We start from the raw sequence: 115,343 nt of genomic DNA on the forward strand, positions 1-115,343 counted from the left end.
CCTGTCGATACAGCTCTTTCTGATGTTCCGGGGAGAGGGACCATGACACGCCTTCGAGCAGTAATCCGCTGGCCTGAAGCTTGCCGACCAGATCCAGAAGGGCAGAGGCATCCTTGGCCTTGATCTGGATGGTCTGTCGGGCGGTCCAGCTTGAAGGTTTGTTGTCCTTGCGATTTTCCGACACGTCATAGGAATCGGTAAGAACTGTAAACCCTGAGATTTTTTCAGCTTTTGTCACCGCATTATGCGCCGCATCGTTGGTGCGGGCCTGCGCGTCCACAGCCTTTGTCGCTTCATTCTGTACAAGCAGGGTTGCTGTCACCAGATCGGGAGCGGCATCGACGGACCCGGAACCCGTTACATTCAGGCGGGTGGTGTTGTCAGGTGTTGTAGGTTCGGCAGCGTAAGATGCTCCGGCCGATACACTGCCCATCAGGGCAATCCCGCAGGTTACAAGATACAGCGATTTTGAAGGGATCATTGACGAATATTCCTGCCTTTGAGAATGACGAGGGCTTCTCTCAGCCGGGTGACGCCCAATCTGACATAGCCCTGACTACACAGGCGCTGGCCTTCTTTTCTGAGCGCTGTGACGTCAGTTTCGGAATGGGACTGCTCGTTGTATGTGTCAATCGTGCGCATCAGTCGGGAGCAGTAATCCCGACTGTCGGATGTGACTTCCATTCCCACTTCAGTAGGCGACCTGTCTCCCCGTTCTGCTGTCTGAACGATGGAGGCGACATTCGTAACCCGCGACGGGTCTCCCTCGTTCAGGGGCTTGTCGGTGAAGAGCGTATGAACGGATGACTCTCCGGTCTGCGCCGCGGCCGCTCCACACAGGCCGATCAGCAGAATCGGCGCCGCAATTAAAAGTATGATCCGTATCATGATTGAGACATTAACAGATCGGGTCTGTCTTGCGGATGGTAAGTCCGTGAATCCTCCGTCATATCTGTGTCCTGCTTTTTGCCATCATCCTCAGGAAGCGGCAGATACATTCTCACGCAAAGACCCGGACTGCGGGAATAGAATTGCAGCACACCGCCGTGAAGCTGGACGATAGCCTGCACAAGTGAAAGACCAAGGCCGGAACCCGGTGTGTTTCGGGCGGCGTCAGCACGGAAGAAGCGCTCGGACGCCCTTTCCATGTCTGCGTCCGTCATGCCCTGTCCCTGATCGCTGACGTCAATTGTGACGATCCGCCCGCCAGCCCGATCGGCGGGGGCGGGGTTGAAGCCGGTAGCGACTGCGACGGTTATGGTGCCATCATCTGGCGAAAACTTGATGGCGTTATCAATAAGGTTTGAAACCGCCTGCTGAATCATCGAGCGATCACCGTAGAACTGAAGGTGTTCCGGCGCACGCAGAACGATTTTACTGCCCTGATCATCGGCCAGCGGTTCGTAAAGCTCCACAATATCACTGAGCACTGGCATGAGATCAAAGGTTGCAAAAGCCGACCGCCTTGAGCCTGCTTCGATCTGCGCAATTCTCAGAAGGGCTTCGAACACAGCTGTAATGTTATCGAGATCGCTGACGCCTTCTTCAATGGCGGCACGCAGGGTGGTTTCATCCTTGGCATGCAGTGCTGCGTATTCAAGCTGGGTGCGGGCTCGCGTGATTGGTGTGCGCAGGTCATGGGCGATGGCGTTCGAAACCTGTTTTACGCCGTCCATCAGGCGTTTGATGCGATCAAGCATCTCGTTGATGGCTTCAGCAACTTCATCAATTTCATCACCGCGTCCGGAGAGGGGAACGCGGCGGTCCATATCACCGTGCGCAATGGCGGAGGTCGTGCGCGCAATCGAGGAAATCATGCGCCTGAACATGCTTCGGACGAAAAAGGCGCCGATGAATGTCAGGATGGTAATGACGCCCCATGCCCAGAACAGGGTGTCGGTGAGCAGGTGACGCAGCGTCGAGCGTCCGCGAACATCCCTTCCGACAAGAAGCCGATAATGTTTGGGAAGATCAAAAGACTGGACTTCGGCAACGCCCCGGACACCGGCCCGCTTGATGGTGAGCTGATACCAGACATTGCTCATGGCCACGGCTTCCGGCCAAGAGGGCAGATTGCCCGCTATACGCTCGCCATGGGGGTCCACCAGCAGATACAAGGCGTCATCATCGACATTGTATTCCAGTCGATCTTCAATGGTAAGCGCCAGTGCCGAGAGACCGCCATCCGACCACCGTTCGGAAAGGGCGCGTGCATCGGCGGCGACGGACGCTTCCACCTGCCGTTGCAGGAGGCTCGCGGTTCCCCACCAGATGACCGAGAGAAACAGCCCGGCAGAAACCCAGAACAGGACAGCATAGCCGAGAGCAAAGCGGACACCGGCCGATCTCAGGCCACCGATATGGTAGCGCAGCGCCTTGAGCGAGAGGCGAGGGAGTCGAAATCCACGGCGGGGTGCGGAAAGGTCCTGCGCATCAGATTCACTGGGGCCGGATATCATAAGTCAGCCACCACGAATTGGCAGGAAAGTGGAGAGAGGCCATCACGCACGATCAGTATCCCGACTGGCGAAAGCCGATGAAGGGTGGCTGAAAAAGCCGCAACCTTTCACCGGATTACTGAAAAAGTCAGTCTGCCCGGAGCATGTAGCCCGCGTTCCGGACAGTGTGGATCAGCGGTTGTTCAAACGGTTTGTCCACTTTCTGACGCAGACGGGACACATGGACATCGATCACGTTCGTCTGCGGGTCGAAGTGATAATCCCACACGCCCTCAAGAAGCATCGTGCGTGTGACAACCTGTCCGGCGTGACGCATCAGAAACTCAAGCAGGCGGAATTCTCGTGGCTGGAGATCAATCTTCTGCCCTTCGCGCTTCACAGTTCGGGACAGCAGGTCCATTTCAAGGCCACTGATTTCCAGCTTGGTCTGAGGGGCTGACTCATTGCGGCCCCGCCGTCCAAGGGCTTCGACACGGGCTAGAAGCTCCGAGAAGGCGAACGGCTTGGTCAGATAATCATCACCCCCGGCTTTGAGGCCGGCAACGCGGTCGTCCACATCAGCCAGAGCGGAAAGGATCAATACCGGAGTCGCATTGGCCTGCGAGCGCAGCGTCTCAAGGATGCGGAGTCCGTCGATGCCGCCGGGTAACATGCGATCAAGGATGATCACGTCAAACTTTTCACTGATGGCAAGGAACAGGCCGTCCTTGCCATTGTCGGCCTGCTCGACGAGGTGGCCTGTCTCGGTCAGGCCCTTGGCGACGAAACCACGGACTGTCGGATCATCCTCAACGAGAAGTATGCGCATAAAACCTGATCTCCGATGCTGCGACGGGTCGCATACTGAATTTAAGCGAAAGATTAGAGAGAGTTGCAGTCCCTGTCACGGGAGGGGCGCCTCTGCCGTTTGCCGCAACCCCGGTTTCCCGCCGAAAAGAGGTCTTACATGAGGTGTTATTCATGTAACGGCGAGGTTGGCTTCATGCTCCTGACCTCAATGGATTTCAGGCAAGATCCTGCTCGTCGAGGTCACGCCAGCTACCACGCGACAAAATCTCGGCGGGGCGGAAGTTGGTCTTGTAGGCCATCTTGCGGCTCTGGGCGATCCAGTAGCCAAGATAGACGTAGGGCAGGCGTCGCCGTCTGGCGTGTTCGATCAGCCAGAGAACCGCAAAACTGCCAAGAGAGCGTGCGCTGTCGGTTGTATCGTAAAAACTGTAGACCGCGGATAGCCCATCGCTCAGTGCATCCACCAGACTGACCGCCATGAGCTGATTTTCCGGCGAACGGAACTCCACCATGAACGTGTCGATGGGGGTATCCTCAATCATGGAGCGATAATCGGCGAAATTCATGCTGGCCATGTCGCCGGTTGCATGTCGGGCAAGCTGATACTGGCGAAACAGCACGAATTGCTCGGCAGTTGCCTTGGCGGGAACCTGAAAGCCTTGCAGATCGGAATTGGCTTTGAAGACGCGTTTCTGCGTACGGCTGGGAGTAAATCGCTGAACGGGAATACGGATCGGAACGCAGGCGTTGCAGCCGTTGCAGACAGGCGCGTAAGCAATGGCGTGACTGCGACGGAAACCAGCGCGTGACAGCCGATCATGTAGCGTTTCCGCATTGGGACCGGAAAGATCGGTGACGACCTTCCGCTCCATCCGATCCGGCAGATAGGGGCAGGGTTGAGGTGCGGTCGTATAGAAAAATTGCGGGTGGCGAGACGAAAAAGTCATCAGTCTTCAGCCTCCCGCATTGCTGTGTGTCCTGCTTCTGACCGGTTCGGCCGTGCAGATCACAGATAATGGCGAACTGCCACGTCCTCCGTCAATTGAAGACCGGGTATGTCCTCATTCTTTTCTCAGAGTTGATAGGCCACGCCAAGGCGGAGCTGAACGCCATTTCGCCAGTTAATACCGTTTTCTGAGATAATTTCATTCCAGAATGGATTATAGGAGGTCTTTCGTGCCCGACCGTAGTTCTGGTAAGTATAGCGCACGCCTCCTGTCAGATGCACGCGATCTGTCATGCGATAGTCAAGGGCGATGTCGCCGCTCCATTCGGGACGAGAGTCATGGACATAAGGATTGTTGCCGCTGAAGTAGGTGTGCGTGTCAAGAAACTGTGCCCAGCCGGCCCGCCCACGAATGACCAGACGGTTGGTAATGGCGTAATCGATATGAAGAGCGAGGCCGACATAACCTCTGCCATAGGCAGTAAAAGTATTTGCTCCTCCAGCTTGATAACCGCCTTGTATGGTCGGCATGATCAGCAGTCGGTCATTGAGGATCAGAAACCCTTTACCGATTTCACCGGTTACATTGATGCTGGATCGGTTTTGTCCAGCCTGGTAACGGGCGTGATCATTGAATGCTGAGCCGGAAGCTGGTTGCACATGCCAAGATGTTTTCTCGCTGAGTTCTATCTGGCCATCATCCAGTGTGAAAGTGGCAGCAGCGTAAAGATGTTTCATGATGCTGGTATCAAACATGTACTGTGCGTCCGCCCGAAAGCCTGGCGTCCAGCCTGTCTGATGGACGCGGTCTGATCGCTGCGATTGATAGCTGTCATTGAAGAACAAGTCCGGGCTAACATTATAATGTCGACCAATGTTACGTGTGACATCCTGAAAATTACCCGTAACAGACAGGCCGATCTCCCGATTGACGGCGACAACGGCCGGCGGAGCAGCGCAGGCAGCGCCGATCATCGAAAAAGTAAGCGTTGCGGCTGTCAGGCAGGTCAGAAAGGCGGTCTTACGAATCATCAGGCTCAGGGCTTTCACCAGCGTTGGAACGTTGGTGAACCGCATGCCACATGTATCAGCGTAGTTACATTGTGATTAAAAGCGTCACATAGAAAGAAAGTTTTTAAGTTATTGATTTTGCTATTATTCTGTATTTTTGGATGTGTGTAATATTTTGGAGTGTTGCGATTTCGTCACTATAAACCGATGGTATCGACAGACGGGATTTCCGCTGTCGATACACTGTTTTGGTCCTTGATTTTTTTTACTGCGCCTTGATGCGCTGGGCGGCCTCAATGGCGAAATAGGTCAGGATGCCGTTCGCACCGGCCCGCTTGAAGGCCAGAAGACTCTCCATGACAGCCCGCTCATGATCCAGCCAGCCATTCTGGATGGCCGCCATCAGCATCGCGTACTCACCTGAGACTTGATAGGCGAAGGTCGGCACGGAGAAGCTGTCCCGCACACGTCGGATGATGTCGAGGTAGGGCATGCCCGGCTTGACCATGACCATGTCCGCGCCTTCGAGAAGATCCGTCTCGACTTCGCGCAGAGCCTCGTCCGAATTGGCCGGATCCATCTGATAGGTTTTCTTGTCACCCTTCAGAAGGCCGCCAGAACCGAGAGCGTCACGGAACGGGCCGTAGAACGCGCTGGCATATTTGGCGGCGTAGGACATGATGCGGGTGTTGATCAGGCCATTCTCGTCCAGATCACGACGAATGGCCTCGATGCGGCCGTCCATCATGTCGGAGGGAGCGATGATGTCGATGCCGGCGGCTGCCTGATTGGTCGCCTGTACCTTCAGGATATCAACGGATTTGTCGTTCACGACATAGCCGTTCTCGATAATCCCGTCATGGCCATGATTGGTGTAAGGATCGAGCGCGACATCGCCGATCAGTCCCATGTCCGGAAATTCTTTTTTCAGCAGACGGGCAGCCCGACACATCAGGTTGTCGGGGTTGAGCGCTTCGGTTCCGGCTTCGTCACGTACCTCGGACGGGGTGATGGGGAACAGGGCCAGCGCGGGAATGTCCAGCTTGGCCGCTGTTTCGACATGCGCCGCCAATCTGTCGAGAGTGACGCGCTGCACGCCGGGCATCGACGCAACATCCGTAACGGAGTTGCTGCCTTCCATCACGAAGATTGGCCAGATCAGGTCATCAATGGAAAGACTGTTCTCGGCAACCAGTCTGCGGGTGAAACGGTCCTGCCTGTTGCGGCGCAGGCGTGTCAGCGGAAAACGACCGACAGTCATGACAACTCCTCTTGTCCCGTTGGATACCGCAATCACGGCGATAGGCACGGTGTGAACACACATGATTCCCGTCAGGCCCGAGCAGATGCTCTCGAGCCATACAGAAACGTGGCTAAAGCAGACCGAGGCGGCGTCAGGCCGCACGGGATATGCTCCTTACAGCGGGGGGATTATGCGCCCGGCTGGCGGGTTTGCAAAATCGCCGTCAACAATGTCTGGGCTGACTGCAATGACTGTAAACGGAGAGATCAGCCTACGGCATAATTGATTCTGAATGGAAATATTCTGTTTTAAAAATGATATCGGTCCGGCTGGTCCAGAGGTATTCATTATATTCAGTGGGGATGGGTCATTTTTCTTTGGGAAGTGATCATCGTGACACTGCTATCGGATATTTCGATATAACATGTACAGATTAACCTATATCTGTGATGTTTCTGTATCTCCGGAGAAAATAAATAGGGGTAATGATGATTCGTCTTGCGGAAATGCGACAGGCGCGTCATATCTGAATCATTGCGAAACCGATAGAAATGAGTCTCATGACGTTCCCGCATTCGCGTAATACGAAGGGCAGTCGCGCTGCTTTTCTCCGCTCTTTACTGGGCGGGGTCGCCCTTCTTGCAGTAACAGCCTCGGCGCGGGCAGACGAACCCATTCCCCAGACGGAACAAAGCGACATTGCGACGCTGGCCCCATGGTCGCCTCATACGCTTCTGGTCGTGGATGCGGTGTATCAGCATGGCAAGGATGGTCGTGCCTATGTAGTGGACGCCGACAAGGGGCGTCTGCTGGGAATGGTGCAGGCTGCCTATAACCCCAATGTCGTTCTGTCGCCTGACGCAAGCCATTTCTTTGTTGGTGAAACAACATGGGAACGCGGCAATCGCGGTGAGCGTAACGATCTGCTGGCTGAATATGAAAGCAGCACGCTGAAGATCGTTGCTGACGAGAAGCTACCGTCCCGTGCGCTGGTCACGCCCAAGCGCAACAACCTCGCGATCAGCGCGGACGGGTCTCATGTCTATGTTTACCAGATGAGCCCGGGTAGTGCGGTCGAAGTGGTGGATACTGCGTCCCATAAGGTCACGCAGACGGTCGATGTGCCGGGTTGTGCGTTGGTTTACCCTTGGGGCAACAGCGGTTTTTCCTCTCTCTGTGCTGATGGCACGCTGGCCAATGTCAGCATTGGCGCTGACGGCAAGCCGTCCATGACGCATAGCGCGGCTTTCTTTGAGCCTGACCACGACGGCATCTTCGAGCAGAGCCCATCCGTGACCAAGGATGGTATGGCCTGGTTCATCAGCTATACCGGCAAGGTTTACGAAACGAAGCTTGGCGCGGATGCTGTTATCGGCAAGCCCTGGTCCCTGCAGGAAGGTGCTGGCATGAAGGCTGCGCCGGACTCGTCCAAACCTTTTGAGGTGACGTGGCGTCCGGGTGGCTGGCAGATGTCCGCTCTGCATAAAAGCAATCATGAGCTGTATGTTCTGATGCACAAGGGACCGTTCTGGAGTCATAAGGACGGTGGTTCGGAAGTCTGGGTTTACGATACCGAAACGCACAAACGCGTTCGCCGTATGTCCCTGCCAACGCCGAGCCCGATGGTCGGTGTGACTCAGGATGACCATCCGCTGATGTTCACAACTGACGAAGACACGGGTGATTTTTACATCCTCGATGCGAAAACCGGCAAGCAGGTGCACAAGATGAAAGCCCTTGGCGGTTCGCTGATCTTCACGGTTGCGCCCGGTGAAGGATGAATGCCGCCTCTCTCATGATGGGTGGACTTTCAGCCCTCTGTGCCGGAGGGGTGGGGATCATGTTTCTTGTCGCTGGAGTGTCCAAGCTACGGGAACATGACCTCTTTCTTGGAACGCTGTCGTCCTACCGGCTTCTTCCCGCATGGTCTCTTGAGGCTGCTGCGTGGGGGCTGGGTGCGGCAGAGGTGCTTGTTGGCCTGATGTTGTTGTCCGGTGTCGGGCGGGGCGTTGGGGGCGTTGTCGCCGCTGGGCTTCTGGTGCTCTTCGCTGTGGCGATGGGCATCAACGTCATGCGGGGACGCACTGACCTGTCCTGTGGCTGCACACCGGGTCAGAAAGGCGAGACGCTTTCCTGGTCATTGGTGTTGCGGACGCTGGGTTGTGCGTTGCCCGCACTGCTGCCTGTGATGGCTGGGGCGGCACATTCCATCAGTGTCCAGCTTGAGGGCGTCGCCTGTGGCGTGGCTCTGTGGGTGCTCTGGCAGGCACTGCGTGTGCTGCCGGATGTGTCTCTCAGTGATGCGACAGGAGAGAGGGCATGATGGTCGCTCTTCTCATCTGGCAGGGCTTTCTGACGGTTTTGGTGCTGGTGCTTGCTGTGACGCTGCTCGCGCTCGCACGCCAGATCGGTGTTCTTCACGAACGCACCGCGCCGATTGGCGATCAGGAAGCGCGGCCGGGACTGGATGTCGGACAGACTGTTCCGAGACTGGTTCTGCACACGCTGGAAGACAAGCCGGTCATGATCGGTGACGCCCTGCAACCGGGACATTACCAGATGCTCCTGTTCGTGGCGCCTGAATGCCCGGTCTGCAAACGCGTGATTCCCATTGCGCGTGAGGTGGCCGCTTCCAGAGGGTTCGAGTTTTTGTTTGTCGGGGACGGTCCTGTTCCCGAACTTCAGGACATGGTGGCCAGCCGCCCTGAGATGCAGGGTGTTCCGCTTCTGACGGGAGTGGAGCTTGGGCTGGTCCTGCAAATCAACCGTCTGCCTGCTTTGGTGCTGCTCGATGAGCGCGGCGTCATCCGGGTCAAGGATATTGTGAATACACGCCGTCAGATCGAGGACTTGCTGGACACTGTTCCGGTGGCTCCAAAAGTCGAGCGGGTGGAGACAGGAGTGATTTCTCATGCTGCCGTCTGAAAAGAAACAGGGTTCAATGCTGGATCGTCTGACAGAAAGCGTTCTTCGGCGGATCGCCGGGCGTACCTCGCGCCGCGATGTGCTGACAAAGGTCGGTGGTGCTGTTGCGGCGGCTCCGGCATTCATGCTGTTGCCGGTCAGCCGCGCTGATGCGGCGACTGCAAAGCCCAAGGCGCAGTCACCGTTTGCAGCGAAAGCACAGGCCAAGGATGATCTGGCCTGCGATTACTGGCGTTACTGCGCCATCGACGGCAATCTCTGCACCTCCTGCGGTGGCGGCACCCATACGTGCCCACCGGGAACCGCGCCGTCTCCCACTTCATGGATCGGAAGCTGCTACAATCCGCAGGATGGCAATTCCTACATGATTGCTTATCGTGACTGCTGTGGTCAGGACTCCTGTAACGAGGTGACCTGCCTCAATACGGATGGTGATCAGCCGTCCTATCGCCCGATGGCCAACAACGACATCATCTGGTGTTTCGGAACGGGAACATCGGAGATGTACAATTGCTCGACCGCAGCCGTGGTCGGCAGGGCATCGTAAGACTCCAGAAGCAGATTGTAGTGATAATGAAGAAAATTCTCCTTTCCCTGAGTGCCGCGGCCCTTCTTGTCGGCGGCACGGCCATCTCCGGCAACGCACATGCCGCAGCAGACGGACAGCAGCTTTACACAGCGAATTGCAGCCTTTGCCATCAGGCCAGCGCCGCAGGTGTTGTCGGGCAGTTTCCCCCGCTCAAGGACCGTATCGGTGCGATTGCTTCCACACCGGAAGGCAAGGCGTATGTCACGCACGTTCTGCTCAACGGTCTGTCCGGCATGATCAAGGCTGGCGGTAACCCTTACATGGGCTACATGCCGTCCTTCGGTGCGCAGAGTGACGAGAATATTGCGGCCATTCTGACCTATGTTGCGTCTCTCAGCGACGTAAAGCCTGCACCGACTTTCACTGCTGATGAGGTGAAGAAGGAACGTGCGTCCTCCCTGACGCCTGCGGCTGTTCTTGAAGAGCGAAACAAGTTGAATGCTGCGCATCCTGTTCCCTGAAAAAGCGGGATTGCGACGTTCAGTTTTCGGAACGGCTCTCATGATGCGGGTCGTTCCGGTTCTGATGCTGATCGCGGGAAGTGGGTTCTTCCTGTCCGGTGTTTCCCATGCGGCGGATTCCGTGGAGCACGCGACTGTGCTTGACCACACCAGCGTGACCTACCTGTCCCATTGCGGCGGCTGTCACGGTATTGAAGGTGTGTCGGGCAGCAGCTTTGTTCCCACCCTGCGCAACGCTGTCGGTGGGTTCGCCTGCACGGATGAGGGGCGCGCCTATCTGATCCGTGTGCCCGGTGTGTCGATGTCGCTCATTCGGGACGATCAGACCCTCGCGGATGTCATGAATTTCGTGATGTTCCGACTGGCGGGGAGCAGTCTCCCCGCAGGGTTTCGCCCCTATACAGCGGCCGAAATCCATCAATGGCGGGGAGAGCCTTTGTCGGTTCCGGATTTCATGGCGCAGCGTGGTCAGACTCTTGAACGTTCTCTGGCAGCCTGTGCCCAGAAGACTGCAAAGAAACTGTAAAAATAAAACGGTCGCTCATCTCTGTAATCTTCTGGATACCGGGACGTCGCTGACCAGCCAGTATGATGTCAGACAAGGAGTGTTCCGCACATGGCTTTTCGTCCCCGTCTCTCCATTGGTGCGTATTTTGCACTCCAGCTTGTTTCGCTGCCTGCTTTTGCTCAGGAGCGACTGACACCGGAAGAGTCGGGACGTCCTCTGGTCGGTGAGGAGACGGGAGCCGAGAAAGCTGATGCTGCCAAGGTGGACGTGAATCTTCAACCACCCGGAAGCCATAGCTGGTTTGACGATCTCGAAGGTCATATCGTTGTTGAAGCCGGTGTGAACGGCAATCCCTGGACCCATACAGGACGTAACTGGGCGCAGTCCTACGTCGATCGCGCCAATACCGCGACCCTAAACCAGATTACAGGCACGCTGTCTCATCCGGTTTCGGATATCGGTGCCGGATACGGGCTCGGTTTCACGTTTGAAGTCCTGTATGGCTCGGACGCCCGTTTCAACCCGACCATCGGCATGGCGGATGGGGCGATCACTGGCATGTATCAGTTTGCACCTACGCAGGCGCATGTCGATGCGCATCTTCCCTGGTTCACAAAAGATGGTGTCGATCTTCAGATCGGACAGATGTACGGTATGCAGGGTGTGGAAGGGACGGATGCGCTGGAACGTCCTTTCTACAGTTATAACTACTCGTCCGACTTTATCGTGCCGTTCGAAGTGGTCGGTGTGACGGCGACCGTTCATCTGGCGGACCATTTCGACTGGATTCTCGGCGTGAACGCCGGTAACTCGACGTCATTCGGTGGTGCGAAAAACAACAGTCGTCCGAAGGGATATTTCGGTTTCCAGTCAAACGGTCTTCTTGATTGAAAGCTGGATATTTCTGCTCTTGCCTATGTCGGGCCGCAGCAGAGCGTGTACGCCATTGGTCGCGACGCCAATCATGAGATGGAATATATCGGCGACATCATCGCATCCTATAAAATCAATGATGCGACGACGTTTACTCTCAACGGCACGTATTTTCATGATGATTACCTGCAGGACGATGTCTATGGCGTGACGGCCTATTTCGCACATGACTTCTATCCCTGGCTGACACTTAACGTCCGTGGTGAGATTTTCCGTGATAACAATGGCGGCGTGGTCGGAAACAATACTTCGACAATGTCTTATGTGAACGAATTGCGCGGACGACCCTATCCTTATGATTATGCCGCAGGAACCACCTATGGCGAACTGACGGTGGGTGTAGCCTATCGTCCACAGTTCCTGCATCTGCCGAAAGGCAGCCTGACCATTCGTCCGGAACTGCGTCTGGATAAGTCGCTGAATGGAACAAGACCTTTCAATCGCGTGTCGCCCACGGATGATCCAACCATCAACTATGCGAACAACGGCACCAACAACATGTTCTGGTTCAGCTGTGACGCAATCTGGGCATTCTGAAGTCTGTAGGCTGGAGGCGGGACGATGACAGCACTGATCTGTGTCAATGTGCTGCTGACGGTGGTGCTGCTGGCGACGCTTTTTGTGACCTGGCGATTGACGCGTCAGGTCCGGCAGCTTTTTAAGGAAGTCGCACCGGCAGGAGCGCTGACAGGATCGAAAGGCCCGCAGCCGGGGGACAACTGCCCGTCAGGACCATTCCGTTTGCTGAACGGAGCGGCTTTCAGTCCAGTTCGCAAAGGTGGCACGACTCTTCTGCTGTTTGTCTCTGCAACATGTCCTGTGTCGCGCAAGATTATCCCGATTGCACAGGACTTCTGCCGGAAAGAGCATGTCGATCTGGTCTTTGCCGGGGATGATGTGCCGGAGGTTCAGCAGCGTTTTGTTCAACAGTCAGGGATAAAGGCGGATTGCTTTATCAATGATCCCACCATTGGACGTGTTCTGGAGGTCGATAAACTTCCTGCTGCATTCCTGCTTTCTTCAGAGGGCGTCATACTGTCCCGCGGTCTGGTGAACAGCCGGGAACATCTGGAAAGTCTGCTCAACGCCTGGGAAAGCGGTTTTACAACGGTGCAGGATTACATCACGCACCGTAAGCGCCAGAAAATTCAGGCGGCCTGACAGGTATTTCTCCCCCTAACTGTTCTTGTCAGAAACAGAAATCTGCTCTCTGGAAAAGGAAGTTCCAGAGAGCAGGGGATCTTAGTCTGGCTTCTTCGCAAATTCGCTGAAGGCGTGTTCTGATGGTTTGCCCTCTGTAAAATGCGTCATCACAAAAGCGGCAATGTCATTCAGGTCTTTCTGGCTGTAATTCCCTCCTGAGAAAGCTGGCATGGGCTGATTTCCCTTGTCCGTCATTAGGGTCGAACCTTTAATGATGACATGGAGGAGATTACGGCCATTATCGGCACTCAGACTGCGAGCTCCGGCAATACTGGCGAAAGCGGACTGGCGACCACTGCCGTCAGGTAGATGACAGCCGCTACAGGCCGATGCGAACAGTCTCGCTCCGTTTGTCTGCTGGGGCAGGGTGGTATCGCCAGAGGTGGGCTGGCGAACCGGCGCTGCCTCATCATTGGATGACTGAGGTTTTACATCACGCAGATAGACAATCATGGCGTGAATATCATCGGGTTTCAGATGACGCAGGCTATAACTGACGACTTCTGCCATATCACCCGACGCTGTGCCGTGACCATCAGCATGGCCAGTCGCCAGATAGTCGGCCAGCGCCTGATCCGTCCATGCGCCCAGACCGCTGCTTTTGTCAGAAGTGATATTGTAGGCACGCTGACCGTTGACGACATTTCCTGCAAAAGCCTTATCTTTTGACAGGCCGAAAGTTATTGTGCGCGGCGAATGACAGTCAGCACAATGTCCGGGCCCCTCGACCAGATACCGGCCCCTGTTCCACTCAGGCGATTTCTGCGGATCGTCAGGATAGGACGAGGCCGGACCATTGAGCAGGTTCCAGCCGATCATCAGAGCCCGGATGGAAAACGGGAATTTTACCTGATTGGCCGGAGCTGTATTGGCAGACGGGGGAACTGTTGCGAGCCACGCACGGAGATCCTTCATCTCGTCCACGCTCATGCGGGAGTAGGCGGGGTAAGGCATGGCCGGATAGAGATGCTTCCAGCTGGGAGAGACGCCCTCTCGCACGGATTTTACGAATTCATCGTCTGTCCAGCGGCCAATTCCATGAACCGGATCAGGCGTGATGTTCGGGGAGTAGATGACCCCAATGCCCGGCACATTGAAGGCGCGTCCTCCCGCGAAAGGCGCGCCACCCGGTGCGGTGTGGCAGGCCTCGCAGTCTGCGGCGCGTGCGAGATATTCGCCCCGTTCAAGTGAGGAGGCTGTGGCGGCATGAGAGGTCGAGAAAAGGCTGGTTCCGGCAAGCAGGACGAGTACAAAACAGGAATGCGAGACAGTGCGGCGGTTCATCGTGCTGCCTCCTTTTCCTGATTTCGGCTGGAAAGCAGGGGGAGTGTCCGATAACGATGTCCCTGTGCCGAGGCCATTGCGTTGGCCAGCGCCGGAGCCGCCGCTGCCGTTCCAACTTCTCCAATGCCGCCCGGATCTTCCGTGCTGGCGATCAGGTGAACATCAATGCGTCGCGGGGCTTCGTTCATGCGCATCACACGCCATGTATTAAAATTGTTTTCCTGCACACGACCATTTTCCAGAGTGATCTCGTTATAGAGCGCCGCGCTGAAACCAAAGATCAGACCGCCTTCAATCTGGGAAACGACCTGATCCGGATTGACGACCTGTCCGCAATCCACCGCTGCTGTCACGCGATGGATGATGACGGTCTCTGGTGTCTGCATCTCGATTTCCGCAACGGTGGCCATGTAGGAGCCGAAGGCGAATTGAAGTGCGACACCTCGTGCCCGTCCTTTCGGCACAGGGTCGCTCCAGTCTGAGTCCTTAGCTACTCTATCCAGAACAGCGACGGCACGAGCATTGTCTTTCGCAAGCTCCCTGCGGTAGGCAACCGGATCAATGCCAGCTTTGACGGCAAGCTCGTCAATGAAGTTTTCCACGACAAATAGACCGCGCGTGCCACCAACGCCACGCCACCATGCGGTGATGACACCCGGTGCTTCGCGTCTTGCGAATTCAAGCCTGTAAACATCGTAAGTGTAGGACGTAATCAGTGTGGCGACGGAAAGATCCTCGTCATAGCCCTCTTTTGTCAGTTCCGGCGGGTCCCAGCGGGCGACGACAGCAGGGCCGACAATGCGATGTTTCATGGCCGTGACATGGCCTTTTTCATCAAGACCAGCCGTGACTTCATCGACATACGCGGGACGATAGCGGTCGCGTGTAATGTCTTCCTCACGGCTCCAGACAATCTTCAGTGGATAACTCGTCTGTTTCGCAAACTGCACACACTGCGTGATGTATTCATGCTCCAGCCGGCGACCAAACCCACCGCCTATGTACTGGCTGTGAACCGTGATCTTCTCCTTGGGAAGGCCAGTGACGTCTGCGGCTGTTTCCTGCGCACGGTCAGCGACCTGTGTGCCAACCCAGACATCACAGCCGTCCGGACGGACATGAGCCGTACAGTTGATCGGTTCCATGGTCGCATGGGCCAGCATGGGCTGCTGGTAAACAGCACTGTAAGTGGAATGGGATTTCGCAATGACGGCGTCCGCATCCCCTTTGGGGCTGGGAATGATCGCTGGTCCTTTCAGACCGTCATGCAACTGATCGTAAATTGTCTGTGTGTTGACGTGAGCATTGTCGTTCTCACTCCACACAGGACGCAGAGCCTGTAGCCCCTTGTGCGCCGCCCAGTAATGCTCAGCCACAACACAGACAGCATCGCGCGGCTCATTGACCAGAACAGCCACAACGCCCCGCACGGCCATAGCAGCGTCACGATCCAGACTGCGGACTGTACCACCCATGACCGGACTGGCGGCTACCGTTCCGATTTTCTGGCCCGGAACATTGATGTCGATGCCGAAAACCGCAGTGCCGTTCACCTTGATGGCGCTATCGACACGATGCTGTGATTTGCCGATCAGGCTGTAATCGGATGCTGCCTTGAGTGTCGGTTCCTTGGGGAGAGGAAGTTTGGCGGCCTCCGTGGCCAGTTCGCCAAACGTGAAGGTCCGACCGGACGGCGTGTGCGAGACAACACCTGACGCGGCGGTGCAGCTTGATGGTGCAACATTCCATCGGCTGGCAGCGGCCTGAACAAGCACCGTTCTTGCCGCCGCTCCGGCTTCACGCAGAGGCTTCCATTCGGTCATGATGGAGGTGGAGCCACCAGTGATCTCGGCGCTGCCGGGAGGGGCGGCCTCAATCTCGATCTGCGCCAGATCGACGCCAAGTTCCTCGGCGATCAGCATGACGGATGACGTATAGATACCTTGCCCCATTTCGATATTGGGTAAGATCAGGGTGATGCTGTTGTCGGGCGTAATGCGGATATAGGCATTGGGCGCAAAGGGAGCCGTGGCGTTTTCAACAAGCATGCCCGTGGACGCACGTGGGGAGGCCGAAGGCCAGAGTGTCGCCAGCAGCAGTCCACCGCCACCGAAAAGCGCGGCGCGACGGGTGGTGAGGGGCATCCGGGTCATGCTGTTTCTCCCGCCGCCAGATGAATGGCCTTGCGGATGCGCATATAGGTGCCGCAGCGACACATATTGCCGGACATGGCGCTGTCGATCTGCTCATCCGTCGGGTTCGGAACGGTTTTCAGCAGGCCAATCGCCGCCATCACCTGTCCCGGCTGACAGTAACCGCACTGCACAACATCCAGATTGGTCCAGGCTTTCTTGACGGCGTGCACGATGGGGTCGGCGTTGTCGACGCCTTCAATAGTGGTGACAGAGCGCTCACCGATCATGCCGACAGGCAGATTGCAGGCACGAACAGGATGACCGTCGAGATGGACAGTGCAGACACCACACTGGGCGATGCCGCACCCGAATTTCGTGCCGTTCAGCCCAAGCACATCGCGCAAGACCCACAGCAAAGGCGTGTCAGGATCGACATCGACCGAATGTGTCTGCCCATTCACGCGCACTGTCTGCATGTGAGTCCTCTTGAGTGTTGTGGCTGTTCTAAACGACCATAACACCTGAAAAACGTTCTGGCTTCATTATTGGAAAATTATTTGTTTATGTCTGTATATATTGAAATATAGATGGGGTTTTTATTATCGATAACTGTTTTCAACAGGATATAGACTTCGTCAGATCCACATCCGGAACGTACCCCATCCAACTTTCCCTTATCCTGTTCTCACAAGGGATTATGTGTAAGGCTGCCGCCCGAATTTCGACTGTCTGGGAAATTTTCGTGCAGCCCACTTCCGACACACAGACCACAGCTTCCAGCCGACCTGTGACCCGGGTCTTTGTCTTTACCGGCCTTATCCTCACCATGATCATGGCGGCGCTGGATCAGAGCATCGTCTCGACAGCGCTCCCCACCATTGTGAGCGATCTGGGCGGGCTGGCGCATATCTCGTGGATCGTCACGGCGTTCATGCTGACCTCCACCATCGCCACGCCCATGTATGGCAAGCTGTCGGACATGTTCGGGCGCAGACCGCTGCTCGCCTTCAGCATTGGCGCTTTCCTGTTTGCCTCGCTCCTGTGCGGTGTAGCGCAGAGCATGTGGCAACTGGTGTTCTTCCGGGGGCTTCAGGGAATTGGCGCTGGCGGCCTGATGACACTGTCGCAAACGGTCATCGGCGATATCGTGCCACCCCAGCAGCGGGGACGCTATCAGGGCCTGTTCACCGGAGCCTTTGCCGTCAGCAGTGTCACCGGGCCGTTCTTGGGCGGTGTGCTGACAAGTTCCTTTTCCTGGCGCTGGGTGTTCCTCGTCAACCTGCCTGTTGGTCTGCTCGCATTCGCCCTGATCATGCTGGGACTTCCTGCGGGACGCGCCGGGAGAAAGCCGCAGATTGATTATCTTGGGGCCGCTCTACTGAGCGTCGCCACGGCAGGCTTTCTGCTGCTGTTCAATTCCATCGGCACAACGCTCTCATGGACCTCGCCTCTGGCGGGCCTGCTTTTCGGTGTCAGCTTCCTGTTTCTGGTGATGTTCATTCGACAGGAAAGACGAGCGCCCGAGCCTCTGGTCAGTCTTGATCTGTTGCGGATTCTGGATTTCTCCGTATGCGTCGCGGCTACCGGCATCATGTCATTCGCTATGATGGGATCAATGATTTTCCTACCTCTGTATTATCAGCTCGTCCTTGGCGAGACGCCCGAAGTCTCCGGTCTGATGATGCTGCCCCAGGTCGGCACCATGATGATCAGCTCGGTTCTGGGAGGGTATGTTTCGTCAAAGACCCAGCGTTATGAACTGTTGCTGGTCATTGGTGTGGGAATTGAATTTACCGGTCTCAGCCTGATCGCATTCTGTGCGCATCATGGGGCTCCGGCCCTGTTCTTTCTGCTGAGTCTGGGCGCTTTGGGGATCGGCATGGGTATCGGTATGCCAAATGCGACGGTCCTCATCCAGAACTCCGTGCCCGGCAACAGGCTCGGCATTGCGACGGCCATGATGTCCTTCATCCGCTCGCTGGGTGGTTCGCTCGGCGTGGCGCTTTCCGGCGGCGTCATGGCGCTGACCTTGCAGAAAAACCTGAGTGATTTGCCAGAAAAAATCGATATCGCGGCTTTTCTGGAAAAAGGAATGGCGGCGATCAAGACTGTTTCGCCGGAAGTGCATACGGAAGTGACGGAGGCTTACAAGGGGGCGATCAGTGCCAGCCTCAGTGTCAGCAGCAGCTTCATGTTTCTGGCGTTTCTGATGATTTTGGGGTTGGTGATCCGGCAGGGGAAGAAGAGGTAAAGGTTTTGTGGATGTGATCGGATCGTTATTTCTGCAGCTTTTTCAAAAAAAGCTTCACTAAAAACTTCGGGGCCGGTTGTAAACGCGGCAGCTAAGAGGGGGGTAGAATGTCCGGTTTTTGGAATCGTCAGTGTCGATAGTCGACATCGCTCAATGGTCGAACCGATGTCAGGTTCAGATATATTCCTGAATTTTGGGGGCGTTCTCGAAGGTACACAAAACCGCTTCCCAGAACGCCCGGTAATTGGGATACCAGTCCTTAAACGTCGATTCCTCGTTGTCGGTGGTCGGGTCAATCGAGAGCAGAACCCATGTCTGGGTGATCCAATCGATCTGCTCGTCGGTGAAAGACAAGCTCTGCTTGGGCGAAATATGCGGACGCCTTGGGCAGAATCTCGTTCGCTTGGCGTAACTCGCAGTTTTCTCGCTCCAGCTCCTTGAGGCGATCGGCGGCCTAGGCGGAAAACATCGTCCCGTTTGCCGGTATCGAGCTCGGCCTTCTTGACCCAATCGTTCAACTTATGCGCCAATCAGTCGATCTTGCCAGCGACTGCCACCATCGCCGTACAGCGTGACGGGTGCTCGCTTTCATGCTCCAAATCCAGCTACACCGCACGGGCACGGACATCAGGGGAAAACTTCTTCACTCGATTGCTCATCAGACTTTCTTCTCAGGAAAAAAGGTCTCAGCCAATCCTGGAGCGGTTCAGCCTGCTGAAGCCCCTGTTTTGAACGGAAATCGGGTTATCAGAACAACATACAAGCCCGAGAAAAAGCCCAGAACAAAGCTTATCCAAGATAAGATTGAATCGTCTCGGATGTATCTGGATGCTTCATGGAAACTAGCTGATATCGATATAAAGCTGAAGGCTGGAAAGGTGTTGTCTGATGCGGATTCGCAGGCACAACAGCACGCCCTTAAGGATATAAACAGGGTAGCGCAAGAATCCCATGAAGCAGTGCAGAAACCAAAAGGGTTTGGGTAAGGGAAGGGTTTTGTTGTGGCATTGGTCTTAGACATCCAAAGAAAGACGTTTGAAAGTAATTTTGATGTTCGGGGTATGATGTTTCTTGCGAAATCGGTTGCTTTCAAATTGCGTCAAACACAACAGTTGAAAAAAATTAATCAGGAAATCTACGGGTTTGAGGGGCGCATTACCGAATACGAATACGAAACCCGGAAAAAGCGCACGGGCTTATTAAGCCTAACAAAAACTTTACCTAAATATCGACAAATAAGGATACGAGTAGAAGAGGAGCATGACCATGGGTGGGTATTTGTTGACTACGTAAGAGACGAAGGTGGAGAATATATAACCCATGGTGTTACGGAAAGCATATTATTGTTGGAAGATTTTGTCCGGTCAGGACAAAATAAAATAATATCCCCAAAAAAACTTTACTCGTAGCAAAATAGATTCTTCTTTGATTACGGTTGTGAAAATCCGGCATGTTGTGCATGTGTCTGACTTTCAAAAAATTATCGATACAATAAGAAACTACATTCTTAGCTGGGCTTTGGAACTAGAAGAAAATGGTATATTAGGGAAGGAAATGGGCTTTTCTTCTAAGCAAGTAGAGAGAGCGTCGCAGATGAATATAAATATTCATAATGCAGGCACTATGGCAGGACTTGGCTTCGGCAACGATCATGCAATCAGCACGAACCAAAACGTGGGTAACACAGTGGATGCGGGGAAAGCTAAAGAATTTCTAACCCAGATTGAGCCTTTGCTTGGAAACATAAGGCTGACGCCTATCAAGCTTTCAGAGGCACAAAGCGCGGTAGCTGACTTGCACGGTGAACTGAATGCTAAAAGTCCTGATAGCACAAAAATATTAAGCCTATTTCAGAGGTTGCAAGGGGCTGTGGCGGATGCAGGCGTTCCTTGGATTGCCACAGCTCTGGTTCAAGTCTTACAGGGGCTATTCGTGTCTGAAGAATAGTTTAGGTAAAAGAAAACTTCGTTTGTGAAAGGCAGTCGACAATGCCCCTGATTGAAAGCTTACTTCAAAAAGCTATGGACGACTCATGTAGCGTGAGAAGCCTTTTGTTTTCAGCAAAGATTGTCGCATCTAAACTGAAGCAAAGTGAAAGTCTGTCATGGATTGATAATGAATTAAATGGTTATAAATTAGACAATACAGAAACAGGCGGCCTTCCTCCTTATCGACTGCTTTCACACAGACCGCAATTTTTGAACCCGATACGTGGCTGGTGTGCGATATCAATTCAAAGGATGGCACGTTACCTACACGACGAAAATATATTTAAAACTGAAGACTTGCTGCGAAACGAAGGAAGCCTAGCCATATACATGAACAACGCTTTTAGTGATGAAATTTGCGAGGAACTGGGGTTTCAAACACAGGTGAGGCTTTTGTTGGAGCGGTCGGACTTTCAGGCTGTTTTAGACACAGTGCGCCATAAAATTCTGGACTGGGCTTTGAAATTGGATAGCGAAGGCATAACTGGTGAGTGTATGAATTTTCCAGCAGAACAAATTCAAAGGGCATCGCAAATGACCATCAACATTCATAATACGGGCAACATGGCGGGCCTTGGCTTCGGCAATAACCATACGACCACTACCACCCAGAGCGTGGGTAACAGCGTGGATATGGGAAAGGCTAAGGATTTGCTGGCACAGATTGAGCCTTCACTTGGAAACATGTCTTTGTCACCAGAAAACTTGGTACAGGCACAGAATGCGTAACCAGTTTGCATCAGGAATTGGACAGTGGAAGCCCGGATAGTGGAAATGTCCGTGGATGGTTTCAGACGCTTCAGAGCGCTATTGTAGACGCAGGCGCACCTTTGATAGCAAACGCTTGTGTGCAAGGCATCCAAGCCTTCTTGGGGGCATGACCAGACAATGAATTTTAGATAAAAAACCCCGCTGAGGGCGGGAGGCTCTCGGAATGGAAAAGAAAATGTATGGTTTAGAGGATAGCTTATTATCCCTTGTTTCTAACCATTCAGCACTTGTTTCCCGAAAATAGAATTAATCATACGAAAGTAGATTCTCGTAAAAATATACGAAATCGGAAAAGTGAACAGGACGCCCAGAATCACAAGGTTCATATCAATATTCTGAAAATAGTAATGGTAAGCGACTACGCCATAAAGTAGAAACGCACTCATAAAATTTGCAAGCAAACTAACAATAAATCCAATCCTTTTCTTTCCCTCTCTTAAACTAATCTGAACCGTCCCCGGTTTGGTAGAGAGCAGTCATCACACGACATAGGGCCACGTCGTTTCGAAGAAATGCAGAACGCCCTATCTACAGTCCGACATGAGGGCGAAAGGTGACATATCTATATAAGAGTACCCCCCAAAAAGAAAAAGCCCCGCTATTAACGGGGCTTTCCATCAAATCTGAACAATACTCGAAAAATCGAAACTCTCGCCCTTGGGGCTTTCCCCTAACCGAAGCTGGGTCGGACTGACCAGCACATGCGGCGGAACCGGCAGATTGTAAGGGGCCGGAACGCCTTTACGCACCCGCCCGGCCAGATCGAACTTCGAACCGTGACACGGGCAGTTATAACGGCCCTTGTTGTCGCCTCCCGTGGTAGCTTCGTAAACAGGCACACAGCCCAGATGCGTGCAGACACCGACATACACACCATATTCCGGAACGAACGAGCGATGCCAGTTCTTGGCGTAGGATGGTTGCTGGAGCACGGAGGAGTCCGGGTCGCGGAGGTCAGCCACCAGAGCGGCATCCTGAAGCTGCTTCAGGTCTTCCGGCGTGCGGCGCAGGATGAACACCGGCTTGCCCTGCCACACGGCGGTCATCTGCTGACCGGGTGCGAGTTTGGAAATGTCCACGTCCACAGGCAGATGCGCGGAGGCGCTGTCCTGAGGCGCAAGGCTCTGCACGAAGGGAACAGCGCAGGCGCAGGCGCCAGCCGCCACACCCGCCGTCGTCACCATGCCGAGGAAGTCCCGGCGGCCGGGTTCCGTGCTTTCCGTGGTATCAGAATGATCGGTCATTGATTGCACGTCCCGTTTACTGCGACTTCACGCGTTTCCATGTCTTCTTCTTCCATGCGATCGCCAGAACAAGAAGCCCGATAAGATAAAGCACTACCCATAGCCCCGTCCGATGACGGGCAGTGCGATGCGGATCGGCGGCCCAGACCAGAAAGCTGGTCACGTCGCGTGCCTGCTGTTCGACAGTCGCGGGTGTGCCGTCCGGATACTGGATCATGCCGTTCATCAGCGGAGGCGGCATGCCGATCAGATGTCCGTCCACCCAGTCATTGTAGAACTTGCCCGGCACGACAGGCGCATCCGCTGGCGGTGGCATCTTGTAGCCGGTCAGAAAGGCATAGAGCCAGTCCGCTCCGTGCGGCTGGATCACGGCCAGACGCGACTGATCCGGCGGCGCGACGCCTCCCATCATCGCCGCCGCGGCCTCGTCACTCGGGAAAGGCGAGCGGAAATGATCGTCAGGACGACCGGGACGGGAGGTCGGCTGACCGGACACATCGGGTGGCCCGGCAATCATCTTGGAATGGGCCAGATCAAGAATGGCCTGCTCGCTCATCCCGATGCCGCTGAGGTCATTGTAGGTCAGCGCCTTCATGCCGTGGCATGTGGAGCAGATCCGGTCATAGACCATGAAGCCGCGTTGCAGCGCTTTCTGGTCAAACTGCCCGAACGGACCGTCGAAATCCCATTTCTGGTGCGGAGGAACCAGTGGTTCCGGAACTGCCGCCAGTGTGGTCAGGGGAGCGGAAAGAAAAGCAGCCGCCGCGAGCGCGAGTAAACGTGTGGTTTTCATCATGCGTCTCCCTCTGCGGCTGCAATGGATGAGGGCAGGGGGCGCGTCTTTTCCATGCGGGCGGCCAGTGGCAGCAGCACGAGGAAGTAGCCGAAGTAATAGAGGCCAGCCAGACGGGCGACGATCATCCATACGCCTTCAGCATGATGCTTGCCCGCGACGGCCAGCAGCACGAACGCCACGACAAGACCAAGCAGTCCCACGCGGCACAGCGGACGGAATCGCGCCGAACGGATGGGGGAGCGGTCCAGCCAGGGCAGGAAGAACAGCACGACAATCGAACCGGCAGCGGCGAGAAGGCCGCCAAATTTGGACGGCACCGACTGAAGAAGTCCGTAGAACGGCAGGAAATACCATTCCGGCTCAATGTCAGCGGGCGTGTGCATCGGGTCGGCGGGCGCATAGTTCGCCGGTTCGGCCAGAAGGTTGGGCCAGAAGAACATCAGCGCCGTGAAGATCAGGGCGAAGATGATCAGGCCGACCAGATCCTTGGTGGTGTAGTAAGGATGAAAGGTCAGCGTGTCTTTCTTTGTCTTCGGCTCGATGCCCAGCGGGTTGTTGGAGCCGCTGATATGCACGGCCGTCACATGCAGCCCGACAACGGCCACGACAAGAAACGCCATCAGAAAATGCAGCACAAAAAAGCGATGCAGGAACACGTCGCCCAGATGGTCGCTGCCGGTCATGATGTGCTCAAGCGCACCACCGATCACAGGGACCGCTCCAACGGCTTTGGTGATGACATCCGCGCCCCAGTAGGACATCTGGCCCCACGGCAGCATGTAGCCCGCAAAGGCAGTCGCCATCACCATGACCAGCAGGATAAGGCCGGTCAGCCAGAGGATTTCGCGGGGAGCCTTGTACGAGCCGTAATACAGGCCACGGAAAAGGTGGATGTAGAGCGCCGCCAGAAACAGGTTTGCGCCTGTCATATGCATGGCCCGCAGGAGCCAGCCGCCTGACAGTTGCCGGTCGATCGCCTCGACAGAAAGGAAAGCGCCCGCATCCGTCGCCGTGTAGTTCATGGCGAGGAAGATGCCGGTCGCCAGCATCAGCACCAGCACGACGGTCAGAATGGCTCCGAAATTCCAAAGCCAGTTCAGGTTGCGAGGGAGGCGGAAATCGACATATTCGGCGCGAAACGCGGATATGACTGGAAGACGCTGATCGATCCAGCCTGCGAGGCCGGTTGCTGGTGGCGTATTCGCAGAGTGGTCGCCCGTATTTTCGGGTGTTTTCATGACGGAAATCCAGAATGCACGTTCAGGCCTGCATAAGGTTACACATTACCTCAAGACTAGCATGTTGTTACGGAAAAGACATATATCGGATTTGGAAGCAGGCTCTTTTCCGCTGGAACATAAGCCGCATTGGCGCTGTCTGCTGGCCACACGTCTCCAGAATGCCTAAAGAAAGATAGGCCATGCTGATTTTCATCGGCACGGTGCAGACAATCTGCCTTAACAGGTATCAGCCTTTCAGGGATCTGGAATCCTCATGACCGAAGCCTCACCGCTCCTCTCTCACGTTGATGAAACTGGCGAGCAGCCCCGTATGGTGGAAGTCAGCGACAAGGCGATCACCAAAAGAGAAGCCCACGCTCAGGCGCGTCTGCGGTTTCCGGAAAGTGTGATTGCGACCTTGCGTAAATCCGGTTTTATGACGAAAAAAGGAGCCGTTCTGACGGTTGCGCAGATCGCCGGGATCATGGGCGTCAAGACGACCTCCACCCTGATCCCGATGTGTCACCCTCTGTCCATTAGCGGTTGCAAGCTCGAGATTACGATCGAGGGTCAGGACGCCGTCATTGACTGCCGTGTCGCCTGTGTCGGCCAGACAGGCGTGGAAATGGAGGCGCTGACAGGCGCTACGGTCGCGGCCCTGACCATCTATGACATGTGCAAGGCGTTAAGCCATGACATGGTGATTCACAGTGTCGGTCTGCTGGGCAAGGTTGGTGGAAAGCGGGATTTTGGAACGCTGTTATCTGGAGGATGATCGGATAGCGACAGGTAAAACAAGACCGAATATTCGATACGTAACAGCTTCATGACGCCATTGATATTCCGAGAACGGTCTGTAAATGACATCAGTCTCCTGACGACTTCCATATTTAGTTCTTCTTTCTGTGAAGAATAAATCGTCTCGTCTTCACATAATTGTATAATTTAGAAGTCATTAATCCACGCATGAGTATTCTTTTTCCGGGAAAACCGGAAAATGGAAAAAAGACCATGTTTGATAGAATTTCTGCAATCAGTGCATTTAGTATTCTCCAGGTTGGATTAAGTCAGGGTTTTGGCGTCAAGACTGATACCTTGGCGTCATCTTCATCAGGTACTGCGGAAAGCCAGACAATCAGCTCGGTATTTAACGACATATCTTTGGTGGCAACTGACGAGGAGAATCTGCTTTCTCACACGAATTCGATCAGTCTTCTGGGGAAGTTGTTCAGTTCTGCCGCTGAGACCATAAATAGCAGCACCGCAACAGACGGGGCCAAGATAGACGCTTTTGCGGATGTGGCATGGTATTCTACCTTGGCGCGTTATGGCAGCCAACCAGACGTCGTGGCAAAAGCGCCGCAGGTCGAAGCTCTGGAAAAAGCCTTTTATGCGGCAACGGGAAATTCATCGTTCATTCAGAGCGCTGTGCAGATAGCCGATGCCACATCCCTGCCCGCAAACGCGACTGCCACTGAAAAGCAGTTGTATAGTGTGATCCAGGGAATTCGGAATCCCGACAATTTTGAAACTGTGGATTACACACTTTCGGAGGCAAGTGACTCCGCAGTTGCAGCGAGTGATACCGGTACAGCGGCATCGAAAGAAGTATCCTTTACTTATGGCATGACGCGAACAGAGGTTGAGAACGCACAGGTCATCCCGGATTATGTAGATACTGCTGCCGCAGGTCGTACGAAAGTTGTCATCACCTCTGCGACTGAAACGAAAACAGAGCAGGTAACAGATTCTGCCGAGCAGACTGCCACTTCAAAGGACACGACACAGCCTGCCGACAATACTGCCAACGTTACAGAAAAAGCCTTGTCGGAAGCCAATATGAGCGACCATCTTTCGGTCGAGGAGCAAATTGTAGATGTGCTGTTCGGAAATGCTGAAAAAGAGAAAGAAAGCGGCTTTACATCAGGTGCCGACAACACTTCCAGCCTCTCTTTGAAAGCATGAGGTCGACAAGGATTTGAAGCATTGCGCTGAGAATATGCTGATTTGCTATTCGGGATGTCAGGAATAATCTCGAAACAAAATTATTGAGAATTTTGTTTAAATGGTGCCCAAGACCGGGATCGAACCAGTGACACTGCGATTTTCAGTCGCATGCTCTACCAACTGAGCTACTTGGGCACCAGGCCAGCGGTTTAACCGGCTGGTGTGGGGGAGCATTTAACCCGCCTTGCCATGAAGATCAAGCGGGGAGGTCGTCTTCTGTGTCAGAAATTTTTCCATCCTCGGAAACGGGTTCTGCCGGAACGCGATAATCCTCGGAAAACCACCGTCCGAGATCAATGTCAGCGCACCGACGGGAGCAGAACGGACGAAACTCCGGCGTCGAAGGTTTCTTGCAGATCGGGCAGGGACGGGGCTCAGCCACGGACAATACTCCATGAAAGAGAGGGAAGATTCGGGGTGCTGCGAAGGATCAGAGGATAGCCACACCATGCGACAACGTCTTCGACAGCCAGAGTGTCGCTGCTCAGAGCCTCCACAAGCCCTGCTCCGGCCTCCAGAATCGGACGTGAGGAAGGCTGATCGGCACAGGATGCCACGAGATCCCGCAACGCGGTCATGGCGCGGCCATGAGGAGTGGACATCTGCTCATGCAGGGGAGGACGGATTCTGCTCCGCACGATTTCCACCAGACCCAGTGCTGTAATGCCAAGACAGCGGGCTTTCAGGGGGTCGGCTTTCAGAGCCTCTTCAATGGAGTCACGAAGCGCCTGCCTCTTGCGGGTCGAAAGACCGGCGGGGTCGATCAGGATCGCACCGGAAAGATTGCGCAGGCAGATCTGTCGCACCAGAGCAGGAAAGGCGTCCCGGTTCAGAGCAAACTGGGTTGTCTGTTTCAGTCCTGCCATCCCGGAGGCCGCAGCCGTGTCCATGTCGATGGCGACAAGCGCGGGAGTAGGCGTAATGCTGGCCCGCATCCCGCCCGGTAGAGCAATGTCCGATTCCAGCAGGTCATCAACGGCATCGTGGATGTCATCGGTCCATGCCTGCTGCACGAGCTTGACCCGATCCCGGAGAGGCGGAGGCACACGGGCGGCGAAAGTCGGATGATCGACCAGAATATCGCCAGTCCATCGCTGCGCCATATCTTCCAGCGGTGAAGGGCCCTGCTGTATCAAACCGATTTCTGTAGCAGGAGAAGACAGTTCCACCCGTTTCAGGCGTGGACCTTTTCCGCCCATACCGCAGCGGATGAGCTGCACGGGAACGGCATCACCCTCATGCAGAACGGGATCATTGTCCCGCACAGGCATGAAGCCGGCTTCGCCGAGGCCGATATGAACGAAGGCTCCTCCGAGCGCGGGAGCAAGAGCTGTGACGCGCCCGAGGAACACAGAACCGAGATGGTCTGAATGTCCCGGTGTCCAGATCCCGAAATCCTGAAGTGTTCCGTTCTCGAAAACAGCGATCCGGGCCTCACCCGGCGAGCAGGCGAGGCGTAGCGTGCCTTTCACGGCAGCCACTGGCCTTTCTGACCTCGGAGAAGCTGGGCTGTTTCAAAAAGTGGCAGGCCGATGACGGCGGACGGACTTCCGGAGACAAAGCGGATACAGGAGGCGGCCTGCCCCTGAAGCGCGTAGCCTCCGGCCTTGCCTTCCCAGTCGCCGCCATCAAGCAGTCCCTGAATCTGTGCTTCGGTCAGACGGGAAAATACGACGCCCGTTTCCACCACACGCAGACCGGCACGTCCGTCTACCCATGCTGCGCTTGGCTGAATGGCGACAGCTGTCAGAACGATGTGACGACGCCCGGAGAGAAGACGCAGGCAGGATTCGGCTGTCTTGCGGTCTTCGGCTTTCGGTAGAATACGACGCCCAAGCGCTACGACCGTGTCGGCGGCCAGAATCAACGCCGGGTCAATCGTACGGGCGGCGACAATCGCTGCCTTTTCTTGTGCCAGACGCTGCGCATAGAGGCGCGGCAATTCATCTTTTCGGGGTGTTTCATCAATGTCGGGGACATCGATGCGATCCGGCTTCAAGCCAATCTGCTCGAGAAGAGTCAGACGTCGTGGAGAGGCCGAGGCAAGGATCAGGTGGGGCCGCTCTTGCGCGGCGTCACCCGGTCCGCCAGCCGGGTTATCAGACAATCCCGGCACCCGGTCTTACTTGAAGCGGAATGTGATGCGACCCTTGGACAGGTCATAAGGCGTCATCTCTACGCTCACACGGTCACCAGCCAGCACGCGGATGCGGTTCTTGCGCATCTTTCCGCTCGTGTGGGCCAGAATCATGTGCTCGTTGTCGAGCTTGACGCGGAACATGGCGTTAGGCAGCAGCTCCGTTACGGTTCCACTGAACTCGATCATGTCCTCTTTAGACATCGTTATTTCCACTCTTCATATGGTTGTCGGCTTCCCTGTAGTGAACCCGGTTGCTTGAAATAGCTGGTCAAGGGCGGTCTTATGACCGCGCCTGCGCCTCCGGGTCAAGTTCTGGCTGATTTTTGCCGAGTCACGAATTGCCGAGACGCGCCGAAATACTCAGTGCGTGAGCTTCGAGACCTTCTGCATTGGCTAGGGTTACGCCTGCGGGTCCGATCTTTTCCAGCGCTTCCCTGTCAGCGGCGATATAGGTTGTCCGCTTGAGGAAATCGTAGACTGACAGACCGGATGCAAATCGCGCCGTGCGTGAGGTCGGCAGCACGTGGTTTGGACCACCGACATAATCGCCGACTGCTTCGGGGCAGAAGCGTCCGAGGAACGCTGCACCGGCGTGCCGTACCTTTGCGAACACTGATTTGGGATCATCCAGCATCAGTTCAAGATGCTCGGGCGCGATCCGATCCACCAGTTTAGCGGCCTCATCCCAGTTTGCGACGGTGATGATCGCGCCGAAATCGCGCCAGCTTGCGGAGGCGATAGCGGAACGGGTGAGCGTTTTCAGTTCGGTTTCGACGGCGGCGGCCACCGCGTCACCAAAAGCGGCGTCATTTGTGATGAGAATCGACTGCGCCAATTCGTCATGCTCGGCCTGCGCCATCAGATCCAGCGCGACAAGGCGCGGGTTGTTCTGATTGTCCGCCACTACGACGACCTCGGAAGGCCCGGCGATGCTGTCGATACCGACACGCCCGAAAACCTGCCGCTTGGCTTCCGCGACATAGGCATTGCCGGGGCCGACGATGCGGTCCACGGGATGGATTGTCTCCGTGCCGTATGCCATCGCGCCAACGGCCTGCGCACCGCCGATGCGGTAAATCTCGGTCACGCCGGAACGTTTTGCCGCCGCCAGAACCAGTGGATTCAGCACGCCATCCGGCGTCGGCACGCACATGGCCAGACGTTCCACGCCAGCCACATGGGCCGGAATGGCGTTCATCAGCACGGAGGAGGGATAGGCTGCCTTGCCGCCGGGAACATAGAGTCCTACGGCGTCGAGCGCGTTCCAGCGCTGCCCGAGGGTCACGCCGTCAGCGTCCGTGAATTCCATGTCCTTCGGCAACTGGGCACGGTGGAAGGCTTCGATACGGGACGCGGCTACGTTCAGCGCGTCGATCTGGTCCTGTGGAACTTTCGCAGTCTCGGCGTCGATTTCCTCCGCCGTGATGCGGAGCTGATCTGGCGTCAGAGGAAGTCTGTCGAATTTCGATGTCAGTTCGCAGACGGCGGCGTCGCCACGGGTGCGGACATCCTCAAGAATGGCGGCGACAGGTTTGTCGACACGACCGCTTTCCGTCTCACGGTCAGCCAGCAGTGCGACAAAACCGGCTTCAAAGTCGGCGGAGCCTGTATCAAGACGTTTCATGATGCTCTCTGTCTTTCTGCCCGGTGAAATCGGGCCGGATAAAATGAGTCTACTGAAGATAAATGATCAGGGCGCAGCCAGCGCATCGCGGAAACTGGCGATCAGACGTGCAATTTCCTGCGGGCGCGTCTTCATCACTGTGCGATTGACGACCAGACGGCTTGTAATGTGAGCGATGGTTTCCACCTCGCGCAGGCCGTTGGCCCGCAGGGTGGAGCCCGTATCGACCAGATCGACGATCACGCGGGACAGGCCGAGCATCGGGGCCAGTTCCATCGCGCCATGCAGATGCACGATGTCAGCATTGATGCCACGCGCGGCGAAATGGCGGCGGGTGATGGAGGGGTATTTCGTGGCGACGCGGATTTCCGACAGGCGTGTCTCATCTTCTTCAAGGGAATCGGAAACGGGTTGCGCCACGGAGACGCGGCAGCCACCGATCCCGAGATCCAGCGGTGCGTAGAGCTCGGGGTAGTCAAACTCCATGATGACATCAGCGCCACAGATGCCGAGATGGGCGCCGCCCTGCGCCACAAAGGTAGCTACATCGAAGGAGCGCACCCGCACGACGTCGAGGTTTGGATTGTTGGTGGAAAAGCGGAGGCGACGGCTGCTTTCATCAAGGCAGTCGGAGGACGGGATAATGCCTGCCTTTTTCAGCAGAGGCCCGGCGCTTTTCAGAATACGGCCCTTGGGGAGCGCCAGCACCAGCCTGTCATCCGGATGATGGGTCGCGTGCGTCGTCTCGTCTCTGTTGACGGGGGCGTTCGCTGCGAGGTCCGTAGTCCGGTCGAGGTTCATGTGATGCTCCGGGTCGCCCGGCCGGATGCCGGGCTCAGGCCGCGGGGAGGCGGCTTTTGTGTAAGGTCGATGCGGCGTTTACCATAGAGTGAACACTCCGCCAAAACTGTCTGTTCCGGGAGGAATAGAGTTTTAACCCCCTCGACTGTAGGGTGCCTTCGTAGTCAAGGCCGGACGGGGTGCTGCGCGAATGGCGCGTGTGAAATGTGTGATGATGCAGCGGGACGAAACCCTCCTGCTTGAAGCGTGGTTCCGGCATTACGGATACCTGTTCGGCTTCGAAAATCTTGTTGTTCTGGATAATGGTTCCGTCGAACCGTCTGTGCTTGCCACGCTCGACACCTATGAGAAGGCGGGTGTCCGGGTCTTCCGGGGGCTGGGCAAGGCGAAGGATTTTGAGGCGAAGGGCGAATATGCCCGACGGATCATTGAATTTTGGGATGCAACGGAAGACTACGACTTTGCAATCCCGGTTGATTGCGACGAATTTCTCTCCGTCTACACGGAAGAAGGCTTCACCTGTTCCAGAGAGGCGATTCACGCCTATCTGGATGGGTTGATCGGTGAAAAGCGTGCGCTGCAGATCCGGTTCAGTCCGGGTAACGTGCCCGGTGTTCCCGGCTGTTTCATGCCGATGGATTTTCCCAAGAAGTTCGTCGCCAGCAAAACGGTGGGCGAAGTCGATCTCGGCTACCATGCGATCACGTCGCGCGTGGAGAAAGGCTTTGTCGAGACCCGGCTGGCCTATCTGCACATGCACCACAAGCCGTTCGACATGCTGGTGGAACATGCCTCCCGCAAGTTGCGTGACCGGGTGGATGTGACGGATCTGGAGGCGCTTAGAAATTTTTCAGGGGCTGGCATGCACCTGATCGAGTATTTCTTCATGACGGAAGAAGAGTATCTCGGGCGCTTTAAAAACGGCGTCTATCTGCGTTTTCCCGGTGCCCTGAACCACTTCCGGGCGATTGGCGTGCGTTCGGAGTTTTTTGGAACGATACAACCCGCGGCACCGGCGACCCCCACCGATCTTGTCGAACTGGTGAAAGTGGAAGAGGGCAGGATTACCCAGACCAAGACATTCAAGGCCGGGAAATATCTCGAACTTTATCCCGACGTCGCCGCCTCAGGCATGAAAGCCTTTTACCACTATCTCGCTTTTGGGATGGGAGAAAAGCGGCGTCTGGACTGAGGGGGGGCGACTGCATTCTGTTCAGGTGTTTGCGCTCTGGGCGATGCTGATTTCAGGGCTGCGCATATCGAAGACGACCCGCGCATGATCCATGATGGCAAGTCCTACCGGGTCATAAGGATCGCTCGTCAGCATTGAGAAGGCTTTGTGGATTGAACTGGCCAGAGCCTCAATCCAGTCATCCGGCTCCGTCTGCCCGACATTTTGATTTCTGAGATTTCGTTCGAGAAACTGATCCACTTCCGCCGCTTCAGCACCGTCGAGCGGAAAGGATATGCCGAGATCCCGGTTGATTCCGTCAACAACGGTTCGCCAGTCATGCAGCAGGGCGTCGTACTGAACGAAAGCTCGTCGGGCGCTGCGTGTATCCCGTTCTGATTCGATGTGATTGCGGATGTAATAGAGAAGTCCCTGCTCCTTGGAGGAGCCATCCCGTGCCGCCAGCGAGGCGGCAACCTCACGCGGCGCACGGTCGATGAAGCAGAACAGCGGCACGACGCCCGCCGCCTGAAAAACGTCCGCCCAGAGGGGAAGAAGGCGACAGATCCGGGGTTCTTTCAGAATACAGAGACCTGATGCACTCTCGTAATCATTGAGGAACATCTCCGTCAGTCTTGTCGCGTAATGGGCGGCAGCTTCGGAATGGAACCAGTCGCGGGGAAATTCACGCCAGTCGGACCATGAGCTTCCCGTGGAGGCGAGAATTTCGTCGTGCAGTTCTGCTATGTCCTGTGGTTCAAAATACCCCTTCGGGTTGGCCCAGTTCGCCTGCATCAGGTTTTGAGGCAGGCCGGCTCCGAGCAACGAAAGAGTTCCGCTGAGAGCAGAAGTGCCGCTTCGCGCGCCAAGGACCACAATCACCCGCTTTTCCTGATTGGAACCCTGCATGAGAAATGCGCCTCATTTGAAATAACGATGGTCAGTCAGAAGAGTTAGGGTGCGATATCTCCCGTGCGTGTTACTGCTTTATGACAGGAGTTCTTTAGCCGAGTAGTGGTGCACGCAGAAGCGCGCGGCCATTCGATCGCATACTGGAGCGCGGTCATAACGGAGCGGACTCTTGACCGGGCATGACAAAAGCGCAAGGTGCAGGACATGACACTCCCACATTCTGACGGATCTTCCATGGAAATGGCTGCGACGGCTATCAGCAAGGCTCTGGATGAGGTGCGGGGGCAGATCGCAAAAGCTGTGGAAATGGCTGGACGACCGTCTGATGCTGTCACGCTGGTCGCGGTCTCCAAGTTCCATCCGGCCTCTGCGGTGGAAGCCGCTCTTCGGGCAGGGCAGAGAGTGTTCGGGGAAAACCGGGTGCAGGAAGCCGCAGAGAAATTTCCTTCGCTGCGTGAACAGTATCCTGATCTTCGGCTGCATCTCATCGGTGGTCTTCAGACCAACAAGGCACGGGAAGCCGTGCGGATTGCGGATGTGATCGAAAGTCTGGACCGGCCTTCTCTGTCGGATGCGCTGGCGAAAGCGGCGGATCAGGAAGGGCGCATGCCGGACCTGCTGGTCGAGGTGAACACGGGTGATGAGCCGCAGAAATTCGGTGTGCCACGTGAAAACGCCGATGAATTTATCCGCCAGAGCCGCGAGCGGTTTGGAGACAAACTGCGCGGACTGATGTGTATTCCGCCAGCGGGGGAGGACCCTGTTCCGCATTTTCGTTTTCTGCGTTCACTGGCGGATCAGCACGGTCTGCCGGTGCGTTCGATGGGCATGTCGGCAGACTATCCGCAGGCAATTGCGGAGGGCGCGACGCTGGTGCGTGTTGGGACAGCCATCTTTGGCGCAAGGCCCACAGGGCTTGCCGGAGACTGACCTGAGCCGGTAAGTCTCCGGCAACGATTTTTCCGAGGACGCGGATTTCTCAGTGTGAAAGTCCGCGTAAGGCCCGCGTAAGGGAGTGCAACGCGAAGAATGACCGGACACGAGACATCGGCTGGCAGCAACGGCGCACCGCCTGCTGCTGCGGACAAAGGCGCGGGGGCTGCGGCCCATCAGAGCCCGAAAGTGACGGAATTCGGTGCGGATCAGCCTCAGCATGAGGCCCCGCCCGTTGGTTTCGCAGCACTCCTCGGTGTGCTTGGTGTTGTGTATGGCGATATCGGCACCAGCCCGCTCTACGCACTGCGCTCCACCATTGAAGTCGTGTCCGGCCACCATCCAGTGCAGAACACAGAGGTTCTGGGCATTGAAAGCCTGATCTTCTGGACACTCATCATCGTCGTGACCGTCAAATACGTTCTCCTCGTGATGCGGGCTGATCATAATGGGGAAGGCGGTATTCTCGCGCTGACCTCTCTCGCCCAGCGTGTCACGGCTGATGGCCGCATGCGGATGATCCTTGGCTTGATCGGCATTGTCGGAGCCTGCCTGTTTTTTGGCGACGGTATCATCACGCCCGCCATTTCGGTCCTTTCGGCGATTGAAGGTGTGGAGGTGAGCTTCCCTGCGGCGCAGGAATTCATCATCCCCATGGCCATTGCAGTGATCATCGGCCTGTTCAGCGTCCAGTGGGTCGGCACAGGTAAGGTCGGAGCGATCTTCGGGCCGGTCATGCTTTTGTGGTTCGGGTCTCTAGGCATGATGGGTCTCTTCGAGATCCTGCATCATCCTGCAGTGCTGTTCGCCATTTCACCGTTCTACGCCCTTCAGTTCATTATCCATCATGGCACCCTGTCTTTCATGGCGCTTGGCTCCGTTGTGCTCTGCGTGACGGGTGCTGAGGCTCTGTATGCCGATATGGGCCATTTTGGCCGTCAGCCGATCCGTTATGCGTGGCTGTTCTTTGTCCTGCCTATGCTGGTGCTGAACTATTTCGGGCAGGGCGCGCTGGTGATGGCGGACCCAAGTGCACTGGCGAATCCGTTCTTCATGCTGGCCCCGCATTCCATGCAGGTTCCGCTGGTGATCCTCTCCACCTTCGCCACGGTCATCGCAAGTCAGGCCGGTATTTCTGGCGGGTTCCAGGTGTGCAGACAGCTCATTCAGCTTGGCTATCTGCCGCGGATGCGCATTGTGCATACGAACGCCGAGGAAGAGGGACAGATCTATCTTCCCGACTTCAACCGCTTCCTGATGGTTGGCGCGATCCTGCTGGTCGTGGCGTTCCGCAGTTCGGATGCGCTGGCAGCTGCCTACGGCATCGCGGTCACTGGGACGTTCATCTGCACGACGATTCTGTGCTTCATCGTGTTCCGCAAGCATTTCCACTGGTCGGCGCAGGCGGTCTACTGCACGTTCATCCCGTTCCTTCTCATTGATATGACGTTCTTTTCGGCCAATGCGCTGAAAATTCCGGACGGCGGCTGGGTGCCGCTGATGCTGGGTTGCGTCCTCACCCTGATGATGACGACGTGGAAACGCGGTCGCAGCCTCATCATTGCGCGACAGGGGCAGGACAGTCTGCCGATGGGTTCGTTCATTGCCCGTTTGCCGCAGTCCCGCACGATACGTGTGCCGGGTATGGCCGTGTTTTTGACAGCCACGCCTGATTTCGTGCCGCCGTGTCTGCTGCATAACCTCAAGCACAACAAGGTCCTGCACGATCATGTGCTGTTCGTGACCATCCAGAACCTCGATCAGCCGGAAGCCGATCGCGGTCACCGTGTGATGGTTGAGGAACTGGCGCACGACATTTACCGGGTGATTCTGCGCTATGGTTTTATGGAAACGCCGAATATCCCGCGTGCGCTGGAAGAGCTTAAGGCCAACGGCATCGATTTCGATCCGTCTCTCGCTTCCTACTTCATCTCGCGTGAGTTGATCGCCCGCTCTTCGGTGCCAAAAATGGCGCGCTGGCGGATGGCCGTGTTCATGTTCATGGCGCGTAACGCCACACCGGCGACCGAATTCTTCCGGATTCCGATGGATCGTGTGGTGGAACTGGGCGTGAAAGTCGCTATCTGAGGCTTTGTGATAACCTCATCTTCTCTCATGCAAGGAGGCTCGTCAGCAGATGGCGGGCCTCTTGCGCTTTATATCCACTGGCCATTCTGTCTGGCGAAATGCCCTTACTGTGACTTCAACAGCCATGTGCGCGAGCGTATCCCGTCAGAACGCTTTATCGCGGCTTTGCGGAAGGAACTGGTGCATGAAGCGGCTCGTCTGGGTCGGCGGTCGCTGACATCAATCTTCTTCGGGGGCGGGACGCCTTCCCTGATGCCGCCAGAAGGTGTGGCGGCGCTGATTAAGGATGCCCGTACGCTCTTTGATGCGGATCCGAATATCGAGATCACGCTGGAAGCCAATCCAACGAGTGTGGAAGCGGCCCGCTTGCAGGGATTTCGTGACGCGGGCGTGAACCGGGTCTCGCTGGGCGTGCAGTCTCTGCGTGATGATGCGCTGAAGATGCTGGGACGCGAGCATTCCGCGGGGCAGGCAGTGCGAGCGCTGGAAATGGCGCGAACGATTTTCCCGCGGGTTACGTTTGACCTCATCTACGCGCGTCCGGGCCAGTCGCGGGAAGACTGGCGTGCTGAACTGGCTCAGGCACTTGATCTCGTCGCCGATCATGTCTCGCTGTACCAGTTGACCATTGAGGACGGCACAAAGTTTGAAGGGCTGTTTCGTCAGGGCAAACTTGTTCTGCCTGACGAGGATCTGGCGGCGGCGCTTTATGACGACACGACAGAGGTGGCGGCACGGCACGGTCTGTCGGCTTACGAGGTTTCCAATTACGCCGTGCCGGGCGCGGAGAGTCGTCATAATCTGACCTACTGGCGCTACGGGGATTACCTCGGCATCGGGGCAGGGGCGCACGGGCGTTTGACACTCGACGGACAATTGCTGGCAACGCGGCGTCATCGTGCGCCGGAGATATGGGCTGAAAAGGTCGAGCAGACCGGCACCGGTGAGACCAGCGCTGATCCTCTGGACAGACTGGATCGCTCCCGCGAGATGCTGCTCATGGGACTACGGCTGGCGGAGGGTGTCTCCAGCGCCGCTTTTGAAGCGCGCACAGGTTGCGTCTTCGCCGATGCTCTTGATGACAACGTGCTGCAACTGTGTCTGGAGGAAGGGTATCTGAGACAGCTTACGGGCGGCGGATTGGTGGCGACGCCATCAGGCCGCGTAAGACTGGAAGCGATTCTGCCACGGCTTGTGCTGTAATGGATTGACCGGCCGGCGAATGATCTGTCTGTTTTTTGCCAGAATGCGAAAGTAGAGGCGTTACAGGGCGGAAACGCCCGGTCAGTTGATTTCAGGTGGAGGGCAAGTCTGCGCTAGGCTGACTTAGGCTCGCTCTATGGTCGGTGATAGAAATGGACTATGTATTGAGACGTTAACAATCGTCTGAAAAATGCGGTAACGCTGTTTTCCCGGACGTGATTTCGTGGAAAATAGCTTGTTCTGCTGTTGTGGCAGAGTGTCTGTCTGACCAATGATAACCTGGGTATTGCACTGCCCCTGAGGTGCCCACGGAGGAGCAAGATCCTGTTGAATAAGGATGTGCCTGAAGATCGGGCAGAACAGCACCCTTCCGGGGAGGAACCCTCTGCCGGACGAAAAGCCTCAGCGACCCCCGAGGAAATTCTGAGCGGAAACTTCGCCCTGCCGCAGATCGAGGCGAAGGTGGAAGCATGGCTTGTCGAAGTGGCTGGGGGCGAGAAGTGGCTCACAACGGATTACCCCGAGCGTTATCTCAATCTTGGCTATACAATCACGCCTCTCGTGCAGGAAGGAGAGGTGCCGCGTGTGGCCATGCAGGCAGTGGCCGAGGTGAGGCGCAGCATGCTGGCGCGGCACTCGGCCGATCTCACCCTTCTGGCCACCATTGTCGAACGGTTGAAGGAGATCGTGCGGCAAGGCTACGAGTATGACGACGCCAAGATTCGTGGCGATCTGGTGAAATGGGGGCTGATTGAACCCCGCAGCCGCACGGGACCACTGATCGACACGCCGGAAGGAGCACGTCTGAGCAGCGTTCTGGAGCTACAGTGGTTTCTCAGAAAGGTGCAGTGGGAAGCGGGCTGATTATCGCTTCCTGAAGAGACTTCAGTGCCGGGATGAGTCCGTTTTCCATTTCTGGAGAGCGGCAAGAGCGCGGGTTACATGCTCATCCGGCGAGCGGTTTTCATAGCTCAGGAGAATCTTCCCATCGGGCGCGATGACGTAGGACACACGTGCTGCATGCGTGTCATGGGACTGTCTGGCGTCATACAGCGCTGATACGGAACCACTCTCGTCGGCGGCGACAGCGAACCGATTGCGACATTCGCTGACCGAGAATTTTTTCAGCGTATCGAGTTGGTCCATCGAGATGCCGATGACGGTTGCGTTCAGGGCCTGAAACTGGTCCATCGCCTCGGCAAAATCATGCGCTTCTATCGTGCAGCCGGGTGTGAAGGCGGCAGGATAGAAATACAGAACGACCGGGCCTTTCTTCAGGGCCTTCGCCAGCGAAAAACTGAATTCATGGCCAGCCAGACTCGCCGGAAGCGTAAAAGCGGGAGCCTTATCACCCGTCGGCAGAGCGGCGTTCGCCTGTAGCGAGAGCATCAGACCAGCCGTCAGGATCAGGCCGAAAAGCTTGTGTTTGGCCATGATAATCGTTCCTTGCCGGTGAATAAAGCTGATAGCGAAGTTTGGTCAGATGCCCTCAGGCGAGACAACCACACAGTTGGAAGAACCGACATCGAGACGGTGACAGGCGGCTGTTGCTTCCGAGTGGGAAAGGCCGGTCAGGCGTGCGCGGTAAATCTGGCCTCTGGCGAGACGCACACTGGCGATCTGGGTTCTGGCCGAAGACAGATCATTGCTTGCTTTGGAGCGGGCGCGGCTGGCGGCAGTCTGGGCGAGGGAAGGTGTGCTGAACGCACCGACCTGAATGGCCCATGCCCGGGAAGAACTGGCCACGCTTGCGCTTTCTGCTGTCGTTGAAACACGACTGGTGGTCGTCGTGCGGGAAGACAGCGGAGCGGACGCGGCAGAGGCTGAAGAGATCAGAGCGAACCTGTTGGCGGTGCGGGCAGGGCGTGCCGCAGGCATGGCGTTATCATTGATGACGACGGGCTGAGCAGATACTGGCTCAGCTGACGCCTGCGGTTGTTCCGCAGGTTCTGCACTTGCACCGTTGGCTTTCATGCGTGCCGCCCAGACCGAGCTGACAGCCTGTGGAGACTCGGTGTTGCTGGAAACCGGGGCCATCTGGCGGGTGTAGGTCGGAGCCGAAACGACGGGCGTCGTGTCCTCTGCGGAGGATGTGGGCGCTTCTGCAACTTCTACAGGTCGCGAATTGCCACCTGTACGCTGTGCCCATGCATTGCGAATGCTTGCAGCTGTTCCTGTCGGCAGGGCTGCTGCGGCATATTCCGCGCTCTGACCGGTTGTATGGCTGGCGACGAGAAGATCGGCCTGCGAGCGGCTGTTGGGATAAATCCCGGCGATCTCGTGCCCGATGGCGGCGACATAGTTACGGGTCTCGCGCGGCAGGGTACGGTTGCGGGAAATGAAGTCCTCAAGACGACCGGGACCTGCGTTATAGGCAGCCAGAAACCCCGGCGATCCATAGATGTCATACATCTGGCGGATATAGGCCGTGCCCGCGAGGACGTTGTCATGCGGGTCGTACGGATCGTCGCCGAGATTGTACTGGCTACGCATGGCGTCGTAGGTTGGCGGCATCAACTGCATCAGGCCCATTGCGCCGGGAGCGGACGTAACCAGTTCGCCATTATGGAACAGTCGGCCGCCGGATTCGCGCTGGATGACGCTACGAATCCAGATTTCCGGGATGTCGAAACGCTGGGAGGCTTCCGTGATGTAGGGACCCCACGGATCATCGCTCGAGCCGGGTGGAGCGTAATAGGATTTCGCGTGGGCCCGGTAGCGTGCTTCTTCCTGCGCGATGGGAATCTGCATGTCGGACTGCGGTCCCTGACCGGCGCAGGCTGACAGGAGGGCAAGCAGGCCGAGAACGGCTGGAGCCTGAAGCTGGCGGACTATGCGGGGAACCTTGCGCTTTGCGCTGTGCATGGGGGCAGATGTTCTGGCGTGACGCGGGGGAAACCCGGGCGCATGGTGCATCGGTCTCTCGTTCCCGGTCCGCAAAGCGTATCTCCCCTTTCCACCCTGTGTTTCAAAGCGCAGGAATAACCCTCAATGCGGCAGGATGCACGCGATTTATCCGCCTTGCATACGAGCCCGATCCTGAGAACCTCCCCTTTGGCTCCGAATTATGACGTTATCGTGGCATAGACGGAGTCGCGTTTTCACAGGTTCGATAATGGCAGAGAGCAGCGTGCTTCCGGGTGGCGGATGGCTCACAGGAGTTGCCGCCGACGGGCCGGATGGGCTACGCGGTCGGACCATGACTGCCTCGACTGGCCAGCTTTCTGCTGCGACACCGATCATCGGGGATTTCCCCACCTCCTCCACGCAGGAGAGTATGGAGCATGCGTCCTTGTCGGAAGGTGAGGCGGCTGCCGACAGGCATGTCGATGACTGGGAGCAGGGTGATCCCGATGATGATCCGGCTGTCAGTCGCTCCCGTCTGAGGCTGGCTCTGGAAGATATTGGAGAGGGCCTGCGCCTGTGGCGTCTGGCCGTGTCCCTCGGCTGGCTGGATATCAAACTTCAGTTCCGTGGCTCCCGGGTGGGGCCGCTCTGGCTCACACTCGGCACGGCGGTGATGATCGGCTCGATGGGAGGGATTTACAGTAATCTCTTCCATATCGTTCTGAAGGATTATCTGCCCTATCTCGCGATCTCCATGATCCTCTGGCAGATCGGGATTGCAGGGGTGACGCAGGACGCCTGTTCCTGCTTCATCAATGAAGCGAGTTCGATCCGGGCGACGCGTCTGCCGTTCTCCCTTCAGGCCCTACGCGTTCTGGTCCGCAATGGCTTGATGTTTGGCTACAATATTGTCGTTCCGATAGGGGTTTATCTGATCTTTGGGCTGTTGCCCGGACCGGTCGCCCTGTTTGCGGTGCCGGGTCTGCTCATCTGGGCACTGAACGCTTTTGCCTTCTGCCTGCTGCTCGGTTCGGTCGCCGCCCGGTACCGGGATATTCCGCCCATCGTCGCCAGTATCGTGCAGGTCGCGTTCTATGTGACGCCAATCATCTGGAGCGCCAAACAGCTTGGCGCAAAAGGATGGTGGCTTATTCTCAACCCGTTCTATTCGTTGCTTGAAATCGTCAGGCAACCTCTGACGGGAGAGATGCCCTCCATCTCTGTATGGAGTGTCGCAATCGGGTTGAGCGTGCTGCTCTGGCTCAGTAGTCTTTTCGTGTTTTCGCGCTCACGGGCGCAACTCGCCTTCTGGATCTGACGACGTGACAGGCTTCGCCCCCGCTCCAGCCACGACCGACCGGAAACCGGGACAGCCGAAGGCGTTCATCCGGCTGGATCATCTGACTCTCGACTTCCCGATCTTTCACGGCGGAGCGCGTTCACTCAAGAAAAGCCTTTTTGGCAAGGTTAAACGTCCCCTTCAGTTAAGCCGGGGCTCCCGCACGGGTGGGGAAGTCCGCATGAGCGATAACGCACCCGGCGTGCTTGAGGTTCGGGCCATCAGCGATCTGTCGCTGACGATCCGCAGCGGAGAACGTGTCGGTCTGGTCGGCCATAACGGGGCGGGGAAGTCCACGCTCCTGCGAGTGCTGGGTGGGATCTATCTCGCACAGCCCGGTATGGTAACGGTTCGGGGGTCGGTCGAGACGCTGATCGACACCAATTCCGGCATGAATCCGGCCCTGACAGGGCGTGAGAACATCTATCTGCTCGCACAGCACAAGGCGCTACGATCCGCACAGCTCAAACAGCTTGAGCAGGATGTGGAAGCGTTCGCCGAGCTTGGCGAATTCATGGATCTGCCACTGAGGCTTTATTCATCGGGTATGGCCATTCGTCTCGGCTTCGGACTGGCGACGGCGATTGCGCCACAGATCCTGCTGATGGATGAATGGTTCATGGCGGGAGACGCCCGGTTTCAGGACAAGGCGCGTGCCCGTCTTGCCAGTGTCGTGGACGGGGCGGAAATTCTGGTCATCACGTCCCACTCTCTCCCCGTGCTTGAAGAATGGTGCTCGCGGATTATCTGGCTTGAAGGCGGGCGTGTGAAAATGGATGGCCCGGCCTCTGACGTGCTGAAGGCTTATGCGGAAGCGATGAATGCTCATGTCTGATCATAATCTGTCTGACTCCACTCTGCCTGTCCGGGTTGTCGCGCTTTATCGTTTCACGCCCTTCGAGGATTGTGAGGCCATCCGCGGCCTTCTGGCGAAACTGTGCTGTTCTCTGGGCATAAAGGGCATCCTGCTTCTCGCGCATGAAGGCATCAACGGCACGATTGCTGGCAGCGATGAGGCTATGGACAAGGTGCTGGAGCATATCCGCGCCCTGCCGGGCTGCGCCGATCTGGAAATCAAGGAATCCCGCGCTGCTGAACTACCGTTTCTGCGGATGAAGGTACGCGTCAAGAAAGAGATCGTCACCATGGGCGTGCCGGGTGTCGATCCTCGCGCCATTGTCGGAACCTATGTCGATCCGGCTGAGTGGAACGATCTTATTTTGGACCCGGATACGATCCTCATTGACACCCGCAATGATTATGAGGTGGCAGTCGGAACATTTCAGGGCGCAATAGATCCGCAGATTGCGACATTCCGTGAATTTCCGGACTGGTTCCGTGCAAAACGCGACGAACTCGCGGCGCAGGGACGCAAGCCGAAGGTGGCCATGTTCTGCACCGGCGGTATCCGCTGCGAGAAGTCTACGGCTTTCGCCAAGGCGGAGGGTGTGGAAGATGTTTTTCATCTCAAGGGCGGTATTCTGAAATATCTTGAAACCATCCCGGAGGATAAGAGCCTCTGGGAAGGAGAATGCTTCGTTTTTGATCAGCGCGTGACGGTGAAACACGGCCTTGAGCAGGGGAAATACTCAGTCTGCCACGCCTGCCGTCGCCCGGTCAGTGATGAGGACAAGGCGTCACCGCTCTATGAGGAGGGAGTAAGCTGCCCTTCCTGCCATGATGAACGGACTGAAGCGCAGCGCCGCCGTTATGCGGATCGCGAGCAGCAGACCCGTCTGGCTGCACGACGTGGCACGCATCATCTGGGACCGGCCGAGTAGGACAGCTCCCCGTGAAAACTACTACAAACGCTGGAAATGGACCGCCAGAACTTCAGTGTTTGAACAGGTGGGGACTGACTTTAAGCCCGGCGACCCGGATTACGGCCCAGATATAGGCGGCCCACAGAAAAACAGCGGCCAACGGAATACCGGTGCCAAGAGCAATGCCAGCCGCCATGATGGGAGAGAGAGCAGCCATTCCCAGAATAATCCTGCCCCAGCGATCGGTGAGAGGCCAGAGCCAGACGCAGGAAAACGCCAGCATGACGCAGTCATAATCGCTGACATACGGCGATGCTGTCAGAATGGCGAGGACGAGAACGGATGCCTTGACCGGAAAGGATATCTGGCCAGCACGCGTCCTGTTCCAGACCAGCATGAGTAGAGCGACACTGAGTAGAGTTGCCGCCGCCTGCATCAGCCATGCCGTATCGACGCTTGCACCCGCATGACGGACCAATACGAACACCGACATCATCCGCTGCATAACCCCCGAGCCATCTTCGAGAATAATTCGGCGAAGAATGCTCAACCTTTCATGCCATGCGAACCAGGGCTGGATGCCAGCCACCATGATGCTTAGAGCCAGAAGCCCCACGCTGCCCACAGCCATCGTGAATAGCGCTTTCCATTCCCTTCCACTCAGAAGCGCAAGAGGCACGATCCAGCCAAGCTGCGGTTTGGCGACAAGCAGTGAAAGCAGGAGACCGGCGCGTATTGTCTGATTGTCCCGAAGGTCGAGCAGTGCGTAGCCGATAATGGCCGCAATCCAGCAACCTGTCTGCCCGGACAGAGTATTTACGAAAACAGCAGGCCAGGCGAGTGCAAGCAGGCACCAGTGTTTCGGGGTAATCCGCCTCAGGACAAGAGCAAAGGCAAGCCATCCACCGCCCTGCCACAGAACGCAGGCGAGAGGGTAGGGCAGCAGCCCGAAAGGAATGCTCAGCAAGGCCGAAACAGGGGGATAGCTGTAATGATACAGATTGATGGCATGATGAACGATGCCGATCTGAAAATGGTGAAATGCCTCGAAATTGTAAGCAACCATCAGATGGTGATGCAGTAGCAGAAATCCCGCCGACCACAGGTTCAGAAAGTCCTCGCAAAATGGATGTCCGGCTCCGTCGGTCCATCCGGCATGGAGCTGGGACAGACCGTGAGTAATGAGGATGGTGCAGGAGCAAACCGCCCAGACACGGATGCAGAACCAGACCAGAAAAAACAGCAGACTGGCAGGTCGTTTTCCTGAAGATGTAGCGGCAGTCATGGCTTCGACTGTATCTGTAAAGCATGAAGCAAATGCTATGATCCGGGCATTGTCTGGCGTGCTGCTGCGTTATGAAAATCAGCGGATTGCGCGTTATGCACGCCCGCGCCAAACCTGAGGTGATAACGTGTCGTGCCTGCCCGTCACTTGCGACAATCCGTAAAGGGCTGCTTATCTCCCGTCTGGCACTCATCGGAAGACGAAAGCGGACAGTATGAAACAACGTGAACTCGGGCGTACCGGCATCCTCGTCAGTGAAATCTGTCTCGGCACGATGACGTTCGGTCAGCAGAACACGGAAGCGGAAGGCCATGCCCAACTCGATCTTGCGATCGAAAAAGGCATCAACTTCATCGACACGGCTGAACTCTATTCCATCCCACCCAGAGCCGAGACGTTTGGCGTCACGGAACGGATCGTCGGCAGCTGGCTGGCAAAGAGCGGACGCCGTGATCAGATCATCCTCGCGACCAAGGTTGTCGGTCGTAGCCCGATGGAATGGTTCCGCCCGGGTGGAGAAGAAACCCGTCTGACACCTCGCCAGATCCGATATGCGCTGGAAGGATCGCTCAAACGGCTCGGCACGGATTATGTCGATCTCTACCAGCTTCACTGGCCGGACCGTCGGGTCAATCTGTTTGGCGCAGGCGGCACGACATTTGAAAAACTGCCTGTCGATGATGAAGTGCCTCTTGAGGAAACGCTGGGTGTGCTGGGCGATCTCGTGACGGAAGGGAAGATCCGGCATGTCGGTCTGTCCAATGAAACACCCTGGGGTGTCGCCAAGTGCTTGGAAGTGTCCCGTCAGGGCGCGCCACGGGTCGTGTCGATTCAGAACGCCTACAATCTGATCAACCGGACATTCGAATTGGGTCTGGCGGAGTTTGCGCTGCGTGAGCAGGTTGGGCTGCTGGCCTATTCACCGTTGGCGCAGGGTTATCTGACAGGAAAATATCTGGATGGCGCGCGACCCGCTGGCGCACGCACAACCCTGTTCAACAGGGGACAGCGCTATGAAAAGCCGGGCGTGGATGACGCCATCCGGGCCTATATCGCGCTGGCGCAGGAGTTTGGAATCGATCCGGTACAGCTGGCGGTCGCGTTCGTGACGTCGCGGTCCTTTGTCACCTCCAATATCATCGGGGCGACCAGCATTGCCCAGTTGCAGACCATTCTCGGATCGGTGGATGTTAAGATCACTCCAGAGCTGGAAAGCCGGATCAACGCCATTCATCAGATCCATAACAATCCGGCTCCCTGAGGTGCTTTCTGAAGGGGGTGTGTTCCGGTGACGGCTGGCCTAACATGACAGGCAGGACCGAAACTGCCTCCCGCTCAGGTCGTTCTGATGGGCAAGCGGAGTTCGTCTCCGCACAGTGACGGTCATTTGAGGAGTGCATGATATGGAAAACCCACTGGAAGACTCGCCGCAGCGCGACGCCAAGATCAAGGCCAAAGCCAATGAAATGTGGATTGCCGACGGCAAGCCGACCTGTGGTCCTGAAGGCTATATGGAAGCTGCGACAGATCTGATCGGGATGGAGATCAATCCTGACGCTGGGGAAATCCCGGTCGAGTCTGCTGTGCCGCTGGCCCCGAATGGCGAGCCGATTGAGGACGCCAAGATTCAGGAAAATCTGGGTAATCTTGGCGGCAGCATGGACGAGCAGGACGACAGGCAGGAAGTGCCGTTCGGAACCCGTAAAGAGGAAGAAAAGGCTCTGAAAGACACCTGATCTGGCGTTTTTTTACAGCTTTTCAACGATTGCATGGCTGAACCCTTTCACCCGACAGGGTGTTCGTTGAGCCATCCTGTGTAAGAATGGCCTTCTAGTCGTCACTGGAAGGCCATTTATATGTCGCAAATCCCCGCACCGCCCGTTGCCCACAAGAAGTCCTGCCGCATCGAGCAGCTCGGACGCACCCGTGTGGATGACTATGCGTGGATGAAGGACGATAACTGGCAGGAAGTTCTGCGTGATCCGGCCCTGCTCCGATCGGACATTGCCGATCATCTGCGCAAGGAAAACGCTTACTCTGATGCCGTGCTGGCCCCGACGAAGGCGTTGCAGAGCGAAATCGTCGCCGAGATGAAGGGGCGTCTGAAGGAAGACGACTCTTTCCCGCCACTCCCGCACGGCACATGGCGCTATGGCGTCCGCTATGAGTCGGGATCGCAGTATCCCCGTTACGTGCGTCATGCGGAAGGGCATCCGGAAACGGAAGAAGTGCTGCTCGACGCGGACGTGCGAGCGAAAGGGCAGCCCTATTACGCAGCACGGGGTGCAACCCACAGTCCGGACCATCGCCTATTTGCATGGGCGGAAGACACGCAGGGTTCCGAAATTTACACCATCCGCGTGCGTGACCTGACCACGGGCGAGATACTGCCTGTCGAGATTGAGAACTGTTCAGGCGAGTTCACCTTTTCTCCGGATTCAAAGTACATCTTCTGGACCTGCCGGGACGATAATGGTCGTCCAGTGAAGATTTACCGCCGTGCCCTGACCGCAAGCGATGATGTGCTGGTGTATGATGAGCCGGATTCAGGCTTTTTTGTCGGGGTGAGCGCAGCGCGTTCCGGCAAATGGATTGTCATCAGCACCAACGATCATGATACGTCCGAAAACTGGATCATCCCTGACGCTGCTCCTGAAGCCGCTCCAGTGTGCGTCGCCCCGCGTGAAAAAGGGCTGATGTATGAACTGTCTCATGGTGGAGACAGGTTCGTCATCCGCACAAATGCTGATGGGGCCACAGATTTCAAACTGATGACGGTTGCGGATGAGGCCGTGGGTGACCGTTCGGCGTGGTGTGAGCATGTGCCGCATCGCGCTGGACACTACATCACGGGGGCAATCTGTTTTGCCGACCATCTGGTGTGGACCGAGCGGGTGAATGCGAACATCATCATCGCTATCGAAGACAAGGCTGGCGAGCGGCACCAGATTGCGACAGACGAAGACGCTTACACGCTTTCGCTCGACGGGTCCTACGAGTTTAAGACGACGGAACTTCGCTATTCCTACCAGTCGCCAACCACGCCGCGGCAGTGGTTCTCCTACGATATGCAGGACCGCACGCGGCATCTGCTGAAGATGCAGGATGTGCCGTCAGGGCATGATCCTGAGAATTATCGGACAAAGCGGCTAATGGCCAAGGCGCCGGACGGTGAACTTGTGCCGATCACGCTGCTCTGGCATCGGGACACCCCGGAAGGTCAGCCCGCGCCGATGCTGCTCTACGGGTATGGTTCCTATGGAATCTCCATCGACCCCACCTTTTCGACCCGCAATCTGAGTCTGGTCGATCGCGGCTGGGTCTATGCCATCGCGCATATCCGGGGTGGTTCGGAAAAGGGCTGGAACTGGTTCCTTGGTGGGCGAGACGAGCACAAGACGAACACCTTTACGGACTTTATCGCCTGCGCCGATCATCTCATCGAGCAGGGCTGGACGGATGCTGGACGGATTGTTGCGGATGGCCGATCGGCTGGCGGCATGCTGATGGGGGCTATCACCAACATGCGCCCGGAACTGTTCGCAGGTGTAGTGGCCGTCGTGCCGTTCGTGGACGTGCTCAACACCATGTCGGACGACAGCCTGCCTCTGACGCCGCCTGAATGGCCGGAATGGGGCAATCCGCTGATCAATGAAAAAGCCTATGACCGGATTGCCGGTTATTCACCCTATGACCAGATCGCTGCAAAGCCCTATCCGGCAGTATTCGCGATCGGCGGTCTGACCGACCCGCGGGTAACCTACTGGGAGCCTGCCAAATGGATCGCGAAACTGCGTGAGTATTCTGTGTCGGACAATCCGCTTCTGCTGCGGATCAACATGGAAGCCGGTCATGGCGGGGCATCAGGACGCTTCAAATCTCTGGATGAAGCGGCGCTGATTCATGCCTTCGCCATCTGGGCGGAAGCACGCAGCCGACAGCCGGAAGCGTGACAGGAGCGGTCTCGCGTGGCATGGCGTTTATCTGGTCCACAGATTTCGCCAAGGCCTGTCCGGGGAGCAATGCTTGAGGGAAGATAGCTGAATGTCACAATCCGGTCTGCCGCCGCATGATGACGACCATGTTCACCTTCCGCCCTGTCCGGTCGAAGATATCACCCTTGAGCAGAGGCAGGCAGCCCGGCGCGCCCAATGGAAGGCGCGGGAAATTCTGGCCCTCGCCATTGTCGCGATCACAACCTACACAATTCATGGCTTCCTGAGCGCGCTGGCTTGGGGTGTGGTCTTTGCTGTGGCGACCTGGCCTCTCTACCGCAAGATCCAGGCCCGTTGGCCTCGTCTGGCGCATGGAGCGCTTCTGCCGGCACTCTGCACGGCGGGTATGGCGCTGCTTTTTCTGATTCCCATGTTGTTTGTCGGGCTTGAGGCCGCCAACGAAGCGCAGAATGTGCTCGGGCTGATGAAACATGCCCGCAATACCGGTGTGCCGGTGCCGGTATGGGTCAGCAGACTGCCTTTCGGAGCCAACGCCGTCGTCAAATGGTGGAACAGCCATCTGTCCGACCCGAGTGCGGCGGCGGAATTCTTCAGTTCGTTCGATGCACGCGGTCTGGCCATGACAAAGACCGTCGGATCGCAGGTCGTTCATCGCGGCACGCTGTTCTTCTTCTCCATTCTGACCCTGTTCTTTCTCTACAAGGATGGGGACACGATCATGCGCGAATGCACGATCGCTTCACGCCGGGCTTTTGGCCGACGGGGTGAACTGATCGGACACCAGATCATTGCTTCCATCCACGGCACTGTTGCCGGACTGGTTCTCGTCGGCGTGGGCGAGGGGATCATCATGGGCGTAATCTACTTTCTGACAGGCGTCCCTCATCCGGTTCTGCTCGGGGGTGCGACCGCCATTGCGGCCATGATTCCCTTCTGCGCGATGATTCCGGTCGGGCTTGCCTCGACCTTCCTTCTCGTGGATGGCGGCACGATGGCAGCCGTGGCGGTCTTCGCCATTGGTGCAGTGGTGATTTTCACGGCGGATCATTTTGTCCGTCCGGGTCTCATTGGCGGCAGTACGCAACTGCCGTTCCTGTGGGTGCTGCTGGGGATTGTCGGTGGTGCCGAGACATGGGGCCTACTCGGTCTGTTCCTCGGCCCGGCGGCAATGGCGACGCTGCATCTGCTCTGGCGGAACTGGTCGCGTGAGCGGGGAATGGCTCTTCCTGAAGGGTAACGCTCGATCCGGTCGGAGTTCTACTCCGGTTTCTCCGTGACAGTCCGCCACGGAATATAAATGTTTTTGTGATAGACGTTCGGCATTCGCGTTGCAGTCCGGTCATGCCATACTGCGGCGAGAGCGGGCGCAGTATTATAAAGTCCGACCCGCAGGATTTTAATGAACGGAAGACCAGTGCCGAGACAAAAGGCGTGTTTCGTGGTCGGCAGCATTATGCGGCACGTTCTCGTTATGGCGGGAACCGGCGCTATCGGGCTGATGGCTGTGTTCGCCGTCGATATGCTGAACATGATTTATATCGCTCATCTCGGTGTGCCGGCCCTGACGGCTGCAATCGGTTTTGCCGGCGCCGTGGGCGGTATCCAGATCGCGGTGTCCATCGGTCTGACCATTGGACTTGGCGCTTGCGTGGGCAGGGAGATTGGCGGCGGCAGCTTCTATCGGGCGCGGCGGATTGCCTCCTCATTCATGCTGACCAATCTCGTGCTTACGGCGATGGTGGGGATCGTGACAGCTCTTCTGGCGCGTCCCATCCTCTCACTGCTGGGCGCATCAGGAGAGGCGCTCGATCAGGCGGCTCTCTACATCTATCTGACGTCTCCGTTTCTGCCGCTGATTTCGCTCGGCATGTCCGCCTCGGCACTGATGCGGGCAGTCGGAGATGCAAAACGCTCCATGAATGTCACCCTTGCTGGAGCGATCCTCACGGCCATTCTGGACCCAATCCTGATTCTCGGATTCAGGGAAGGACTGATGGGAGCCGCCATCAGCACGGTTCTTGCGCGTGGGGCGGTTCTCGTTCTCGGGTGGCGGGGCGCAAGCCTGCACGGAATGCTCGAATGGCCCAAACCTGTCGCTATATGGGGCGATAGCCGTCGTGTCGCGGGGATTGCCATTCCGGCCATTCTGACAAATCTGGCGACCCCGGTGGGGGGAGCCTATGTCACTGAGCACATGGCGCAGTTCGGCCTTGAGGCAGTCAGTGGCCAGACGGCGGTGGAGCGTATTGTCGTCGTGGCGTTCGCTATGGTTTTCGCTCTGACGGGCGCGGTTGGACCGATCATTTCCCAGAACCTTGGAGCGGGCAAACTGGACCGTGTGCGGGAGGTGCTGGTCGCTTCTCTCAAGATTGTGGTGGGATGCGTTGCCTGCACTTGGGGCGTGCTGGCGCTCTCGCAGAATCTGCTGACGGAGGGATTCCACCTTCAGGGAGACGGTGCCGCGCTGATCCATCTGTTCTGTTCATGGACGGTGCTGGGCTATCTGTTTGTCGGTATGCTTTTTGTCGCCAATACGGTGTTCAACAATCTTGGTCACCCGCTCTATTCGACCCTGTTCAACTGGGGACGCGCAACATTGGGAACGATCCCTTTTGTGGCGTATGGAGCCGGATTTGGAGCGCTGGGTGTGCAGATTGGTCAGGCTGCGGGCAGCGTGCTTTTCGGCGGATTGGCGATCATCGTCGCTTTCCGCGTTGTGCACGGATTGTCGGCTCCCGGCGCTGTTAAGGCACCGATGCAGAGAATGGATGTCCGGGCCAGTGATGTGCCGACGCAGAGCGCGGAAGCTGCTATGGCGGATCTTGATGAAATGGATGAGGCGGATCTGTGTGCGAAAGACGGATCTTCCTGAAGAGCTGACATGCAATTGTTTCGACAGAAACAGGGACCATATCAAAGCAGTGCGCAACTTACCTGTTTAAGGTCTGAGGTGCAGCCTATGCTCAAGTCCGGGATCGTTGGTGGAATGATTTCAGACGAGCGCTTTTTTCTGGAGGATCGCCATGTCACGTCTGACACAAGCCGAGCGCGATGCGCTTCCTGACAGTGCCTTTGCCTTACCGGGAAGGCGCTATCCCATTCCCGACAAGAATCACGCCAGAGATGCACTTGCCCGTGCCAGCGAGTTTCATCATCGGGGAGAGCTGTCTGATGAAGAGTATGAAACGATCGTCCGGCGCGCCCGTGAGGTGCTTGGCGAAGACGAGTAAGTAGTCTGCATGATCTGCCAGACTGTTTCAGAAGTCTGCTTGCGGGACAGATTATAGAGTGCAGATGCGTTTCAGGAGAGGCTCACGTCTGAAAGGGCTTCGGAAAAACAGGCTCTCTGAAAAGAGCCGGTTTCCGCAATCCCGTAAGCGACTTCTGCCTGAAACGGGCAGGGTCTGATCCGTTGAAAAGACCCTGCTTCGCTCCATCATCAGCTTGAGGTGGATGAAGAGTCTGACGATGTGGAGGACGTTGAAGTCGTGCTGGCACTCGACGTGTCGGAGAACGAATTGACGTCCGACATGTCAATCGTGCTGTCCCCCATATTGACGTAGATCGAGCTGCCGTTGCGGGTGACGCCTGTGACAGTGCCTGTGACGGTAAACGGAACGTCGGATGTATTGCCGGACGTGTCCGCCGTCTGCACGGCGATGTTGTAGGAACCATCGCTGAGCTGGGCTCCGCTGTCGCTGGTGCCGTCCCATGTCCATGTATTGGTGCCGACAGTGGAGGTCAGTTCCGCCGTCTTGACGACATTGCCGTTGCTGTCAGAGACGGCAATCGCAATCGGTTCTTCGGTCGTCGTGTTAAAGGAAACGCTGCTGCTGCTGTTCTGCAGTGGCAGTTCGCTTGTGGTTGCAACGGCAGTTTTGCCAACCAGCGACATATCGGTCGACTGCTGACCATCCTGCGTCAGGGAAATCAGCGTTTTCAGGTTGGTGTTGGTATCAACCTGCTGTTCCACGCTTGCGAACTGAGCGAGTTCGGAGGTGAACGTATCACTGCTCATCGGGCTACTCGGATCCTGATTCTTGAGCTGTGTGGTGAGCAGGGTGAGGAACGTGTTGAAGTTGCTGGTGAGCGAGGAGAGGGCGCTTGTGCTGGTGTCGGTCGCAGTCGTGTTGGATGCTGCCGTGTTGGCGGCGGCATTGACCGAGGCTGCGGACTGGGACGCGCTGACCGCAGATGAAAGAAGCGAAGTTGAAGATGATGAAGTTGCTACTGTCGTTGTCATATCCGGTTCTTTCAGGCTGTGATGTTGACTGAGCCTGTCCGCAGGGCAGTCGAGGCATATATCTGGTCGCTGGTCTCATCGGCGTCTGAAGCCGCAGCTGAAATCATGGTTGTGGATGGAGTTGCGCTCCAGGCGTTCCGGGAGCCATCTCCGTTGCTGTTTCCGGAGAGTGTACCGCCAAAAGCGTTTGCAAAATCTGAAGATCCAGCAGTCGTATTCGTGCTGTTATCCTGTGGCTGTTGCTGAGACTGATGGTTTTGCGAGAATGATGAATCGGCATTGTTATCGGCAAGACCGAATGAAATCTGTGATCCAGCGGTCGAGATGCCCGCATTTTCCAAAGCATGAACCAGCTCGTGTTTATGGGTCTGCAATTCGTTCAGGGTCGTGAGGCCATCCGCACCAATGTGAATGTTCAGCCCGTCAGACTTGTCGGATTTATCAATGGTGACGTGTAGCGGTGTCTGAGCATCATCCTGCAGTGCAACTGTCATGTTGAGAGCTGTGGAACTACTGTCGGATGCCGCAGTTGTGTCGATGGAGGAAGACGAGGTCGTCGCTGACGCCTGTGTAGTGGTTGAGGCTGGAGCAGAGGCGTCACTCGTTGTGCTGGCGACCAGTTGCTCAGAAAAAGGTGTGGCCTCGTTATAGGTCTGCGGCAGTGTCATGTTTGCGGTCAGAGACCGGTCAGATGACGTGTGCTGATCAGAGTTTTTGTTATCGTCTCTGTTGCCTTGCTGATCTGCAGACGTTTTCTCTGAAGTGGTGGAAGAAGCTACGTCATCTGTCTGCGGTTCGACTGGTGTGGTCTGTGCCTGCGCAGCGTTGGAAATGTCTGTGCGTCCTGATGAGCGATCATCCAGCGGAGCTGTCCTGCTTGCAGTGACTTTCCCTGCGGAGGGCGTCGAGGTGACAGGAGCAGGATTCCAGGCCACCTGCACTTGTGCGGACGTATCTGTTGGCTGCCCAGTTACCTGTGCAGTTTGAGGAATATCAGAGCTGGCTGTCTTGCTTTCCTGAGTAGCGAAGACCGTCCCCGGCTGACTAATCGATGTATTTGTGGACACGACCGTCGGCTGAGACGGAGCATTCTGAGCGGGATCGATAACAGGGGCCGGTGTTGCTTCAGCCTTTGTTTGTGGAGGTGACTGTGTGTTGTTTGAAAGAGATTGTTTGTCGGTTTCAGTATTGACCGGCGTGGTAGCAATATCCTGCAACGACTGGATCTGGCTGAAACTGGTTGCGCTCGTAGGGCGGACGTCATTGTGAAAGAATGATGAGCCTCTGGTACCGGAACTGGAACTGACCTTTATATCTGCAGGCATTGTCAGGACTGTTTTGTTGTCCCTCGTTTGAGCGTCAGTGGCAGCGCCATTTGTCGGCAGGGCACTAGTTGTCTGTGTATTAGTGTCTGCACTGGTTGTGGGTAGGGCACTAGCTGTCTGCGTGTCGGTGGTAGCGCTGCTTGGGGGCAGGGCGCTGGCAATCTGTGTGTCGGTCGTAGAGCTGTTCGTGGGGAGGGCACTGATCGTCTGGGTGTCAGTGGTGGCACTGAATGTCTGGGTAGCTGCGGCAGTGACGTCCGATGTTTTGATGCTCGTCAGTTGTGTATCGGTGCTCTTGCTATCCGCTATCTGGTTGCTTGTTATTTCATTCGGTGCTGTCCGAGAGGAAGCCTGGCTTACAGAAGTAGTGTGAAGAGGCTTGATTACACCAGAATTTTTTGAGTCAACTACGGAGATAAGCTGATCAGGCCTATCTACTTTCGCATCACCTGACGATACCTCTTCGGAGAGAAAAGCACCGGTGTCTGAAAGCGTATTATGGACTGGCGCTGTCATAATCGCAGCGTTTCCTGATGCGGAACTGGATGCAAATGATGAAGGAACAGAGATTTCCTGTGCAGACACTGAAGAAAGAGTTGTCTGACCATCGTTGCCGGACAATGTGACAGGCGTTTCTGAGGAAGAGAATGACGGCTGGTAAACGCTCAGGGCAGCCAGTTCCAGCGTTGTATCTGAAGCCGGTAGCGTCTGATTGCTGCTGTCACCGGCCGTATTTTCAGAGTTGGCCAGTTTTTCCTTGTGCTGGTTTTTGGTTGACCGACTGTCAGTTGGTTTATGACTGTCATCAGTCACAGCGCTGCTGACCGTGGAAGCTGAAGAGCTGTTTTCTGTGGCGGAAGACAATGAAGGCAGGCTGGTTGCGATGGTAGCAGTCGCATCCGCTGTAAGGGCTTTTGCTGCAGCGTCTTCCTGCGTCGTGTTGATGGCGGAAAGTGACAGGGATGTATTGTCGGCTGGTGTTGTGTTGTCAGACACTGCCTGCGCGTCTTCATTCTGTTCCAGCGATAGGGAGGAGACGCTTGATGTCTGCGACTGGGCAGAATTTGCCTGCCTCGTCCGGGATTGGGAATTGTGCGGCAGACTGAGGGTCTGGCGCGCCATATGATCGCCGAATGTAGGCTGCGTTCCGGCTTCAGTCTGATCGTCTGTCGATGATTGGGCAGACGATAGAGAGCGTCGGGATGTCGCAGCAGAAGACACGGTCTTTCCGGACGTGACCTTGGTTGCCTTGGTCACTTTAGGGGCGGTTTCTGTAAGCAGCGATGTCACCAGACTTGCCATAACTTAATCCCAGTCGAATTATGCAATGAGAATAGATGCAAATTTTGGGCCAACTTCGACTGATCAATCTTTTTATCGGTGTGTTGATACCAATTTTTTGCTGTTATTTTTTATAATACATTGATATTTTTGTGTTTTTATGGAGTTTGTACAGCTTGAGGAAATGAAAAGGATTTTTGGCGGGATGGAGGCGGTGATAAATTAGCCGGAGAAAAATCTGCATCATGCAGGAACAAAAATGCCTTGGTCGGCAAAATGTGCCGGTTTGCCGGAATCTGTCTTTTCCATGAGCCAATAAACGAAAAAAAGAAAAGTAAATATCACGCAAGATTCCCGCGGGTTTCCGGGGGCATTTATTAACATCAATAAAAAATCGTTATTCAGTGAAGGTTGGCACGCTTTCTGCATGGATAAGGGATGTTGAGGTCGTCGGCGCCGCGCTGCCGGGGCCGCCCTTTAGGAGTGATCCATGTCGATTTTCAATTCGCTTACAACGGCTGTTGCAGGTATTAACGCTCAGTCAACAGCTTTTACAAACCTCAGTAATAATATCGCGAACAGCCAGACTGTCGGTTACAAGGCGTCTGACACAAGCTTTCAGGACACGGTTTCCAACAACCTTGCTTCTTACGCGCAGGGGCAGGCTGTTTCTGATGGTGTATCAGCTTACACAACCTCCCAGACCCAGCAGCAGGGCACGATTACGGCCAGTACGAACACGCTTGCTCTCGCGATTTCAGGAAATGGCTTCTTTGATGTTTCACAGCCAACCGGTCAGGCAACTGCTGGTACGGAAACATTTGGAGATCAGCAGTATTTTACGCGAAACGGAAACTTCTATCAGGATAAGAATGGCTATCTGGTCAATACATCCGGCTATTATCTGAACGGATATATGGCTGACCCGAAAACAGGTACACTCAGCAATGATCTGACGCAGATTCAGGTTTCAGATGTTGCTTTCCGCCCGACTGAAACAACTACCCTGACGATGACGGGTGGTATAACCAGCGGTCAGACATATCCGGTTGATTCGACAGGCGCGTCCACGCCTCAGACTATCTATGATTCCACGTCGCAGGCGCATGGATTGTCAGTCAAGTGGGATTCCACAACGACCTCAACTGATAATACAGGTGGCTCGACCTATACGGTTACTGTAGCAAATGCTGATCCAACAACTGACACGAGTATGATTGTTGGTAGTGGTACTGATTCCACATCAACGTCCACCTATACTGTCGATTTCGACTCCAGTGGCAACCTCAAAGACGTAAAGGATTCTACTGGTGCATTGATTGGCACAGGTTACACGGGCTCGACGGCTACTCTTCCAATTACGCTGAGCTACACCAATGGTGCAGCAGCGCAGACGGTCAATCTGAATCTGGGTACGATTGGCAGTAGCGCTGGCGTTACAACTGCAGCGAACAATTCGACGACGCCAACAATTGACAGTGACAGCGTAACGACAGGCACTTACCAGGGTATTTCCATGGAGACTGATGGTTCGATTATGGCAACCTTCAGTAACGGTGACACCCAGCTTGTTGGTAAGGTCGCTCTTGCATCCTTCGTGAACCCGGACGGGCTCATGGCTGTTGACGGACAGGCCTATCAGGCAACTTCAGCCTCTGGTTCCGCAACGATCGGGACGGTGGGCTCAAACGGCACCGGCGTTCTGAAAACGTCCTCTACCGAATCTTCCACGACGGATCTGACGTCTGATCTGTCCAGCCTGATCGTCACTCAGGAAGCCTACACGGCCAATACGAAGATCGTCACGACAGCTGATACGCTGCTGCAGGCGACGATTTCGATGATCCGCTAACGGCTCATTAACCTGTTTTTCACCTGAGTGGGTCAAGCTGAACAAAAGATCGGTAGTCCCGCCCGGTTCAACAAAGCGCCGCGTCGCCAAAAAACTTGGGCGTGGTGCGCCTTGCGCCATTTGGATTGGTGGGCGAGGTTTTGTCGGAGTTCAAGGTCATGGATCTGAACAATGCACTGTCCATCGCCACCAGCGGGCTGGAAGGCAATCAGTACGCGCTTGGTGTGCTGTCACAGAACGTCTCCAATGCCAGCACGACTGGTTATGTGGAAGAGGTTGCAAACCTCAACTCTGCAGATACGACGGGCACGGGCTCCGGCGTTTCGATTGGTCTGACAACGCGTAACGTCAATAATGCGCTGCAGAGTAGTCTTTACACGCAGAATGCCCAGGTTTCTGCATTGACGGTGCAGAATAATTCCCTCTCCGCAATCACGGCGCTTCAGGGATCGACCAGTTCAGATTCAGGATCAAGCGCGACCTTGTCTGACGAGGTCGGCAATCTTTCCAATGCCATCACGGCACTTGTTTCAACACCATCCGATGCAACGGCGAGAAGCACTGTCATCAGTAACGCGCAGACACTGGCGACATCCATCAACACGCTGTCATCAACCTATCAGGCGCAGCGTCAGGCGGCGCAGGATTCAATTGTCTCTGAGGTATCTTCAGTCAATACGGATCTGACGACCATTGGTGTTCTGTCGAAGCAGATCATGTCACTTAAAGTGCAGGGAATGAGCACGGCAGATCTGGAAAACCAGCGTGCTGCCGCCATGTCTGATCTCTCGTCGTATATGTCTGTCACATATACCGAGACGTCCAAAGGAGACATGCTGGTCAAGACAGCCGACGGGACGCAGTTACCGACTTATCCGAAAGACAGCAATAACAGTGTGCTTTCCACTTATCCCACGACTGATTCCAATAGTACGGGAACGTCCACGCTGGAACCCAGCTCGACCTGGCCGTTGACGACAGACGATGTAACCATCAGCGCGACCTCTTCCATCACGGCCTCGGATACCAGCAGTTATATTCCAGCCATCACGCTGGTCGGCAGCACAACTGATCTTACGTCTCATCTGACGGGTGGCGAGCTTGGAGCGAACATCGATCTTCGTGACAATGTTTATCCGAAGATGCAGGCCCAGCTGGATTCTTTTGCCTCGACTCTTGCGACGCGGTTTAACGATCAGGGCGTTAAGTTGTTCACTGATGCTTCCGGCGATGTGCCGGGATCAAGCACAACAGCCACTCCTCCTGATGGTATCGTAGGATTTTCGGGCACCATTCAGGTGGGAGATGCAATTGCTGCTGATCCTTCTTCATTATCTGAGGATGGATCGACGGACACGGCTGTGGCTCTGTTGCAGACAGCTCTTGGATCAGGCTCCCCTGCGGCTCCCGGTTCGGGATTGGGTGTAAATGGCGACATTACTACCGGCTATAGCGGAAGTCAGACACTCGCCAATCTTGCGACGTCTTTGACGTCTGCTCAGGCTCAGGTGGCATCATCGGCTACATCAAATCTCACGACGGCTACGTCCGTGCAATCTACGTTAACTACAAAGGTCTCGAATGTTTCGGGAGTTAATGTGGATAATGAGATGTCCAACATCATTGCATTGCAAAATGCCTATACAGCGAATGCAAAAGTTGTCACAGCTGTGAAAGCTATGTTCACGGCGCTTCTGGATGCGGTGTAAAAATCATGAGTACATCAGTTGGTCTCTATGGTGCGAGTGGTACGGCATATGTGTTGCAGCAGGCAGTCAGTACTCTGACTGACCAGCAGACGGCACTTGTCGCTCAGGCGACAACTGGGGTGGTGTCTGACACATATGCTGGTCTTGGAGATCAGCGGGGGCAGGCGTTGAGTCTGCAACCGCAGATTACTGCGATTTCTACCTGGCAAACCTCCATCAGTGGCGCGCAGACGAATTTGAGTGTGACTCAAAGCGCCCTTACGGAAATCACATCGCTCAACACCACATTACAAAACGACTTGCTTTCTCTGAATGGCACGTATGGAAAAGAAACTCTGGCTACAGTTGCCGCCAGTGCACAGACGGCTTTGTCTGAATTGGGTGATTATCTGAACGCCCAGGGCAGCACCGGCTATGTCTTTGCCGGGACTGATGTCAATAATGCTCCGGTTACTGATGCAGGGGGGCTGGCAAACAGCACTCTTGCCACGGTGACATCGGACGTTGTCAGTCAGTTGGATACACTGGGGGCTTCATCGGTTCTTGAAACAGCAACATCTTACGCTTCAAGTGGGGCAACTTATACCTCCGCTGATGGCACAACAGTCAATCTGTCAGTGTTTTCTTCCGCGCTGTCCACAGATCCCAGTTCTGCAAAAGGGCTTGAAACAAAAGCTGTTGTCGGACAGTCCTCTGTCATCAATGTTGGCATGGTCGCGACAGAAGGTACAACGCCGACAAGTTCTCAAACGACAACGACAGGATCTGCTATCCGGGATCTGATGCGTAATCTGATGATTGTTGCCTCTCTTGGAAGTGCTGATACATCCAGCAGCAATTTTTCTGATCTTGTAACTCAGTTGAAAGCGTCAACTAATACAGTGGGGACGGAGTTGAGTAATCAGGAGGGAACTCTTGGGCTTATGCAGAGCTCTCTGACAACTCAGTCGACAAACCTTTCAACTATGAGCACGATGCTCACGTCTCAGCTATCAGACATCAAGGATGTTGATATCGCAGCTGTTTCTGTCCAGACAGGCAATGTTCAGGATCAGTTGATGGCATCCTATACGCTGATCTCTGATCTCAAAGGTATGACGCTGGCAAGCTATATATAATGTAGACTTTTGGATATTATGTTGCGGAAGAGGTCTTAATTTACCCTTCCGCTCAATACTCAAAAACCAATCATGGCATCGCCACCGAATGTGAACATGCCACTGTTACGGTTGTCGTTGAACGGTGTCGTCCCATTCAGCGAGCGATCAAAGCGGACTTCCGGACGAATTGCGAAATAACCGTAGTCTTTGCTCAGAGAAGTCCTGTAGGTTACGCCCAATGTCATGGCGCCGTAAGTGGTGGGCGGAGCACTCTCTGTCGGTGCTGAACGTCCCGCAATAGCGTTCATGTAGCCTTCATTGCTCAAAAAATTGGCGACCATCAGCCCTGTGTTGTCGCGATAAATCTCACCTCGATAATTGAAGGTCAGATTTTTCATGAAATTCCAGCTGAGATAGGAAACAAAACTTTCCGTATCGGCTCTCAGTCCGTCATCATGCATATAATTGAATTCACCGGTCAAAGTAACGGTGGGAGTAATTTTATAAATGGCCGTAAGATCATTCCAGAAGCGCAGATCTTCATTGGCACCATGATGAAAGGCGATACGAGAGTCTTCAGAGCCAAAGCGGCTTAATTCCGTTATGGTCAGCTTGCCATGTGCAAGATTATTCAACGTGATGCCCGCGTATCCAGCTGGCGCGCTGTTGTTGTCGCTCCGTCCGAATGTCGTCTGATTGCCGGTATCAATGCCAGTGAGCACGTCAATCATGGGAGTGACATGAATAGTGGCCATCATCCCGACATGCTGAAAGGGCACGGAATATTGGCCCGTATAGCTGAATGTATAAAATGGCCGTGCGTTTGGATCGAACGCTTCCAGTCCCATGGGGGCTTGAAGGATGCCGGCGTGCATATCGACGCCCAGCTTGGTGAACCACGGTAGATGAGCGTCCACCTGCGCATGGGAGGGGATGATCTGATAGCGCGAATTGAAAGCCCGGTCGGAAATACCGAGAAGATGGTAATACCGTGAGTCTGAACCGTAGGACGCTTCAAGGTTAAAACCGAAGCTGTAGCCATCAGTCGTTGTGTCGATGTCATGTGCCAGCGTCAGGGCAAACTGATTGAGCTGTGCCTGATTGGCATGGTCGCCAATAAAGTTGCCGAAATTGATACCGTTATCGGGGCGGGCCGGATTGGCGGATATGCCTCCGTCGATACGACCGGCTAGCGTAATACCCCGCCACCATTCCTCGAAGCCAGTTGCTTCAGTGCTTTTGGTAAATAACGGAATTGCGGCGTAGCCTGAAATGGAACCGCCCGTCATCAGAAGAGCCAATGCAGGGAGAAGGGCTGGTTTCCATTTTGATATTGGCATTTCTATTCCTGTGTTGCGGAGAAAACGCAACTCTCCGCCGATGGCGCATTTCAGTATGACACGATCATAAGGGTAAAATCATTTGAATGTGAAACAAAAAAACACAAATCGCCTTTTTGTATCATCTTTGGATACGAAAAGACCTTTTGAAAACATGGTGAGATATCGGAAACAAGCGCGGCCATTCCGGTTGCGCTTCTGATATATATTTCCCCTCGTGCTGGTCTTGTGGAGGGAGCTTTTTCCCGCTGACTTTAAGGGTAGAGACTCATCACGCCTCTTATTTGCAGAGGATATTTGTAAAGACGTGATGGATTCAGGTATTCAGCTGTTAACTTGCAAGAATAGATGCGCTCGTTAATCCCGTGTTATTCAGATGGGGATTGTTCAGCTGTCTCTTCAACAGTCGTCGTCGAAATCTCTGTCTTACCAACAAGACCCCGCGCAAACTCCTGTGCCGAGAAAGGACGTAAATCCTCAGCCTTCTCTCCAACGCCAACGGCATGGATCGGTAACTTGAACTGATCAGCCAGCGCCACCACGATGCCACCACGGGCCGAGCCATCCAGCTTGGTTACGATTAGGCCTGTGACGTTCACCAGTTCACGGAAGACGCGCACCTGTTCAATCGCGTTCTGCCCGGTTGTCGCATCAAGCACCAAAATGACGGAGTGGGGCGCTGTCTCGTCAAACTTCTTCATCACACGGATGATCTTGGCCAGCTCCTCCATCAGAGCGCCCTTGTTGTGCAGGCGTCCGGCCGTGTCGATCAGAAGCAGGTCCGCACCTTCTTCCTTGCCGCGCTTGAGAGCCTCAAAGGCAAGTCCCGCAGCGTCGGCCTCAGGCTTGCCTGCAATGACCGGCACACCTGTCCGCTCACCCCAGACCTGAAGCTGTTCAACAGCGGCGGCACGGAAGGTATCGCCCGCCACCATGATGACTTTCTTGCCCTGCTCGCTGAAATAGCGGCCCATCTTGCCGATGGTAGTGGTTTTGCCGGTGCCATTAACCCCGACCATCAGCACGACATGGGGCTTGAGCTTCGGGTCCGGCTCGAAAGGGATCGCGACTGGCGTCAGAACTCGCGCGATTTCATCCGCGAGTGTTTGCCGGATTTCATCGTCCGTGACTTCCGCGCCAAAACGCGTGCTGCGGAAGGATTCGATGACCCGTTCCGCAACTTCCGGGCCGAGATCCGCCGCGATCAGGTGATCTTCCAGATCTTCCAGTGCCGCTTCGTCGAGCTTGCGCTTGGTGAAGACGCTGCTGAGTTTCTGGGTGGAGCGCGACAGCCCCTGCTTGAGACGGGAGAAAAATCCGAGTGCCATGACTATACGATCTCCGCCACAAGCCCTTTTTCGTCAACCGCTACGGGACGCAGAACTTCAATGCGCCCCATCTCGGACTGACCCCGCGCCAGCCGGACCGGGGCGAATTCCTCGCTGTGACCGCTTTCCGGGGTTTCCATCAGAACGCGTAGTTCACGGCCGAACAGGCTCCTGAAATAGTTCTGCGCCGACTGTTCGCCGACAGCACGCACCCGGGCGGCGCGGGCCTTGCGTTCGACAACCGGCACGGCGGGCATCTTCGCGGCAGGAGTGCCGGGACGGGCGCTATAGGGGAAAACGTGCAGATAGGGCAGGGCGGCCTGCTCAAGGAAAGTGAGTGTTTCCTCGAACAGCACTTCGTCTTCGGTCGGGAAGCCGGCGATCAGGTCAGCGCCAATGCCGATCTCGGGCCGGATCGACCGTGCCCGTTCAATGACAGAGGCTGCGTCTGCAACCAGATGACGCCGCTTCATTCGCTTGAGGATCATGTCTGATCCAGCCTGCAGGGACAGATGCAGGTAAGGCATAAAGCGGGGCTCGTTTTCCAGCAGACGCCAGATATCCTCGTCGATCTCGACCGGATCGACGGAGGACAGCCGCAGCCGTTCCAGTTCCGGCACCAATGCAAGCAGACGTCGGCACAACTGACCGAGTTGAGGTGTGCCAGGTAGATCGTCACCCCAGGAGGTGATGTCCACGCCGGTCAGCACGACTTCCCGATAACCTGACGCCACGAGCGCACGCACCTGTTCCACCACCACGCCGACCGGCACGGAGCGGGAAGGACCACGTCCATAAGGAATGATGCAGAATGTGCAGCGATGGTCGCAGCCCTGCTGCACCTGCACGAAAGCGCGGGTGCGTCCGGCGAATTCTGTCACCAGATGCGCGGCAGTCTCCTTGGCAGCCATGATATCGGACACGGCATTGCCGGACCCGAGGGCAGGGAGGCTCCAGCTTTCGGCTTTTAGCTTGTCCTCGTTGCCCAGCACGCGCGTCACGCCGGGAATAGAGGCCCAGCGGTCCGGATTGATCTGCGCAGCGCAGCCTGTCACGACGATGCGGGCATCCGGACGCTCACGATGTGCGCGGCGGATGGCCTGCCGCGCCTGCCGCTCGGCCTCGTTGGTCACGGCGCAGGTGTTGACGATGATGACATCCTCCAGCGCCGCCGCATGGCCTCGCATGACCTCACTCTCATAGGTGTTGAGGCGGCAGCCGAAAGTCAGGATATCCACGCCCTGTGTTGCGTTGGGCGTGTCGTCCGCCGGCATGTCCGGAGGGGTGTCAGTCATTTTGGATAGGCCTCGAGATCGACGGTCCCTTCAAAGGCAAGCTGGGCGGGACCGGTCATCAGCACATGATCGTTGGCATCCCATGCGATAACCATCTCCCCGCCGTCAACCTCTACTGTCATGCGGCGTTCTCCCAGACCACGTCGGGCGGCGTTCACGACGGCCGCGCAGGCGCCGGAACCGCAGGCCAAGGTGAAGCCCGCGCCACGTTCCCAGACCCGCAGTCGCATCCGGTCCGGCGCGTCGATACGGGCAAAGCCGATATTGGCGCGATCGGGGAAAATCGGATCGACTTCCAGTGTCGGACCGCGCTCCGCTTCCGACAGATCCTCTACAAAGAAAGTCGCGTGCGGATTGCCCATGGAAAGAGCCGCGGGCTCGCCCGCAAGAGGGAGGCGGAGTGTGTCGGCTGGTTTGGCCAACGGCACCGCCTGCCAGTCAGTCTGGGGGCAGCCCATATCGACCGTGACAACAGCGCCCCCCATTGCGTCGCGGGACAGCACTTCTGCTTTCAAAAGCCCGTTGCGGGTTTCGAAGGTTAGGCTGTCAGTGTCGCGTTCCTGTCCAATCAGACTGGCGACGCAGCGGGAGGCATTGCCGCAGGCTCCGGCCTCGCTGCCGTCAGGATTGAAAAAGCGCACAAAAACAGCGGCTTTATCGTCTGAGGTCGCTGAGAGAGTGACGAACTGGTCGCAGCCAATTCCACGCCTGCGATCGGCCAGACTGGCGATGCGCGTGGGTGTCAAGTCAAAAGAGCCCGACCTTTCGTCGATGATGACGAAGTCGTTGCCCAATCCATGCATCTTCTGAAAAAATGTCTTCATGTGTGACATTTAGGCCAAAAACCTCCGGAATGCACGGTTTTACAGGAAAAAAGTGCTTTCGACGCATGGCGTGACCGGCTTCTTAAAATATTTTTTCGAATGACATTTTAAGGGTGTTTTATTATCAAACGTAGGCAATAAGACATACTTTGACGCAAAACGCTTTCGAGAAAACGGACGCTCCTTCTCCATGCCCCAATGCCCGACGTTTTTCCGCCGGACCAGTGCTTCTCTGGCCTGTCTGCTTTGTGCGGGGGCCGCATTTTTTCCTCTCACGGCCTATGCCGATGAACAGAGTGAATCACTGGAGCTTATGGAGCAGCAGATTGCGCGAATCCAGCAGCAGCAGGCGCAACTGACCAAAGCCCTCATGGGCTTGCAGAAACAGCTTGTCGCAAGAAAGACAGCGGCGGCCAAAACGACCACCAGTCACGCCGGTCTGAGCAAGGCTACGCGCCAGAAGATCATGACGGCCAATAATGAAACAGGGCCTGTTCCAGAGACAGAGATCGAAGAGCCGGTAAGAGTCACCTCACATGGTCATGAGCCGGAAGTGCGTCCAACTTTCGTGACGGACGATGTGCCCACGATGAAGACCGTCACCGCTCATCGTTCGGAAGACATGATTGCCCATACAGCGGAAAATGGTGTCGGACCGCATACGCGTGAAAGCGTGGGCGCGCAGGCCGCTGGTGCTGTGGGTGATCACGGGGTGTTTCATGTAGGGCCGGTGACGATCGCGCTCGGCGGTTTCGTTGACGCCGCAACTGTGCTGCAAAACCGTCAGATGTCGTCGGGCACCTTCACGTTCTGGTCCGGACTTCCGTTTAAGAACAGCCCGAACTATCACACGAACAGTTTCGAAGGTTCTGCGCGATATAGCCGTCTCTCGCTCATGCTCAGGGGCAATATCGACCAGTACGAAACCATTTCCGGCTTCTTTGAAACCGATTTTGGTGCGGGTGCCGATACCACCAACGCCTATGAGAGTAACAGTTACTCCCCGCGTCTTCGGCAGGCCTACCTTGTTTACGATAACAGCAAGGAAAACTTCCATTTTCTGGCCGGTCAGGCATGGAGCATGCTGACCCCTGGTCGTGCGGGCATCATTCCAAGGCAGGAAAGTCTGCCGGAAACGATCGACGCCGCGATGATCGCGGGTCAGACCTGGGCGCGCCAGTGGCAGGTCCGCATCACGCAGGATTTCTTCAAGCATAAGCTCTGGCTCGGTCTGTCCATCGAGAATCCCCAGACCCTGTATGATACGACCGGCTACACCACAGACGGGGATGAAAGGGTTCTCCTGCCGGGTGGCAAGGTGGCGACCATCAACAAGGATGGCACGGGCCTGACCAATAACGGACCGTTCTCGAACGAGATCGCGCCGGATGTCATCGGCAAAATCGCCTATGACCCGCGTTGGGGCCATTACGAAATCGAGGGTATTGCCCATTTCGCGCATGACCGCGTGTCATGGGTCGGTGGCGGACACAACTATACCGCGCCAACCGGCGGCGGCGGCGGTTCCATGATTCTTCCCGTTATTCCGCATAAGGTCGAAGTGCGGATCGCCGGTCTGGCGGGGTATGGCATTGGTCGATATGGCTCGGTTCTTCTGCCGGATGCGACCATCAATGCCCAAGGCAAGCCGCAGCCACTGTTCTCGGCACAGGGAACGGCGGGCATCATCGCTCATCCCAGCTCGAGATTCGATGTCTATGGCTATTTCGGAACCCAGTGGGCCGGACGTAACTATTCCAACCTGAATGGTTCGGCCTACGGTTACGGCAACCCGAATGCAATGAATGCGGGCTGTAATATCGAAATGTCCTCAATGCCCTGCACGGCCAATATTCATAGTGTCATGGAAGGCACGATTGGCGCGTGGTGGCGTTTTTTCAAGGGACGGTACGGGACTGTCGAATTCGGAACCCAGCTAGCCTATTCCCGTGTGCAGGCCTATCAGGGAGTGGGTGGAAAACCGCATACTTCCGAAAGTCAGCTCTTCTTCGATTTTCGATATTTGCCATTTCAGTAAATATGGCTGCATACAGGACATGCGGGCGCTCCTCTCCGGGCGCCCGTTGTTTTTTATGAGCTGACGCTGGCTTTTCCCGAGATTTCTCTTTATGTCCGGCTTCCAGTCTCCCGTTCCAGGACCAATCTAAACCATGCCTTTTCCGGACACAGTCCCCACGCTTGCGCACGCTCTCGCCCAACGCGGCTATCAGGAGCCAACGCCCGTTCAGGAGGCTGTGCTGGATGAAAAGGCAAAGGGACGGGATCTTCTCGTCTCGGCGCGTACAGGTTCCGGCAAGACAGTCGCCTTTGGTCTCGCAATGGCCAACGAACTGCTCGATGAGCAGGGCAAGGCTGCACATGCCTCCACACCGCTGGCTCTGGTGATCGCACCGACCCGTGAACTCGCCCTGCAGGTGAAGAGCGAACTGGAATGGCTTTACGCTGATACAGGCGCGCGCATCGTTTCCTGTGTCGGTGGCATGGAGCCGCGCAAGGAAGCGCGTGCGCTGTCGATGGGCTGTCACATTGTGGTCGGCACGCCGGGTCGTCTGTGCGATCATCTTTCCCGCAAGAATCTGAATCTTTCCGGCCTCAAGGTCGCTGTTCTCGACGAAGCCGACGAGATGCTGGATCTCGGGTTCCGCGAAGAGCTGGAAACGCTGCTCGACGCCACTCCGCAGGATCGTCGCAGCTTTCTGTTCTCGGCAACGATCGCTCGTGAAATCGCCCGTCTCGCCAAGCGTTATCAGCATGACGCGCTGCGTATCGACACAATCGGTGACAACGAGCCGCATACCGATATCGAATATCGCGCCATTCTTGCAGACCAGAGTGACACGATCGGTGCGATCATCAATACGCTGCGGCTGATCGAAAGCCCCTGCTCAATGGTGTTCTGCCACACGCGTGAAGGCGTGCGGCAGTTGCACGCCGCTCTTCTTCAGCACGGCTTCTCTTCCGTCGCCATCTCCGGTGAGTTGGGCCAGAACGAGCGTAGCCGTGCGATTGAAAGCCTGCGCAACGGTCAGGCCCGTGTCTGTGTGGCTACCGACGTAGCGGCGCGTGGCATTGACGTGCCGTCCCTCGGACTGGTGATCCACGCCAGCCTGCCGGGTAGCCCCGCCACACTACTGCATCGCTCAGGCCGTACTGGCCGTGCGGGCCGTAAGGGTATCTGCGTTCTGGTGACCATCCCATCCAAGAAGCGTCAGGCTGATCGCCTGCTTCAGGCTGCCGGAGTCGATGTGACGTGGAATACGGCACCGACACTGGATCAGATCCGCGAAGCAGACACGGAGCGTCTGATCACCAGTGAGGCCCTGACGCGCGAAACACCGGAAAACGTAAAGCCGCTTGTTGAACGTCTGATCGCTGAGCGGACGCCAGAGCAACTGGCAGCAGCGCTCGTGTTCCTGTGGAACAAGGGTCTGCCCCAGCCTGTCAAAGTGCGGCCGATCACGCCTTCCAGCGCGCCAGCACGAGCGCCACGAGAGGGTGGGCGTGAGCCCCGCGAGCCACGTGAGCGGAAGCAGATGGAAGGCGGAAGCTGGTTCAAGCTTTCCGTTGGCCGTGCTGATAAGGCTGATCCCAAGTGGCTGGTGCCGGTCATCTGTCGCCTTGGAGGCGTGACCAAAAAGGATATCGGTTCGATCCGTATCGCACCGACTTATACGCTTGTAGAAATTTCGCCTGAAAAAGCGCAGCGGTTTACCGAGTGCGCTTCCGCAGCTGATGCGGATGAAATCAGGATCGAACCCGCGAAGGCGCCTTCAGGCAATGAAGCACCATCTCCGCGTGGACGGGCTCCGGGCTCGCGTTCGCCGAAGCCGCGCCGCTCCGGCGGTGATCCTGCACGTGATTCTTCGCGCAAGCGTCGGTAATCTTCAGATCGTCTGAGCGTTTTATATGGGGAGAGACCGCCGTAAGGTGGTTTCTCCCTTTTTATTTTGACAGGCGTTGCAGAGCCGTTTTCAGCGCTATGGGCTATTCACGCACTCTTTTGGCAAGGGCTGCCAGAGCGCTAATCTGGCGGGTCAGAAATTCCCGTGTTCCGACATCGGTCAGTTGCAGGCTCTCTGGATCTATTTTCTGCGTGGCCTGACCAATCATGGCTTCCGGCTTGTTGAGCACAAACGCGTCCAGAAAGACCAGTGACTGACGAAGATGATACTGGGCGCGGGCACCGCCAATAAGACCTGGTGAGGCTGTCTCGATTGCAACCGGTTTGCCAGCGAATGGCTGCGGCGATACGCGGGAAAGCCAGTCGATCGCATTCTTAAGAACACCGGGCATGGAATAGTTATATTCTGGCGTCACGATGATGACACCGTCAGAAGCAGCAATCTGCTGGGCCATCGTGAGAACGGGAGCTGGAAAGCCTTCATCCTGTACGTCGGCATTGTAATGGGGAAACTCACCGATCGACCCGAGAGGCGTGATCGTTATGCCTGGAGGCGCCAGATCAGGTAACGCACGGGCAACCGCTGCATTGAGCGATGATTTGCGCAAACTCCCTAAAAGTACAGAAAAATTCAGTCCGGAATCTATATTCATTGGAATAACTCCACAATCTGTCAGAAAATATTTGATATCAGATGATGAATCCGATGGTCGCTGAGGAGTGGAGCAGAAACGGGCTGCGTCCGTCCAGTGAGGAGCGCGTCAGGATGGCTGCGTGCTTTGAATGTAGAAGGGAACCTTGCGAGAGTTTTCTTCGATGAAGGATGAAACCCGCTCCTTCGGCATGGGATAGCCGAAGAGGTAGCCCTGTACTTCCGTGCAGCCTTTGCTGCTCAATCTGTAGAAATATTCTTCTGTTTCGACGCCTTCCGCTGTGACGGCCACTCCGAGATCCCCCGCCAGCGCAATCACCGCGCTGACAATGGCGGCGCTGCGGGAGTCCGACAGCATATCCCGCACAAAGCTTGCATCGAGCTTGATTTTCGAGAACGGAAAAAATCTCAGATATCCAAGAGAAGAATAGCCTTTTCCAAAATCGTCAAGAACGATCCGGATACCGAGAGTATTCAGTTCCTGTAGCACTCCGTAAGTCGCGGCATCAGACTCCATGAAAATGGTTTCGATGACTTCAAGCTGGAGGCGTTTGGGTGGATAGGAAGTTTCCTTCAGGATCCGTTTGATTTCCTGAATGAAATTACGATGATAGAGCTGCTCGACAGAAATATTGACTGATATCCACAGATCATTCGGCCAGGAAAGTGCCGTGAGGCAGGCTTCAGCAAGAAGCGAAATCCCCAGATCGTGCATCAGGCCAGCCTCTTCTGCGAGACGGATGAAGCGGTCCGGAGGAATGGGACCGAGAACGGGATGAGTCCAGCGGGCAAGGGCTTCGAAGCCCGCGAGATGACGCGTCTGCGCATTGATGATGGGTTGATAATGAAGCGTGATGCTGTGTGTCCGAATGGCTTCTCTCAGATCGCGGATCAGATCTCTGCGGGAATCTGCAACAGCTCTGTAGGAGGGCACGAATACACGATAGGTGTTGCCGCCCTGTCGTTTCGCTTCATACAGAGCGAGGTCTGCCGCTTCCTGCAGGGAGCTTTCATTGGAACCAGCGACAGGCGCAAGAGCGATGCCACCGCTGATGGAACAATGAATGACGGTTTCCGCGATGAACAATGGTCTGGCGACTTCGTTTACGAGTTGCGTAGCAAGATCTGTCGCTGAGTCGAGGGTGGCGTGGTGATGAATGAGCATCAATTCATCACCTCCAATGCGAAACAGCATATCACTGTTTTTCACACAAGCCTGCAGGCGTTTTGAGATCTCGATCAATGCAAGGTCGCCAACAGCGTGTCCCAGCGTGTCATTGATGGGTTTGAACTTATCGAGATCCAGCGCCAGAAGCGCAAAAGGTGTATGCTCACGGGAAAGCCGGACAAGAGCGCCTCTGAAAAAGTCTTCGTATGAATAGCGGTTTGGCAATCCGGTCAGGCTGTCATGGGCTGCTCTGAATGAAGCCTGCTGATCCAGCGCATAATCCTTGGTGATATCGGCCCCGATGCCGCGATATCCCGTGAATTCATCATTGTTGAAAAGAGGATGTCCGGTAAGGGAAAGAACGCGGATTGAGTGCGCGCTTCTGAGTGAGACAATCAGATCGCGGAAAAACAGACGGGATTGTATGCATTCTGCAAGATGATGCCACTGCGCCTGTGCTGCAACATACCCTTCCAGTGTTTTTAGAAACTGTTTTCCCGACAGATTGCCGGCGTTCTGACAAATGGCTTCAAGTGCCGGAATGCTGCTGGTCAGACACCCGCTGACATCGGTTTCCCATACCCATTCGCCGACGCTCTGATCTGAACGACGTAGCATCAACCGGACGATTTCAGTTTGTTCCTCAAGTTCCAGACTGGTGATGATGTAACGCTGAAGAAGAATGGAAACGGCGCGCCCCAGCCCAAGGATAAACGCTGCATAGATGCCGAGCAGCATCATGAGCACCACATAAAGTGTGTCTGGTTGTAGGAGCCAGGCCCAGAACAGCGCAACGATGCAACCAATGATCATGGTGGTGGCGAGAGCAACCGTTCCACAGAAAAGCGGCGATATGGACAGGGATGTTGCAATCAGGGCGACGATGTCACCTGCGATCAGCGTCTGTTCCTGGTCGGACCCATTAGGGAACACGATGACAGGGAGGCTGGCCCAGCACAGTCCAAGAAGCGCGGTGAAGATCGTAAAGTTTTTTCTGGAAAGCGCTATGTTCTGAAAGAACCATACGAAAAAGGTGTAACTTAAAACCAGGATTTCAATAATAATGAGAAGAATAACCCCGTAAACGGGATGACGCGTTTCAATGAAGGACAAGGTCAGTGGTGCGCTGATGATATTGGCTGTCAGATGAAAAGGCAGAAGACGCAAAAGTGTCCGGCGTTGCTGTGCTCTGACAATCCCCTGTAGACGTGGAGGTATGACCGGACCTTTCAGCAGGAAAGGAATATTTTTGAGCTTCTTCCAGAAACTTTTAAAAAAAACCGAGGCTGTCATATTTTTTGTATATAATTCTCATTTTGTCGATTTTTCATGCCTCGGTTACCTTCCTCGTGTTCTGAAAATGCCTCTTTTCCCTAGCAAGTAAGGAAATGGAGGCATTTTCTCTTGAAAAAACGACAAAATCGTATTTGAATAAAGACAAATCTTTATTCAAAGACTCCTCGGTTTTTTAGGAAACTTTTTCCGGTTGGACAAGCTTTTCCTGGATCTGGTCAGCTGCCCTGTCAAAAAGATGAATGCAGCGACGGATATTGGCTCCCATGGTCGCCCCCACAATTTCCGGATCGCTTGAAGGGTGATAAGCTCGGGCAAGATCTTCATCTATTTCAAGATGTGACGGGCCATGATGGTCATGAGCATTGTGAGCTTCGCCCCAGATCCAGCGACCTGAAGGGAACGTGCTGGTGAATGCTGGTGCGTGACAGAGATAGGCTGAAAGCTCTTCTGCAAGATATTCAACACCGGCCAGCCAGGAAAAAAACTCGACTGGATCGTCGCTGGTGGAAGCCTGAATAAGATTTTCAACCGATGAGAGTTGCGGATATTGATCTGCATTCAGATCGATCCCCAGTTCTTTCGCGCCCGCGACCCAAAGCAGTGCGTGCGAACCTTCCTCTTCCTTCATCTCTCTAACAGCCTCACGCGCTTCCGAGAAAAATGTCTTTACGCGTGACTGACCAAAACGTTCCACAAGCGGACGCAGGGGAAGATGCCCGACGCGCTGGTCGATGGCGCGCTCAAAGGCCTGTACGAAAGGCCAGAACCCGATCAGTAGAGCGCGGATGGACGCGCGATCACCTTGGGCACAGGCGCGGATCAGCGGAGATGAAAAGATGCCTTCTCTGGTGCCAACACGGACAACATCACGATCAAGAACGGGTTCTGCAAATAGTAAGGCGTACATGGCGTAATCCTCAAATAAACTATCCCGGTTTTCCGGTTGAAATGAGCATTAATCATTTTTGTTTTTATGAATACTTTGTTTTTATTAAATAATGTTATGTAAAAATAGTCGATTTTATTTTCTATAATTTGCATAAAATGTTTTGATATCGAAACGAATTAAGGCGGTAAGTGACTGATATATTCAGGAAAATTGATGTCTAGGAAGTAGTTTATTCGGGAATAAGGAGATGCGTGTCTCCTGTCATCCCGAATAACAGTTTTCGGAAATAAATCCGATTATTTATTGATGAACTCTGACAGTCCGGCTGCCTTGAGGACTTCAGCCTGACGGGCAGCCAGAGCATCTTCGTCAAAATCAGCGATAAGATCCTGGAACATTCTGTGCCAGTTCAGTTTCGCTCCAATCCGCATGAAGACGGAACCGAGGCCAATGGCTGAGCGATCGACAAGAACAAATTCACGGGGCGGTTTGACGCCACCCGTTTTTTGCAGGCCGGTGTGAACACGTCCGGCGATGTCGCGTCCAAAAATCGTTTCGGCATTTTCATTGATGGTGCGTTCGCGATCTTCCATCAGCGGCTCATAGAGGAAACTGGCCCACTCATTGAGCACGGTCATCGTTTCACGTGACAGGCCGGTAAAGCCCCACATCTCGTAAGCATGGGCTGCACGATCTTCATCTTTCGTGCGCAGGGCTTCACAAAGCTCGATAATGCCGCGGATGAAACGGGGACGGAAAACGCGGATTGTACCGAAATCGAGAAGATTGAAACCGAAATCATCACGAACCGTGAAATTGCCCATGTGCGGGTCGCCGTGAATGATGCCGTAGCGGTACAGCGGCACGTACCACGCTTCGAAAAGCGCACGCGCCATGGTGTTGCGCTCTTCCTGCGTCGGGTTGGTGTCAAGAACCTTCTGGAGTCCCTGACCATTGACCCATTCCATGGTCAGAAGGCGACGGGTGCAGAGTGCATCCACGGTTTTTGGAATGGTGACGGCAGTCGAGTTCTTCAGCATGATATCGTAAAGCCGAAGGTTTGCGGCTTCACGTTTGTAATCAAGCTCTTCTCTCAGACGGTCTGTGAGCTCTTCGATCACGTCATCCTGACGAATGGCGTTGTCCAGCTTGTGGTAAACGCCCATGGCCATACGGAACTGCTTCAGATCCGCCTCAACCGTGGTGGTCATGTCCGGATATTGCAGCTTGCAGGCGACAACTTCGCCATTCTGCAGAACCGCCTTGTGGACCTGCCCAAGGCTTGCCGCTGCCGCTGCTTCCCGACCAAACTCACGAAAGTTCTTTTGCCAGTCTGGGCCAAGCTCGGCCGCCATGCGTCGACGCACAAAGCTCCAGCCCATCGGAGGCGCATTGGACTGAAGCTGAGCCAATTCCGTCGCATATTCATCAGGCAGCGCGCCGGGGATGGTGGCGAGAAGTTGCGCCGCCTTCATCAGCGGCCCCTTGAGCCCGCCAAGAATGGCTTTCAGATCTTCTGCGTGGGCCGCACCATCGCCCTTAAGACCAAGACGGTGACCCGCCATACGGGCGGCGATGCCACCGACTGTGCCGGTCGTGCGCACCATCCGGCGAAATTCTCCGAACAGGCCTGTCGTATCGAGATCTTTTTCCGCCATGGCTCAGGCTTCCTCCAACTGATCAATAAAGCCCGAAATCACATCCAGTCCCTTGCGCCAGAAGGCGGGGTCACTGGCGTCAAGGCCGAAAGGCGCCAGAAGCTCGCCGTGGCGTTTGGTGCCGCCAGCCTCCAGCATTGCGCGATATTTTTCCCGGAAACCCGGCTCGCCCTGCTGATAGACGCCATACAGCGCATTCACGAGGCAGTCTCCAAAAGCATAGGCATAGACATAGAATGGCGTATGCACGAAGTGGGGGACGTAAGCCCAGTAGGTGTCATACTCGGGTGTGAAATTGAACGCCGGACCGAGGCTTTCAGTCTGAACGTCACGCCAGATAGCTCCAATCTGCTCGGGGAGCAGTTCGCCTTCGCGACGGGCGTGATGCACGCGGCTTTCGAACTGATAGAACGCGATCTGACGGACAACGGTGTTCAGCATGTCCTCAACCTTGGCGGCAAGGAGAAGCCTTTTCTGGACAGGGTCTTTTTCCGCATCGAGCAGATACTGGAAAGTCAGCATCTCACCGAACACACTGGCCGTTTCCGCCAGAGTCAGAGGGGTCGATGAGAGAAAATACCCCTGTTTTGCGGCAAGTTTCTGATGTGCACCATGTCCGAGTTCATGCGCCAGTGTCATGACGTCCCGTGTGCGCCCGCGATAGTTCATCAGAACATAGGGATGGACCGAAGGCACGACAGGATGGGCGAAAGCACCCGGCGACTTTCCCGGAACGGGTGCGGCATCGATCCAGGGCTTGTCGAAAAACTCGCTGACAATTTCACCCAGTGCCGGATCGAAATTTTCATAAGCCTGCTGCACGATCGCCTTGGCGTCCGTCCACGGAATATCCTTCTCACGCATTCCCGGCAGTGGTGCGTTGCGGTCCCAGTGTTCCAGCTTGTTCAGACCGAGCCATTTTGCCTTCAGTCCGTAATAACGATGCGACAGGCGAGGGAAGTCGTTCGTCACAGCGGAAACAAGAGCGTCCACGACCTCGTCTTCCACCATGTTGGAGACATTGCGGTAGGACTCGGGACGTGGGTAACGCCGCATCTTGTCGGAAATGGCCTTGTCCTTGGCGAGCGTGTTGGTCACCAGAGAAAACAGTCTGATATCGCCTTCCAGCGCCTTGCCGACGGCCTTGCCAGCGGCTTCGCGTCGGCTGCGATCCTGATCCGACATCTGGTTCAGTGCTTCGCCAAGCGGTATTTCCCGTCCGTCCAGTGACACACGGAGGGCTGTGATCTGCTCATCGAACAGGCGGCACCAAGCGGATGCGCCAGTTACGGATTTTTCCAGCAGTACCTGTTCGATGTCGTCCGGCAACTGATGCGGACGGAACATCCGGTGGTCACGCAGGAATGGTCGCCAGTGCGCCAGCACGGAGGAGGAAGACAGTTTTGCTTCCAGCACATCCTCTTCAATGGTGTTCAGTTCCAGAGTGAAGAACAGCAGGTCCGCCGAAATGTCGGAGATACGCTCACGCACGGCCTGACTGAATTTGCCCGTTTCGGGATCAGTCATGTCGGCGGAGAAGGACAGGGACGCGAAGGAGCCGACCTTGCCGAGGATTTCGTTGATCGTCTGGCAGGTCTCGATCGCCTTCGCCAGATCAGCGCCGGAGAGAGAGGCGATGGTGCCTTTATACTGCCCCGCAAACGCCTTGGCCTCGGCAGCCGCACGGTCCAGATCGGCCTTTACCGCAGGCGAGTCGGGACTCGTATACAGGTCGGACAGATCCCAGCGAGGCGGGGACATATCTGTGCTCTGCCCGGATGATGTGGTGTTCGCCGAAAGCGAAACCTGAGCGGAAAGGGGCCGCAGTCGAGCGTGCGGATGGGGGAAGGGAGCCTGATCTACCATGTCCGGAATTGTAGCGCGGGTGTGTGCGGGTGGCGAGGCCGATTGATTCTTTGCTGCATGTGCATTTCCCACGCTTTCGCGTGCTGACTTTTGCCGCTTTATCCCCTATGGAGCGGGCATGACCGATACGCCTCTCTCCCTGATCCGTAACTTCTCGATCATCGCCCATATCGACCACGGCAAATCTACTCTTGCCGACCGGATGATTCAGGCTTGCGGCGCGCTGACCGCCCGCGAGATGACGAATCAGGTGCTCGACAACATGGAGCTGGAGCGCGAGCGCGGCATCACCATCAAGGCGCAGACCGTGCGCCTGACCTATCCGGCCAAGGACGGCAAGACCTACATCCTGAACCTGATGGACACCCCGGGCCATGTTGACTTCGCTTACGAAGTCAGCCGCTCGCTCGCCGCGTGTGAAGGTTCTCTGCTGGTTGTGGATGCCTCGCAGGGTGTGGAAGCGCAGACGCTGGCCAACGTGTATCAGGCCATCGACGCCAATCACGAAATTGTGCCCGTCCTCAACAAGATCGATCTGCCCGCAGCCGAACCCGAGCGTGTGAAGGCGCAGATCGAGGAGGTCATCGGTATTGACGCCGAGGACGCCGTGGAGATTTCGGCCAAGACCGGTATCAACATCGAAGGCGTGCTGGAAGCTGTGGTCACCCGACTGCCTCCGCCGACAGGTGATGCCGAACTGCCGCTCAAGGCGATGCTGGTGGATAGCTGGTACGACGCCTATCTCGGCGTCATCATCCTTGTGCGTATCAAGGAAGGCCGCCTGAAGAAAGGCGCACGCATTCGGATGATGTCCACGGGCGCGACCCATCTGGTGGATCAGGTTGGTGTGTTCGCGCCGCGCATGGTGCCGGTAGATGATCTTGGACCGGGCGAGATGGGCTATATTAATGCCGCCATCAAGACCGTCGCCGACTGTAACGTGGGTGACACCATCACCGATGACCGTCGTCCGGCAGCTGAACCGCTTTCAGGCTTCAAACCGTCCATTCCGGTGGTGTGGTGTGGTCTGTTCCCGGTCAATGCGGACGATTTCGACAAGCTGCGCGACAGTCTCGGCAAGCTGCGCCTGAATGATGCCTCGTTCCATTATGAGGCCGAGACGTCAGCCGCACTCGGCTTTGGATTCCGGTGTGGCTTCCTCGGTCTGCTGCATCTGGAGATCATTCAGGAGCGCCTGTCCCGCGAATTCGATCTCGATCTGATCGCGACAGCGCCGTCCGTTGTCTATCATCTGAATATGAACGACGGCACGAAGGAGGATCTGCACAATCCGGCCGACATGCCGGATCCCATGCAGATCGAGACCATTGAGGAGCCTTGGATCAAGGCCACGATCATGGTGCCGGATGAATATCTTGGCGCCGTGCTGACGCTCTGCACTGAGCGTCGCGGTGTGCAGGTTGATCTGACCTATGTCGGCAACCGCGCGATGGCGGTTTACCGTCTGCCGCTTAACGAAGTGGTGTTCGATTTCTATGACCGCCTCAAGTCTCTGACACGTGGTTACGCCAGCTTCGACTATCAGATGGATGGTTACGAAGAGAGTGACCTTGTGCGGATTTCGATCCTCGTCAATCAGGAACCGGTGGATGCGCTGTCCTTCATCGCGCATCGGTCTGCGGCCGAGAGCCGTGGCCGCGCCATCTGCGCCCGTCTGAAAGACCTGATCCCTCGCCAGCTTTTCAAGATCGCCATTCAGGCGGCTATCGGCGCACGCGTGATTGCCCGTGAGACTATCGGCGCGCTGTCCAAAGATGTGACGGCAAAGTGTTACGGTGGTGACATCTCGCGTAAGCGCAAACTGCTGGAGAAGCAGAAAGAGGGCAAGAAGCGGATGCGGCAGTTCGGCAAGGTCGAAATTCCGCAGAGCGCGTTTTTGGCGGCGCTTAAGATGGATCGGTGAGCTGAAGACGTTTTGCATCAAAAATAAGACGGCTGTTTTAAATTGTTGCTGTTTTGGTGCGGAAGAATCCGTATTGGACGGCAGGCCTCATGTAGTTTTAAAAGGCGTATATAAAGAGAATCATTAGAGCATGATCTGAAGCACGACATTCCCGATATGGGCAATGCGTGCGTCGGAAGCTGAATTGGGTCACATGAACAATTCTTCGCCGCTATGACCGCAAAAACAGCAGGTTCATCAGGAGTAGGGAAGGCTGCGACCAGCGGTTTTCTCTGGCTTGCGGTTCAGAGTCTGGCCGCCCGGGGTATTGGATTTATCTCGCAGCTTTTCCTGGCGCGATTACTTCTACCGGAAGATTTCGGTACAATCGGTCTTGCGCTGACAGTTACTGCCATTGCCAATTCTCTGATCAGCTTTGGGATCGACGAGGTTCTGCTCCAGCGTCAGAAAACCATGACGTTGTGGGAACCGCTGGCGTTCTGGATGTCGGCGGGAGTGAGTGTGGCAGGCATGGTGGGCATGTTCATCGCAGCGCCATTCGCCGCACACTGGTACCATTCCCCAGCTCTTGTCGGCCTCATCATGGCGATTGCTGTTGCTACGCCTCTTCGTGCGCTAAGCACTGTGTCGGCCGTAAAGGTCCGAGCGGAAATGGATTTCCGCTTTCTGGCCGCCTGCAACACATTCGAGATTGTGGCGCTACAGGTTCTGACCATTATTCTTGCCGCGCTGGGAACGGGGGCATACGCCTTTGCCATTCCTTATCCCATCGTTGCCCTAGTGCGGACAGTCTGGCTCTGGAAGCGGGCCACACCTTCGATAAAAGGGCGATACAAGGCCATACAGGCCCGTTATCTGGTGGGTAACAGCACGCTCATTCTGTTGAACCGGACCTGTATCGAATTCATCAATCAGGGTGACTACATCGTCCTTGGGCTCATCGCATCGAAGGCGATGGTCGGTTATTACTTCTTTGCTTTTCGGTTTGCCGCCCAGCCTGTTCGCATGCTGGCGGGCAATGTCAGCAACGTCGTGTTTCCGGCGCTTGTGCAGTTTCGTAATGACCCGGCCCGTCAGACTGACGCCGTCCTCCGTGCATGCCGCCTTCTTGGTTATCTTGTCATGCCGTTCTGCTTTTTGCAGGCGGGGCTGGCAAAACCGGGGTTGCATCTGCTGTTCGGTGACCGCTGGATGCCTGCGGTGCCCTATGTCATCATCCTGAGCATTGGTCTGCCGTTTGACGCGATAAGCTGGATTACGGGAGCTCTCCAGAGTGCAAGGCGAGAATTTGCACGGTCCTGTCAGTATCGGCTTATCGCGTTTCCTCTGTTTTACATCATGGTCGGTCTTGGGGGATATTGGGGAGGCGTCATGGGCGTCGCTCTTGCTGTGGCGGCTTATTATTTCGTGTGGCCGCCCATCACTTCCTATCTAATTTTGATTGGATCGGGTGTGTCGGCTCTGACCGTGGCCGAATTCTATTTCATGCCCATGATTTTTTCCTGCATCGCCATTGGAGCCGGTATGGCTCTTGCTCAGACCAGTCTCTTCCACGGCAACGATTTCGTGGAATGTCTGGTCATTGGCATTGTGACCTGTATCATTTATCCGGCACTGCTGGCGGTGTTCCGGCCCGAGATGTTCAGGGAAATCGTGAACCGGTTCGGTGGCAAGCTCAAAAAACGGCGTCGCACAGGAGAGGCTAGCGCCTGATCCATTCCCGACAGGCTGACTGACGCCGCTCCCAACCGAGCCGCTCCAGTTCCGGTGTGTCGTGGCGTTCACGCGGGTATCCGACACATAGATAGGCGATGAAACGCCACGATGTGGGACTTTCCAGCGCCTGTCGCACAGCGTCAGGTTCAAGAATGGAAACCCACCCCACGCCGATCCCTCTTGCGGCGGCAGCCAGCCAGAAGGTGTGGATCGCCATGACCGTGGACCACACCGTCGTCTCCGGCATGGTGCGGCGACCGAGACCACGTCCTTGCTCGGGGTTTTCCACCGAAAACACCGCAATATGATGGGGTGCGTCATCCAGTCCAGCCAGTTTCAGGCGGGCATAGGCGGCGGCGTCCTCGCCCTCACGCTCAGCGAGCGCTTCGGCCTGACTGCGGGCAAAGAGACCTCGCACAGTCTGGCGTCGGGCAGGGTTGTCCACGCGCATGAAGCGCCATGGCTCGCTAAGACCAACCGATGGCGCCATGCTCGCGACCTGTAGCAGTTCATCGAGTGTGGCCTCGGCCACCGGCTCAGGACGAAAATGCCGGACGTCCCGCCGCCAGCGAAAAACGTCCTCCAGAACGGCTGAAGCTGTCATCCTTTATAGGCTTCGCCCGGTGGAAGCAGTTTACCGGGATTGAGGATGCCGCGCGGGTCCATCGTTTGCTTCAGGGCCCGCATCACGCTGAGCGCTCCCGCACCATGTTCCTGCTCAAGAAATTCCAGCTTGCCAATCCCGACGCCATGTTCGCCGCTGCAGGAGCCGCCCAGCGCCAGCGCCCGGCTGACAATCTTGCGGTCCAATTCAAGCAGCCGCTCACGTCCCTTTGGAGAATTCTCGGTGAGAATCAGTGTGTGGAAATTGCCATCGCCCACATGACCCAGCATGGCGGCGCGCAGACCGGAAGCAGCGATATCCTCGCGTGCGCCGTCGATCAGTTCGCCAAGACGGGAGATCGGCACGATGCAGTCGGTGGAGATGACAAGCGCCGAGTGGTCGATGGCGCGCGCTGCCCAAAAAGCATCATGACGGGCCTTCCACAGACGGGTGCGCTCCTCGGGTGTGTCAGCCCACGCGAAGCCGAGACCGCCATTGTCGCGGGCAATGCTCTCTGTGGCCTCCACCTGCTCACGCACGGACGCGGGACCACCGGAGAACTCAAAGAACAGCGTCGGCAGAGGTTTCAGTTCGTCGAGGTGAGAGAAGGCGATGCTGGCCGCCATCTGCACTTCATCCAGAAACTCCACGCGGGCGACGGGCAGGCCATACTGGATCATCTCGACGGCGGTGTTGATCGCCTCGTCCACCGTGTTGAACTGACAGATCGCGGCGGCGATGCTTTCCGGCAGTCCGTAGAGACGCAACTGGATCTCGGTGATGATGCCCAGCGTGCCTTCCGAGCCGATAAACAGCGAAGTCAGATCGTAGCCCGTCGAGGATTTGCGGACCCGGCCACCTGTGTGGATCACCTCGCCAGTGGCGAGCACCACGGTCAGGCCGAGCAAGTTTTCTTTCATCGTACCGTACTTGACCGCCGCCGTGCCGGAGGCGCGGGTGGCGCACATGCCGCCGAGCGTGGCCTCACCACCGGGATCGACCGGAAAGAACAGGCCGGAATCGCGGATGTGGGCGTTGAGTTCCTGCCGCGTCAGACCAGCCTGCACACGGCAGTCGAGGTCTTCCGGATTGAACTGCACGATCTTCGTCATGCGGGAGAGATCGAGGCTGATGCCTTCTGCGGGCGGCGTGACATGGCCTTCAATCGACGTGCCCGCACCGAACGCGACAACTGGCACGCGATGTTCGTGACATAGGGACAGCACGCGGGAGACATCGTCCGTGCTTTCCGCGAAGATAACAGCGGCGGGCAGACAGGACGCATCCAGAGCCTCGCCGTGGCTGTGTTCCTCGCGCACGGAGGCCACGGTGCTGATCTGGCTTCCCATGGTTTCGCGAAGAGCGGAAAGAACGGTTTCCACGCCGGTCATCGGGGCAGAGAGGGTGTCGGACATGCGGGCTGCCTGATCTGTGAATACGGAATTCACACGCTTGTATCCGCTGTTTGTGTCTTCGACTACCGATACAGGAACGCGGCAGGGTTTCCGGCGCAGATGAGAAAACGGCGCTGTTCACGCCTGTGAAACCTCTCCGGGCTTGACATGAGCGCCCGTGACCGGCTTCCTCCGCCCCTGAATTTTCACATTGTGGCCGGACGGCTCCCCGCTGTCCGCGCCGCGTTCCAGCCGGGCAGGAATTGACCACATGCATCCGTATCGCACCCATAGCTGCGCCGCCCTCCGCGCCGAAGACGCCGGAAAAACCGTGCGCCTGTCCGGCTGGGTCCACAGCAAGCGAGATCACGGCGGCCTGCTGTTCATCGATCTGCGCGATCAGGACGGCCTGACGCAGATTGTCATTCCCGCCGAATCTCCGGTCATGCCGGTGGCTGAAGAAACCCGCGTCGAGAGCGTCATCACCGTGACGGGTGAGGTCGTGCTGCGTGAGGAAACCACGCGCAACCCGAACCTGCCGACCGGCGACATCGAACTGCGTGCAAAAGAATTCACGGTGCAGTCCGCCGCCGCCGTCCTGCCATTCCAGGTCGCTGGCAACGAGCATTATGGCGAAGAGCTGCGTCTGAAATACCGCTATCTCGACCTGCGCCGCGAGAAGATTCATCGCAACATCCTGCTGCGCTCGCAGGTGATCGCCAGTCTGCGTCGCCGTATGGTCGAGCAGGGCTTTACCGAGTTCCAGACGCCGATCCTGACGGCCTCCTCCCCGGAAGGCGCACGCGACTTCCTCGTGCCGTCACGCCTGCATCCCGGCAAGTTCTACGCGCTCCCGCAGGCCCCGCAGCAGTTCAAGCAGCTTGCCATGGTCGCGGGTTTCGACCGCTACTTCCAGATCGCGCCCTGCTTCCGTGACGAAGCCGCCCGCGCCGACCGCAGCCCCGGCGAGTTCTATCAGCTCGATTTCGAGATGGCCTTCGCCACGCAGGAAGAAGTGTTCGCAACACTTGAGCCGGTCATGGAAGGCGTGTTCCGTGAGTTCGGCAATGGCCGCGCCGTGACACCTGCACCGTTCCCGCGCATCCCGTATGCCGAGGCGATGGCTGTTTACGGTTCCGACAAGCCGGACCTGCGCAACCCGCTGAAAATCGCCAACGTCACCGAGCAGTTTGCTGGTTCATCCTTCGGTCTGTTCGCCAAAATCGCGGCTGGTGGTGGTGAAATCCGCGCCATTCCCGCACCAGGCGCTGGTCCGAAGCCGCGCGGCTTCTTCGACAAGCTGAACGCGTGGGCGCGTGAGAATGGCGCTGGCGGCCTCGGCTACATCCAGTTCGACGAGGAAGGCGGCAAGGGACCGATCGCCAAGAACCTCGAAGCCGACCGCGTGAAGGCCATTCAGGACAAGCTCGGCCTGAAAGCCGGTGACGCCGTGTTCTTTGCCGCTGGCAAGGGCGATGAGGTGGCGAAGTTCTCCGGTCTGGTCCGCACCAAGATTGCGACCGAGCTGGAGCTGATCGAGGAAGGCGAGTTCCGCTTCTGCTGGATCGTCGATTTCCCGATGTATGAGAAGAACGAGGAAACGGGGCAGATCGACTTCTCCCACAACCCGTTCTCCATGCCGCAGGGTGGTCTTGAAGCGCTCAACACGCAGGATCCGCTCGACGTCAAAGCCTATCAGTATGACATTGTCTGCAACGGCATCGAGCTGACCTCCGGCGCGATCCGTAACCACCTGCCGGACCTGATGATCCGCGCTTTCGAGATCGCGGGTTATCCGGAAAGCGTGGTCGAGGAGCAGTTCGGCGGCATGCTGAACGCCTTCCGCTTCGGCGCGCCGCCGCATGGTGGCGCTGCTCCGGGCGTGGACCGCATGGTCATGCTGCTGGCTGATGAGCCGAACATCCGCGAGGTTATCCTGTTCCCGCTGAATCAGCAGGGCGAGGATCTGATGATGGGCGCACCGTCCACCGTCGAGCCTGCGCGTCTGAAGGAACTGTCCATCGCGCTGAACCTGCCCAAGCCGAAGCCTGTCGTGAAGAAGGATGCGGCGGAGAAGGAGTGAGGTGGTTTAGTGTTTTTGTAGTGAGGTGAGTTTGGAAGCCGGGAACAGGTTTGTTTCCGGCTTTTTGAAGGAGATGTTTTGATTTAACTGCTTGAGGCTGGAAAATGGAATGTCTGGTTCTTTGGTTATGTCCCGAGATTTCCAGACATTCAAAGTATCGTAAATTCAAAAACTTAATCGTATACTGTTAATGTATTTTTGATGTCATACTATAGCCTTTTTTATGTTTTCACATAACTTTTGACTCCAAGTACTTCCTACGCTGTCTAAAAAAGCTCGAATACAGTCGGTCTCTAAAACCTCACGTGAGCAAGAAAGCTTCCCAGCTATTTTTGGAAAATATTCGTGGTGGTCTATATCTGGATGTGATGACAAAAATGTATCAGCACTAAACCCATATAATTCGTTAAGTTTATCCTTGGATGCTTTTGAGCAGAACACTTCTTTTTCTGGTGGGAGGCTTCCTGGGAGTGCCAAAAGGTGTTGAGCTAGATCTTCTCCTTGGTCAGCATCCCTAACTGCGATTGATTTTTGCCCTGCTTTAGTAAGAACTTTGTGAGCTGACAATACAGCCTTGGCATCACCAAATGGAATTATTTCCACTGATTCCAATAAATTAATGTCGTACCGTCTTAGTATTTCTCGAAGAAACGACTGAGCGAATTCGTCCTCAACACAAATAATAGCATGCCCTCTTTCCCCGCATGAAAGGGCTGTTTTTACTCTGGTTGATGTTACACTATCAAATACATCAACTCCGTCTTTCCCTCTAATAAGTAGTTTTCGTCCTTCTGGTGGTAAGGCGTCCATCATAATACTTGAGTGTGTAGAAAAAATAATCTGGTGGCCACGTCTATTTACCACATCCATTAAATATTTTATAAATTCATACTGCGCGCTTTCGTGAAGTGAGGTTTCTGGTTCTTCCAAGACTATTAAGCTTTGTGCTGGACAACTTTCTAAGAGTCTAATTGTATAAACAACTCTTCCCTCACCAAATCCCATATTATTTTCGGAATACTTTGCGCCAAAACGACTTGCCACACCCAGTTCTGCACTTCGTGATCTGGCCTTTACCCCTTGAAAATATATATCTTCGTAATTGGAGCCGAGGATACGGCTAGCATACATTGCACCATTTTCTACATCAACCCTATCTTCGTCAGATACAGAAAGACTAGATGCAAGATATATACTGAGATCTCTTTGTTCTATTTTTGGTATGTACACTGTGAATCCAAGATATTCGACGTTCCTCTCGGGTTGTCTTTTGTATCCAGACCATTCCTTCTTAGAGCGAGTAACTGTCAGTTCTTGTTTGGTTGAGGGTTTGTCTGTTTCGTAAAAAAATTCAATTTTTGCGGTGGGGGTAAATGGTTCTGGATCTAGGTTAGAAACAGGAAAGAAGTCTTTTACATAAAATCGCTTAGAGTTTTTTGATGTAGGCATTTTACGATATGCACAAAGCATAAGTTGCCCCACGGTGCTTTTCCCAGATCCATTAAATCCGGAAAGAGCTGTTATAGGATAATCAAAATTTATTTCTGTATTAACACCTCTAAATCCATTTATTTTTACAGATGTTATAACTGGTCCAAAATTTTTATATCTATTTTTTCTTTGTATTTTTCCAATAATTTCTTTCTAATATCCATTTTATTTACCCTAAGATACTAAATTCAGTCTTTAATGATTGCTCGCCTTTTCTATTTCGTCAAGGTTGGTTAGAGGTCTGATATGTGGTATACTATTTGCAAGTTCAAATTATTTTGTTTGTAACCCACCACTTTTTTCTTTTACTGGCACCGACGTAACCAAAGTTTCCGCAGGCGGCGGCTCCGGCAACTGTGGCAGATCGTTCAACTCCATCAGAAACTCCTGCTCCCGCACATCCAGCTGACGCCTGATTGCTCTTTCCGTCAGGTCGTTGATATTGCGGTCCGTCAGCAGGGAATGCAGCACGCGCCGTTGCAGGCGCACGATGCGCAACCGCAGCATCAGTTCGTCGCGCTTTCTCTGCACACTGCCGCTGCGTTTGCCTTCCCCATCGTCGAGCGTCGGGTCCAGACGGCGCAGCCGTTCGTTGAACTCGGTCATCAGCAGGCTGACCGTGTCGTTAGTGCAGTTGGCGTCCGGCGGCAGGTGAGCCTGTTCAGCCTGAAGCTCGGCGATGCTGGAGCGGATCAGGGTGATGCGGGTTTCCAGAAGCTCGCGTTGCGCCGGGGTTTCACCGTCATTGCGGGGCAACAGTTTCAGGGCGCGGGGCAGACCGAAGGTGGTCAGCAGCAGCGAGGTGATGATGACGCCGGTCGCCAGCACGACCATCACGGTTCGCTCCGGCATATCGCTTTCTGACGGCAGGGAAATGATGGCGGCCAGTGTCACGGCCCCGCGTGCGCCCGCCAGCGTCATGACCAGCACATTGCGCCAAGACGGCAGGGCCTGCGGACGGTGGATCAGTTTCCCGACGCCATAAAAGACCAGCCCGTTGGCGACCATCCAGACCGCGCGCAGTAGACTCATGGCGCACTGGATGCCGACAATGGCCAAAGGCAGCATCCATGGAGTCAGTCCGGCGGAGCGCACGATGTGCGCGGCCTGCTCGACCTGTCCGGGCAACTGCTGTCCCAGCATAATGAACACCAGCCCATTCAGGGTCGAACAGAGCTGATCCCACAAGGTCGCCGCCCGTAGACGTGTCTCGATTTGCGTTTCCGACATCACGCCGGTCAGACGGATGGAGATACCCGCTGCGACGGAGGCAAGAATGCCGGAACATTCAACAGAGTCGGCAATCAGATAGATGATGTAGGGGATGAGTAGTGAGATCAGGATATGGTTCGATGAATCATCGTAACCGCGCCTGAGTGCCATCAGTTCGATCCGGGCGAACAGCCAGCCCAGCCCTGCGCCGATCAGCACACCGCCAAACGAGACATAGACGAAGTTGCTGGAGGCCGCTTTCAGGGAAAACAGACCAGTCGTGGCGGCGGCGACTGCGAACTTGAAGCAGACAAGGCCGGAAGCATCGTTCAGCAGGGCTTCGCCGTTGAGCACCTGCGTCAGACGGGCCGGGGCCTTCGCCGTGGCGAGGAAGCTGTTGACGGACACAGCGTCTGTTGGCGAGAGCGCCGCCGCCAGCGCCATACCGGCAGCAGGCAGGATCGCGGGCATGATCCAGTGCACGGCGTATCCTCCCGCGACGGTGCTGAAAATCACCAATCCGACAGCAAGAGAGAAGATGATGGTCCGCAACTCGCCGAATTCCCGCATGGGGATGCGATAGGCGTCGATGAACAGCAGCGGCGGCATCAGCAGAAGCAGGAACAGTTCCGAGGAGAGCGGAACGGAGAAGCCGAGGAAACTGACGGCGCTTCCCGCTGCGATCTGCAAAAGCGGCAGGGGAATACGGACGGGGAGCAGTCGGCCCAGCAGTCCAGACAGAGCAGTCATGACAAGCAGGGCCAGAACGGTAAGGGCGACGTCCATCAGAACTCTCGTTTAGAGGGGGGAAGCCGCCTCTTTCGGGGAGAGGTATTGCTGACGGGGGAGGGGGCGGCAAATGAAAAAAACAGGTGAGAGGTGAGCGATGTGAAAGACTTGTGTTGCTTCCCATTGACCCGGCCGGTTTGCGTTCCCATTATTTTATAAAGAGAGGGTGCAGTCTGTCGGCGCGTTGTCCATGGGGAGACGCGACGGGACTGCGCCATAACAGAGATCCGTGCGGGTGCGTCACAAGGCGGTCCGGAACCGGGTCTGCGATATTATGGTGCGGGTTACGACCGTTCCGGATCTGGTGGAGCAGGATAATGGCGACTGAAGGCCCCGAGGCACAGTTTCTCAAGCCGCGTCTTAACGCGCTGGTAGCTGAAGCCGCGAAGAATGGCTTTTCGACGGATGTAACGATCGCCGTTCTGCTTGATCTGCTGGATACGGAGAGTTTTGGTGTGACCACGCCTGAAGGAGAAGATGAGTGAGCGCAGGCGATCCATATCAGGTACTGGGTGTCGCGCGAACCGCGAGTCAGGACGAGATTCGCAAGGCCTATCGCAAGCTGGCCAAGAAATATCACCCGGACTTCAATCCGGGCGACAAGGAAGCCGAGGAGAAATTCAAGGCTGCCAGTCAGGCGAATGACCTGTTGTCAGATGAAGCCCAGCGGGCGCGCTATGACCGCGGTGAGATCGATGCGACCGGACAGGAACGTGCGCCTCCGGGTTACGGAGCGCATGGCGGCTACCGTGACTTCGGGGAAGGCATGGGCGGCTTCCGTCAGGGTGGCGGAGCTGGTGGTTTCTCGACCGAGGATCTGAGTGATCTGTTCGGTGGCATGTTTGGCGGTGGACGCGGTGGTGGCGGTTTCAACCGTCGTCCCTCCGGTCCGCAGCCGGGACAGGACAGGTCCTATAATCTGACGGTGTCCTTTATCGATTCCGTGCTGGGAACGACATCGCGTGTTTCATTGCCGGGAGGCTCCACACTGGATGTCCGCATTCCGCCGGGCATTGAGAGTGGTCAGGTTCTTAGGCTGCGTGGAAAAGGCGGCGAGGGGATTCAGGGCGGTCCTGCCGGGGACGCTCTCATCACTGTCACGGTGACACCGGATGCCCAGTATACACGGGAAGGGCGTGACCTCCGGGAGACCCTTCCAGTCGATCTGAAGACTGCCATTCTCGGTGGACCTATCACTGTTCCGACGCCATCCGGTGCGGTGCGCATGAATGTTCCTGCTGACTCCGACACAGGCACAGTCCTGCGTCTGAAGGGACGGGGCGTGAAGGAGCACGGGAAGCACGAGGCCGGTAATCTGTATGTCCGGCTGGAAGTGCATATTGGCAAGGCTGACGAGAAGCTGAAGGCGTTTCTCAAAGGGCAGGATGCTGAAGAAGAAGCCGCCTCTTCCGCCGGGTAAAAGTGTCAGTATTGGTTTGAATCAGAACACCCTCTGTCAGTCTGGCAGAGGGTGTTCTGATATCAGAGGCTCAGTATCCGGGGCCGCCCATCATAGCGCCCGGAGCCATACCACCGCCGGTTGCCATGCCACCCGGTCCCATGCCGCTGACCACACCGTTGACAACCACGGCCGAGATGATGCCGGTGGCGATGGCGGTCAGAAGGAATTGATTGCCCGACTGGATCCAGCGATATCCATACGGAGGCGCGTAAAGCCCACGATAGGACTGCCAGTTATTGATCCACGGATCACCACCCCAGTAGCGGGCACCAGGACGCCAGTTGTTCATGGGTGGCGGCGGTGCTCCACGGCGACCGTATCCGCCACCGCCGCCACGAGAGTCGCGTCCTCCGGGGCCGCCGTGGTCCGGGCCGCCTCGTCCACCGCCGCCGCCACGGAACTCACCACCCTGATGACTTCCTCCGGGCATGGGCTGTGCCATCGCGCAGACAGGCGCGACGCTCAGAACGGACGCCATGATGAATGCGATCGGTTTTATTCGCATGTAGAACTCGTTTCCTGAGTTGTGTTGAAGGTCAACCTGACACGAAAACGATGGCGCTAACATGGCGTTGATTCAAGGTGAAGCCCGACTATGAGGACAATTTTATCGGAAGCAACGTGACCAACTGCCGATAAAACGAGCCACATCGCGAGATGTTGTGGTCAGACGTCCTTTTTGAAACAACAGATCATACATTGCGTGGCCTGCAGCGGGCACCGATCATAAGGCGACTTAAATAAGGTACTGATTTGACCATCTGATGGACGGCGATGGGGAGAAGAAGCCCTCCTGCAAGACAGGCGGGGAAAAGTATAGCGAGAGAATGAATACCAAAACGGAGCATGGCAATGCGAACCGCAGAGGTGCCAAAGACATGAAAAAGGTAGATTGAATAAGAAAATACACCAATTTTTTCAAGAAAAGAACTATCTTTTACAGAGGATATAATTATGGTGCAAAGTAATATTCCTAGGAGTAAAGGGTAAAATTTCTCTATATCCACTGTTTTTCCAAATATAGAAAGAGTAAGGAATATTCCAATCAATGGAAAAGATAAAAGATAAAATATATCAAATGATTTTTGTAAGTTCTTACAAAAACGACTCATGCCCACACCGCAAAGAAAAAAAGGAAATAGGTAAAGTGCTCTATTGAATGAAAAAAAATGTTGTAAAATTATCTCTATATACAAAAAGAATAGAGGAAAGGAAAAAAATTGAAATGAATCCTTTGTTTGTTTTTAATGAATTATTTTTATCTATGAAAGATATTACTATAAATATAATGAAGAGAGACTGAAGAAACCAGAAATGCTCGTATGGCCAGAACATTAGAAATGGAAACTGTTCTAGGCTAACTTTATAATTTGCACCAGGAGTTATCATTTGAACGACAGCAAATAGGTAGCCGACACAAATAAGAGGCAATATCAAACGGAGAACTTTACCTTTCAAAAAGGCAATAGTGTGACCAGGAAGAACTGGCCTCCAAGCATAAACTATACCAGAAAGAATGGTGAACAGTGGCATGCGAAGATAAGCAAGCCATGAATTGACGATTGCGATCGGAGAATCTGCCGCAAGCCTGAGCCCCGTAAGAGGAGAGTAACCAATCGTATGATAGGAGACTAGTAATATGCACGCAATTCCTCGTGCCGTATCTACCTTCAGGTCGCGTTTTAACATTTCATTAAGCCAAAATTAAGAATATTTTGGATAAATACACGTAATTTTATTTTGAGAAAGAGTGTAATTTTCTGAAACAAAAAATTCGATCGCAATTCATAATTCAGAAGTGTGTTATTCTATATTGTAATGAATCTTGTGTAATTTCCGTAAGTGTCTATTATATAAAGACTTTTATGATGTTTGATGATTAAGCTATATGGCACACATATCTACGCACTTTCCTCGTCGCCCTCTTCGCCAAATCGGGAATTGCGGTGAACCCACACGGACATGAGCAGTCCGAACCCAAGCATCACGTTGATCAGGGCGGAACCGCCGTAGGACACCAGCGGCAGGGGCACGCCACCGACGGGGATGGCCCCCATCACCATGGAGAGATTGACCAGACAATACAGGAAGAAATTCACTGAAATGCCCAGAGCCAGCAGTCGCCCGAAGCGATTGCGGCTGCGGATGGCCATCACCATGCCGCCGAGAATGAGGAGAAGAAGCAGGCCGATGACCAGCGCTCCGCCTGCATAACCCCATTCTTCGGCGATGGTCGTGAAAATGAAGTCCGTCTGCTTTTCAGGAAGAAAGTTCAGCTGTCCCTGTGTGCCATGCAGATAGCCCTGCCCCCACATGCCCCCCGATCCAAGAGCGATCTTTGACTGGATAATGTTGTAGCCAGCCCCGAGAGGGTCGCTTTCCGGGTGAAGGAAGGTGGTGATACGCGCCCTCTGATAATCATGCAGATGGGAGTAGGCGAGTTTCAGAAGGAAGGGCACCGGCAGCAGGAGAAGGACGATCTGCCAGAGACGCATCCCGGCGGCGAAGAACAGGGACGCTCCAATGCCACCGATGATCACCGCCGTGCCGAGGTTGGGTTCCTTGAGCACCAGACCTACCGGGACCAGCACCATAAGCGCCGGGATGATCAGACGCAGCGGGTTGCCCATCTTGCTGTAGGGAATGCGGGAGAACCATGTCGCCAGCATCAGGACGAGGGCGACCTTGGCGTATTCGGACGGCTGAACCTGCGTGCCGCCGATCATGACCCAGCGCTCCGCACCCTTGCCGACATGACCCATCTGAAGAACGACAACCAGCAGGGCCAGCGAGAAAAGATAGAGTGGCCATGCCAACCGGACGAGAAATTTGGGGGGTAGCATGGCGACGGTCAGCGTCAGGATCAGGCCGAAGCCAAAACGGGCGGCCTGTGGTCCGGCGAAGGGACGGGCGGAGCCACCTCCTGCTGAATAGAGCGCAATATAGCCGACGCCCGCCAGTGTGCAGATGAGAAGAATGTACAGCCAGCTGACCTGCCAGAGTTTTGACAGCGTGCGGAAATTCGGTTCGGCTCGTAGCAGCCGCTTGCGAAAACGCCTCATCGGCATCCGTGAATCCACGGTGATGCCCTCCTCGAAATCAGATGGGGACCAGTTCAGAAACCGCTCAGACTACTCTGCATCCGCAACAGTCTGCCCCGGCGCGCTCTTGTGATTGACCGGATCACGCAGCAGGGTATCGGTCATGATGTCCCGGGCTAGTGGCGCGGCCACATCGGCACCGGCGTTGCCGTGTTCTATCACGACCGAAACCGCATAGCGCGGAGAGTCGTAGGGTGCAAAGCAGATGAACAGCGCATGCGGGCGGAATTCCCACGGGAGTGTGGCGGAGTTGAAGTGACCACTCTCACGGAGGGCTCTTGAGACACGCCGCACCTGTGCGGAACCGGTTTTGCCAGCCATTTCGACGCCCGGGATGGCCAGACGCGCCTTGGGCGCCGTGCCGTGGCTCTCGTTCACGACGGCGAACATCCCCTCCCGGACGGCTCGCAGATAGCGATCGTCCATGCCCAGTTCCGGCCAGTGCTGTGGATCGACCTGAGCGCCGATATCCCCGTTGATCGCCCGGACCAGATGCGGCTCGACCTTGCGACCTGTGGCGATGCGAGACGTATAGGTCGCTAACTGGAGGGGCGTGACCTGCACAAAGCCCTGACCGATGCCACTGACGACCGTATCGCCGCCGTTCCAGTGATGTTTGTGCTTCTGACGCCATTCGGGTGTCGGGATAAGACCCAGACGCTGGTGAGGGAGTTCGATGCCCAGTTCCGTGCCGAGCCCCAGTTCGTGAGCTGAAGCCGCCAGCCTGTCCATGCCGACTTTCATGGCGACTTCATAGAAATAGACGTCACAGGAGTATTTCAGCGCGAGGTGCAGGTCGACCGAGCCGTGTCCATGCTTCGCCCAGCAGTGGAAACGCGCCCCACCCAGATCGAAATGGCCGGGGCAGAAAAACCGGTCTGAAGGAGAAATCACACCTGCATTCAGGGCGGCCATCGCCACGGCTGGCTTGAAGGTTGAACCCGGCGGATAGACACCCGAGACGGTCTTGTCGATCAGCGGTGTGCGCTGATCGCTGGTCCATTCAATCCATTGGGCGCGACTGACGCCACTGTCGAACAGGGAAGGGTCGAAGGAAGGCGTGCTGCACATCGCCAGCACTTCACCATTGCGACAGTCCATGACGACAGAAGAGGCAGCCAGATCACCGATCCGGTTCTGGATGGTCTGCTGCAATCCCACGTCGAGGGTCAGCGCCAGTTCATCGCCGGGCGTACCATCCTGACGATCGAGTTCCTTCATAACGCGCCCGACGGAATTGACCTCCATCTCCACGGAACCGGCCTGTCCCCGCAGCATCGCGTCCTGACTCTGCTCGACGCCAGCGCGGCCGATGCGCATGCCCGGCAGGGCGAACAGCGCGGATTTGGCCACATCCTGCTCATTGGGAGGAGCCACATAGCCGATCGTGTGGGCCAGAAGCTCACCGAAAGGATAGGAGCGCGTGGTCCCGACATCAATTAACACACCCGGCAGCGAGGGGGAGTTGATTTCAATGCGAGCCATGTCATCCCAGGAGAGAAATTCTCTCAGGACGACAGGGATAAATTTGCGTTTGTGCCGGATCTCGCGGGCGATGCGGGAACGATCATGTTCGTCGAGCGGCACAAGCTGGGAAAACCGCTCAACGCTGCCTTCGACGTCCGTGGTTTCTTCCGAAAGAAGCAGGGCGCGCCAGTTGGTTTTGTTGGCGGCGAGGATGGTGCCGAAACGATCAGAAATCAGTCCGCGCGGCGGGGCCAGCAGACGTTTGCTGGTCCGGTTTTTGTCGGCCAGCTTGGCGAAATGGTCGCCATTATTGACCTGAAGGTCGTACAGACGACGTCCCAGTTCGCCAAGCGCTGCCGTTTGCACCGCCATGATCAGAAGAGCACGTCGGGTGAAGACACCCTTGCCGGGATCTTTCTGGTCACGGACAGGCAATAGCCTGTTCAGCTTTTCCCTTTTTTTCCGTCCACGGAATCTCATCAGACGGATGCCCCGACGACAGATGGTCCGCCAACAGGCACACAGGTTGTGATGTCAGATGCCATCACAGCTGCGGCTCCGGGTTGGAAAATCTTCGATGCGCCCAGTTTCCGAGGGCGGCGAAGGGGGGATAAATGCCCGCAGTGAGCATACATTCGAAGATGACCGGCGCTGTCGGCATGATTTTGAAAGATAGTGCGGAAACCAGAAACCACAACAGCCAGCATACGCAGCTTTCCAGCAGTGTGAAAGCAAGCCATAGCGTAACGAAATTCAGGCGCATCAGACCGAAGCGCATGTGTACGGCGGTTCCATGCAGCAGCAGAAATACGAAGGCGGTAACTCCAAGCGGCGCGAACCCGATCAGATCGAGCAGAAGTCCCAGACAGAACACCACCGGCACGGACATCGAAGCCGGTCGCCACACGGACCAGAAAAACACCGAGGCCATCGCAAGCCCCGGGATCAGCGCTATCGCGCCGGGGATACCGGTTGGAGCAGCCAGCAAAACTGCGGCAAGGGCTGTGAGGCCGCCCGGCAGAAGGCGCATGGCCAGCCGGTCAAGACGCTGCGCAAGGGCAGGTGCGGACCGGACATCAGGGTGCCAGTGAGACTGCGGGTGAGAGTGAGGATCGGATGACATGACGTGCTCTCTCATCCGCGTCCTGCCGGAGGAAAACTGAAAGACGAGTGAGGCATGATGGAGCCGGATTTCTGTAACGGCTGATGATCGCCCTGCGTGTTGTCATCCTCATTCTGGTTCTGCGGATGCTCCTCGTTCGTGCGGTTGGACTCCGGTTTCTCGCTGCCCTGAGTATCCTGCCGTTGTGGCTGATAGCCCGCAGGGGGATGACCGGTCGCGGTCTCGACCACACCGCCTAGGGTCATGCCGTCGAGCGGATTGTCTTTCTTGCCGTCGCTGCGGACACTGCGACTGGATGTCACAGGCACACGACCCGGCGCATCCGGTGACTCAATTGTCCCGGTTTCGAAATTGAAGACCCGCAAAATGCTTAGATGATTCAGGCGGGCATAAGGAATCACCACCGGCGTTCCGGCATGGATGTAATGAACGGTGCCGACTGGAATGCCTGTCGGGAGAAGGTCAGCCTGTCCGGATGTGACGACACGTTCTCCCTCAACCGGATGATTGTCCTGAGCGTAAAAGATCAATCTTGGAGTCGATGAATTGTCACCCGCCATGATGGCGGTTCCATGGCTTGATTCCAGCAGGACAGGGATGCGACTGGCGACATCATTGATCAGAAGGATACGGGCGGAATGTTCGCCGGTTTCTGTGACCCGTCCGGCAAAGCCGTCAGCGGCCAGCGCTACGTCGCCGACCCGGACACCATTGGCGGGTCCGGCATTGATGAGAACGGCATGGGAGTAGAGTCCTCCGACATCACCGACCACACGTCCCGTCACGAAGGACGGCAGTGGATCGGGCATCCAGTGGAGGTTCTCTTTGAGCGTGGCGTTTTCCTGCGTCAGGGAAACGGCGACATCATACCATCCGCGCAGGTTTTCGTTCTCGGAGCGGAGTTGGGCGTTTTCGTGTGCGAGGTGCCCGATGCTATGCAGTTCGGAAACGGCTTCCGAAATTTCATGACCGGGCAGCGCCACGAGCGACCAGAGAGGAGAGAGAACATCGGCTGTCGCCATGCGCGCTGCTACCGTGACACGCTGATTGGCCCATCCCAGCAGCATGATTGCGATGGACAGCAGAAGCATGGCCGGCAGCCAGAGCCGGTCCAGCGCCTGACGAATCTGGATCGAGACAGGAATCATGCCGCAGGTCTTTCCGGCAGCGTTGACCGGCAGAACGGCAAAGCAGGGGAGGCTGTCCTGCCAGGCAGCGCCTTCCCGGAAATCCATCCTGATTTTTCCTCGCAGCCGCTCGCCAAGGAACCCCCATATTTTGGGGGCTGTATCCCCAATCTACGCTCTTCGAGCCATAATCATTCAGCTCTCTGCTGATATAATGGCAAAAAGCTGCAGAGAGTGCATGGTTATTTTTCGTTAATACATTGTCGTGAGGACATTGCGCAGGCGCTTCATTTCCTCAAGCGCACGGCCTGTCCCAAGTGCAACGCAGGATAGCGGGTCTTCTCCGACCGTAACCGGCAGGCCTGTGGCCAACCGCAGCACTTCATCAAGGCGATAGAGCAGGGCGCCACCGCCCGTCAGAACAATGCCCTTATCCACGATATCGGCAGCCAGTTCCGGTGGGGTGTTTTCCAGCGTCAGCTTTACCGCTTCGATGATCTGGGTGATCGGCTCGGCCAAGCTGTCCGCAATCTGCGCCTGAGAGACGATGACTTCACGCGGTGCGCCGGTGATCAGGTCGCGTCCCTTGACGTTCTGGAGCGGGCCGGGGTCGTTCGGGTCATCAGGCATCATGGCCGAACCGATGGACATCTTGATCCGTTCAGCAGAACTCTCGCCGATCAGAAGATTATGCATCCTGCGGATGTAAGAGATGATGGCTTCATCCATCTTGTCGCCGCCCACGCGCACCGAGCGGGCATAGACGATTCCACCAAGAGAGATAACGGCCACTTCCGTAGTGCCGCCGCCAATATCGACGATCATGCTGCCGGACGGTTCGGTCACCGGAAGACCTGCGCCGATGGCAGCAGCCATAGGTTCCTCGATCAGGAACACGCGACGGGCTCCAGCGCTCTCGGCGCTTTCCTGAATGGCGCGGCGCTCGACAGCCGTGGAGCCGGAGGGCACGCACACGATAACCTGCGGGCTGGCGAAAATGCTGCGATTGTGCACGCGGCGGATGAAGTGTTTGATCATCTCTTCCGCGACTTCGAAGTCCGCAATAACGCCGTCACGCATCGGGCGGATCGCCATGATGTTGCCGGGGGTTCGCCCGACCATCTGTTTGGCTTCCTCACCGACGGCGAGAACCTGTTTCTTGCCACGCGAGTCGGCAATGGCTACAACGGACGGTTCATTCAGAGCGATCCCGCGGCCTTTGACATACACCAGCGTATTGGCAGTGCCGAGGTCGATTGCCATGTCGGCCGACATGAGACCCAGCAGGCGAGCGAACATCCAAAACTCCTAGCCAGCAGTCATGCGCGCACTGAAGTCGTGCGGCATATAAAACCCGCATGACGTGAAGGACGCCAGTTTTCCAAGTGCGATGAACGCGGGAAGCATGTGTCGGTCGCGCATGCAGGTCGGGTGGACGCTTAGCGAGGCTGTGATGACACCGCAAGGGCTGACACGCAGAAACTATGAGAGAGACGCGGCGTTCCTGATTTGGCCACAAATCTCTTTCAGAGTGTGGTGAAGCAGAAATCCGGATTTTCGGATTTCCTGCCTCCCGTCAGGTCGTCGTGGAACTTCCGAAAGCGTCTTGTCGTTTTTGCATGTCCTGCACCTGACGAGTCTCTGGGGAGGCTGTTAACGCGGTGTGCCATGAAGATCAGGGGCTAGAGCCATGACAGAGAGTGCGATTAAAAAAACGGGATCCGGTCGAACGGGTGTGCGCCTTCTGGCCGCTGCCGGATTGATGTCGGTATCCCTTCTGGGCGGCTGCGGCAGTCCCTATGACTCCGGTGCCCGTGCTGGCAGCGGAGCCCTGATTGGCGCAGGAGGAGGTGCGGCGATTGGCGCTCTGGCCGGTGGTGGCAGTGGAGCGCTCATTGGGGCGCTGGCAGGTGGTGGAACAGGGGCGGCAGTAGGTGCTGCGACAACCCCCAATCCTCCGAAGGCTGGTAACAGGCGTTGATCCCTGCCGATTTTCAGGGCAGGTGTGTGCGTCAGTAAAAAATATGAGGCCGGCGGTTCTATCGTCCGCAACTTACAGGCCTGTAGAATGAATGGATGGCGATGACGGTGAACAGACAGAAAGTGTGCGGCATTGCGGTGCTGGCTCTGCCTCTTTTTCTCTCCGCTTGTGGTGACCCCTATAGCCCCGGCCAGAGAGCCGGAAATGGCGCGCTGATTGGGGGAGGCTCCGGCGCAGCTATCGGCGCTCTGGCCGGAGGCGGTCGCGGCGCGGCCATTGGTGCTCTTGCCGGTGGTCTGCTCGGAGCGGGGACCGGCGCACTGACCACGCCCAATCGTCCCGGTGGCGGTTATACGCAGGGATACCAGCAGCCTCAGGCCACTTATCCCCAGCAGCAATATCCTCAACAACAATACCCTCAGCAGCAGCGCTATCAGCAGAGCGGTTATCAGGCAGCCCCCCAGCAGGGAGCATATCCCCGCACCTATAGCGGGTATCCTGCCGGTTACGCTCCTCAGCAGGGGTATTGAGAGACAGAGCGGGATGAAGAAGAGCCGGGACGCATTGATCGTCCCGGCATTCCTGTTGCGTCGTTACAGCTTTTCCGCTAAAGAGCGCGCCTCACGTCGGCACCCCTGGAGGCCGGCGTCCGTTCGCATACTCAGGAGTTAACACAGTGGCGACGAAACTGATTCCTCTCGAAGCATCCACGCGCGCGAAAGCAGGTAAGGGGGCAGCGCGCGCAACCCGACGTGCAGGGCTGGTCCCGGCTGTCGTGTACGGTGCAAAAGCCGAAGCCTCCCTCATTGCGCTTGATCCGCGTGTCATCATGCGTGAGCTGCACAAGCCGGGCTGGCGTTCGCACGTTTATGAAATCAAGGCTGGTGATCTGAGCGAGCGCGCCCTGATGCGTGACATTCAGTTCCACCCGGTTTCTGATGCCCCCATCCACGTTGACTTTCAGCGTCTTGCACCGGGCCAGAAGGTCCATGTCGAGATCGTTGTACAGGTCGAAGGTGAAGACAATTCTCCGGGCATCAAGCGCGGCGGCGTGCTCAACGTTGTCCGTCACACGATCGAAGTGACGGCTGATCCGGCCAACATCCCCGAGTTCTTCACGGTCGATGTGTCCGAACTGGACATCAACGACAACGTGCGTTGGGATGATCTGAAGGGCACAGAAGGCGTGACGCCGGTTCTGCAGATCCCGAACTTCGTTGTGGCAACGATTGCGGCTCCGACCGTGGACGTTGAGCAGGACGAAGCAGAAGCAGCTTCCGCTGAGGCAGAAGCTTCCGCAGAAGAAAAGAAATAAGGAGGCCCGTCGGGTCGGGAGCATAGCTTCCGGCCTCGGGACAGACCGCCATGCAACCGGCGATCCAGCTCTGGGCGGGGCTCGGTAACCCCGAGACCTCCATGAGCCATAACCGCCACAATATCGGCTTCATGGCGGTCGACTCTATCGCGAGGCATCACGGTTTTTCACCGTGGCGCAAGCGCTTTCGCGGCGAGATCGCGGAAGGACGGATCGGCACAGGTAAAGTGCTCCTCCTCAAGCCGATGACCTACATGAACGCATCCGGCGACAGCATCCGCGAAGCCGCGACGTTCTACAAAATTCCCCCTGACGCCATCACCGTCTTCCATGACGAGCTTGATCTTGCGCCCGGCAAGGTGCGTATCAAGAAGGGTGGAGGCGCTGCCGGTCATAACGGCCTGCGTTCGACAGACAGGCAGCTTGGTACACAGGATTACTGGCGCGTGCGCCTTGGTATCGGTCATCCCGGTTCGAAAGAACGTGTCCACGGTTGGGTTCTCGGAGACTTCGCCAAGGCTGATCAGCCCTGGCTCGAAGATCTGCTCGATGCCGTGGCCGATACTGCCCCTTTGCTGGCCGCAGGACAGCGCGAAGACTGCATGACACGTATTGCGCTTCTCACGGCAAACAGCCCCAAACCAATAATTCCCGGCCCGAAGGCAGGAGAAACAGGAGTGAAAGACTGATGGGCTTCAACTGCGGCATCGTCGGACTGCCCAATGTCGGTAAATCAACCCTGTTCAACGCCCTGACGGCCACGGCCTCGGCGCAGGCGGCTAACTATCCGTTCTGCACCATTGAGCCAAATGTCGGTCGGGTTGCTGTGCCTGACCCGCGTCTCGCGGAGCTCGCGCGTATCGGCAAGTCACAGAAGATTCTACCGACAAGTCTTGAATTCGTGGATATCGCTGGCCTCGTGCGTGGTGCGTCTCGCGGTGAAGGTCTGGGAAACCAGTTCCTCGCCAACATTCGCGAAGTGGACGCCATTATTCACGTTCTGCGCTGCTTCGAAGACGACGACATCACCCATGTCGAAGGTGGCGTTGATCCGGTTCGTGACGCCGAGATCATTGAGACCGAGCTGATGCTGGCCGATCTCGACTCTCTCGAAAAGCGCATTGTGCCGCTACAGAAGAAGGCCAAGTCGAACGATCGTGACGCGCAGGCACAGATCGAAGTGATGGAGCCTCTGATCGCGGCGCTGCGTGAAGGCAAACCCGCCCGCACGGCTATCCCGGAAGGCAAGGAACTGATCGCCGAGCGCCTTCAGCTCATGACGACCAAGCCCGTGCTCTATGTCTGCAACGTCGAGGAAGGCTCCGCGTCGACAGGGAATGCGTTCTCCAAAGCGGTCGAAGAGCGTGCGAAAGCTGAGGGCGCAGCCTGCGTTATCGTATCCGCCGCCATCGAAGCCGAAGTCAGCCAGCTTCCGCAGGAAGACCAGAAGGAGTTCCTCGAAGGGCTCGGCCTGTCGGACAGCGGCCTCGATCGCGTCATTGCAGCGGGTTACAAGCTGCTTGGCCTGAAGACCTATTTCACCGTCGGTCCGAAAGAGACCCGCGCCTGGACCATCACGGCCGGCACCAAGGCGCCTCAGGCCGCCGCTGTCATTCATAACGACTTCGAGCGTGGCTTCATCGCCTGTGAAACGGTCGCTTATAACGACTATGTGAAGTACAACGGTGAGGCAGGCGCGAAAGAAGCGGGCAAGATGCGCATCGAAGGCCGTGACTATATTGTGCAGGACGGTGACGTGCTGCTGTTCCGTTTCAACGTCTGATACATCAACACCATAGAAGAAGAGGGTAGGGGACCATAAATGAGCGCCAGCATGAAGGCGGAAGCGACAGACTCCAATGCGATCGCGGGCATGGCCCGGGCCGCACGGATCGCAGCGCGGACGCTGGCCCAGTCTCCAACAGCTCTTCGCGACAAGGCCCTCTGGGCTGCTGCCAATGCCCTGCGTGAGCAGAGCAGCGCCATTCTCGAAGCCAACGCAAAAGACCTTGCCGCCTACACCGGCAGCGAGGCTTTCCGTGATCGTCTCACTCTGACTGCCGAGCGTGTCGAGGGGATGGCCAAAGGGCTGGAAGATATGGCCGACCTGTCCGATCCTGTCGGACGCATTCTGAGCGAGTGGACCCGTCCCAATGGGCTGAAAATCCGTCGCGTGGCCACCCCCATCGGTGTCCTTGGCGTGATTTATGAAAGCCGCCCGAATGTCGGTGCGGATGCTGCGGGCCTGTGCATCAAGTCCGGAAACGCTGTCATCCTGCGTGGTGGTTCAGAGAGCTTCCATTCCGCGCAGGCCATTCACAAGGCCATGGCCGCGGGTCTCGAAGCTGCTGGTCTGCCCGTGGACGCCGTGCAGGTCGCGCCCAGCGCTGACCGCAAGCACGTTGCCGACATGCTGGCCGCGTCTGGCCTGATTGATCTCATCATTCCCCGTGGCGGGAAGTCCCTCGTCGAGCGGGTACAGAACGAGGCGCGTATTCCCGTTCTCGCTCACGCCGAGGGCCTCTGCCACACCTACATCCATGCCGCCGCCGAGCCGCAGATGGCGCGCCGTGTTCTCGCCAACGCCAAGATGCGCCGTCCGGGTATCTGTGGCGCGACCGAGACCCTGCTTATCGACAACGCCATCGCGCCTGAACTCCTGCCTGAGATTGTCAGCGATCTGCGGGACCTTGGCTGCGATTTCCGTGCCGACGAACGCGCTCGCCACATCGTCCCCGGTCTTGAACCCGCTGCCGATGAGGACTTTGCGACCGAGTGGCTGGCCCCTGTCCTGTCGGTCGCCGTTGTGGATGGTGTGGAAGCTGCGCTTGCCCATATCGCCCGTTATGGCAGCGGTCACACCGAGGCGATCATCACGTCAGACGAAGCCGTCGCTACGCGTTTCCTGAACGGCACGGACAGCGCTGTCGTGATGTGGAACGCGTCTACCCAGTTCTGTGATGGCGGCGAGTTTGGATTCGGTGCGGAAATCGGCATCGCCACCGGCCGTATCCATGCGCGGGGACCGGTCGGACTCGAGCAGCTTACGACCTTCCGTTATGAAGTCCTCGGCACAGGCCAGACACGTCCATAAGCCTGTCGTGGCCTCTCATCACGATACGATCCCGATCCGGGGTGACCGTCGCGCCTCCCGGATCGGTCTGCTCGGCGGATCGTTCAATCCGGCGCATGAGGGGCACGTTCAGATTGCTCTCAGGGCCCTGCATCTGCTTGGCCTCGATCAGGTCTGGTTGATGGTCTCGCCGGGCAATCCGCTCAAACCCAGCAAGGGTATGGCGTCGCTTGCCGCACGTCTCGCGTCGGTCGAGCGACTCGCAACCGACCGGCGACTTATTCCCACCGATATCGAAGCTTCACTCGGCACGCGTTACGCCTTCGACACCATTCGGGCGCTGAAACGTCGCTTTCCCCGTGCGCGCTTTGTCTGGCTGATGGGGACGGATGTCTTTGCGGAACTGCCCCGTTGGCACCGCTGGCAGGCGTTTCTCAGGCAGGTTCCGTTGGCTGTCATGCCGCGTCCGGGAAGTAATGCAGCGGCCCTGCATGGCAAGATTGCCGGGCGTCTGAGCCGTTGCCGCCTGCCGGTTGGGAAAATTCGACAGCTTCCCGATAAAACGCCCCCAGTCTGGGCTTTTCTTCCTGGCCCGCAAAACGGTATATCGGCAACAGCCCTGCGACGTGCGGGACACACAGAATCCTTATTCCGGACAGATCGGGCAGCCACCCGGCAGGAGACACGGTCATAGCCAGAAAGCCCCCAACCGATACGGAAACGACGGATCGTCGCCCGGTCGCAGCAAAAGCTGGCGCGTCAAAAACGCCGGCAAAACCCAGAACGCCCAAGGCGGTCGATCCGAGTCTTGCCGCTGTGGCAAAGGCTCCGGGTACGCCGCGCAAGAAAGCTGCGGCAGCAGGGCCTGTCAAAGAAGGCAAGAAGCGTCCCCACGCTCCGGCTGATGAACTCGAGAAATATCTTGGTCTCATCACGGAAAGCATCGACGACGATAAGGGTGAGGACATTGTCGTCATCGATCTGACCGGACGTGCGTCCTTCGCGGACCGTATGGTCATCGCGACGGGTGTGGCGGATCGTCAGATTGCCGCGATGGCCCAGCATATCGAGCGCAAGCTGAAAGACGTCGGCCTGAAGCGCATTCTTGTTGAAGGCGCGAACGGTTCCGATTGGGTGCTGATCGACGCAGGCGACATCGTAATCCACCTCTTCAAGGCGGAAGCGCGTGCGCTTTACGGTTTGGAGCAGATGTGGGGTACCGACTTCGATGGTGCCGATGGAGGAGAGATTACGTCTCTCTGAAGACTGGTTCGGATATCGGGAGAAGTGAGTTCTTCTTCCGATATTTATTTGGCATCAGGTTTTTAACAAATCATTCGAAAACAGCATTTGTACTGTATCGACAACAGTATCTAACTGCCTAGAAAGATCATTTAGATCTTCTAGTATCAACTCAAGATTGCTTTCCCCAACAAGTAGACAGCTCACGCTTTTGTTGCATGGGAGTGAGCCCCGTGTGTATTTGGTAAGCGATATCTGAATAACTCTTTCCATCAGATCTGCGGCTGCAGATAAACCCGGTGAATTGGGAGAGGTGTCTATAGTCGCGCAGATCCATAAGACTTTATAAGGACCGTAGCGCTCTGATGCTTTTTGTGAGTCTGGATCGCGGACGGATTTTTTATTAAGATGTTTGGAAAGACGACTTTTTAAAGAACCGGACTGACCCAGTCGACTTCCGGCAGAACCGTATCGAATAACATCAGGATCGGTAAGAGACTGAAGAACATACACCCCATATCGATATTGTTTTTTTAATTTTTCTTCGAGATTGGAGGAAGTGAAGATTTCTATACACTTCATTTTCAGCTTTCCTCCAGATGCGATGGTGCGTCACACCCGCCGCACGACGTAATGCTCTCTCAGTGCCTCAGTGATCTGCTCGGCATGCTGAGGATCTCGCGCCTCGATCATCACCTCAAGTTCTGCCGCCTGCACCGAGGGCGCAGCGAACAGACGCTGATGCGACACTTCGATGATGTTGCCGCCGGCTTCGCCGATCGTTTTTGAAATATCCGCCAGCACACCGGGACGATCCGGTATTTCCATGATCAGACGCAGCAGACGTCCGTCACGCAGCATGGCGCGCAGCAGCGTATTGGCGAGAATACGTGTGTCGATATTGCCGCCGCTCACAGGGAGCGCAAGACGCTTGCCCGCGAAAAGGGCAGGGTGGCTCATCACAGCCGCCAGCCCTGTTGCTCCCGCACCCTCGGTGACCTGCTTGGCTCCCTCAGCCATGAGGGTGATCGCGTTTTCCACGTCACGCTCGGACACGACCACAACCTTCGAGACAAGCTGCTGGATCACCTCATGCGTCCGGCGACCAATCTTCATGACCGCAATACCTTCGGCGATGGTCGCGCCGCCGCAGGGCGTCACCTCGGCTCCGGGAAAAGCGGACAGGGAGGAATAGCTTTCCACTTGCACGCCGATCAGTTCGATCTCGGGACGCATGGCCTTGGCCGCAACGGCCATGCCAGACAGGAGACCGCCGCCGCCAATCGGCACAACAAGCGCATCCAGCGGTCCTGCATCTTCCAGAAGTTCCAGCGCGCAGGTGCCCTGACCGGCCATGACGGCGTCATCGTCATAGGGATGAATGAAAACTCGGCCTTCGCGCTCCTGTAGATCCTTGGCGAACAGGGAAGCCTCGGCAAAGTTGTTACCCTCAAGCACGACCCGTGCACCCCAGCCTTCGGTCCGTGTCACCTTGGACGCAGGCGTGAAGCGCGGCATGACGATCACGGCGTCAATACCCAGCAGGCTCGCGTGACGCGCCACGCCCTGTGCGTGATTGCCTGCCGAGACAGCGATCACGCCACGAGCGCGTTCTTCCGGTGTCAGCAGCGCCAGTTTGTTCGCAGCACCACGTTCCTTGAACGATCCGACGGCCTGAAGATTTTCAAGCTTCAGCGTGATCTCTGCGCCAACCGACTTGGACAGCGAGTGGGACGGCAGGGTCGGCGTGCGCAGCACACGCCCTTCGATCCGCCGGGCGGCGGCCGTGATGTCTTCGAACGTGATCACGCGGGCAGCTTTCTTCAGGCGTAAACGACGGAGGTGATTTCGTAGCTCCGGTCACCGCCCGGCGCAGGCACGGAAACCGTATCGCCCAGCGATTTGCCGATGAGGGACTTTGCCAGCGGGGAGGAGATGGAGAGAAGGCCCTGCTTGATGTCGGCCTCATACACACCGACGATCTGGTAGCGCACTTCCTTCTCGGTTTCCTCGTCAATCAGGGTGACGCGAGCGCCGAACTTGACCTGATCGCCGGACAGCTTGGATGGATCGATCACCTCGGCTGTAGAGACGATTTCCTCAAGCTCCAGCACGCGCCCTTCAATGAAGGACTGGCGCTCGCGGGCGGCATGGTATTCCGCGTTTTCCGAGAGATCACCATGCTCACGTGCTTCAGCGATTGCACGAATAACGGCGGGACGTTCCTCAGACTTGAGATGACGGAGTTCGTCCTCAAGTCGCTGCAGGCCGGACGCGGTCATCGGGGTTTTCTGCAAGGTGCCAATCCTCGGAAAGCGGAACACAAAAAGAAGACCAGACCAGCATGAACGCCAGTCCAGCCCAGGGTGAAGAGGGATATTCCCTCACGATCTTCTGAAAGACGTGAGCCTTACATCAGATCGTTTCAGAGCGGTAAACATACCGGAAGCAGGCGAGGGACGTGCAATCAGAACGTCCCACTCCTCCTTAGAACGATCCATTAAAGTAGGACTGAAGCGGCGCAACTTCAAGCGGACCCTCGCGCATCGCTGCAATCGCATGGATTGCAGCGCGGGCTCCGGCCATTGTGGTGAAGTTCGGCACGCCCATCGTCAGGGCAGAGCGACGAATGTCATAGCTGTCTTTCACGGACTGACCGCCCTGCACCGTGTTGATGACCATCTGGACTTCGCCGGAGCGGATGGCGTCCACGCAATGTGGACGACCTTCCAGCACCTTGTTGACGATCTTCACTTCAATCCCTGCATCACTCAGACACTTCGCCGTGCCGCGTGTCGCCAGAATGGTGAAGCCCATGTCGGCCAGCATCCGCCCCAGACGCGGCAGGTGCGCCTTGTCGCCGTCACGCACCGACAGGAATATCGCCCCGGACATCGGCAGCTTCACGCCTGCCGCAAGCTGCGACTTGGCGAAGGCCCGCTCGAACGATGTGTCGAGACCCATGACTTCACCGGTGGAGCGCATTTCCGGGCCAAGGATCGTGTCCACGTCCTGGAAGCGATGGAACGGGAAGACGGCTTCCTTCACGGCGACATGAGGCACCACGGCCCGGTCATCCAGCGTGAATTCGGACAGCTTTGCACCCGCCATTACGCGGGCACCGATCTTCGCCACCGGAACGCCAGTCGCCTTCGCCACGAAGGGCACGGTGCGCGATGCACGCGGGTTCACTTCCAGAACGAAAATGTCCTGCCCCTTGATCGCATACTGCACGTTCATCAGACCGACGATGCCCAGTTCACGCGCCATCGCCTCGGTCTGCGCTTTCAGTTCGGTCACGATGGCCGGGGAGAGCGTGTAGGGTGGCAGAGCGCAGGCGCTATCACCGGAATGGATACCGGCTTCCTCAATGTGCTCCATGACCCCTGCAACATAAACCTCTTTGCCGTCGGCAATGCAGTCCACGTCGGCTTCAATGGCGTCGTTCAGATAGTGGTCGATCAGAACCGGACCATTCGCCACTTCCGCACCGGCAAGCTGCAACGCCACTTTCATGTAGCGCTGGAGGCTGGCGCGGTCATGCACGATCTCCATCGCCCGACCACCAAGAACGTAGGACGGACGCACAACGACCGGATAACCGATCTGCTCGGCGATATCCTCGGCTTCGGCAGGGGACCGCGCGATGCCGTTGGCAGGCTGACGCAGACCGAGCTTGCGGAGAAGCGCCTGAAAGCGCTCACGGTCTTCGGCACGGTCAATCGCATCGGCAGGCGTGCCGAGCAGCGGGATACCGGCTTCTTCCAGAGCGCGTGACAGCTTCAGTGGCGTCTGACCGCCATACTGCACGATGCAGCCAAGAACCTCGCCCGTCTCCTGCTCACGACGGATCAGGGCCACAACATCCTCGCCCGTCAGCGGCTCGAAATACAGACGGTCAGAGGTGTCATAGTCGGTGGAAACCGTCTCAGGGTTGCAGTTGACCATGATCGTCTCAAGACCGGCTTCACGCAGAGCGTAGGCGGCATGGACGCAGCAATAATCGAACTCGATGCCCTGACCGATGCGGTTCGGACCACCGCCGAGGATCACCACTTTCTTGCGTGAGGTCGGGTCGGACTCGCAGACCGGCTGGCCGAAGCGGTTCTCGTAGGTCGAATACATATACGGCGTGGCGGAAGCGAACTCGCCCGCGCAGGTGTCGATCCGCTTGTAGACAGGCTTCACGCCAGCTTTCTCACGCAGGGCGGCTACTTCCTTGGCCTGCGTGCCGGACAGACGGGCAAGCTGCACGTCCGAGAAGCCCATGGCCTTCAGACGACGCAGACCGTGAGCGTCTTCCGGCAGCCCCTTGTCGAGGACTTCCTTTTCCGCCTGAACGATCTTTTCAAGCTCACGCAGGAACCACGGCTCGAACTTGCAGGCCGCTGCAATCTCATCCACCGAGAAGCCTGCACGGAGCGCCTGCGCCGCCATCAGGATACGCTCCGGACGCGGCTGAGACAGTTCGGCGCGGAACGCATCCACGCCACCGTCGCCGGGAGCTTCGACCGGGTCGAGACCGACAAGGCCGGTCTCCATGGAACGCAGGCCCTTCTGGAGTGCTTCCGGGAAGGAACGACCGATGGCCATCGCCTCGCCAACCGACTTCATGGAGGTGGAGAGCAGGGCAGGGGTGCCGGGGAATTTCTCGAACGTGAAACGGGGGATCTTCACGACGACATAGTCGATGGTCGGCTCGAAGGAGGCCGGGGTCGAACCCGTGATGTCGTTGGTCAGCTCGTCCAGCGTGTAGCCCACAGCCAGCTTCGCCGCGATCTTGGCAATCGGGAAGCCCGTCGCCTTGGATGCCAGTGCGGAAGAGCGCGACACGCGCGGGTTCATCTCGATGACGACCATACGGCCATCCTTCGGGTTCACACCGAACTGCACGTTCGAACCACCCATCTCGACACCGATCGCCCGCAGACAGGCGATCGAGGCGTCGCGCATCCGCTGATATTCCTTGTCGGTCAGCGTCAGGGCCGGAGCGACGGTGATCGAGTCACCGGTATGCACACCCATCGGGTCGATGTTCTCGATGGAACACACGATGATGCAATTATCCGCCTTGTCGCGGACCACTTCCATCTCGAACTCTTTCCAGCCGAGCACGGACTCTTCAACCAGCACTTCCGTCGTGGGCGAGGCATCGAGGCCGCCGGTGACGATCTGGTCGAACTCTTCCTTGTTGTAGGCGATACCGCCGCCCGCGCCGCCCATGGTGAAGGACGGACGGATGATGGCCGGAAGCCCGACATTCTTCAGCGCCTCACGGGCTTCATCCAGCGTATGTGCAATGAAGCTCTTCGGGCTTTCGATGCCGATGGCGTCCATCGCCTCGCGGAACTTCTGACGGTCTTCGGCGCGGTCGATCACATCCGCCTTCGCGCCGATCAGTTCCACATTGTGCTTCACGAGAAAGCCGGAAGCATCCAGCGCCATCGCCGCGTTCAGCGCCGTCTGGCCGCCCATGGTCGGCAGGATCGCGTCCGGCTTCTCCTTGAGGATGATCCGTTCCACGAATTCCGGCGTGATCGGCTCGATATAGGTCGCATCCGCCAGACCCGGATCGGTCATGATCGTCGCCGGGTTCGAGTTCAGCAGGATGACGCGATAGCCTTCCTCGCGCAGCGCCTTGCACGCCTGTGCTCCCGAATAGTCGAACTCACAGGCCTGACCGATAACAATCGGACCGGCGCCGATGATCAGGATAGAGCGGATATCTGTCCGTTTGGGCATGATCAGTCCTTTTGGTCAGTCGTCTGAGTCGGCCGGGTCGGTGCCCATGGTCCGAATACGGTGAAGATAGTTTTCAAACAGGGGAACGGTGAACGCCGTCTCGCCATGAGCCGGGCTGTAGACCATGCCCTTGCGGATCAGCGTTGCACGCACAGGGGCCACGGCCTGTGTGCGCGAGCCCATATGTTCGGCGATTTCGCCGGAGCGGTGCGAGCCTTCGCCCAACTCCGCCATGGCCTGACAGTATTCCCGTTCACGGGGTGTCAGACGCGCATAACGCATCCGGAAGAAGCCCCCGTCCAGCGAGGTGAGCGATACTTCTGTCGCTACATCAATATCGCCTTTGAGGATGTGATCGCCATGCGCCACGTTCCACGCATGGTAAGCCCATTCCTGAAGAAAGTAGGGATAGCCCCGGGTAATGCGCACGACTTCCGCCACGGCTTCCGGTGTGAAGTCCACGTTTTCCCGTGCCGCTGGCGTACGGAGCGCATCTGCACATTCGGTCGGTGACAGCGGTCCAAGAACCGGAAACTCGAACAGGCGCTCGGCATAGGATTTGGCCTGTCCGATCAGCGAGACCAGATGCGGCAGGCCCGCGCCGACCAGTACGATCGGCAGGCCTTCACGCATGACGCGATGCATCGCCATGATGAGTGCTGACAGATCGGCCTCGGACAGGTTCTGGATCTCGTCGATGAACAGCGCCACACCAGTATGGCGGGACTGCGCCGCTTGACCGAGGGCGGAGAGCATGTCGGGCAGATCGATCGTCAGATCGCCCGTATCGGCCGTTCCGTGTTCCGGTTCCACATCCAGTGTAATGCTGAAACCAAGCACTGACTGGATACGCAGACCGCTGGCGAAACTTTTCAGAACGCGCAGGCCACGTTTGACCTGTTCCGTGACGGCTCCCAGACGGTCCAGTTCCAGCATCATCCGGCGCAGGTGAGGAGCCAGCGTTACGCCAAGCGGTTTTTCTTCCTCTGCTTCGACAAAGCAGGTCAGATACCCGGCGCTTTTCGCAAGCTGTTCGACGCGCGCCAGAACAACTGTCTTGCCCACGCCCCGCAGACCGGTCGCGATGAAGCTACGCGCACTCTTACCGGCAAGTGCACGCTGCAACACGATTCCGGCCTGTGTGAACAGGTCTTCCCGCCCGGCAAGCTCGGGAGGAGACGCGCCTGCTCCGGGGACGTAAGGGTTACGAACAGGATCCATGCGGGAAGGCTCAGGCGGCCTTTCCGTGTGTGTCGATCAGCGCCACGAACCGTTCAAACAGATAGAAGCTGTCGGACGGACCGGGGCTGGCTTCCGGGTGATACTGCACGGAAAAGGCCGGAAGTGTAGTCGAAGCGATGCCTTCGTTCGACTTGTCGAACAGGCTGATGTGCGTGACCTTTACGTCGTTCGGCAGCGACTTTTCATCGACGGCGAAACCGTGATTCTGGCTGGTGATCTCGACCTTGCCGGTCTCGATATCCTTCACGGGCTGGTTCGCGCCACGATGGCCCTGCGCCAGCTTGTAGGTCTTGGCACCAAGCGCCTGAGCGAGAAGCTGGTGGCCAAGGCAGATGCCGAACACGGGAATGCCCGCATCCAGAACGCCGCGAATAGCGGGGACGGCGTAAGGCGCCGTGGCTGCCGGATCACCGGGGCCATTGGAGAGAAATACACCTTCCGGCTTGAGCGCCAGAATTTCCTCGGCGGAGGTCGTTGCCGGCACAACGGTGACATCACAGCCAGCGGTTGTCAGGCACCGGAGAATGTTCCGCTTCGCGCCATAATCGACCGCGACAACCTTGCGACGTTTGGCGGGCAGCGGCTTGGTGCCGGACGGCCAGTTCCACACGCCTTCGGACCATGTGTAGGGCTTGTCGCACGTCACGGTCTTGGCAAGGTCCATGCCTTCCAGACCCGGCCATGCGACCGCTTTTGCCTTGGCGGCGTCGAGGTCGATCTGACCGTTGCTGACAGCCACGAGAACGGCAGTCTGCGGACCGCCGTCACGGATGCGGAGGGTCAGCGCGCGCGTGTCAACACCGCAGATGCCGGGGACATTGCGTTCTTTCAGCCAGGCATCGAGGCTTTCGGTCGAGCGCCAGTTGGCCGGCTCCGTCAGGTCCTGCTTTACAACAAGACCGCGTGCGGCAACACGAAGGGCTTCGTCGTCATCGCTGTTCGTGCCGACATTGCCGATATGCGGGAAGGTAAAGGTGATGATCTGTCCGGCGAAGGACGGGTCGGTCAGGGTTTCCTGATAACCGGTCATGCCGGTGGAGAAGCAGATTTCACCGATCGCTTCGTCGGTCGGTGCGGCGCCAAAGCCGATTCCCCAGAACACCGTGCCATCGGCGAGGACGAGGGCGGCTGTCGCTCCCTCCGGAACATCAGTGGCGGAGCTTGCACGCTGTTCGGACATGGTCGGTTTCCGGTTAGGGGACTCGGGAAGGGATGGAGAAGATGCGGCTGATGCTGGCTGAAGTTCATCGAGTGAAACGCCAGCAGCCCGGGCCACAATGGGCCAGTGTTTGGGAGGAATCGTACGCGCCTGACGCCATTTGCGCACGGCTTCAGTGCCCACACCAGTCAGTGCTGCGATCTTTTCAGGACCGCCGATCCGTTCAATGATGGCTTCGACAGACAGAGACATGGCTTGCTTACTCCCTACCGAGAGGACTTCTAGCAGTCTGAAACGGTGGTGGGAAGAAAATTCCCAACCCGAAAATTATGGTGGGAATTTTCTTCTCTCAGGCAAAATCCATGAGAGAGCAGTTCATCGTGCTACGCAGTCGATGCCATGCCGCAAAGCTTTCCCACGTTAAATAGCAGATACTGAAGCCTACTTTCCTGTTGATTGGATACGAAGACGATTGCGCTATGGGCGTTGGTCCAAAGGCGTGTGAGAATCAATCAAGTGTATCAGTTGAGGAGAGGCGGCCGGCCATCCAATCGGAATACTTCGCCATGTCGATGTGAATACATCCAGATTTATCGATATAATGTTCTGAACATTTTGATACCCATAAAGCCATCACACCTTTAGTATGTTTCGGTAACGATATGATGGGGTGCGTGATGAAGTCACTCAAAGTGCTTGCGGTTGTTCTCGGTTTTGGCTGTGCGACAGTAGCGCACGCTGACGACACAATTCGAATCATGGCCCCTGTCTGGACAGGGTTTGCGCCGGTTTTGGTTGCTCAGGATCTGGGGTATTTCAAGAACGCCCATCTTTCCGTCGATCTGAAATTCTCTGACGAACGCTCCGATGTTATGGCTGCTATGGCGCATGGTTCCATCGAGATAGAAATGCGCGCTCTCAGTGAATATCAGGGAAGGCCGCGGGACGAGACCACGCCGGGCATCGTCATCGGCTCTATCGACCGCAGCCTTGGTGGGGATGGGGTGATTGTTGACGGTTCTATCCACGACGTCAGTGACCTCAAGGGCAAGATCGTTGCCTCGGAAAGCAATATTCCCGGTCGTCTTCTCTTGCAGATGGAACTGCACAAGCACGGCATGACGCTGGCCGATCTCAAGATGAAGGAAATCCTGACCTCCGACAGTGTGGCAGTATTTGCAGACCCGAGTATTGCGGCAGTCGTGACCTATCAGCCTTTTTTGCAGCAGATACTGGGCATTTCAGCAGATCGTCATCCAAAGGAACTGGTGTCGTCAGCGGATTATCCTGATTACATCGTGGATGTTCTCGTGGCTCGCAATGACGACCTGAAGGCTAATCCCGACAAATACAAGCGTTTCCTGAAGGCTTTGTACAAGGCTGTGGCCTATTACAAATCCAATCCGGAAGACTTTGCGAAGATTGCTGCGCCTCACTTCGATCTCTCGCCCGATGACTTCAAGAAAAGCGTCGTGGGGAGTCTTGAATATACGGATCTGGCGCAGTCCAAAGCCTATATGGGCACACCGAAAAAGCCGGGGAAAATTAACGAGATCTTTGTCACCCTCATGGGGCTGAACATCGAAAATGGAGCTGCCTCCGTTCGTCTCGACCCAGCGCATTCCATCGATAGCAGCCTGATTGCCGAGATTTCTTCTCCATGACGGCATCGGCTTCTTCCTCTCGGAAATATCCCGGCAGCCTGTTTCGTTTCCGGGTGCCAATCCCCCAAAGCGCAACGCTGCTGGCAGCATTGATTGGAGCGGCAGCTTTTCTCGGCGGCTGGCAGTTGCTGGTGTCACTACACGTGGTGGCACCCGCCTTCCTTCCCACGCCACTCAAGGTCGCGCAGACTTTCATCCGTATGTGTACGGATGGCTCGATGCTGCCCAATACGGTGGTGTCCGTCAGACGTGTGTGGCTGGCTTTTATTCTTTCGGCTCTGCTGGCCGTGCCACTGGGAATCCTGATGAGCGGATATCGCATAATTGGCGCGACACTGGAGCCAATGATCGATTTTATCCGCTACCTTCCAGTGCCGGCGCTCGTGCCGCTCGCGATCATCTGGTTCGGGGTGGGTGAGACAACCAAGATCTTCCTGCTGTGGCTTGGGACGTTCTTCCAGCTCGTTCTCATGATCGCTGCTGACATGAAGCGTATTCCCAACGAATATTTCGAAACGGCTTACACACTGGGCGCTCGGCCAAGGGAGACACTTCTACCTGTGGCGCTTCCGGCCATGCTGCCCCAGCTCATGGACAGCATGCGTATAAGTCTTGGCTGGTGCTGGACCTATGTCATCATTGCGGAAATCGTTGCTTCCGATAGTGGTCTTGGCTTCGTCATCTGGACGGCGCGACGCTTCATGAAAACCGATCAGGTCATGGCTGGTGTCATCATGATCGGCCTGATTGGTCTTGTAACAGACCAGTGTCTACGCCTGCTGCACCGCAAGCTCTTCAGGTATCAGTGAATATGGAACAGATCTCACCCTATCTCCAGTTCCGGAATGTCACGAAATTCTTCGGAGACGTCCCGGTCGTGCAGGAACCGTTCAATCTTTCCATTCCTTCTGGTCATTTCACGGTTTTTCTCGGTCCATCCGGGTGTGGCAAGACCACGCTCATGCGAATGATCGGTGGCCTTGATACGCCGACTTCCGGAGAGATTCTGCTTCAGGGAACGCCTGTCGGTGAGCCGGATATCCGTCGCGGCATGGTGTTTCAGTCCTACTCTTCCTTTCCATGGCTGACAGTGCGCAAGAATATCGAGTTTGGCATGCGTTTTCGCAGAGACCTCTCGGCCAGTCAGAAGAAGGACCGTGCGGAGCACTTCCTCAAACTGGTCGGATTGGGTGATTTTGCGAAGAGCTTTCCGTCGCGCATTTCAGGCGGTATGCGGCAGCGCGTAGCAATCGCCCGGACGCTCGCTGCAGATCCCGATGTGCTGCTGATGGACGAACCCTTCGGTGCACTTGACGCCAATCTGCGCGAGGATCTTCAGTTCGAACTGCGGAAAATTCAGAAGAGTTCAGGGAAGACCACAATCTTCGTGACACATGATGTCGAGGAAGCCGTTTTCCTTGCTGATCGGATCATAGTGTTCGGACCCCGTCCGGCGCATGTCATTGCGGATATCGACGTGACTTCTTTGATCGGTGCAGAAAGAAACGAAACCGTGCGCGACAGCGAGCAGTTTTTCCATCTGCGTACCGAGATACTGCACCTTCTGCGAGGCCGTCAGGTGAGGGAGATTGCCGCATGATGATAGATTTTTCGAATAAGTCTGTTTTCATCACGGGAGCAAGTCGGGGGATAGGCCTTGGCGTGGCACAGGCTTTCGCGCGCGCAGGGGCATCCCTGACACTTCTCGCTGACGACGATGCGATTTGCGATGTGGCCGCCTCTCTCAAGGGGAAGGCTGTAAAAGCAGATATCGGAAACGCGTCCGCTATCGCTGAAGGTCTGCGCGATCACGGACCGATGGACGTTCTGATCAACAATGCCGGACTGGAACGGCTGAC

The 115,343-nt window shown here is 56.4% G+C and carries 103 protein-coding genes, 1 tRNA gene and 1 pseudogene (2 of these 105 only partly in view); 51 read left to right on the forward strand and 54 right to left on the reverse strand.

Annotated elements, in window-relative coordinates:
• The 7 genes from B3759_RS14980 to hemB form a co-directional block, all read right to left on the reverse strand.
• Positions 1–481: the 5' portion of an SIMPL domain-containing protein gene (locus B3759_RS14980; RefSeq protein WP_291367161.1), read on the reverse strand. The gene continues 224 nt to the left of window position 1, outside the view; only the first 481 of its 705 coding nucleotides appear in the window; its start codon is at positions 479–481; its stop codon lies off the left edge, out of view.
• Positions 478–888: a hypothetical protein gene (locus B3759_RS14985; protein WP_291367163.1), complete on the reverse strand. Its 411-nt coding sequence runs from the start codon at positions 886–888 to the stop codon at positions 478–480. The genes B3759_RS14980 and B3759_RS14985 overlap by 4 nt, the downstream gene beginning before the upstream one ends.
• Positions 885–2,459: a sensor histidine kinase gene (locus B3759_RS14990; RefSeq protein ID WP_291367164.1), complete on the reverse strand. Its 1,575-nt coding sequence runs from the start codon at positions 2,457–2,459 to the stop codon at positions 885–887. The genes B3759_RS14985 and B3759_RS14990 overlap by 4 nt, the downstream gene beginning before the upstream one ends.
• Positions 2,460–2,586: 127 nt before the next feature.
• Complete coding sequence (locus B3759_RS14995) at positions 2,587–3,267, reverse strand: response regulator transcription factor (protein ID WP_291367167.1); 681 nt, start codon at positions 3,265–3,267, stop codon at positions 2,587–2,589.
• Between the two features lie 196 nt (positions 3,268–3,463).
• A complete protein-coding gene (locus tag B3759_RS15000; protein ID WP_291367169.1) occupies positions 3,464–4,195 on the reverse strand; it encodes an arginyltransferase in 732 nt (243 codons plus the stop codon).
• A gap of 125 nt (positions 4,196–4,320) precedes the next feature.
• On the reverse strand, positions 4,321–5,271 hold the full coding sequence (locus B3759_RS15005; RefSeq protein WP_291367171.1) for a hypothetical protein: 951 nt from the start codon (positions 5,269–5,271) through the stop codon (positions 4,321–4,323).
• 199 nt (positions 5,272–5,470) lie between these two features.
• Positions 5,471–6,466 (reverse strand): porphobilinogen synthase, encoded by a 996-nt coding sequence (hemB, locus tag B3759_RS15010; protein WP_291367173.1) that lies wholly within the window; start codon positions 6,464–6,466, stop codon positions 5,471–5,473.
• A 533-nt stretch (positions 6,467–6,999) separates the two neighbouring features.
• Between hemB and B3759_RS15015 the strand changes: the two genes are divergently transcribed.
• The 8 genes and pseudogenes from B3759_RS15015 to B3759_RS15050 all read left to right on the forward strand — a co-directional run bounded on the left by B3759_RS15015 (position 7,000) and on the right by B3759_RS15050 (position 13,025).
• Positions 7,000–8,229, forward strand: coding sequence for an amine dehydrogenase large subunit (locus B3759_RS15015; RefSeq protein ID WP_349679304.1), 1,230 nt, complete (start codon positions 7,000–7,002; stop codon positions 8,227–8,229).
• Positions 8,226–8,771, forward strand: a complete 546-nt coding sequence (locus B3759_RS15020; protein WP_291367177.1) for a MauE/DoxX family redox-associated membrane protein — start codon at positions 8,226–8,228, stop codon at positions 8,769–8,771. Before B3759_RS15015 ends, B3759_RS15020 begins: the two co-directional genes overlap by 4 nt.
• Positions 8,768–9,373, forward strand: a complete 606-nt coding sequence (locus tag B3759_RS15025; RefSeq protein WP_291367179.1) for an alkyl hydroperoxide reductase — start codon at positions 8,768–8,770, stop codon at positions 9,371–9,373. The genes B3759_RS15020 and B3759_RS15025 overlap by 4 nt, the downstream gene beginning before the upstream one ends.
• A complete protein-coding gene (locus B3759_RS15030; protein ID WP_010667141.1) occupies positions 9,360–9,920 on the forward strand; it encodes a methylamine dehydrogenase light chain in 561 nt (186 codons plus the stop codon). The genes B3759_RS15025 and B3759_RS15030 overlap by 14 nt, the downstream gene beginning before the upstream one ends.
• A gap of 26 nt (positions 9,921–9,946) precedes the next feature.
• Positions 9,947–10,423: a c-type cytochrome gene (locus B3759_RS15035; protein WP_291367182.1), complete on the forward strand. Its 477-nt coding sequence runs from the start codon at positions 9,947–9,949 to the stop codon at positions 10,421–10,423.
• Positions 10,401–10,949: a c-type cytochrome gene (locus B3759_RS15040; protein WP_291367184.1), complete on the forward strand. Its 549-nt coding sequence runs from the start codon at positions 10,401–10,403 to the stop codon at positions 10,947–10,949. The genes B3759_RS15035 and B3759_RS15040 overlap by 23 nt, the downstream gene beginning before the upstream one ends.
• A gap of 90 nt (positions 10,950–11,039) precedes the next feature.
• Positions 11,040–12,401, forward strand: a pseudogene (locus B3759_RS15045) (outer membrane beta-barrel protein).
• A 24-nt stretch (positions 12,402–12,425) separates the two neighbouring features.
• Positions 12,426–13,025, forward strand: coding sequence for a methylamine utilization protein MauD (locus B3759_RS15050; RefSeq protein WP_291367185.1), 600 nt, complete (start codon positions 12,426–12,428; stop codon positions 13,023–13,025).
• 81 nt (positions 13,026–13,106) lie between these two features.
• Here the strand turns inward: B3759_RS15050 and B3759_RS15055 are convergent, their stop codons facing one another.
• From B3759_RS15055 to B3759_RS15065, 3 genes are read right to left on the reverse strand one after another with little or no spacing between them, the layout of a single operon-like run.
• Positions 13,107–14,351 carry a cytochrome c gene (locus tag B3759_RS15055; protein ID WP_291367187.1) on the reverse strand — a complete coding sequence of 415 codons (1,245 nt, stop codon included), beginning with the start codon at positions 14,349–14,351 and terminating at the stop codon, positions 13,107–13,109.
• Positions 14,348–16,504 (reverse strand): xanthine dehydrogenase family protein molybdopterin-binding subunit, encoded by a 2,157-nt coding sequence (locus B3759_RS15060; RefSeq protein ID WP_291367189.1) that lies wholly within the window; start codon positions 16,502–16,504, stop codon positions 14,348–14,350. Before B3759_RS15060 ends, B3759_RS15055 begins: the two co-directional genes overlap by 4 nt.
• The gene (locus B3759_RS15065; RefSeq protein WP_291367191.1) at positions 16,501–16,962 is read right to left on the reverse strand and encodes a (2Fe-2S)-binding protein; all 462 of its coding nucleotides are present in this window, start codon (positions 16,960–16,962) and stop codon (positions 16,501–16,503) included. Before B3759_RS15065 ends, B3759_RS15060 begins: the two co-directional genes overlap by 4 nt.
• A gap of 221 nt (positions 16,963–17,183) precedes the next feature.
• Between B3759_RS15065 and B3759_RS15070 the strand changes: the two genes are divergently transcribed.
• On the forward strand, positions 17,184–18,737 hold the full coding sequence (locus B3759_RS15070; protein ID WP_408736501.1) for an MDR family MFS transporter: 1,554 nt from the start codon (positions 17,184–17,186) through the stop codon (positions 18,735–18,737).
• 174 nt (positions 18,738–18,911) lie between these two features.
• On the opposite strand, the gene B3759_RS15075 is transcribed toward B3759_RS15070, so the two are convergent.
• The gene (locus B3759_RS15075; RefSeq protein ID WP_291367195.1) at positions 18,912–19,091 is read right to left on the reverse strand and encodes a hypothetical protein; all 180 of its coding nucleotides are present in this window, start codon (positions 19,089–19,091) and stop codon (positions 18,912–18,914) included.
• A gap of 236 nt (positions 19,092–19,327) precedes the next feature.
• On the opposite strand from B3759_RS15075, the gene B3759_RS15080 reads away from it, so the two are divergent.
• Genes B3759_RS15080 through B3759_RS15095 form a run of 4 tightly spaced genes read left to right on the forward strand, consistent with a single transcriptional unit; the run spans position 19,328 to position 21,454 of the window.
• Complete coding sequence (locus B3759_RS15080) at positions 19,328–19,723, forward strand: hypothetical protein (protein ID WP_291367197.1); 396 nt, start codon at positions 19,328–19,330, stop codon at positions 19,721–19,723.
• 15 nt (positions 19,724–19,738) lie between these two features.
• Entirely contained in the window at positions 19,739–20,146 is a 408-nt protein-coding gene (locus B3759_RS15085; RefSeq protein ID WP_291367199.1) for a hypothetical protein, read from the forward strand.
• A 28-nt stretch (positions 20,147–20,174) separates the two neighbouring features.
• Entirely contained in the window at positions 20,175–20,684 is a 510-nt protein-coding gene (locus B3759_RS15090) for a hypothetical protein (protein WP_291367201.1), read from the forward strand.
• A 41-nt stretch (positions 20,685–20,725) separates the two neighbouring features.
• Complete coding sequence (locus B3759_RS15095) at positions 20,726–21,454, forward strand: hypothetical protein (protein ID WP_291367202.1); 729 nt, start codon at positions 20,726–20,728, stop codon at positions 21,452–21,454.
• A gap of 659 nt (positions 21,455–22,113) precedes the next feature.
• On the opposite strand, the gene petA is transcribed toward B3759_RS15095, so the two are convergent.
• The 3 genes from petA to B3759_RS15110 are packed head-to-tail and all read right to left on the reverse strand — an operon-like array spanning position 22,114 to position 24,774.
• Entirely contained in the window at positions 22,114–22,740 is a 627-nt protein-coding gene (gene petA, locus B3759_RS15100) for a ubiquinol-cytochrome c reductase iron-sulfur subunit (RefSeq protein WP_291367203.1), read from the reverse strand.
• A gap of 16 nt (positions 22,741–22,756) precedes the next feature.
• Complete coding sequence (locus tag B3759_RS15105; RefSeq protein ID WP_291367204.1) at positions 22,757–23,533, reverse strand: cytochrome c1; 777 nt, start codon at positions 23,531–23,533, stop codon at positions 22,757–22,759.
• Complete coding sequence (locus B3759_RS15110; protein WP_291367205.1) at positions 23,533–24,774, reverse strand: cytochrome b; 1,242 nt, start codon at positions 24,772–24,774, stop codon at positions 23,533–23,535. The genes B3759_RS15105 and B3759_RS15110 overlap by 1 nt, the downstream gene beginning before the upstream one ends.
• Before the next feature lie 256 nt (positions 24,775–25,030).
• On the opposite strand from B3759_RS15110, the gene moaC reads away from it, so the two are divergent.
• Both moaC and B3759_RS15120 read left to right on the forward strand, forming a co-directional pair.
• Positions 25,031–25,531 (forward strand): cyclic pyranopterin monophosphate synthase MoaC, encoded by a 501-nt coding sequence (gene moaC, locus B3759_RS15115; protein ID WP_291367206.1) that lies wholly within the window; start codon positions 25,031–25,033, stop codon positions 25,529–25,531.
• A gap of 191 nt (positions 25,532–25,722) precedes the next feature.
• The gene (locus B3759_RS15120) at positions 25,723–26,721 is read left to right on the forward strand and encodes a hypothetical protein (protein ID WP_291367207.1); all 999 of its coding nucleotides are present in this window, start codon (positions 25,723–25,725) and stop codon (positions 26,719–26,721) included.
• A 101-nt stretch (positions 26,722–26,822) separates the two neighbouring features.
• Here the strand turns inward: B3759_RS15120 and B3759_RS15125 are convergent.
• From B3759_RS15125 to hisG, 7 genes are all read right to left on the reverse strand, one after another.
• Positions 26,823–26,898, reverse strand: a tRNA-Phe gene (locus B3759_RS15125).
• Positions 26,899–26,959: 61 nt separating this feature from the next.
• Positions 26,960–27,145 carry a DNA gyrase inhibitor YacG gene (locus B3759_RS15130; protein WP_291367208.1) on the reverse strand — a complete coding sequence of 62 codons (186 nt, stop codon included), beginning with the start codon at positions 27,143–27,145 and terminating at the stop codon, positions 26,960–26,962.
• On the reverse strand, positions 27,138–28,244 hold the full coding sequence (locus B3759_RS15135; RefSeq protein ID WP_291367209.1) for a ribonuclease E/G: 1,107 nt from the start codon (positions 28,242–28,244) through the stop codon (positions 27,138–27,140). Before B3759_RS15135 ends, B3759_RS15130 begins: the two co-directional genes overlap by 8 nt.
• Entirely contained in the window at positions 28,232–28,870 is a 639-nt protein-coding gene (locus tag B3759_RS15140) for a Maf family protein (protein ID WP_291367210.1), read from the reverse strand. The genes B3759_RS15135 and B3759_RS15140 overlap by 13 nt, the downstream gene beginning before the upstream one ends.
• A 15-nt stretch (positions 28,871–28,885) precedes the next feature.
• Positions 28,886–29,104: a translation initiation factor IF-1 gene (infA, locus tag B3759_RS15145; protein WP_010667149.1), complete on the reverse strand. Its 219-nt coding sequence runs from the start codon at positions 29,102–29,104 to the stop codon at positions 28,886–28,888.
• Between the two features lie 130 nt (positions 29,105–29,234).
• Positions 29,235–30,527, reverse strand: coding sequence for a histidinol dehydrogenase (hisD, locus tag B3759_RS15150; RefSeq protein WP_291367211.1), 1,293 nt, complete (start codon positions 30,525–30,527; stop codon positions 29,235–29,237).
• A gap of 66 nt (positions 30,528–30,593) precedes the next feature.
• Complete coding sequence (gene hisG, locus B3759_RS15155; RefSeq protein WP_291367212.1) at positions 30,594–31,328, reverse strand: ATP phosphoribosyltransferase; 735 nt, start codon at positions 31,326–31,328, stop codon at positions 30,594–30,596.
• Between the two features lie 211 nt (positions 31,329–31,539).
• Between hisG and B3759_RS15160 the strand changes: the two genes are divergently transcribed.
• Positions 31,540–32,520, forward strand: a complete 981-nt coding sequence (locus tag B3759_RS15160; protein WP_291367214.1) for a glycosyltransferase family 2 protein — start codon at positions 31,540–31,542, stop codon at positions 32,518–32,520.
• 21 nt (positions 32,521–32,541) lie between these two features.
• Here the strand turns inward: B3759_RS15160 and B3759_RS15165 are convergent, their stop codons facing one another.
• A complete protein-coding gene (locus B3759_RS15165) occupies positions 32,542–33,408 on the reverse strand; it encodes a sulfotransferase family protein (protein WP_291367216.1) in 867 nt (288 codons plus the stop codon).
• Between the two features lie 237 nt (positions 33,409–33,645).
• Here B3759_RS15165 and B3759_RS15170 point away from each other — a divergent pair, with 237 nt between their 5' ends.
• The 4 genes from B3759_RS15170 to B3759_RS15185 all read left to right on the forward strand — a co-directional run bounded on the left by B3759_RS15170 (position 33,646) and on the right by B3759_RS15185 (position 38,499).
• On the forward strand, positions 33,646–34,341 hold the full coding sequence (locus B3759_RS15170) for a YggS family pyridoxal phosphate-dependent enzyme (protein WP_291367426.1): 696 nt from the start codon (positions 33,646–33,648) through the stop codon (positions 34,339–34,341).
• Positions 34,342–34,440: 99 nt separating this feature from the next.
• Complete coding sequence (locus tag B3759_RS15175) at positions 34,441–36,432, forward strand: potassium transporter Kup (RefSeq protein WP_291367218.1); 1,992 nt, start codon at positions 34,441–34,443, stop codon at positions 36,430–36,432.
• A 27-nt stretch (positions 36,433–36,459) separates the two neighbouring features.
• The gene (hemW, locus tag B3759_RS15180) at positions 36,460–37,635 is read left to right on the forward strand and encodes a radical SAM family heme chaperone HemW (protein WP_291367428.1); all 1,176 of its coding nucleotides are present in this window, start codon (positions 36,460–36,462) and stop codon (positions 37,633–37,635) included.
• A 327-nt stretch (positions 37,636–37,962) separates the two neighbouring features.
• Positions 37,963–38,499 carry a hypothetical protein gene (locus B3759_RS15185; RefSeq protein WP_291367220.1) on the forward strand — a complete coding sequence of 179 codons (537 nt, stop codon included), beginning with the start codon at positions 37,963–37,965 and terminating at the stop codon, positions 38,497–38,499.
• A gap of 21 nt (positions 38,500–38,520) precedes the next feature.
• On the opposite strand, the gene B3759_RS15190 is transcribed toward B3759_RS15185, so the two are convergent.
• Positions 38,521–39,069, reverse strand: a complete 549-nt coding sequence (locus B3759_RS15190) for a peroxiredoxin (protein ID WP_291367222.1) — start codon at positions 39,067–39,069, stop codon at positions 38,521–38,523.
• 45 nt (positions 39,070–39,114) lie between these two features.
• Positions 39,115–40,500: a transglycosylase SLT domain-containing protein gene (locus B3759_RS15195; RefSeq protein ID WP_291367224.1), complete on the reverse strand. Its 1,386-nt coding sequence runs from the start codon at positions 40,498–40,500 to the stop codon at positions 39,115–39,117.
• A gap of 250 nt (positions 40,501–40,750) precedes the next feature.
• Between B3759_RS15195 and B3759_RS15200 the strand changes: the two genes are divergently transcribed.
• Genes B3759_RS15200 through B3759_RS15210 form a run of 3 tightly spaced genes read left to right on the forward strand, consistent with a single transcriptional unit; the run spans position 40,751 to position 43,602 of the window.
• A complete protein-coding gene (locus B3759_RS15200) occupies positions 40,751–41,800 on the forward strand; it encodes an ABC transporter permease (RefSeq protein ID WP_291367226.1) in 1,050 nt (349 codons plus the stop codon).
• Positions 41,801–41,804: 4 nt separating this feature from the next.
• Positions 41,805–42,656, forward strand: coding sequence for an ABC transporter ATP-binding protein (locus tag B3759_RS15205; RefSeq protein ID WP_291367228.1), 852 nt, complete (start codon positions 41,805–41,807; stop codon positions 42,654–42,656).
• On the forward strand, positions 42,643–43,602 hold the full coding sequence (locus tag B3759_RS15210; RefSeq protein WP_291367229.1) for a rhodanese-related sulfurtransferase: 960 nt from the start codon (positions 42,643–42,645) through the stop codon (positions 43,600–43,602). Before B3759_RS15205 ends, B3759_RS15210 begins: the two co-directional genes overlap by 14 nt.
• A 52-nt stretch (positions 43,603–43,654) precedes the next feature.
• Here B3759_RS15210 and B3759_RS15215 read toward each other — a convergent pair whose 3' ends face one another.
• Positions 43,655–44,869 carry a glycosyltransferase family 87 protein gene (locus B3759_RS15215; protein ID WP_291367231.1) on the reverse strand — a complete coding sequence of 405 codons (1,215 nt, stop codon included), beginning with the start codon at positions 44,867–44,869 and terminating at the stop codon, positions 43,655–43,657.
• Positions 44,870–45,083: 214 nt separating this feature from the next.
• On the opposite strand from B3759_RS15215, the gene B3759_RS15220 reads away from it, so the two are divergent.
• The 6 genes from B3759_RS15220 (at position 45,084) to B3759_RS15245 (ending at position 52,055) form a co-directional block, all read left to right on the forward strand.
• Positions 45,084–46,130, forward strand: a complete 1,047-nt coding sequence (locus B3759_RS15220; protein WP_291367232.1) for an aldo/keto reductase — start codon at positions 45,084–45,086, stop codon at positions 46,128–46,130.
• Between the two features lie 142 nt (positions 46,131–46,272).
• Entirely contained in the window at positions 46,273–46,605 is a 333-nt protein-coding gene (locus tag B3759_RS15225; protein WP_291367234.1) for a hypothetical protein, read from the forward strand.
• Between the two features lie 120 nt (positions 46,606–46,725).
• Positions 46,726–48,822, forward strand: a complete 2,097-nt coding sequence (locus tag B3759_RS15230; RefSeq protein ID WP_291367235.1) for a S9 family peptidase — start codon at positions 46,726–46,728, stop codon at positions 48,820–48,822.
• Between the two features lie 91 nt (positions 48,823–48,913).
• Positions 48,914–50,062, forward strand: a complete 1,149-nt coding sequence (locus B3759_RS15235) for an AI-2E family transporter (RefSeq protein WP_291367237.1) — start codon at positions 48,914–48,916, stop codon at positions 50,060–50,062.
• A 162-nt stretch (positions 50,063–50,224) separates the two neighbouring features.
• Positions 50,225–51,697, forward strand: a complete 1,473-nt coding sequence (locus B3759_RS15240; RefSeq protein ID WP_291367238.1) for an MATE family efflux transporter — start codon at positions 50,225–50,227, stop codon at positions 51,695–51,697.
• Positions 51,698–51,848: 151 nt separating this feature from the next.
• A complete protein-coding gene (locus tag B3759_RS15245; RefSeq protein ID WP_291367240.1) occupies positions 51,849–52,055 on the forward strand; it encodes a hypothetical protein in 207 nt (68 codons plus the stop codon).
• A 209-nt stretch (positions 52,056–52,264) separates the two neighbouring features.
• Here the strand turns inward: B3759_RS15245 and B3759_RS15250 are convergent, their stop codons facing one another.
• Together B3759_RS15250 and B3759_RS15255 are read right to left on the reverse strand one after the other, a co-directional pair.
• Positions 52,265–53,068, reverse strand: a complete 804-nt coding sequence (locus tag B3759_RS15250) for a flagellar hook assembly protein FlgD (RefSeq protein ID WP_291367241.1) — start codon at positions 53,066–53,068, stop codon at positions 52,265–52,267.
• An 11-nt stretch (positions 53,069–53,079) separates the two neighbouring features.
• A complete protein-coding gene (locus tag B3759_RS15255; protein WP_291367242.1) occupies positions 53,080–55,650 on the reverse strand; it encodes a hypothetical protein in 2,571 nt (856 codons plus the stop codon).
• 514 nt (positions 55,651–56,164) lie between these two features.
• On the opposite strand from B3759_RS15255, the gene flgE reads away from it, so the two are divergent.
• From flgE to B3759_RS15270, 3 genes are all read left to right on the forward strand, one after another.
• Positions 56,165–57,526 (forward strand): flagellar hook protein FlgE, encoded by a 1,362-nt coding sequence (gene flgE, locus B3759_RS15260; RefSeq protein ID WP_291367244.1) that lies wholly within the window; start codon positions 56,165–56,167, stop codon positions 57,524–57,526.
• A gap of 158 nt (positions 57,527–57,684) precedes the next feature.
• Positions 57,685–59,235, forward strand: coding sequence for a flagellar hook-associated protein FlgK (gene flgK / locus B3759_RS15265; RefSeq protein ID WP_291367246.1), 1,551 nt, complete (start codon positions 57,685–57,687; stop codon positions 59,233–59,235).
• 5 nt (positions 59,236–59,240) lie between these two features.
• Positions 59,241–60,353 (forward strand): flagellin, encoded by a 1,113-nt coding sequence (locus B3759_RS15270; RefSeq protein WP_291367248.1) that lies wholly within the window; start codon positions 59,241–59,243, stop codon positions 60,351–60,353.
• Positions 60,354–60,412: 59 nt separating this feature from the next.
• Here B3759_RS15270 and B3759_RS15275 read toward each other — a convergent pair whose 3' ends face one another.
• The 4 genes from B3759_RS15275 to dapF form a co-directional block, all read right to left on the reverse strand.
• Positions 60,413–61,675 (reverse strand): outer membrane beta-barrel protein, encoded by a 1,263-nt coding sequence (locus tag B3759_RS15275; RefSeq protein ID WP_291367250.1) that lies wholly within the window; start codon positions 61,673–61,675, stop codon positions 60,413–60,415.
• 368 nt (positions 61,676–62,043) lie between these two features.
• Positions 62,044–63,003 carry a signal recognition particle-docking protein FtsY gene (gene ftsY / locus B3759_RS15280; RefSeq protein WP_291367252.1) on the reverse strand — a complete coding sequence of 320 codons (960 nt, stop codon included), beginning with the start codon at positions 63,001–63,003 and terminating at the stop codon, positions 62,044–62,046.
• A 2-nt stretch (positions 63,004–63,005) separates the two neighbouring features.
• The gene (gene mtaB / locus B3759_RS15285) at positions 63,006–64,277 is read right to left on the reverse strand and encodes a tRNA (N(6)-L-threonylcarbamoyladenosine(37)-C(2))-methylthiotransferase MtaB (RefSeq protein ID WP_291367430.1); all 1,272 of its coding nucleotides are present in this window, start codon (positions 64,275–64,277) and stop codon (positions 63,006–63,008) included.
• Between the two features lie 17 nt (positions 64,278–64,294).
• Complete coding sequence (gene dapF / locus B3759_RS15290; RefSeq protein ID WP_291367254.1) at positions 64,295–65,122, reverse strand: diaminopimelate epimerase; 828 nt, start codon at positions 65,120–65,122, stop codon at positions 64,295–64,297.
• A 190-nt stretch (positions 65,123–65,312) separates the two neighbouring features.
• On the opposite strand from dapF, the gene B3759_RS15295 reads away from it, so the two are divergent.
• The gene (locus tag B3759_RS15295; RefSeq protein WP_291367256.1) at positions 65,313–67,160 is read left to right on the forward strand and encodes a hypothetical protein; all 1,848 of its coding nucleotides are present in this window, start codon (positions 65,313–65,315) and stop codon (positions 67,158–67,160) included.
• Between the two features lie 133 nt (positions 67,161–67,293).
• Entirely contained in the window at positions 67,294–69,024 is a 1,731-nt protein-coding gene (locus tag B3759_RS15300; protein WP_291367258.1) for a DEAD/DEAH box helicase, read from the forward strand.
• A gap of 103 nt (positions 69,025–69,127) precedes the next feature.
• Here B3759_RS15300 and B3759_RS15305 read toward each other — a convergent pair whose 3' ends face one another.
• The 5 genes from B3759_RS15305 to B3759_RS15325 form a co-directional block, all read right to left on the reverse strand.
• The gene (locus B3759_RS15305) at positions 69,128–69,697 is read right to left on the reverse strand and encodes an NADPH-dependent FMN reductase (protein ID WP_291367260.1); all 570 of its coding nucleotides are present in this window, start codon (positions 69,695–69,697) and stop codon (positions 69,128–69,130) included.
• Positions 69,698–69,805: 108 nt separating this feature from the next.
• Complete coding sequence (locus B3759_RS15310) at positions 69,806–72,031, reverse strand: putative bifunctional diguanylate cyclase/phosphodiesterase (RefSeq protein ID WP_291367262.1); 2,226 nt, start codon at positions 72,029–72,031, stop codon at positions 69,806–69,808.
• A gap of 301 nt (positions 72,032–72,332) precedes the next feature.
• Positions 72,333–73,067, reverse strand: coding sequence for a hypothetical protein (locus tag B3759_RS15315; protein WP_291367264.1), 735 nt, complete (start codon positions 73,065–73,067; stop codon positions 72,333–72,335).
• Between the two features lie 278 nt (positions 73,068–73,345).
• On the reverse strand, positions 73,346–74,707 hold the full coding sequence (locus B3759_RS15320) for an ABC1 kinase family protein (protein WP_291367265.1): 1,362 nt from the start codon (positions 74,705–74,707) through the stop codon (positions 73,346–73,348).
• A 3-nt stretch (positions 74,708–74,710) separates the two neighbouring features.
• Positions 74,711–76,573 (reverse strand): M3 family oligoendopeptidase, encoded by a 1,863-nt coding sequence (locus tag B3759_RS15325; RefSeq protein WP_408736505.1) that lies wholly within the window; start codon positions 76,571–76,573, stop codon positions 74,711–74,713.
• Positions 76,574–76,691: 118 nt separating this feature from the next.
• Here B3759_RS15325 and lepA point away from each other — a divergent pair, with 118 nt between their 5' ends.
• Complete coding sequence (gene lepA, locus B3759_RS15330; RefSeq protein ID WP_291367269.1) at positions 76,692–78,497, forward strand: translation elongation factor 4; 1,806 nt, start codon at positions 76,692–76,694, stop codon at positions 78,495–78,497.
• A gap of 213 nt (positions 78,498–78,710) precedes the next feature.
• Positions 78,711–80,210, forward strand: a complete 1,500-nt coding sequence (locus tag B3759_RS15335) for a lipopolysaccharide biosynthesis protein (protein ID WP_291367271.1) — start codon at positions 78,711–78,713, stop codon at positions 80,208–80,210.
• Here the strand turns inward: B3759_RS15335 and bluB are convergent.
• Together bluB and B3759_RS15345 are read right to left on the reverse strand one after the other, a co-directional pair.
• The gene (gene bluB / locus B3759_RS15340; protein ID WP_291367273.1) at positions 80,200–80,817 is read right to left on the reverse strand and encodes a 5,6-dimethylbenzimidazole synthase; all 618 of its coding nucleotides are present in this window, start codon (positions 80,815–80,817) and stop codon (positions 80,200–80,202) included. The genes B3759_RS15335 and bluB overlap by 11 nt on opposite strands.
• Complete coding sequence (locus B3759_RS15345) at positions 80,814–82,208, reverse strand: FAD-binding oxidoreductase (protein WP_408736506.1); 1,395 nt, start codon at positions 82,206–82,208, stop codon at positions 80,814–80,816. Before B3759_RS15345 ends, bluB begins: the two co-directional genes overlap by 4 nt.
• 274 nt (positions 82,209–82,482) lie before the next feature.
• Here B3759_RS15345 and aspS point away from each other — a divergent pair, with 274 nt between their 5' ends.
• Positions 82,483–84,294: an aspartate--tRNA ligase gene (aspS, locus tag B3759_RS15350; RefSeq protein WP_291367275.1), complete on the forward strand. Its 1,812-nt coding sequence runs from the start codon at positions 82,483–82,485 to the stop codon at positions 84,292–84,294.
• A gap of 204 nt (positions 84,295–84,498) precedes the next feature.
• Here the strand turns inward: aspS and B3759_RS15355 are convergent, their stop codons facing one another.
• Together B3759_RS15355 and B3759_RS15360 are read right to left on the reverse strand one after the other, a co-directional pair.
• Positions 84,499–85,932 carry an ATP-dependent nuclease gene (locus B3759_RS15355; protein WP_349679307.1) on the reverse strand — a complete coding sequence of 478 codons (1,434 nt, stop codon included), beginning with the start codon at positions 85,930–85,932 and terminating at the stop codon, positions 84,499–84,501.
• Between the two features lie 126 nt (positions 85,933–86,058).
• Positions 86,059–87,783: a Na+/H+ antiporter gene (locus tag B3759_RS15360; protein ID WP_291367277.1), complete on the reverse strand. Its 1,725-nt coding sequence runs from the start codon at positions 87,781–87,783 to the stop codon at positions 86,059–86,061.
• A gap of 320 nt (positions 87,784–88,103) precedes the next feature.
• Between B3759_RS15360 and B3759_RS15365 the strand changes: the two genes are divergently transcribed.
• Together B3759_RS15365 and B3759_RS15370 are read left to right on the forward strand one after the other, a co-directional pair.
• Positions 88,104–88,271, forward strand: a complete 168-nt coding sequence (locus B3759_RS15365; RefSeq protein ID WP_010668762.1) for a hypothetical protein — start codon at positions 88,104–88,106, stop codon at positions 88,269–88,271.
• Positions 88,268–89,206, forward strand: coding sequence for a DnaJ C-terminal domain-containing protein (locus B3759_RS15370; protein WP_291367280.1), 939 nt, complete (start codon positions 88,268–88,270; stop codon positions 89,204–89,206). The genes B3759_RS15365 and B3759_RS15370 overlap by 4 nt, the downstream gene beginning before the upstream one ends.
• A gap of 70 nt (positions 89,207–89,276) precedes the next feature.
• Here B3759_RS15370 and B3759_RS15375 read toward each other — a convergent pair whose 3' ends face one another.
• The 8 genes from B3759_RS15375 to B3759_RS15405 form a co-directional block, all read right to left on the reverse strand.
• The gene (locus B3759_RS15375) at positions 89,277–89,753 is read right to left on the reverse strand and encodes an RcnB family protein (protein WP_291367282.1); all 477 of its coding nucleotides are present in this window, start codon (positions 89,751–89,753) and stop codon (positions 89,277–89,279) included.
• Between the two features lie 187 nt (positions 89,754–89,940).
• Positions 89,941–90,360: a hypothetical protein gene (locus B3759_RS15380; RefSeq protein ID WP_291367284.1), complete on the reverse strand. Its 420-nt coding sequence runs from the start codon at positions 90,358–90,360 to the stop codon at positions 89,941–89,943.
• A 40-nt stretch (positions 90,361–90,400) separates the two neighbouring features.
• On the reverse strand, positions 90,401–90,937 hold the full coding sequence (locus B3759_RS16920) for an acyltransferase family protein (protein ID WP_408736502.1): 537 nt from the start codon (positions 90,935–90,937) through the stop codon (positions 90,401–90,403).
• 212 nt (positions 90,938–91,149) lie between these two features.
• Positions 91,150–92,316: a rod shape-determining protein RodA gene (rodA, locus tag B3759_RS15385; RefSeq protein WP_291367437.1), complete on the reverse strand. Its 1,167-nt coding sequence runs from the start codon at positions 92,314–92,316 to the stop codon at positions 91,150–91,152.
• Between the two features lie 63 nt (positions 92,317–92,379).
• A complete protein-coding gene (gene mrdA, locus B3759_RS15390) occupies positions 92,380–94,296 on the reverse strand; it encodes a penicillin-binding protein 2 (RefSeq protein ID WP_291367286.1) in 1,917 nt (638 codons plus the stop codon).
• A gap of 64 nt (positions 94,297–94,360) precedes the next feature.
• Complete coding sequence (gene mreD / locus B3759_RS15395) at positions 94,361–94,939, reverse strand: rod shape-determining protein MreD (protein WP_291367288.1); 579 nt, start codon at positions 94,937–94,939, stop codon at positions 94,361–94,363.
• Between the two features lie 11 nt (positions 94,940–94,950).
• The gene (gene mreC, locus B3759_RS15400) at positions 94,951–96,174 is read right to left on the reverse strand and encodes a rod shape-determining protein MreC (RefSeq protein WP_291367290.1); all 1,224 of its coding nucleotides are present in this window, start codon (positions 96,172–96,174) and stop codon (positions 94,951–94,953) included.
• A gap of 144 nt (positions 96,175–96,318) precedes the next feature.
• Entirely contained in the window at positions 96,319–97,365 is a 1,047-nt protein-coding gene (locus B3759_RS15405) for a rod shape-determining protein (RefSeq protein WP_291367292.1), read from the reverse strand.
• 391 nt (positions 97,366–97,756) lie between these two features.
• On the opposite strand from B3759_RS15405, the gene B3759_RS15410 reads away from it, so the two are divergent.
• The 8 genes from B3759_RS15410 to rsfS all read left to right on the forward strand — a co-directional run bounded on the left by B3759_RS15410 (position 97,757) and on the right by rsfS (position 103,698).
• A complete protein-coding gene (locus tag B3759_RS15410) occupies positions 97,757–98,047 on the forward strand; it encodes a hypothetical protein (protein WP_291367294.1) in 291 nt (96 codons plus the stop codon).
• 101 nt (positions 98,048–98,148) lie between these two features.
• Entirely contained in the window at positions 98,149–98,577 is a 429-nt protein-coding gene (locus B3759_RS15415) for a YMGG-like glycine zipper-containing protein (protein ID WP_291367296.1), read from the forward strand.
• Positions 98,578–98,723: 146 nt separating this feature from the next.
• Entirely contained in the window at positions 98,724–99,362 is a 639-nt protein-coding gene (locus tag B3759_RS15420) for a 50S ribosomal protein L25/general stress protein Ctc (protein WP_291367298.1), read from the forward strand.
• 62 nt (positions 99,363–99,424) lie between these two features.
• Positions 99,425–100,051 (forward strand): aminoacyl-tRNA hydrolase, encoded by a 627-nt coding sequence (gene pth / locus B3759_RS15425; RefSeq protein ID WP_291367439.1) that lies wholly within the window; start codon positions 99,425–99,427, stop codon positions 100,049–100,051.
• On the forward strand, positions 100,051–101,145 hold the full coding sequence (gene ychF, locus B3759_RS15430; RefSeq protein WP_291367300.1) for a redox-regulated ATPase YchF: 1,095 nt from the start codon (positions 100,051–100,053) through the stop codon (positions 101,143–101,145). Before pth ends, ychF begins: the two co-directional genes overlap by 1 nt.
• A 39-nt stretch (positions 101,146–101,184) precedes the next feature.
• Positions 101,185–102,456, forward strand: a complete 1,272-nt coding sequence (locus tag B3759_RS15435; RefSeq protein WP_291367302.1) for a glutamate-5-semialdehyde dehydrogenase — start codon at positions 101,185–101,187, stop codon at positions 102,454–102,456.
• Positions 102,422–103,129, forward strand: coding sequence for a nicotinate-nucleotide adenylyltransferase (locus tag B3759_RS15440; protein WP_291367304.1), 708 nt, complete (start codon positions 102,422–102,424; stop codon positions 103,127–103,129). Before B3759_RS15435 ends, B3759_RS15440 begins: the two co-directional genes overlap by 35 nt.
• A gap of 122 nt (positions 103,130–103,251) precedes the next feature.
• Positions 103,252–103,698: a ribosome silencing factor gene (gene rsfS / locus B3759_RS15445; protein ID WP_099347789.1), complete on the forward strand. Its 447-nt coding sequence runs from the start codon at positions 103,252–103,254 to the stop codon at positions 103,696–103,698.
• A gap of 54 nt (positions 103,699–103,752) precedes the next feature.
• Here the strand turns inward: rsfS and B3759_RS15450 are convergent, their stop codons facing one another.
• The 6 genes from B3759_RS15450 to carA form a co-directional block, all read right to left on the reverse strand.
• On the reverse strand, positions 103,753–104,259 hold the full coding sequence (locus B3759_RS15450) for a hypothetical protein (protein ID WP_291367307.1): 507 nt from the start codon (positions 104,257–104,259) through the stop codon (positions 103,753–103,755).
• 30 nt (positions 104,260–104,289) lie between these two features.
• Positions 104,290–105,486 (reverse strand): threonine ammonia-lyase, encoded by a 1,197-nt coding sequence (locus B3759_RS15455; protein WP_010666571.1) that lies wholly within the window; start codon positions 105,484–105,486, stop codon positions 104,290–104,292.
• Positions 105,487–105,500: 14 nt separating this feature from the next.
• The gene (gene greA, locus B3759_RS15460; RefSeq protein ID WP_010666570.1) at positions 105,501–105,974 is read right to left on the reverse strand and encodes a transcription elongation factor GreA; all 474 of its coding nucleotides are present in this window, start codon (positions 105,972–105,974) and stop codon (positions 105,501–105,503) included.
• 190 nt (positions 105,975–106,164) lie between these two features.
• Positions 106,165–109,419 (reverse strand): carbamoyl-phosphate synthase large subunit, encoded by a 3,255-nt coding sequence (gene carB, locus B3759_RS15465; RefSeq protein WP_291367310.1) that lies wholly within the window; start codon positions 109,417–109,419, stop codon positions 106,165–106,167.
• Positions 109,420–109,434: 15 nt separating this feature from the next.
• The gene (locus B3759_RS15470) at positions 109,435–110,640 is read right to left on the reverse strand and encodes an ATP-binding protein (protein ID WP_010666568.1); all 1,206 of its coding nucleotides are present in this window, start codon (positions 110,638–110,640) and stop codon (positions 109,435–109,437) included.
• Between the two features lie 10 nt (positions 110,641–110,650).
• Positions 110,651–112,072: a glutamine-hydrolyzing carbamoyl-phosphate synthase small subunit gene (gene carA, locus B3759_RS15475; RefSeq protein WP_291367313.1), complete on the reverse strand. Its 1,422-nt coding sequence runs from the start codon at positions 112,070–112,072 to the stop codon at positions 110,651–110,653.
• A 425-nt stretch (positions 112,073–112,497) separates the two neighbouring features.
• On the opposite strand from carA, the gene B3759_RS15480 reads away from it, so the two are divergent.
• The 4 genes in view from B3759_RS15480 to B3759_RS15495 are tightly spaced (at most 2 nt apart) and all read left to right on the forward strand, a layout consistent with a single transcriptional unit that may run on beyond the window.
• The gene (locus tag B3759_RS15480; protein WP_291367314.1) at positions 112,498–113,484 is read left to right on the forward strand and encodes an ABC transporter substrate-binding protein; all 987 of its coding nucleotides are present in this window, start codon (positions 112,498–112,500) and stop codon (positions 113,482–113,484) included.
• On the forward strand, positions 113,481–114,293 hold the full coding sequence (locus tag B3759_RS15485; protein ID WP_291367316.1) for an ABC transporter permease: 813 nt from the start codon (positions 113,481–113,483) through the stop codon (positions 114,291–114,293). Before B3759_RS15480 ends, B3759_RS15485 begins: the two co-directional genes overlap by 4 nt.
• Positions 114,294–114,295: 2 nt before the next feature.
• The gene (locus tag B3759_RS15490; RefSeq protein WP_291367318.1) at positions 114,296–115,084 is read left to right on the forward strand and encodes an ABC transporter ATP-binding protein; all 789 of its coding nucleotides are present in this window, start codon (positions 114,296–114,298) and stop codon (positions 115,082–115,084) included.
• On the forward strand, positions 115,084–115,343 hold the 5' portion of the coding sequence (locus B3759_RS15495) for an SDR family NAD(P)-dependent oxidoreductase (RefSeq protein WP_291367441.1). Its footprint extends 493 nt past the window's final position; only the first 260 of its 753 coding nucleotides appear in the window; its start codon is at positions 115,084–115,086; its stop codon lies off the right edge, out of view. Before B3759_RS15490 ends, B3759_RS15495 begins: the two co-directional genes overlap by 1 nt.

Source organism: Acetobacter sp. UBA5411 (assembly GCF_002409645.1).
GTDB lineage: Bacteria > Pseudomonadota > Alphaproteobacteria > Acetobacterales > Acetobacteraceae > Acetobacter.

What these genes read in the sequence shown, in the direction of transcription:
- flgE (WP_291367244.1), top strand. Translation starts at nt 56,165, where the DNA reads ATGTCGATTTTCAATTCGCTTACAACGGCTGTTGCAGGTATTAACGCT.
- hemB (WP_291367173.1), bottom strand. Translation starts at nt 6,466, where the DNA reads ATGACTGTCGGTCGTTTTCCGCTGACACGCCTGCGCCGCAACAGGCAG.
- B3759_RS15105 (WP_291367204.1), bottom strand. Translation starts at nt 23,533, where the DNA reads ATGAAAACCACACGTTTACTCGCGCTCGCGGCGGCTGCTTTTCTTTCC.
- hemW (WP_291367428.1), top strand. Translation starts at nt 36,460, where the DNA reads ATGCAAGGAGGCTCGTCAGCAGATGGCGGGCCTCTTGCGCTTTATATC.
- B3759_RS15415 (WP_291367296.1), top strand. Translation starts at nt 98,149, where the DNA reads ATGACGGTGAACAGACAGAAAGTGTGCGGCATTGCGGTGCTGGCTCTG.
- mreD (WP_291367288.1), bottom strand. Translation starts at nt 94,939, where the DNA reads ATGTCATCCGATCCTCACTCTCACCCGCAGTCTCACTGGCACCCTGAT.
- B3759_RS15005 (WP_291367171.1), bottom strand. Translation starts at nt 5,271, where the DNA reads ATGCGGTTCACCAACGTTCCAACGCTGGTGAAAGCCCTGAGCCTGATG.
- B3759_RS15300 (WP_291367258.1), top strand. Translation starts at nt 67,294, where the DNA reads ATGCCTTTTCCGGACACAGTCCCCACGCTTGCGCACGCTCTCGCCCAA.
- B3759_RS15080 (WP_291367197.1), top strand. Translation starts at nt 19,328, where the DNA reads ATGCTCCAAATCCAGCTACACCGCACGGGCACGGACATCAGGGGAAAA.
- B3759_RS15305 (WP_291367260.1), bottom strand. Translation starts at nt 69,697, where the DNA reads ATGAATATAGATTCCGGACTGAATTTTTCTGTACTTTTAGGGAGTTTG.
- hisD (WP_291367211.1), bottom strand. Translation starts at nt 30,527, where the DNA reads ATGAAACGTCTTGATACAGGCTCCGCCGACTTTGAAGCCGGTTTTGTC.
- B3759_RS15275 (WP_291367250.1), bottom strand. Translation starts at nt 61,675, where the DNA reads ATGCCAATATCAAAATGGAAACCAGCCCTTCTCCCTGCATTGGCTCTT.
- petA (WP_291367203.1), bottom strand. Translation starts at nt 22,740, where the DNA reads ATGACCGATCATTCTGATACCACGGAAAGCACGGAACCCGGCCGCCGG.
- B3759_RS15490 (WP_291367318.1), top strand. Translation starts at nt 114,296, where the DNA reads ATGGAACAGATCTCACCCTATCTCCAGTTCCGGAATGTCACGAAATTC.
- B3759_RS15110 (WP_291367205.1), bottom strand. Translation starts at nt 24,774, where the DNA reads ATGAAAACACCCGAAAATACGGGCGACCACTCTGCGAATACGCCACCA.
- B3759_RS15210 (WP_291367229.1), top strand. Translation starts at nt 42,643, where the DNA reads ATGCTCATGTCTGATCATAATCTGTCTGACTCCACTCTGCCTGTCCGG.
- mreC (WP_291367290.1), bottom strand. Translation starts at nt 96,174, where the DNA reads ATGGATTTCCGGGAAGGCGCTGCCTGGCAGGACAGCCTCCCCTGCTTT.
- B3759_RS15020 (WP_291367177.1), top strand. Translation starts at nt 8,226, where the DNA reads ATGAATGCCGCCTCTCTCATGATGGGTGGACTTTCAGCCCTCTGTGCC.
- moaC (WP_291367206.1), top strand. Translation starts at nt 25,031, where the DNA reads ATGACCGAAGCCTCACCGCTCCTCTCTCACGTTGATGAAACTGGCGAG.
- B3759_RS15295 (WP_291367256.1), top strand. Translation starts at nt 65,313, where the DNA reads ATGCCCCAATGCCCGACGTTTTTCCGCCGGACCAGTGCTTCTCTGGCC.
- B3759_RS15245 (WP_291367240.1), top strand. Translation starts at nt 51,849, where the DNA reads ATGTCACGTCTGACACAAGCCGAGCGCGATGCGCTTCCTGACAGTGCC.
- B3759_RS15215 (WP_291367231.1), bottom strand. Translation starts at nt 44,869, where the DNA reads ATGACTGCCGCTACATCTTCAGGAAAACGACCTGCCAGTCTGCTGTTT.
- B3759_RS15120 (WP_291367207.1), top strand. Translation starts at nt 25,723, where the DNA reads ATGAGTATTCTTTTTCCGGGAAAACCGGAAAATGGAAAAAAGACCATG.
- B3759_RS15000 (WP_291367169.1), bottom strand. Translation starts at nt 4,195, where the DNA reads ATGACTTTTTCGTCTCGCCACCCGCAATTTTTCTATACGACCGCACCT.
- B3759_RS15345 (WP_408736506.1), bottom strand. Translation starts at nt 82,208, where the DNA reads ATGACCGGCGTGGAAACCGTTCTTTCCGCTCTTCGCGAAACCATGGGA.
- B3759_RS15235 (WP_291367237.1), top strand. Translation starts at nt 48,914, where the DNA reads ATGTCACAATCCGGTCTGCCGCCGCATGATGACGACCATGTTCACCTT.
- bluB (WP_291367273.1), bottom strand. Translation starts at nt 80,817, where the DNA reads ATGACAGCTTCAGCCGTTCTGGAGGACGTTTTTCGCTGGCGGCGGGAC.
- B3759_RS15410 (WP_291367294.1), top strand. Translation starts at nt 97,757, where the DNA reads ATGACAGAGAGTGCGATTAAAAAAACGGGATCCGGTCGAACGGGTGTG.
- B3759_RS15025 (WP_291367179.1), top strand. Translation starts at nt 8,768, where the DNA reads ATGATGGTCGCTCTTCTCATCTGGCAGGGCTTTCTGACGGTTTTGGTG.
- B3759_RS15050 (WP_291367185.1), top strand. Translation starts at nt 12,426, where the DNA reads ATGACAGCACTGATCTGTGTCAATGTGCTGCTGACGGTGGTGCTGCTG.
- B3759_RS15230 (WP_291367235.1), top strand. Translation starts at nt 46,726, where the DNA reads ATGTCGCAAATCCCCGCACCGCCCGTTGCCCACAAGAAGTCCTGCCGC.
- B3759_RS15360 (WP_291367277.1), bottom strand. Translation starts at nt 87,783, where the DNA reads ATGGACGTCGCCCTTACCGTTCTGGCCCTGCTTGTCATGACTGCTCTG.
- B3759_RS15375 (WP_291367282.1), bottom strand. Translation starts at nt 89,753, where the DNA reads ATGCGAATAAAACCGATCGCATTCATCATGGCGTCCGTTCTGAGCGTC.
- B3759_RS14990 (WP_291367164.1), bottom strand. Translation starts at nt 2,459, where the DNA reads ATGATATCCGGCCCCAGTGAATCTGATGCGCAGGACCTTTCCGCACCC.
- B3759_RS15315 (WP_291367264.1), bottom strand. Translation starts at nt 73,067, where the DNA reads ATGTACGCCTTACTATTTGCAGAACCCGTTCTTGATCGTGATGTTGTC.
- dapF (WP_291367254.1), bottom strand. Translation starts at nt 65,122, where the DNA reads ATGAAGACATTTTTTCAGAAGATGCATGGATTGGGCAACGACTTCGTC.
- B3759_RS15060 (WP_291367189.1), bottom strand. Translation starts at nt 16,504, where the DNA reads ATGACCCGGATGCCCCTCACCACCCGTCGCGCCGCGCTTTTCGGTGGC.
- carB (WP_291367310.1), bottom strand. Translation starts at nt 109,419, where the DNA reads ATGCCCAAACGGACAGATATCCGCTCTATCCTGATCATCGGCGCCGGT.
- B3759_RS15405 (WP_291367292.1), bottom strand. Translation starts at nt 97,365, where the DNA reads ATGTTCGCTCGCCTGCTGGGTCTCATGTCGGCCGACATGGCAATCGAC.
- B3759_RS15040 (WP_291367184.1), top strand. Translation starts at nt 10,401, where the DNA reads ATGCTGCGCATCCTGTTCCCTGAAAAAGCGGGATTGCGACGTTCAGTT.
- lepA (WP_291367269.1), top strand. Translation starts at nt 76,692, where the DNA reads ATGACCGATACGCCTCTCTCCCTGATCCGTAACTTCTCGATCATCGCC.
- B3759_RS15170 (WP_291367426.1), top strand. Translation starts at nt 33,646, where the DNA reads ATGGAAATGGCTGCGACGGCTATCAGCAAGGCTCTGGATGAGGTGCGG.
- carA (WP_291367313.1), bottom strand. Translation starts at nt 112,072, where the DNA reads ATGTCTCTGTCTGTCGAAGCCATCATTGAACGGATCGGCGGTCCTGAA.
- hisG (WP_291367212.1), bottom strand. Translation starts at nt 31,328, where the DNA reads ATGAACCTCGACCGGACTACGGACCTCGCAGCGAACGCCCCCGTCAAC.
- ftsY (WP_291367252.1), bottom strand. Translation starts at nt 63,003, where the DNA reads ATGGCACTCGGATTTTTCTCCCGTCTCAAGCAGGGGCTGTCGCGCTCC.
- B3759_RS15175 (WP_291367218.1), top strand. Translation starts at nt 34,441, where the DNA reads ATGACCGGACACGAGACATCGGCTGGCAGCAACGGCGCACCGCCTGCT.
- B3759_RS15200 (WP_291367226.1), top strand. Translation starts at nt 40,751, where the DNA reads ATGGCAGAGAGCAGCGTGCTTCCGGGTGGCGGATGGCTCACAGGAGTT.
- B3759_RS15440 (WP_291367304.1), top strand. Translation starts at nt 102,422, where the DNA reads ATGAAGTCCTCGGCACAGGCCAGACACGTCCATAAGCCTGTCGTGGCC.
- mrdA (WP_291367286.1), bottom strand. Translation starts at nt 94,296, where the DNA reads ATGAGATTCCGTGGACGGAAAAAAAGGGAAAAGCTGAACAGGCTATTG.
- B3759_RS15035 (WP_291367182.1), top strand. Translation starts at nt 9,947, where the DNA reads ATGAAGAAAATTCTCCTTTCCCTGAGTGCCGCGGCCCTTCTTGTCGGC.
- B3759_RS15220 (WP_291367232.1), top strand. Translation starts at nt 45,084, where the DNA reads ATGAAACAACGTGAACTCGGGCGTACCGGCATCCTCGTCAGTGAAATC.
- B3759_RS15030 (WP_010667141.1), top strand. Translation starts at nt 9,360, where the DNA reads ATGCTGCCGTCTGAAAAGAAACAGGGTTCAATGCTGGATCGTCTGACA.
- B3759_RS14985 (WP_291367163.1), bottom strand. Translation starts at nt 888, where the DNA reads ATGATACGGATCATACTTTTAATTGCGGCGCCGATTCTGCTGATCGGC.
- flgK (WP_291367246.1), top strand. Translation starts at nt 57,685, where the DNA reads ATGGATCTGAACAATGCACTGTCCATCGCCACCAGCGGGCTGGAAGGC.
- B3759_RS15335 (WP_291367271.1), top strand. Translation starts at nt 78,711, where the DNA reads ATGACCGCAAAAACAGCAGGTTCATCAGGAGTAGGGAAGGCTGCGACC.
- B3759_RS15325 (WP_408736505.1), bottom strand. Translation starts at nt 76,573, where the DNA reads ATGGTAGATCAGGCTCCCTTCCCCCATCCGCACGCTCGACTGCGGCCC.
- B3759_RS15195 (WP_291367224.1), bottom strand. Translation starts at nt 40,500, where the DNA reads ATGCACAGCGCAAAGCGCAAGGTTCCCCGCATAGTCCGCCAGCTTCAG.
- B3759_RS15435 (WP_291367302.1), top strand. Translation starts at nt 101,185, where the DNA reads ATGAGCGCCAGCATGAAGGCGGAAGCGACAGACTCCAATGCGATCGCG.
- B3759_RS15365 (WP_010668762.1), top strand. Translation starts at nt 88,104, where the DNA reads ATGGCGACTGAAGGCCCCGAGGCACAGTTTCTCAAGCCGCGTCTTAAC.
- B3759_RS15165 (WP_291367216.1), bottom strand. Translation starts at nt 33,408, where the DNA reads ATGCAGGGTTCCAATCAGGAAAAGCGGGTGATTGTGGTCCTTGGCGCG.
- ychF (WP_291367300.1), top strand. Translation starts at nt 100,051, where the DNA reads ATGGGCTTCAACTGCGGCATCGTCGGACTGCCCAATGTCGGTAAATCA.
- B3759_RS15380 (WP_291367284.1), bottom strand. Translation starts at nt 90,360, where the DNA reads ATGAGTCGTTTTTGTAAGAACTTACAAAAATCATTTGATATATTTTAT.
- infA (WP_010667149.1), bottom strand. Translation starts at nt 29,104, where the DNA reads ATGTCTAAAGAGGACATGATCGAGTTCAGTGGAACCGTAACGGAGCTG.
- B3759_RS15065 (WP_291367191.1), bottom strand. Translation starts at nt 16,962, where the DNA reads ATGCAGACAGTGCGCGTGAATGGGCAGACACATTCGGTCGATGTCGAT.
- rodA (WP_291367437.1), bottom strand. Translation starts at nt 92,316, where the DNA reads ATGCCGATGAGGCGTTTTCGCAAGCGGCTGCTACGAGCCGAACCGAAT.
- aspS (WP_291367275.1), top strand. Translation starts at nt 82,483, where the DNA reads ATGCATCCGTATCGCACCCATAGCTGCGCCGCCCTCCGCGCCGAAGAC.
- B3759_RS15015 (WP_349679304.1), top strand. Translation starts at nt 7,000, where the DNA reads ATGAGTCTCATGACGTTCCCGCATTCGCGTAATACGAAGGGCAGTCGC.
- B3759_RS15270 (WP_291367248.1), top strand. Translation starts at nt 59,241, where the DNA reads ATGAGTACATCAGTTGGTCTCTATGGTGCGAGTGGTACGGCATATGTG.
- B3759_RS15070 (WP_408736501.1), top strand. Translation starts at nt 17,184, where the DNA reads ATGTGTAAGGCTGCCGCCCGAATTTCGACTGTCTGGGAAATTTTCGTG.
- B3759_RS15190 (WP_291367222.1), bottom strand. Translation starts at nt 39,069, where the DNA reads ATGGCCAAACACAAGCTTTTCGGCCTGATCCTGACGGCTGGTCTGATG.
- B3759_RS14995 (WP_291367167.1), bottom strand. Translation starts at nt 3,267, where the DNA reads ATGCGCATACTTCTCGTTGAGGATGATCCGACAGTCCGTGGTTTCGTC.
- B3759_RS15470 (WP_010666568.1), bottom strand. Translation starts at nt 110,640, where the DNA reads ATGGATCCTGTTCGTAACCCTTACGTCCCCGGAGCAGGCGCGTCTCCT.
- B3759_RS15485 (WP_291367316.1), top strand. Translation starts at nt 113,481, where the DNA reads ATGACGGCATCGGCTTCTTCCTCTCGGAAATATCCCGGCAGCCTGTTT.
- B3759_RS15225 (WP_291367234.1), top strand. Translation starts at nt 46,273, where the DNA reads ATGGAAAACCCACTGGAAGACTCGCCGCAGCGCGACGCCAAGATCAAG.
- B3759_RS15480 (WP_291367314.1), top strand. Translation starts at nt 112,498, where the DNA reads ATGAAGTCACTCAAAGTGCTTGCGGTTGTTCTCGGTTTTGGCTGTGCG.
- B3759_RS15240 (WP_291367238.1), top strand. Translation starts at nt 50,225, where the DNA reads ATGAACGGAAGACCAGTGCCGAGACAAAAGGCGTGTTTCGTGGTCGGC.
- B3759_RS16920 (WP_408736502.1), bottom strand. Translation starts at nt 90,937, where the DNA reads ATGTTAAAACGCGACCTGAAGGTAGATACGGCACGAGGAATTGCGTGC.
- B3759_RS15450 (WP_291367307.1), bottom strand. Translation starts at nt 104,259, where the DNA reads ATGAAGTGTATAGAAATCTTCACTTCCTCCAATCTCGAAGAAAAATTA.
- B3759_RS15095 (WP_291367202.1), top strand. Translation starts at nt 20,726, where the DNA reads ATGCCCCTGATTGAAAGCTTACTTCAAAAAGCTATGGACGACTCATGT.
- B3759_RS15320 (WP_291367265.1), bottom strand. Translation starts at nt 74,707, where the DNA reads ATGGCGGAAAAAGATCTCGATACGACAGGCCTGTTCGGAGAATTTCGC.
- B3759_RS15250 (WP_291367241.1), bottom strand. Translation starts at nt 53,068, where the DNA reads ATGACAACGACAGTAGCAACTTCATCATCTTCAACTTCGCTTCTTTCA.
- mtaB (WP_291367430.1), bottom strand. Translation starts at nt 64,277, where the DNA reads ATGCCGGCGGACGACACGCCCAACGCAACACAGGGCGTGGATATCCTG.
- B3759_RS15160 (WP_291367214.1), top strand. Translation starts at nt 31,540, where the DNA reads ATGATGCAGCGGGACGAAACCCTCCTGCTTGAAGCGTGGTTCCGGCAT.
- B3759_RS15055 (WP_291367187.1), bottom strand. Translation starts at nt 14,351, where the DNA reads ATGAACCGCCGCACTGTCTCGCATTCCTGTTTTGTACTCGTCCTGCTT.